Below are 115,343 nucleotides of genomic sequence, written 5' to 3'. Positions count from 1 at the left end.
ACACAGGCAATTCGTCACTGTGATCATGCTCGTCAGCATGGTCGTGTTCATCCTCGTGGGCATGTTCGTCGCCATGGTCATGGTCGTGGCCGCTTTCAGCAAATAGCCCCGTGCCTTCTTGGTAGTAGTAGTTGTCTACTTGGTTGTAGAAGATATTGAACACAAACCCAACATCGCCCTGTGTTTTTCTAAACGTTAAGTCAACGTTATTGGCCGTTTCTAGATCAATTGGCGTCTGCGCAAGAATAAATTCATCGTCGTTGGTTAAATTGAATAGTGCGCCAACCTCGTAAGTTCGCGTTCCGATATGAGGGCCAAAAGAAAGTAATTCAGAAGCAGAAGGCGCGCGCTGTGAGCGAGATAAGGAAATACCAACATTGTACTCGTCGTTAATGGTATAAACTGCCCCCGCAGAAAGAGAGACAGGCGTAAACTCTTGTGCCACATCAAACTGACGAATGAATTCGCTAGAACCATGATCATGTTCGTCGCCGTGCTCATGTTCATGTTCATGTTCATCATCATGCTCGTGCGCATCAATATCGGGTAGAAGCACACTCGCAGCATCTAGCATTACGCGCTCAATGCGCCCACCCAGCTGGACTAACCAATTGTCAAAGTGACGTTCTTCCATTAGCGCCAGAGCAAACATTTCCATTTCTGAAGGCGGTGTGAACGCTTCTTCACCCTCGGCAAACACTTCGCTACCTTTATAGTGCACGCTTAGACCACCACGCCAGTTCGCTATCGGCCTATGAAGCAATTCAACACGTACTTCTTCAGTCTCGTTACTAAACTGAGTACCTGCAAAATTCCCTTCAATTTCCACGTGATCGTAATCGGTATAGCCCGCTCTAAAATGAACGCTTTGAAGCAAGCTATCTTGAAAGTTGTACTCACCTAATAGTTGATAACGGGTTTGTTCTAAGTCGGCATAAACCGACTCTACGCCACCGTGACTATGGCCGGGAATTCCATACTCACGATTAAACTGCTCAACGGCAACGCCAACATAACCTTGGTCAAACAGATAGCTTGTCCCTAAAGTGAATCCATGCGATTCCTCCGCACTGTTTTCAACAACATTCTGACCATCTGGGTCGTCGATATCTGGTGCAGATGGCGTTTCATAATCATCAGAATCGCGATAGAAACCATCTGCGTAAAATGCCACCTTTTCCATACCGGTTGTGACATTGAATGTCGCTAAACTCTGGTCGTTGACTGACTGCGTTTCGAGCAAAAATTCACCACTAGTGTCAGTCGATGTAGGTACGCGTTTATCGACAACATTAACCACACCGCCTATGGCGCCACTACCGAAAAACAACGTTGCGGGACCTCTCAGCACTTCAATTTGTTGCGCTGTCGATGCTTCTCCTGCAACTGCGTGGTCTGGACCTACGCGAGATACATCACTTACATCTAAGCCATTTTGCGTAATTAGTACACGAGGGCCACTTAATCCGCGGATAATAGGCGTACTAGCCACATTGCCATGAAAATTAGTTTGCACGCCTGGTAGTTTTTCTAACGTATCGCCCAGCGTCGCAGCTTGCTGACGTCTCAAGTTTTCACCTGATAGCACACTTACGGGAGTAGCAGATTCCATCACTGACAAGTGCATCGGCGTGGCATAAATATCAATAACTTCAATAGCACTTTTGGCTAAGACATAAACACCATCCTCTGGCTGATGATTCACAACATTGGCATCTTTGTGAAGATGCGCAAAGCCAGGAGAAAAGATGTGTAGATCGTAGTTACCTTCATCGATATCCGAGAAGACGAACTGGCCTTTCTCGTTGGTACTAGCTATGCGTTTTAGCGACTCAATTTCAACCACCGCCCCTGAAATAGGCTGACCTGACGCGCTTGTCACGGTACCTGAAAGTGTTTGCGCCAATATGGACGTCGGCATCAATAGCGAAAGCCCTAACGCCACCCGAGTGAGTTTCATTGTTATAACTCCTGATTTTCAATCTCAAAATGTGATAATGTAACAAATGAAATATTATGATATGTTATATTATAACAATAGCACAAGGGGTAAAAACTGATTGTTATTCCAAATACCGTAAACAAAGGGCTATTCAAGCTGGCATCTAGCCTCTCGTTTATGGCAGCCTTTGCCGCCAATGCCAATCCTCATGTACATGGTGAGGGTACGCTACAGGTGTTGCAGGCTAGTAACGATTGGCAATTTGTTTTACAGCTTCCCGCAACGGATGTGTTGGGGTTTGAACATAAACCGGCGTCGGCAGCTGAACTAAGCCAATTTGAAAAGGCCGAAAACACGCTCTCAAACTTCAAAGATATTTTCAGCATTGATGCAAATTGTTCTGTTGTTGACACCACAATGGAAGCGCCATGGCAAGAAGCCCTAGAACAAGAATCTGTGGAGCACAAAGCCGAACATCATAGAGCAGATGAATATAACGAACACGAGGAACACGGACATCACGACGAACAAGAAGAACATAAGAAGGAAGTTAAGCACGCGACACATTCAGATTTTCGAGTGGCTTATCTACTCACGTGCGAGTCGCCTATTTCCAAGGTCGAAATAAGCGGTTTTGAATTGTGGCCCAGTGTATCCATGCTAAGAGCAACCTGGATAACACAAACCAATCAACAGGCTTTTATCATCAAGGCCACCGAACCGTCATTTGAGATTAAGTAACCCCTTGCTTACAGGACTATTTATGACTTCAATTACACAAAGAAATGCAATGGCAAAGACACAAGCAGTTTCAGACAAGTTCGCAATGATGTTGTCTTCCCTATGCGTATTGCACTGCCTACTAACACCTTTGCTTCTCATTGCTATTCCTTCGCTGGCAGGCGTAGCAATGCTAACCGATGAAACCTTTCATCATCTACTACTGTATTTTGTTATCCCCGTCGGCTTTGTGGCCTTGCTTATAGGCTTTACGCATCATCGCACGTTATGGGTAGTCTGCTTTGGCCTAACTGGATTAATGATACTGAGCTCTCCCTTGGTACTTGAAATGCTTGGACTGGGCCATGAGATTCTCGGTGAAAACGGCGAAACTGTGGTTACTGTAATAGGGTCATTGTTTGTTGTCGCTGCACATATTGCCAACCTTCGTCTAAGCAAGAGAGCCACCCCACAAGAGACCTCATTCACCTCAGTCTAGCCTCATGCCTATATTTTTAATCTTTCCTTTGTAGTAAGGACATTATCTTGTCGAATCACGCTTTTTCATCTTCTTTGCCAGATATCACTCGCGAGTCTTCAATTAATACTAGACCTCGTATTAACGAGGTGGGCATGAAAGGTATTGCACTTCCATTGACCATTCACGATAGCAAAGGCATCGTTATTGCCAGTACAGCAAAGGCAAATGTAACGGTAAGTCTTGACGACCCTCATGCTAAGGGTATTCACATGTCGCGGTTGTATAATCTATTGCAAGAACACCTAAGCAATAAAGTACTTGGTGATATACGACTGAATGAGTTGATGGACGCACTAGTACTGTCTCAGGCTGGGTTAAGTACCTCTGCAACGCTCTCTTTACGCTTTGACCTTACTGTATCAAGACCAGCCCTTGTCAGTAAAACCGCGGGCTATCAGCATTATGACGCAGCACTTACATTAAAAAGCGATAAGGGAAAATATAAAACACAACTGCGTATTAACATTCCCTATTCAAGTACGTGCCCTTGCTCGGCATCGCTATCGAGGCAAGCGTTAGCAGAAGCATTTCAGGCGCAGTTTGAAAATAAACCGCTTGATACAAATGTGATAAGCGAATGGCTTGAGTCTAAACAAGCGAGCATTGCCACGGCGCATGCACAGCGCTCTTTTGCACATATTACGCTAAACTTGATAGATAGCGCGGTACCCGACTTTGTTGACATTATTGACCTAGCTGAAAATACGTTAGCAACACCGCTACAAACCGCAGTGAAAAGAGAAGATGAGCAGGAATTCGCCAAAAGAAATGCGCAAAACCTGATGTTTGTAGAAGATGCGGTAAGACGGTTACACGATGCGTTTAGTACATATTACCAAGCCACCCACTTTCATGTAAAAGTAGAGCATCAAGAAAGCTTGCATGCTCACGATGCTGTTGCAGAAATAAGCGGCTCGATTAATTCACGCTAGTGCGCGTGATACAGCAGTGGCACAGCAGTGACAACAAATCAATTCTGTTAAGGAAACTACGTTGACATTAACATCTTCACATTCAAATTTAATGCGCGCTCTAGTAGCGGCTGGCGTTGCAGCGACAATGGCAGCATGTACGAGCACAACATCGACTTCACTACAGGGCCCTAAAGAAAGTCCTGCTCTTTCCACCGCAGTGGTGTATCAAACAGAAAGCAAAGAGTACCCTTTATTAAGCCGTTTTGTTTATGCACAAGCTATTGACGCACTCCCAACTCAATTTAATTCCACAGACATAGTGGTAATGGATGTGGATGAAACGGTACTCGACAACAGTCAGTATCAGCGTGAACGAGAGTCACAAGGTTTAGGTTATTCGCCGTCAAGTTGGGAAGCGTGGGTAAAGCGTAAAGAAGCCACGCTCGTGCCAGGTGTGGCAGAGTTTTTGAGAGAAGTCATCGCACGCAATGGCAAAGTCGCACTCATCACTAACAGAGACAAACGCCTAGATCGATACACATGGGAAAATCTATTGGCGCAGTCGCTACCTTTAACGCCTCAAAACACCTGTGTGATTGGAAGAGTTCAGCGAGATAAAGACGCTGTTGGGCAGCCAGGTATTGTGAATGACAAAGACTTACGTAGACAGCAGCTTACCAATGGTGAGGCGGTTTGCAGCATCGACGATGCTAACAGTGAGTGGCAGAAACAACATGCTATCATCATGCAAATAGGTGACAACATTGAAGACTTTGCTGGTGTTACCCAAGAGTCTGCGGACGTTAATGCACTTTCAACGAAGACGGGGACGTCACTATTTATCCTACCTAACCCGATGTATGGTTCTTGGTAGGCGTTTGAAAGGCGTTTTGGCCAATACGGTTAACGCGCAGGCTTGGTAAAGGTGCTTTCTTTATGGAATGCACCTTCTTGTGCACTACCGACATATTCCGCAATTTGAACTACATCCATTATGTAGGCCGATGTACCTTGAACATCTTCATACATACCAGCGTACAATATCCCGGAAAAAGAATAGGCTTTTTGAATATCAATATTTCCTATACCTATTGAATCGTGGCGAAGTCCCGCTTCACCATCTGCATCAGGCCTTAGCGATACATACACAATTTGGTTAGGGGGCGGTGGAGGATAATGAATACATGCTCCAAAATAGGGAACCACAAAAAAGGCTGTTATTCTGCGCTGTGCGTTTGCTTCTACAGGAACAATAAAGCCGTTGAGTGTCACAGGTTTCTGATCGAGTGCGGCAACGGTATTGGTTGAAATAAGCGCGCGTTGGTAGCCATCATCAAACGTACGCTGAATAGAATTGAAAATTTGTTCGTGAAGTGGAATAGATGTATTGCCGTTTTGTCCCTGCGCTCCTTGACCTAACAAGCCTCTTTCAGCTTCAGGTAACAATGCATCCCAATTCACATCGGGATACGCTTTCCTATTAAAGGTGTCAGCAGCCTTGCTGTAAAGTACATTGTCATTACTAGTAAAAAGCGCAGACAGCCCCGGAAGCTTACCCCATAGATTTCCTGATAACTTGCCCGTTAGCCCTAACCCCACTGCTATTCCCAGCGCCAGAAAAAAGACGATGGATATAACCCATAATGCGCTACGAGAAGTGTTCATGCTCACTGGAATTAAGCTAGCTTAGCTAACAACAACCTTCATTTTTCGGGTATAAGTAACAGGAATATTGTTTTTAAGTGCATATATTTCCAATAACATTTCATACTCACCCGATTCCAGTGCCACAAAGCTGATATTGTGCTTTCCCATTGCCTTGTTAATTCGAAATTGGTCATCGGATACCAAAATAAGACCACTGCTTGTGGTTACCTCAACACTGATCTTTTCATAGTTAGATGGCACCACATAACGCAAAGGAACTGCCACTTCCTCATTTTTATTCACTTCGCGTTTTCGATCTATTCGAAGGTCTATCATTGCATCGCGTTGTGGCATTAAATGTTGCTGCATCAAAGGGTGTTGAAAACCAAACCCCATCTCATTCATACCGGCATGCAACTCACATGCAGTAGTACTGCCTGCGAACATTATCGAAAAAGTGACTAGTACTTTCCTCACTATTGATAAGAACGTGCTTGTATCACTCTTCATATAAAGTCACCGTGTCTAATTGTAACGAGTAGGCAGAAGTACCTAGCGCACTCTCGTGATTTGCTATATTGATAGTTCCCTCAAACCAATAGGCATCGTAGAGGTTTTCTAAGGCAACGCCCTCATTGTACTCAACAAATAGAATTTGATTGGGAGGGGGCGGGGGCATGTGTAAACAAGCACCGAAATAGGGAACCACGAAAAAAGTGGTAACTTGTTGCTCGTCATTTTGCTCTAAAGGTACGATAAACCCAGGAATACGAATGGCTTTACCATCGAACTCCTTAATGACACGAGTAGATGTTAACGCCGATTGATATTGCTGCGCTCGCTCATCCTCAAGCATTTTTGAGGCAAACTGTTCTACTGAGTCCTCGTCCGACCCATCCGCTATATCATCAAGAAATTCTGGGCGGTTCAACAATGCGCTTAAGTCGTCCTCAGGCATAAGTGCAACCCACTCAACCTCTTGATAGACCTTAGTACCATTGTCACTCATTGCAAAGGCATCACCGGATTGCGTAATTCCAAAAAGTATTGCTAAAAAGCTCACAATTAAAAAGCTTGATAATAGACGACGTTTAACCATTTCAATACATCCTCCAATCAAAACAATGTTATAACATATCAAAAACTAGTTAAGAAGCGAATAAGTAGATTATGCATAGATTAGGAAACGAGGATAAAGTGAAGAATATAAACTAGCCGCTAGGTGGGATAATGGCGCGATTTTGATTTAATTGCGCGCCATGCGTTTAAGCGTTATCCCTTGCGGTTAAACGGACGGTATTGAAGAAGCACATTTGTTATTTTTGAGCTAGCTCACGTTCGCTTTTAAGGCCCAAAACCTTCTTAAAGAAGATGGTTGCAGGGCAAAACCCAGTGAAACTTTGTTGAAACAAGTTGGCGCCAATAAATACCGTAAACCACATGAAATTTGGGTGTACAAAATAAGTAAGCGCAACCGACAATAGCACCATAAAGCCCGCAAATGCGGTTAATGCTTTTTCTTGAGACATGATATTTCCTCTCTTCTTAAACGGTCAGTTTATATAAATTAATTTTGTTGTGGCGTTTTGGGCACATTAGAAAAAGTAGCGATAGGCAACGTAAGCATTACTCGCATCTTCGAACTGCCCCCAAAATGTAAATGGCTGGTTACCTTTGAATAAGTTAATTCCGCCTCGTATTTGCCATTTATCCGTTGGTGAATAAGTAATAGTTGTCTTCAAATAGCCGTCGTCATCACTGGGCGAATAGAACAAAAAGCCATTTAATGTAAGGGTTTGGCGTAATGCCATCCAAGTAAGGCGTGTGGTAACCCAGTGGCGATACTTCTCTTGAACACTTTCTGGCGTGTCAAATAATCTGTCTAGCCCTTCACTATCATGGGTGTATTCGGTGTACCACTGCACAGCACCCATAACGTTAGGCACAAGCTCTTGACTGTAGCCCAACAAAAATCGGCTTTGATCATTGGCAATAAAAGGGTTTGTGCCGTCTACATCTTCAATACTGTTATAAAATACGTACTCCGCATTCGCTATTCCCTTACCCAATGGCGTCACAGCACTTGTACCAAAAGCATTCATCTTGCTGTAGCGAGGCTGTCCATTTTCGTCAAAAGCCGTGGGTTGTTTAGTAAACCCTCTGTACCCGTACGCAGCAAACTCCACCCCTGCAATATTTCTGTAAATACGCAAAGCCAACTCGCTATTGTTGGGGCGATTTTGATCACTGACGGTAAATGCTGGCGCAACATTTAGCTTTGCTTGTGGGTTATAAAAAGAGAATACCTCGCCGGTAATACCAATATCCGGCTCGAATTCCGGCATGTATACCAAATCAATGTTTGCAATATTAAAATAGCCAGACAGTTTCACGGCAGTGCTTGGCGCTTTGAGATATTCATCATCCCTACCAGCAAAGAACGATTGGTAATCTTTCGGGAAAAGATCATTAAGAAATACGTAGTCTCCTGTTCCCCAAGTAAGGACTTGTCGACCTATTTTAAGGTCAAATGCTTGTGCCCAAGTCGGGCCATCGACATCGGCTCCTGAGAACACGCTGCTTAAACTTCCCTGCCAAGCCAGCTCTCTTACTTGGCTCTCCCACTGACTTTTTACACCGTCGTACCAGAAATCCACCTTCCCTGAAAATGAAGACGTCGACAATTTATAATCTGAGCGGAGTTGAATACGGGCATCGCGCAGGGTACTTCGCGTATCAAGAGCAGGATCACTGCTAAAACGGTTGCCAATAGCTATTTCTGCAAACCCACTTAGTGAAGGCGCGTCATTTGTATCGCTTTCACTTGACCATGATGCATCTCCCCAATCACTCGAGAAAGCATCAGAAAATTCATCATTGGCCTCACTAGATCTATGCTGATCGTCGTTTGTATCGTTTTTATCAAAGGTGTCAAAGTCAGCCCATTCATCATTCGATGATTGTTCTGATTGCTGCGGAACAGAAGATAGCTTGCTTGACTGTAATTCATTCGAATTAGCTTTTTGAGGTATAGCTTTCTGAGGTGTAGCTTCTTGGGTTACAAGCTCTTGATTCACAGACTCTTTATTCACAGTATCTTGCGCGGCAGCTCTTGAGACAAAAGCACTGAAGCTAACACTTACCAACAACAAGGAAGCTATTGGTAATGTACTACATCGAAAATGGCGAAAGACACTGTGTACCGTCATGGCTCTTCTTCAAGTCAGTTAGTTAGTTAATATAGGCCTGAGGCGGCACGCGTAAGCTTCGCTCACTGAAGATTGCCTCCGGTAAGTCAATGTCATACTGCACACCTCTAAACTCCATCAGGGTATAGCCGCCTGACACCAAATCAGACACTTTACTTCTAACTACCGTAGGAAAGCCCTGAATATTTTCCACCGTAACCGCTTCAACACGGCGATAGTTTTCTTCACCTTTAAAGAAGTTAATAGTGGTGGGCAAATAGGTAGACTTTTCGATTTCAACTACATAGTGCGAAAACTCAACCGTATCTGGTGCTTTAGGTGTGGCTTTTAACACATAGTGTGATGGCGTTTGTGAGAGCATTTCAAAGCTATCTTGCGCAATTGCCCTACCAGAAACGTCTTCGTAGAAGAAATGCGAGCCCACAAATGATGTGCGCTTGTCTCCAGCAGCAATGCGCTTCACTAAGTCTAGTGCTGGAAGGTATAACCAGCGATCATCATCTTGAGAAAGACTAGCGTGCTTTTCAACGCGAAACACCGTACCGTCCACTTCTGTAGGTCGACTAAAGAACACTAACATTTGTTGATCGCCGGTGTCTTTGCCTTCACCATCCAATACGTCTTTGCGCAAAATGGTGAATTGACGCATTTGCTTTCTGCCTTGATCATCAACAATCAGCATACGTGCCATCGACCTGCCATCATTTCCTGCGTAGTAAGCCACTTGCTCTGCTTTTTGAACCAACGCGTTAACATCAACAGACGTGTTGTCACCCTCTCCAGCTTGCGGTGCTGCCAATACACCAAAAGCGAAAACGCAACTAACACTAGCCAACGCAGCGTTACGCAAACCGTGCAAAAATAATTTTTTAATCTGGTACATATTAGGCCTCCTTGAAAACCCAACGTTTTAGTAAAAGCATTGCTGCAGGCAGCACCAATAACGTCACTAGCGCAGAAATAAACATGATACTGGCAAGAAAAACACCCACTGTAATGTAAGGTACAAGTGGCGCGAGTAACAGCGGAGTAAAACCAAGCGCTATCACTAACGCGTTGCGCGTAATGGCGCTGGCCGGCTCATCAAACATAGCTTGCAAGGTCGTATTAACATTTCCTGTCTCTTTGTAAATTTCCTTCGCTCTGGCCAAAAAGTGAATAGCGAAATCTACAGACAAACCCAATGTTAATGCTGAAAGTACCGCTATTGGCATGTCGTAGTCCTTGCCGATAATACCAATGGCACCGTAGATAAAGGTAATAGTGATTGTCAAAGGCAACATGGCCAAGATACCAAAGACTAGCGACCTAAAGAGCAACACCATCATCACGAAAACGATAATAAAAGCACTAAGCAAACTGTCGAGCATGCCAGCAACCATGTTCTCCTGCCAAACTACATTCAAATACGCTTTTCCTGCCCACTGATATTCCAAACCTTCAGGCAGTGGGTGATTTTCAAAATAGGTATCAACCAGGCCAATAACTTTGGTCATGTCTTGATTGTCACCACTGGTTAGCTGCAACCACACAAGGGTTTCTTTGTAATCAGGTGTCACAAAATGCCATAAATCTTGTGGACGGTGAGAAGATTGAAACTGCAACAAGGTTTGCGCTATGGCAGCTTGTGTATTCGGTAATACGTAATCTTTGTCTTGCCCTGAGCGCAACTCGCGATTGACGACTTTGACGACGTCACTCAGTGATTGTGACTTACCCACCAGCGATTGCTCGCTTAAATAATCTTGCAAGTCTGATAGCAGGGCTACGTTACTTGGCTGCTGAAATGTTTTGCTACTAGTTTTGAGCGCTTCTACCTTTGTGAGCAAAGCCTCTAGCGCATCTAAAGCATCCGTCTCTAGGTCACTAAATAGTGCGTCGTCTATTTGCATAGACAATGTATTAAAGCTGTTTTCTGTGTCTTCACTATCAGCTTCATTTCGAAGCAACTGCATGGTAGACGCTTTCCAAACATTCAGTGATTCTGGTAATGCAGCAGCGCTTAGTAGGTCCAGTGCACTGTCTTTATTGGTCACATCTTTAATCACAATATAGGCGTTATATGTACCAGCAAATTCTTGATTTAACGCGCGATCTGCAACGCGTATTTCATGGCCAGGTTTAAACCAGCGCACAGGGTTATCATTAATTTGAATTTGCGTAATTCCCCATACTGAAACACCAGATACTACCGCAAAAATAATTAGCAGTGCGCTTTTGTAATTAAGTGCAACATGACGAATACGGTTGATACTGCGCTGTAGCAGAGAAACCGAAATTTCGCCGTTGTGTTCTTCTTTGTGCAGAGCTTGTTGCAATTTGATTAGCGATGCATCCGACATTCTTGAGATATAAGCGGGAATGAAGGTCAGCGTGATCACAAAAGCAAGCAAAATACCAAAGCCAATATACGCACCAAATATTTGTACAGGCGGAATAGGCGTAAGCATTAGTGAAAAGAAGCCTGCTGAAGAGGTGAGTGATGTAAACATCATGGGCTTAAACAAGTGTTCGACTACCGTTGTGATTACTTCGTCTGCGTGCTGCCCTGGTTTATACCTGTCAGAAAATTCCGACAGAATATGTACCGAATCGACTACTGCGATAGGCATTAAAAAGATGGCTATCATTGATGACATGATATGCACGGTAAAGCCCATACCAATAAGTGCGCCCATGGTAATGATGACCGTTGCCATCGCTACCACCATAGGAGCAGTAATAAGGGTAATATTGCGGAAAAACACAAAGAGCAATATGAAAATCATCAAGCCCGCAGCAGGTGCGGCAATGCCCATTTGAACAAACATTTCTACACCGAATTGATCCTCAGCAACAGGAAGTCCAGTGATATGCCACTCAAGCTGTGTTTGACTACCAGGCTGTGCTTGACTACCAAGCTGGGAAATCTGGCTATCAATAAAACCTCTTATATCTTCAGCTATTCGGTAACTTTCATTCTTGTCTTTAATAGGTAGATAGATTGCAGCGGCATTGCCTGACGACGAGGCCAGTGTGTCGTAAAGCATGGGAAGACGTTTAATAGAGCTTGCAATATGCTGCGCATCTTCCTCTGATTTTGGTGGCGTAGCCATCAGCCATGAGAAAACAAGCTCACCTTGCTCACCCTGCGTAATGTTATCCACCGTTGAAAACGACATAACATCACGGGTAATAACACCATCAATACTTAGAATATGCTGAGTAACTTTGTCAATGGCACTTATGCTTTCTGGCGTATAAATGCCTTTGCTTTCGCCTTTTACCGAGCTGCTATTAGGGGATTCATTTGGCGCTATCACTCCCACAACAATGGCATCATACATTGAGAATGTTTTCTTCACGTCATTGTGAAATACACGGGCTGCATGTGATTCTTCGAGCATATTTTCAGGGTCGGTATCAATCGTGATCAATCGCATCTGAAATGCACAAAACAAAACCACAGCTAAGAGTATCGCATACACCCATTTCGCTTTATGTGTAGATAAAAACAACAGTTTTTCAATGATTGCCGCTGGCATCTGAAAGCTCCGCCAAGTTAAATAAGAAAATACTTATATAAAGATAATCTTATATTGATGTAAAAAGATCAAGGACATTTTGAGTTGAGCTACCTCTGTAGTGTTTGCAAAACGTTACACAGGCCAATGTAAAATCTACAAACTCGCCTTGAATCATTTCGACACAACTTTAAAGAAAATCAAAAATAATAAAATAAAAACAAATAGTTAAATAAATATAGACCTCTATTTAACCTTGTGGCATAGAACAAGCATAAACCAAATATATAGGTTGTTAATCGTAGTTTAGACTAGTGAATGTCAGTACAAATGATGAACTACCTACTTATTTGGATTCGTTGAATGTTTTATGTGTGTAACTTCAGCGAAACCATAGAAAGGATGTTGCCCCTGGCAACAACCTCTCCCTTCTAAGACCATTCAAGGTCTTAACATACCTCTGATTTTAGCCCGCGTTTAGCGGGCATTTTTTTGCGCTTTTTAATCAAAAACACGCGATAACAACGCTCTCGTGGTAGTATTGTCAATGTATCCACGCCTTATCAATAAGAGCTCTCATTGTGTTAACACCGTCCACTTCAATCGTTTTCAGAGTTTTGTTTTGTGCATTGCTCGCTACTTCGGTAGGCCAAAGTGTGATGTTGACAACACTACCTTCCCTGGGCCGTGAAGCAGCGTTGTCTGAGTTTCATATAGCGGCAATTATGTCTAGTTCCGCCTTTATCTTCGCCTTGGGAACCAGTGTGTGGAGTAAAATAGCTAAGCGTTCTGGCTTTAAGCGTATTCTCATGATTGGACTAGCAGGATATAGCATTGGTACGTTTGCTTTTGCTACAACCTGGATGGCAGGCTTTGAAGGTATTATCAGTGGCACCAATCTTTTTTTAGCTTTGCTTATCAGCCGAAGTTTACAATCAACAATTATGTCAGCTACACCGCCATCAGCAGTTGGATATGCAGTTGCAATTAGCTCACCACAAACAAGAGTAAGTGCAATCAGTAAAGTTACATCAGCAAGCAACGTTGGGCAAATACTCGGGCCTGCTTATGCAGGTTTACTGGTAGGATTTGGCCTACTAGCGCCGCTTTACAGTATTATCATTCTTACCTTGCTCGCGCTATTTCTGGTTTATATAAAACTGCCTGCTCTCCCTTCTACTGATCAACACCAGTCTGTGACTTCTCACAATGATGTCAATGAAGCCGCTACCAAAATTCCTTTTATATTTGTTGGTGCATGCGTTTGTGTCTTTTTTGCTATGGCAATGATGCAACAATCATTAGGCTTCTATTTCATCGACTTTTATCAATTAAGTCCAGTAGATGCAGCACAGCAAGTAGGTTTTGCAATGATGAGTAGTGCTGCGGCATCCCTTGCCATTCAATATACGGTGGTGCAAAAAGCACGAATGACCAAAGAAGGTATGATTGCATTGTCACTGCCCATATTGGCGATTGCCTATTGCATGCTATTTTTGCATGAAACCTTATATGTACTTTATGTAGCCATGGCATGTATGGGCTTAGGCATGGGAATGGCATACCCGTCACTGGCAGCAGCGGCTACGACTTACTGTACCCCTTCACAGCAATCCACAATAACAGGGCTGATCACTGCCACACCGGCCATGGGGTACATTTTTGGTCCACCGCTTGCCGCGCTACTTTATCAACAGAATATTGCATTGCCCTTTGGTATTGCATCGGCACTGCTATCAGTAACAACTTGTTTGGTATTCATCGCTTTAAAGCGCGCAGCTCCCAAACACTAGCGCCTATTGACCGTTACAGTACATTTTAATTTAAAGCACCTTCAAGCGATAAATATGTTCCATAGCTTGGTAAGTTCAAGATAATAATTTCTTGATTTTCAATCTGATAAATAATTTTGATTAGAAATTATTTTAAAGACGGAACCTTTCCAAGATTTTGACATCTTACTTAATACATAAAGTCGTAGAGTGTGCGTCTTTGTGGTGTTTAATGTGTTTTCCAAGTGATGTTGTGGTTTTTTAAGGGGCTTTATGCCCCTTTTTCTTTGTCTAAAATCTTCCTAGAGAGACCTTCGGTAATACAAATCTAAAAAGCCGAATAAAATCTCTCTCACTATCCCAGCTTTAGAAATGGAAATGATAATTATTACCAAATAAACTTAATACTCTTTCTACTAAGGAGTAATGATGGCAGCCCCCACCCCGCGTAAAGTAACAATATCAAAATCACAGCGAATTACCCCGAGTGTTCAACGCATATGGTTCACAGGCGATGAGTTATCTACATTCCCTAGCGTTTCACCTGGTGCATATATAAAACTGATGTTCGATTTGCAAGGCAATCCAGCTACATCGGCAAGTGATCTTCAACATGTGGCAATGCGCACATATACAGTGAACCACTTTGATTCAAACAAGCAAGAATTGTCTATCGACATGGTTATTCACGCAGACAATGGCATCACTGGTCCAGCCTCCGCTTGGGCAACAATTGCTAAACCGGGTGATAGCATCATGATCGCGGGGCCTGGTCAAAGTAAGCCATTAAGTAGTGAATATGATTGGGTACTCTTTGCAGGGGATATGACTGCACTTCCTAGTATTCGAAATTACTTATCAACTTTGCCAAGTAATGCGACAGGCTTTGCCGTAATCTCTGTCGCACATGAAACTGATATAGTGGTCTGCGAAAAGCCTGTTGGCGTAGAAATCATTTGGGCTACTGAAATGTCTTTACCAGCAGCACTTGATAGCTTGAATTGGCTATCAGGAAGGCCTGCTGTATGGGTGGCGTGTGAGTTTTCAGATATGCGTGCCATTCGGAAGTGGCTAAAGGATGAAAAGTTAGTGCCACACCATCAAATGTATATTAGTAGTTATTGGAAAAAAGGACGTAGTGAAGATCAGCACAAAATCGATAAAAAACAAGACAGCGACACGTATTTGAAATCTTTAACTGCCTGAATACATTCTAGAGCTTGTTGGTAAGTAGTGCGAATTAATGAGTGGTGCAACTTAGCACTACTACTGTGAGTCGTTTATACTCTTTTCCCACCACGGCAGAGAAAAATCAATGTTGTCTTCATCATAAGTTTTGGTGTATTTCATTTTAACTGAACTCCAAAAAGCGGCTTTGAAAACCGGATCGTATATGACGAACTCACCTTTTTCTCTGTATTGCTCAAACAGCTTTTGATATGCCCCTACAGGAGTGAGTGGGTTATCTTGCTGGAATACGACATCACCACCGTATGCTTCATACAAGGCTTTAGACACTTTCCAGCTTTTTGCCATACCTTCAGCCATTGCCAATCGGTAGCGCTCCAGTTCATCTTGCTGATAATTTGAATTAGCGTCTAAATCGACAGTCCATAATTTTATAACAGAATACGCCGAGCGAATTTCGCTTTCACTCGGCTCAATAGCGTTTTTCTCAGCAAAATCGGCAAGAACAGATTCTGTTATTTTGCTGCCAAGTGCTCGCTGCGCTAGTAAGTCGCGAACCTCTTTTTCTGACTTGTCGGTTAAGATGGCTTGAAAACGGTCGACATCAGCCTTAGACGGCTGTAATTCGCTATTGGAAATAGATTTGTTGAACAGGCGAGCTATTATCTCGCTGGCTGCTTCTGGTGTATTAATCCCAAGCGATATAACGATGGCAGCAAATAACACCATGGGAATTACGTCTGAACGAGTCACTTTATTTGGTTCCCTAAGTTCCGATATTCAGCACTAACGCCAGACACATTCGATATTATAATTGAAGTTTCCATTGTCTTGCGAAATGACACCTTTGATTAGTCTTATACTTTAGGCTATTTTAACTCAAAATTCCACTTTCTTGCGCATGGATTTTTTAGCACTTTGCTGCTTTTTAACCTCACCTCTGCGCACTTTTACAGAGCGACTTAGCGACGTGGCTTTCCTTGTTTTTTGCTCAATTGACGCCGCTTTTATCCAAGCGACCAATCGCGTCAATGCATCTTCTCGGTTTTGCTCTTGGGTCCTAAAGTTTTGCGCTTTCAATATGAAAACGCCCTCGTTAGTCACGCGACTATCCTTGAGAGCAAGTAGTTTATCTTTAAGCTTATCGGGAAGCGATGACGCTTTAATATCAAAACGCAAATGTATTGCGCTACTTACCTTATTAACGTTTTGCCCGCCACTCCCTTGTGCACGAATAGCGTGTAATTCAACGTCATTCTCGTCTAAAAAAACCGATGATGTAATGGCGAGTTCCATGTCTATTCTCTTCTGCTTTTAGCGGTAATTTGAAGCGTGTCTGACTTTGCAGTGCTGTTTACCAGCAAGTTCATCTACACAAAGCAAATGATAGCAAGAATGGGCGCCAACATGAAAACCCAAAAAGCGTATTAACCTTTGTTATGGAAATAATACATGGGTCTTTATTGCGCTTAGTTATAACTCTCAATAACCAAGAGTTTGTTGACGCACCTGAACTTAGTCGATAGGTTAAATTTCATCACTGAACTTGGAAGATGTCATGATTCTTTTTTTACTTGTGCTAGCGTCAATTATTATTGGATTGATATGGTTTACTCATCACATTGATACAAGTATCGAAAATCGTTTTTCTCCTCCGGGTAAACTCACTACGGTTGACGGTGGTATCATACATTGGAACGTGCAAGGTGACGGCCCTTCTATCGTTCTAATTCACGGATTACTCGGCAATGCAGGCAACTTTATCGAACTCGCTAGCACACTGGCAAAAACACATACGGTATACAGTGTCGACCGGCCAGGAAGTGGCTTTTCTAGTCGCACAGCTACAACATCGGCCAGTTTTGAACAACAAAGTGCTATGTTATTGGAGTGGATGGGAAAAGAAGGGATCAACAATGCATCGTTGGTTGGCCACTCGATGGGGGGAGGTATTTCTTTAAGAATGGCGCTAGATGCACCTTCGCGCATTAATGCGGTCGTATTACTTTGCCCGCTAACCACAGCATTGACAAGCGGTGCAGGCCCTTTATCTGTGCTATACATTCCAAACGAGAAGGTTCGTCGTACCGTATCTAAAACCATTGCTAGCCCACTGCGCGTTAAATTTGGCAAAAAGCAAATGTCGCAAAGTTTTTTATCCAGAAGACGTACCGAATGACTTTGCTGTTCAGGGAGGCGGCATTCTTGCACTACATTCAAGAAGCTTCTATGAAGGCAGTAGAGACACGGTATCAGCACAGGGCAGTCTATACCGACAGACCTCTCATTATAATGAGATTACATGTCCCGTAGGTGTATTGTATGGGGAGAAGGACGCAATATTAGACCCCGCCACCCACACATCGGCTGTAACATCATCAGTGCCCAATGCCGTTTCGAAAACTATCGCCGGCGCTGGACACATGATCCCAATTACACAGCCTCAAACGTGCGCAAATTTTATTATTGATGTGATCACACAAAGTGAAACGACAGGCACAAAAGATAAAGTAGTGTCCTAATACACTTAAATACACACTTAGCTTTTCTATGAACGTAAACGGGTTGTCTGTATTAACGAAGTTAATCTTGTAGACTGAATCAATGTCGTTGCCCAACGAGAGTGGCAGAATTTAAAAGGATTTTACGCCTAAAAGCACCTTAGCTACTGGGCAGTTTTTGGTAGTGCGCTTCCAGCGCACTGACATCAAGGTCATAGGAAAATTGTTGTAGCCACTTCATAGCTTCTTCAAGGGTATCAAAACACTCATAATGAACATTAAGCCCTTGGTATACCTTATCAAGTTGAGCTTTAGTGGTTGTTCTAACAGTAGACTCACCCAAAACAACTGCAACATGACTAAGCCCAGCACTGCTAGCAGCCTTTACTTTCTCTCGCAAAAGTCGTTCAGCATCGGGCACCAAAAGTGACTCGCCAACTACCACTACAATATCTGACCAAGGGCTGTTCAATAACCCTACTGACTTTGCGCGATATTCGCTGGCGAAATTATTAACGCATTCCTGATTCCAAGGACCATACGCGTGGGTAACAACAACATTGCCACAACACGAAACTCTAAACTCACCGTGTACGAACTTCATCAACGCACCTTTTTTTACTACAAAGGCTGAACTCTTCAGTCATCTTATTCACTTGTTGTGAAGCAAAATGACATACCTATCATTACAAAATGCTTTGTTGCACTTGTAATAGAGCCTGCAGACCTTTGCGTAACAGTTTTATAGTAAGGTCACCAAGCTCTAATAAGTATGGTCCAGTTTTGCGTAAAAGCGAGATTACGCAGCAAGTATTGTAATAAGTTCTGCGAAAGTCGGGCGTCCTTGTATATCCAAAGGCAACTTAAGCTCTCTGGCGATATCGCTTACACTTATTACGCCACGTACTTCGTGAGACGCTCTATCCATAACTAAGCAATGATGTTGGCCGTAGTCTTTCAGTGTTTCGATAACATCACCTACAGAGCTTCTTGCTAGCTCAGTAAAATCAAACGACAGTAAAGACGTTTTCGGGCGAACAAAGTCACTAACTGTGAGTTCCTCGCGGCTAATTTTGAGCTCGGTGAGTCGTTGGAGAAGTTGCTGTTCGCCTACGTCATGGCTTGTCACAATACCAACAAAACGGTTGTCGCTGTTCACCACCAGCATCATACGAACATGGGACTGGCGCATGATAGCTTCTACTTTTGTTGCTGGCGTGCGCTCATCTAACACATGAGGCAGATGTTGTTTAAAGTCGGTAAAAACGGCCATTGCGGGGGAATTCACCGTAATAGTATTTTCCACTATAGGCCATGCTAATGTATCGATTGTTTCGGTTTTATATAGATTTAAGGCGTGCATACCTTTTCTCCTAATCAAGCGTTGAAAATTGTTCAAAAGTGATTAAGCGAAAAAAGGAGGACCTCGAATGAAAATACCCTCAAAGACAGTAAAAAGACATGAACTTTTGTGGATACGCTCTTGATGAGTAGCGAAGTCACTACTATGAGTCCAACTGCTAAGCAGTGCGTAATCATCTACATCATCATCAGCAACTTCATGCGTGCCTTGCTCCCACTCTGACACTAAACTCGCCAGAATTTCAGCAGTATTCACTTGCGATGGAATTGTCTTCGCACTGCGCCCTTCCCCTACAGAGGAGACAGCAAGCAGCGATGAAAACAACGCTGGCAGCAACAGCGCCAGCATAACAAGCGATACACGCACAGTAGATAACCTTAAAAACGATATTGTGTAAATTCAGACATTACAAATAAGCATTTGTCATTGCCTCAATTACAATATAGGCCTTTATTTGGGATGAAACATTAGCGTTTAGCGCAATTAATCGACCGTTTAACGACACGCCTATCTACCTAAAGATCTCAAATACCCCTTCACCACTAATAAATAAGTACAAATTAAAAGCTATCGTATTTGAAAAACACATTGTTCTACAAATCAGAATGAAAGCTCTTATATATTGTAATATTTAACCGAGTTAACAGCATATACACTGTGTACCATAACTCTTGAGATATTGATAACTATGACACACACATGGCCACGAACCATTCTCGCCATACACTGGATAAGCGCATTTGCCTTAATAGGTATGTTTGCGTCTGGTTTGTGGATGGTAGATTTAACCTACTACAGCGATTGGTATAAAACCGCCCCACACTGGCACAAAAGCGTTGGCTTGCTCCTACTAGCAGTAACGTTTTTTCGCGTACTAACGCGTATTTTTTCAAAACGTCCACCTATGCATGGAAGCGCTATTGAGCGACGACTTAGTAAGCTTGGTCACTGCGCACTATACGCGCTCTTATTGCTACTTTTCACTTCAGGCTACCTAATTTCTACAGCAGACGGACGCGCAATAGACGTATTCAACTGGTTTTCCGTCCCCGCTTTGGGCGAGCTAATTGAAAACCAAGAAGACATTGCAGGTGATATTCATTTTTACCTTGCATGGACCCTGATTATTGTTGCTGTTGGTCACGCGATGGCGGCACTTAAGCACCACTTTATTAACAAAGACGACACACTGAAGCAGATGTTATCGCTTCGATGATATTACCAAAGGAGAAATTATGAAGAAGTTAACACTTGCACTGGCAGCGGCACTGTCTTTAAGCACCGCCAATGCGGCAGACTATGTAATTGATAGTAAAGGCGCGCATGCATCAATCAATTTCAAAATCCAACATTTGGGCTATTCGTGGCTAACTGGGCGTTTTAACGACTTTGAAGGCACATTTAGCTATGACGAGAGCAAACCTAGTAGTGCCAAAATCATGGTAACTATTGACACAGACAGCCTTGACTCAAATCATGCTGAGCGCGACAAGCACTTGAAAAGCGACGACTTCCTAAATGTAGATGACTTCCCTAAAGCCAAATTCGCAAGTACTAAAGTGGTTGATAAAGGCAATGGTATGCTTGATGTAATGGGTGATTTCACTTTTCATGGCGTAACAAAGTCTATCACCATCAATGCTAAGAAAATTGGTGAAGGAAATGATCCATGGGGTGGATATCGCGCTGGTTTTGCCGGTACAACAACCATTGCACTTAAAGACTACGGCATTGATTACGATCTAGGTCCTGCGTCTCAAACAGTAGAACTAGAGCTTCATGTTGAAGGTGTAAAGCAGTAATAACTGACGCTTACCTCTATTAGAAAACAACAAAGCCCCTTTTTTGAAGTAACCCCCAATAGTTGGACTATCCAATTACTTGGGGGTTTTCTATTCACAGTAGATTTAAATCAGTGCAATTTTAGTTTTGGGCTAATTGCATGGCTGAGCTTTTTCACTAACAACTTTAGTGCTCCTTTCACTTTTCCATGTACTGCAAACTGATGCATATTGTATAAGGATACGTAGACGAGCTTAGCCAGTCGCCCTTCTATAAACATACTGCCGTTAGACAGCGAGCCCATCAAACTTCCCACTGTGCTGTATTTGCTTAAGTGCACCAATGACCCATAGTCTTGATAGGTGAAATCCTTTGTGCTCTTTTTATTGAACAAGGCAGAAACATTGTGAGCAACAATATCGGCCATTTGATGTGCCGATTGCGCACGCGGAGGGACCCACTTGCCGTTCTCTTGCTGAAAGCCACAACAATCGCCTAGTACCCATATGTTTTTGTGCGTTGTACTTCTGAGCTGTTTATCCACTAATATTTGATTGGCCCTATTGGTTTCAAATATTTCCAGTTTGGTAATGAAGTCAGGCGCTTTAACCCCTGCGGCCCACACCATTAAATCTGCATCTATCCGGGTGCCATCTTTGGTAATAAGTCCATTGGCATCCGCTTGTGACACCATGGTTTGTTCTCTTATGTCCACTCCCAACTTGTACAAGGCTTTTCTTGCCGAATTAGCGATGCGTTCAGGTAAGGCTGGCAAAATACGCTCACCAGCTTCGACTATGGTAATTTTAAGTCTCGACGCTGACATGTCGGGCATACCGTATGCGCGTGATAAATTCGCAACATGATGAAGCTGAGCAGCTAATTCGGTTCCCGTCGCACCGGCACCGACAATAGCCACATTAATTTTCGCATCTTTGTCTTCTTGCTGATTGATACGTATAAGCTGATTCAGCAACGCGCGGTGAAAGCGCTCGGCCTGCGGCAAAGAATCGAGGAAGTAACAATTTTCAGCAACGCCTGGTGTGCCAAAATCGTTGCTTACGCTGCCAATGGCAAGTACAAGCTGATCATAAGGAATTTCGCGCTCAGGCAGAATTTGCGTACCTTGTTCATCAAGCAAAGGCATCAATGTAATGGTTTGCAATTCGGTATTAATCGAACACATCTCACCCAATTGAAAGCGGTAATGGTGTGACGCAGCGTGAATAGCGTAATCCACACCGTCTGAATGTTTATCAATAACACCTGCAGCCACCTCGTGTAAAAGAGGCTTCCAGATATGTGTTCGACTTCGGTCGACAAGCGTAATTTCTGCTTGTTTTTTTCTCCCTAGAGTGCGGCTTAAGCGACTGGCAAGTTCAAGTCCACCAGCGCCACCACCAACGATTACTATTTTTTGCATGGGTTATACCTATTTACAATCATTCCACGTATAACCCCTGCGCGTACAAACGGTTATACGTGGTGTGACTGCAACCCATGCTTCATCTGACACTATTTGTCAGAACAGTAGCGGGGCCCCAAAGCCCTCAGAGCGAAGGTTACGCCTGTCTTGCTACTTAAACAAGTTCAGCCAAACAATAGCACACATCATCACAGCTAAAGCCCACCAATAAGTATGAATGAGCTAATACTAAAGCACGAGTGACACACTTAACATGACATTGCGAGGGCGCCCAGGAAAGTATCGTGGCCCACTGAAGCTAGTGAAGTCTGCACGTTCGGCATAATTTACATCTAATAGGTTGTTAATTCGGGCGAACAGTGAGACTTTCGAACTCAACGCATAATGTATTCTTGCGTGAAGCAGATGGTGGCCTTCATACTCATTTAGGTTTTCTGCATCGGTAAAATAGCGAGACACATATTGCCATTCCAATTCGCTGGTTACCGCATCTGAAAAGACATAGCGCAAGCGTGTATTGGTTTGTACTTTAGGTGCGGTATCTATGACATTGCCTTGAATATCTACCTCACCTAGTAATTGAGAATGCTCATACGTATGGCGTGCATAGGTTCCAGCAAAGTCGAGAGATAGCTTATCACTGAGCCCATGGTTAACGGTTAGTTCAACACCTTGGTGTAAGGTCTCGCCATCATTTACGTTGAAAAAATCACTATTGCGGTAAATGACATTCTCTTTGAGCATGCGATATAGGGAAAGCACATAACGGCCTTGTTGAGTTTTTCCTTTAACACCTACTTCGTAATTTGTTGCAGTAACAGAATCTAGATCAGCAACCTGCTGCTCCCGTTGCAATCGGTAAAGCTCAGTAGCTTGTGGCGCACGGTAACCTCGCGAAACTCCACCATAGAATTGAACCTGATCACTGTATTGATAGCTAGCATTAAATTTCGGGCTAAAGTTGTGAAATGTATTTTCCGCGCTCTCGGGACGTGAGTAGCGGCATCCACCAAACCCACACGTCGTGCCGTCATCTCGCGTACGCCCCGCTATCATATTATTGGTGTAGTCATAGTGCATTTGCTCATAACGTGCGCCCAGCGAAAGCTTCCAATCATCCTGATGCCACGTTAGCGCAGTAAATGGAGCAACAAGCGTAGCATTTACGTCATAGTTGTAGTGCTCACCAACAGGTACTGTTTCTACCAAAAATGCTGACCCTTCGGTTTCACCGGTTTGATATTGCAACAATTCACCCTCGGTGTACTCAGCATCGATACCGACATCGATAGAAAAGGTCGGGCTCAATACATAGTTCAACTGAGACAAGACACCCACTCCCTGCTGAGCATTTTCTTCTAAGGGTTTGCCTGGCAAAAAGTGCATGCGAAAGTCCATACTCTGCTTTCGCAAATAAGGGGTAATAGATAATGCATAATTGCCGTCTGATTGTGTTTTGTATTTACTCCATAAACGCATGCTTGAGGCTTTTCTAAATGCCTCTGGATTGAGGTTACTTTGTGCTAGTGCTTTGTTTTTATAGCTCTCAAAACCTTCAATGTAGCCAGCTGTGTCTTGATTGAGGTGTGTATAAGTAAACCCTGTTGTGATACTTGATTTCGCCCACGCGAAACGATGGCGTAAATTAACTTTCTCTTGATCAACACCTTCGTTATCTCTGTATCCCGTATCTCTGGTAACACTGGCATTGATACCTATACCACTATTTCCCAGGTCTTTTCCTTTGCGAAACTTCAGTCGACTAAATCCGTACGAACCAACATCAATGGCAGCTAACCCATCATCATAGGTTGTATCTGGTGTCACAACGTTAATTACACCGTGAATGGCGTTTGCGCCATATAGAGCCGATACTGGACCTTTGAGTACTTCAATGCGTTGCGCCATTTCACCATGAGCTTCAAATAACTCGTTAATATTGCAAAAGCCAGCGGCGCGCAGAGGAATACCGTCTTCAGCGGCTAAAATACCGCCACAGCCACCAGCTCCTGTCAAAACAGGAGAACGCAGTGCGGGTAAATACTCTTGGCCATTACCACGCTGCACACCAGCGCCAGCCACATAATTAAGTGACTCTTGTATATGTTGAAAAGACACACGCGAAAGTGTTTCCTCAGAGATAGACGAGACCACATAACCATTTGTGTCATTCATTCTGTGGATACGAGACGAAGTTGTTTCAATACGCTCGATGCCGTCTTTCATTATCGACTTTGCATGAGTAGGAATGGTCAAAACAGACGTTAGTACAACAACTGCCACCAGTGAAGACAAGGGCGTTTGAATCATGAAATGCCTTTTATCAAATTAGTTATGAGCGAGGTTTTCTAAAAGCGTAACCGTGGAGTAGTGATTATAAAGAATTGTAACTTGAATAACCTATTATCCGCGTTAAACACTAACGAATTAAGGATAAAAACCGTTGCGCATACCAAAGCGACTTGATTACTGCTTTTGTTTTTGCCCAACTTTTATGTTTCTGATGTAATACAGGGCAGAACGACGTTAATTTCAATTGGAGCTTTTTTTGGACACACTTATACCTAGCCTTTCGCAACTGATCGAATTCGCTGTGGCGCCGGTTTTCTTACTTACCGGTATTGCTGGGTTTTTAAATGTAATGTCTTCACGATTGGGCCGCATTTCAGACCGAGTAAGGGTGGCGGAACAACAAATTCACACGCTTTCAGACCCGCACATCGTAGAGCGTTCAAAAAGCGAAATTAAAGTACTTTGGCGCAGAGTAAAGGTTATTAATTGGGCAATTGGGTTATGCGTCGCTTCGGGGCTTATGGTGTGTACAGTGATAATGGCACTATTTTCGGGTTCATTGTGGGTTGTCGACTTAAAAACCCCCATAGTGGTTCTGTTTATCTTGGCGATGGTATTTCTTATTAGCGCGTTAATTGTATTTTTAGTTGAAGTGAAACTTGCCACCAGCACCATCAATTTGGTGCGCACTATCCGTTAAAAATTGTCGATTAAAAAGAGACAGGGTAATAGCGCTGTCTCTTTTTCCTAGTGTTTTGCAACGATCTAGTGTTGAGCTAACTCATCCAACACAGAAAATAGTACATTTGCACCGATACGAGACACTTCTTTGTCGTAAACATTTTCAACATTTACGCCTTCCTGCCCCCCCGCCAAATCGCTAATGGCACGTACAATTACCCAATCAACATCATTGATTGTACACACTTGACCAATAGCTGCTGACTCCATCTCAGTTACTTCAGCGTTAAAAACTTCTCGTGTCCATTTTCTATATTCTCGGTTATCCATAAATACAGAACCTGTAATGCCATTTCCACCTACAAACAACTCTGCGTTGCGTTCATCTAGTACGCGTTGCACCGGCATATTTTTAATGGCCTGTTGCGCAGCAGACAACAAACGAGGAGTAGCACTGAAATACGGTGTATCTTGAGGTTTATCCATTCCATCTTTAACAATTAACACTTCATCAGGGTGAATAAAATGAAACGGTTTATAGTGAGGAATATGTGGGTCGTTTGCGCGTCTGGCTTCTTGCTCCTCTACGAACTTAGCGTAGTACTCGGGTAAAATATACTCACCTGGGTTTTCGCTATCTTCATTAGTATAAACACTCTCGTCATGATAGTACCAACGGGCGGGTACAATTACGTCGCCAGGTCGCCATTTAGGGTTTACCGCACCAGCAATACCCATATAAACAACTTGCTTTACAGGGAAATAATCAAGCGCCATTTGCATTGTCATGGCAGCATTGGCAATACTCATTCCCGTAGCGAATACCAATATAGGTTTGTCGTGATACGTCCCTAAACGATAGGTGACGCCCTTAATGGTAGTAGTAGTATGTATTGCAGCGTTGGGGTCTTCTGAAATACGATTTAGTATGCCTTCCATCTCTGGCGCGTAAGCAACAGTTATGGCGGTAAAAGGCGCTTGTTCAAAAACTGCGGGACCATAAGTAACTGGTGATGAACTTTGCGTCGCTGTGCACCCTCCAAGCCAAATAACGCTGAAAAGTACAACAAACAGGACACGGTATTTCTTCATTTTTTATTCTCGTTTTTGCAAGTTGGTTTTTACTAACCTATCACTTTGCAATCACAAAGAAAGTAACTATTTACGCAATTTACCTTATAAAAACAAAACACTTACAAAATAAAACAAACAAACACAAAAGCGCCCCATCAATCTATTAATGCAGCTTTATTGCATAAATGCCCAAAAACTATTCCCTCGCTTTAATAATCGTCCACTGACAGAAATATACGGCAGAATTCCCGACATTTTTTCCTATTTTTGTAAGAATGCTGGTATTAACATACATCTAAACTTTAAACCGACTTTGGCTATATCAATTTAACTAGGCACCTATGAACACAAAATTACTTCGCTCCCTTCAAGTCTTTGTTGCTGTAACTGACAGCGGCAGTATGAGTGTTGCAGCTAGAGAGCTGCATATGACAGTGTCAGCTATTAGCCAACAACTCAGAAAGTTAGAACACGATATCGGCCTAAGCCTTTTTAATCGCAATACGCGTAACTTGAGCTTAACCGAAGCTGGGCGCATCTATTACGAGACAAGTATCAAGATGCTGGAAACAGCAGAGCTTGCACAACAACAGATTGAAAGCTTGCAAGGCGACCCTACGGGTAAGATCAACATTATTGCGCCAGAAGGTTTTGGTGGTGGATTGCTAAGTGAGCCATTGCGTCAGCTATGTGAAAGATTTCCTAAAATCACCATATCGCTTACTCTTACCGACGAGCCCAAAGACATCATTACTTCAAGTGCTGACCTTGTACTGTGCTTTGCTCCGCTATCAGACACCAACTTTAGCAGTCTAAAATTGGCAACTTGGAAACGCATTCTTTGTGTCTCTTCTTCGCATCCGTTAGCTAAGGCAAAGCTGGAAACCCCCAACGATTTAAGTTCGCATGCGTATCTTGTTCATAAACACATCGATGATTACGTAATTGCACATGAGCAAGAAGGTGAATACACGTTAGACACGCAGCGTATTGACCTTAACTCTATGCAAACATTAATTCAGCTTACGCAAGACGGTGTGGGTTATGCAGTGTTGCCAGAACCCGAAGTTCGACATCTGCTTGCTTCAGGCGACATGAAACAACTATTCGCCGATTGGTCATTGCCAGACTATACCGTTTACGCCGTTACGCCGAAGCGAGAATTGGTTCCTGCAAAAATCAGTGCGGCAATCGACTGCTTGCAAGATCTCTTCGCAAAAATATAGCAAATAATGCATTGCTAGTTTGTTTCTCTCTGTTTGACTTCAAAGCGCTATCGAACGATTTTTAAAGTGAGAAAGACATATAAAAATGGCAGCGAAACGCTGCCATTTTTGCATTACTTGCACAATGATTAGAAGCGTGTATTGAACTGCACACTAAAGATATGTGCGGTGGCTGATTGAGTACCTGTAAACGTTGATGTGAATGTGCCTTGCGCATTCAGGGCGCGCGTCTTATTGATGTCAGCTTTACGACCATCAATAAACACGTAAGCTACATCTACTGACGTGTCTTTGCTAAATGCATATGTTGCACCACCAGAAATCCAATGACGATCCGTATCTGGAATACTCAATGAACGGTTTTCAACAGTTACTACACCATCGTCGTAGGCATAACCTGCACGCAAGGTAATTTCATCATTCAAGACATAAGTTACACCAATCGCAGCACGCCATGAATCATCGAAGTTTTCTTGTTTGATAAGAAAATCAGAGCCGTCAGCCAAGTTAGCCTCTAGCTTCTCGAAAGTACTCCAATCAGTAAAGGTAACACTCGCTTGTACTGACCATTGCTGATCAAGCTTTTGGTTTAGTGCCAATTCTGTGATCGCAGCAAAATTTAAATCTAAGCTGCCAGGCTGGTTAAGACCCGCTGTTAGTGAAGAGCTTACTTCACCGCTTAGCTCAAGCTGAGTTTCTGCACGATAAGACAACGCCACATTTGTGGTTTCAGTAGGTTGCCAGAAAATACCTGCATTCCAACCGTAGCCCCAGTCATCGCCCTCTAATTTGAAAATTGACGTAGTAGCAGGTACTGATGTCTGTAGCGCACTGCTTAAAATAGGTGAAAGGCTTTCTGAAACAGCTGAGTTAATTTCAGCATCTGCGTAAGTTGCGCTTATTCCGAAACCAAGCATCAACTGGGAGTTTACCTTGTAAGAAATCGCCGGATTAAAAGTCACAGACGTAACTTCTGCAGTATCAGCAAAGTGCAGTGCATCGAAGTCATCTGAATAGTCAGAGCGCAACCCATAGGTTGTGAATACACCCAAACCTACTGAAATTTTATTGTCGATAGGCGTAGTGTAGAAAAACGAAGGTACTATAGCAGTATCAGCAATGTTGTCTTCATGAGCATCAGCTACACCTACAACTTGACCACCCAATGCATAGTTCACTGAACCATTCACATCAACATTAGGGTCGATAAAGCTCACTGAGCCGCTCACTCGCGTATCTTCAAATACGCCAATTGCTGCTGGGTTGGTGGCCAATATAGAGGCATTTTCAGGGGTGGCAGCTTGGCCCGCCATTGCACGTCCTAAGCCATTCGCACTGTGTTCATTTACTTGGAAACCAGCAGCTAACGCAGAAGAAGAGGCTAAAGTAGCAAGCGCTAAGCAAACTGAGGCACGTAGAGATAACTGTTGCTTCATAAAATACTCATAAAAATAGGGGAAATTGCAGCGGCGCATTCTACGGATATGAGCAGTTTTGTTCAATGCAGGTTAACGTTATTTACGCACATTTATCGCATTTTTTACAATTATAGCGACAATTTCGATGCATTTGCATACAAAATTGATAACCCAAGGTTAATGTAAAGAGAGATAATTGTTAAATGCTCTTTTGACTTATGTATCTTCACCCAACGTTATTTAAGTTCTCTGCTAAAAAGTCATAAACAAACCTAATACGCTTGTTATGTCGCAGCTCTGAGTGCGCTACCAGCCAGGTACTGTAGTGATAAATTGAAAGAGTATTTGATAGGACATAATCCAGCTCAGGAATCTTCTCTCCCACTTCTCTTGGAAGAAGAGTAAAACCAATACCTTGCTTGGCAAGTTCTATGTGAGTTGGTTGAAAGTCACTAAGGCAAACATAGTTTATTTGATTTTCTGAAATTCCAGCATCAACCAATACTTGCGTTAAGTATTCTGTTTCTGTAAATCCAATGATGGGAAAAATGCATGCCGTACTATCTTGAGTTTTGAAATACTCGCATTGGTCTAATGTACCAAACAAACCGACATGCGCATTTGATACTGAACGAATAATGAGGTTTTCCTCTGTCGGTCTGAAATTTCTAATCGCTATATCTGCAGTTCTGTGAATAAGATCTGCGCTGTCATTTGAAACCTCTAATCGAACCAGTATTTCAGGAGCCAGTGCTTTTAGCTCAGCAATAATAGCTGGCATTCTGAATAGCGCATCTATTTGGCTAACTGCGATAGTTACTGTACCGGCAAGCGAGTCGGTTGCACTTTTTGCAACCAGTAATGTATTGTTTGCTACTTGCCTCATATCTTGCAAAGCATGAAAGATACATTCGCCTTGAGGTGTAAGGTACAAGCTGTTTTTACTGCGTTCAAATAACACCACACCAAGGCTTTCTTCTAATGAGGAAACCCGTCGCCCAATGGTAGGTTGGCTGGTACACAGCGCCTTCGCAGCCGCAGTTAACGAACCTAATTCAGCCGTTACCAGAAAGGCTTTTGCATCATCCCAATCAAAATCCATACTTTCCTCTGCGCTAAAAACCAGATTCCAGTATACATATTTGAATAGTGAGTGAACATATAAATTTAAGATCCTCATTTTCATACCTGTTAGAGTTCATTTTTATATTAATTATTACATTCTGAGCTTTTTAGGCATGTAGTTGCAGCAAGCTGTTTATCTTTGTTTGGACAAGACAATGAGTGATATCAACTTTTCAATACACTTTTGGAACAAATTGGCAGCAAGGTATGCCAAGAAGCCTGTGCCCAATGAGGCTATATATCAGCAAAAACTGAAATGGACGCAACAGTATTTATCCCAAACCGACCTTGTATTTGAGTTTGGCTGTGGAACAGGCAGCACTGCACTTCAACACGCCCCAAAAGTGAGTAAGATTGAAGCTACAGACATATCTCCTGCCATGATTGACATAGCGAAATCACGTGCTCAAAAAGCCAATATTCCAAACATTACGTTTGCGGTAGGACAAATTGAAATGCTTGATCTTAAGCCAAATACCTATAACGCGGTGCTTGGCCTAAATGTTATGCATTTGGTCGACGAACCAGCAACGACACTTCATCATATCTGTAGGGTATTGAAGGAAGATGGTGTTTTTATAAGTAGCACACCTCTTTTAAAAAATGAGTCTTTCCTTGTTCGCAGTATCATCAAATGTATGCAACTGCTAAGAAAAGCCCCTTTTATTAATTTAATGACACAGGATGACTATACCAACCTTGTTACTCAAGCAGGTTTTGAACTAGTTCATACATGGGCACCAACCAAAAGCAGCCTATTTTTAGTTGCGCGTAAACCCAGCAGCAAAGGTATTAACTCTTCTACGCCAAACCTAATTTGAGACTAGATTATGATTCGCACCTTTGTATATTGTTTTGCATTTACTGTATGTACAATTTGTCCAGCTTGGTCTTCACCATTTGACATTGTTGATTTCAGTTCAGAAATAAGCGCTCAAATATACCAACCTGATCCAGCAGAAGTGCACGAACAAAAGGCCTTTCCAACCCTTTATATTATGGATGGTCAGCACTTTATATACAGCGCCATAGGCTATCAGCAGTCTTTGAATTGGCGTAACCCAACTAGCCCAAAATTTATCGTAGTCGCCATTGACACAAGCAAAATTGGCGACGGTTCTGCAAAACGTCGTAATTTACTCAACGCAGACTCAAAAACATTAATTAACGTAATTGAAGAAGAAATCATTCCCTATGTTGAGTCTCATTACCCCGCCAGTGATATGCGCCTGTTCGCAGGATGGGAAAATACCGGAGGGTTTGCCATTGATCTATTAACCACTTCGCCAAATTTGTTCGAAAGTTTCTTGTTCGCAAGTTCGCCGAATATATCAGCAGAGCGTTTGAAAAATGTAGAGAACCTTATTGTACAGTCAGTAAAAAATAAAACTGCGCTCAACAAGCAACTCTATATTGCATTAGGTACACAGGAAAATTATGCCGTTGATGCATTCAATCAACTGAATCTCCTAGGTGAGAATCACCCCAGTCAACTAGACGTACAATACTTACTTTCATCAAAATTAAATCATTTTACTACGCCTATGAACCTTTTTACTCAAGGTTTAGCTTGGGTTTTTCGAGATTATCCTGCAGTGAATTTTTATAGCGTTGACGATATTTTTTCCTTCGGAGGAATCCCTGCTGTCCAAGCTTACTTTGCACAACGTGGTGAACGTTATTATGTAAGCAAATCAGTAGCAGAAAACACGGTATTCACTATGGCCAGACACGCAGCTCAGGCAGATAATTTAGGTCTTTTCTTAGAGATTGAACAAACACTGGGCAAGCTTAATCAAGAGACATTTCAACCATACTGGACGCATTTTTTTGTTCCTTTTTAATCAAAAATAAGCAATGGCAACGTGCCGAAGAAATTTTGTATTCCGTTATGGCGCGTTATCCCCAAGTGCCACAACTTATTGAATTGGATATTCAGTTAAAGCAACAAAAAGCCAAACTATCCATAACCAGTAGCAAGGAGTGAAGCCACTGGAGGCCACTAGAATCTGGAAAAAATATAAAAACTAGTGCATCCAATGCCATAACGAACTGTGTCTAACATATAGTCAGTAACCTTTGAGGAATGCACATGTCAGAACTTTGGATACCTATAATCGGGATTATCTGTATTGCATTAGTCATTATTGCAAGTCTATACCTGGGAACACGAGAAAAACTCCAGCTGCACAAAACATTGCAGCACCATTTAGAAAATGGGGGAGAGTTGACTCCAGCGCTGTTGCAACAAATGGGCGCAAATGTTAATCAAACTAAACGCGATAGACGAAAAGGCGCACTACTAACGTCTATCGGGCTTTCCTGCTTTGCTGGAGGGTATGTCAGCGGCTTTACAACTGTTGGTATGGTATTTGGCGTATTCCCTTTGTTTGTTGGCTTGGCTTTTTGTTGTCTTTCACTATTTATTGAAAATGAATGACCAATCCCTTATCACTCGTGTTCTAATCTATGATGATCAACACGCGTTCACTACATTGGTCAAAAAACACCAACTGCCAATCAGACAATTTCTGCGACGCTTAACCAATGGAAACCATGCATTGGCCGACGACCTTTCCCAGCAAGTATTTATTACTGCCTACAACAAACTTTCCACATTCAAGGCTGCATCCACCTTCAGTACTTGGTTACACAGTATTGCTTATCGGCGATTTTTGAACGAGATGCGCAAAGGGCAATACCAATCTGAAATAAAGACTGAAGATGACGCTGTATTTCAGTCAACCGAGAACCCCATTGAAAGCACCATTGAGAATCCCGTTGAAAACGAAATACTTGCAGAACAATTAGTAGCAAGACTTTCTGAAGCTGAACGTACTTGCATCACTTTAGCTTTCAGTGCAGGTATGAGCCACCAAGAGATTGTTACTATTACTGGACTTCCACTTGGTACAGTTAAATCACATATAAACCGAAGTAAATTAAAGCTGTCGAATTGGCTTGCAGACTCACTGCCTAGGAGTGCTCTATGACCACACAAACAGACAAAGAGTTAGAAGATTTATTGCTCTATCAATCATTAGATGAAGCAGACACTTTCGTGGTGAATGTAACCACTAAACTAGAATCAATGCGAAAACTGCGAAAGCGTTTTTTAATGATCTCGATAGCGGCAGCAACGCTGTCTACTGCCCTCCTAATAAGTGCGTTGAAGATACCGCTTTGGGAATTTGTCTCACAGATAACCGAGCAATATCCCTTAGGCTTAGCTTGTGTCACCATTATATGCTTGATTACAGGAATGCTAATGCATTCAGAAGGAAGATAAACAATTGCATCCATATAGTAAGTTCAATGTGTCTAATGAGTATTCTCAAATTCTTCCGGACTGAAAAATGAAAGTACTACTGACGTTGATTATTGTAACAATAGGCTTACTGCTAGGAACGATTGCACATGCAGAAAAACGTGATAATCGCGCATTTTCAAAGCTAAATAAAACGCTACCAAATACATTGGCAAAGCTTTATGAACAATATGAGCTTAAGGGTGACCTTTTACTAGCAGTGGTCGACAAAACAGGGATGCGTTACACCTATACACTAAATACCCTTGGCGAAGACTCGGAGAAAAACGGACTAGACATTACTACCCCTTTTTTAATTGCGTCCCATACCAAAGCATTTACCGGCACATTAGCTCAAGTACTTGCTAATGATGGACTACTTGAGCTAAACGCCCCCATCGCCAAATATCTTTCTAGCGATCTAAAGCACACCGACATAGATAGCAGCAATATCACTGTAAAACAGCTACTTAACCATACTGCAGGCTTTACGAGTGTTATGCACACATTTAAGTCTGCCTTCTTAGGTTTCAAAGATGAAGAAGAATTGGTTAATGCGCTTAGAACAAATACTTTGATAGCCCCACCCGGCGTATTCCGATACTCAAATACTGGGCCGATTCTTGCCGCTCGCGCAATGGAAAAAGCAACAGGTAAAAATTGGAAGTCGCTAATGAAAGATAAGCTATTTACGCCATTAGGTATGCAACATACCAGCTCAGAACTGGGCAATTACCCCACAGACGCTATATTGCCCAGCATCGAAGTAGGTCAAAATAAAGAGGTTATTCGCAAAGGCATTTTCAAAACAGATTCTACACTTCATGCTGCAGGAGGGCATATATCCACACTAGAAGACATGGCCAAATGGCTCGCATTTAATTTGAGTAAGGACAGTACTTTTTCACCCTCAGCTAGCTTTTTCGAACCACTGCACAACTCTACTGTTACACAAAAAAAGCGTTACTTTACCTATGACCGAACAGGTTACAGTCTGGCATGGGACATAGCCGAGTATCACGGAAAACCTATTCTCACTAGGTTTGGGGGATACGCTGGCATGAGCTTTCACGCATCGTTCATGCCCGAAGAAGAAGTCGCAGTTATAGTATTCTTTAATGACCAACGAGGCTATGTACTTCCTCATTTAGCCGCAAATCTTGCGTACAACCTCATACTGGAACCAGAACTCGCCCTTGTTAGATTTAACGAAGAACTACAAGCATTTGATCGTAGCTTTTCTCGTGAGCAAAATGATGCCCTCGATTCGAGTAAAATGGTTAACTATTCTGAAAAATGGAATGCACGCCTTGGCAACTATCTAAATACTGATGGTTGGTCTGATATCACTCTTTTCAATAAAGACAACAAGGTTTGGCTGCGTCACGGCGTATTAAGTGGTCCGCTATACACTGTAAAGGAAGATGATTCCGACTTTGTCGTAGATCTAGGTGCGCTTCGTCGCCCTATTCAAATTTCAGCAACCTCAAGTGGTCACTTCGAGCTACAAAACGGTAGCCTAATATTTTCTCAAGCAAGATAAAACCTATCTTATGTAATAAACAACTGCGGCTACTGCCCATATATTCAAGTTAACAAGCCCTAAGCTTAAGTAGGTACAATATGTTAAACCCAACACGACTCAGTCAGCTTTTTTACATTATATTCGCAATATTTCTTGTTGCGTCACACTCTCCAAAGTCTTTCGCTGTTGAAATCAACATTGACGACGAACTTTTCGAGTTGAATCGCATCAACGAGCACGTCCTCATCGCAAGCCAAGCATTTGGTAACACGCGTATTAACTTCGGTATTGTTATTGGTACCGATGAAGTTGTACTTATTTCATCAATGATGCGACGCAATGTACAAAGTATTGAAGAGCTAGTAAGGCATGTTAGTGGTAAACCGATATCCAAGGTAATAGTAATAGACTCAGATCCCTTCCATCACAACGGTAGCGGCTATTTCAAAGACAAAGGCGCAACTGTTATTGGCCATGAAAACTTACTTTCAGCCAAAGTTGCTATTGATATTGGCTTTTCTTCTGACATTGTTATTGACGTTGGTACGGAAAAAATTCGAATGACACACACTAAAGCGCACTCTCAAGATCATGCTTACGTCACGTTAGAGAATAGCAATGTGCTATTTACCGGAGATGCATTACGAAATGACTGGCTTATCTACTCCGGAAAAAATGGCTGGAAGACACATATCAATGAATTGCGAAGTATTCGTGAACAACATACTAACAACACTTTATATGTGCCGGGTAACAGGGGAAAACACATAAGCAGTAGTGCACAAGAAGTAGATAGGCTGATAAATATCTATGAGGAATTCAGACAGTCGGTAATTAAATTGGCTCGCGAAGGCTTGTCTTCAGAGGCAATTACCCGTGAAGATGAAATAACTCAATTGCTTACGTCCTTCGAGAGATATGAGGAATTCGAACCTTATATTATTCATCATGTAGAAGAGGTACTCGCGTTTTCTCATTGAGTAAACCTGCAATACGCTTGCCCAGATAGTGAGCTGTTGCAAGGTCAATCTCATGTAAACTTTCGCTGGTTGTTTGTGCAACAACACCTAGTTGGCTTCCTAATCGATTAATATTCTTTTTTGTATAGCCATGGGCTGCATCTACACTTACCCACAACATACCGTGCTGGCATGCTAAGGTGATCATATAGTAAAGCGTACTCGATTGGTCACCATTTAGCGCGCTGCCACAGGTAAAGCCGGCAGCCAACTTATTAGCCCACAGCTGTTCACACCATAATTCGCTGGTAGCATCAGCGAATGCTTTAAACTGACTAGCCACGCCTCCCATATATGTTGGTGAACCGAAAACAATAGCATCACACTCCCCTAGCTTAGACAACACGGCTAGGTCAACAAAACGACCATCGACAAGCTGCTCTTTACCAATTGGGAAAAGTCGTACCTGTGTATTTTCGATTTCATTAGCACCTTCTTCTATGGCCTTAGCCAACGCTTTGGTAGTACCGGTTGCACTGAAATAAACAATGCCTAACTTTTTCATACACTTCCCTTAAAACTATATACGGGTCACTTCACACTGGCTTCAAAGCAATACAATTCACTTGCGTTCAGATAAATATTTCACGAATACGCTCACTACGTGGCTAGCCCCTAGGTCAGGTCTTATCGCTAGTTGCAACGCAACTGTGCGCATTAATCCATTATTCAACTTAAGATGAACAATTTCCGAACTGTTTTGTTTCTCTATGAACCAAACCGGCAACCATGCAAACCCAATGTTGTGTAGTACTCCTTGCCAAGCTTGTTCAAAATTACTCACCGTTAGCCGACTAACTGAGCCCAGCCAACCAGAATTCTGGTTGTTTCTCAATCCCGCATCGCGAATGACAATCTGCCTGTGTTGCTCAAGCTCTTTTAGGGAATGTATTTCACCATTTGCCATAGGGTGTGCACTGTGCGCAACCGCACAAAGATCTACTGTGCTAATTAACTGCGTGCTGTATCCTTTGGGTATTGCACTGGCAATTCCTATATCAACTGTGCCATCGTCAAGTAGTTCGCCACTGCGAGACAACACTGTTTCATGTACCTGAATATTAAGGCTTGGGTATTCATTAGCGAGTTTCGCTACAGCATTCCATAACTGTGCTTTGGGAAATAATATGTCTACAGCAATATTGAACGTTGTGCGAATTTCACGTTGCTGAGTGATAGCATCATGCTCCAAGGCGTCTGCCTGGCTCACCAAAGTCCGCGCTGCTGATAACAAACTTTCTCCGTAGGGCGTCAGAACAGCTTTGCGCCCTACCACTTCGAACAATTGTTTACCAACTGTACTTTCTAGCTTTTTGATACTGTGACTGATGGTTGACTGAGTTTTATACAATGCATCACCGGCTTGAGCGAACCCTCCATGGTCAACAACTGCAATGTACATTCGCCATTGTTCTAATGAGATCCTGTGCATTGCTGCCTCCAAAAAGTTATCGAACCCGACGTCTTAAAACCGAGACGTTGATAGAGCGCTAATCCCATATCTGATGCTTGTAATGTTATGAGCGACACTCCTTGCGTTTGTGCCCAGTCGATGGTTTGCAGCATAAGCTGGGTTGCATACTGCTTTCCTCTATAATTAGGCGGCACTGTCAATTGGAAAACGCCAAGTGACTCGCCCTGTCGAAATAAAAGAATCGTAGCAACACGAACGTTATTGACTTGCAAAAAGCCTAATTTTGCACCTTCTTGTTTAGCCGCTCTGCACAACGATGCCAACTCAATAGCATAACCAAACCCTTCGCTACACATATTCATAAATGCGCGAATGCCTTCCATATCATCACGTTCTAACAATTCCAATCTCGCATGCGACTCAAGTATTTGAGGTGCTCTAGGAATGTGAAAATGCATCAACCTCAACGTCGCGTCAGCATTTAGCTCTGTACTCGACACGTTGACTTCAGTGCTTTTATTAGACATTGTCGCCACTTGGTACTTTTCATTGATATGAATATCTGACAACGCTCGAATCGTTGTGTCGTAGTCCAACGTATCGTGCCAAACACGGTGAGGCCAACCCGTTGAAAACCATAGTCCACCTTTCTTTTCTGCGCCATAACAACGCCATAGAGCAAGTAAATTACTGCTGTTTTGCATTGCAAATGAATTCATATAATCACCTGTTTACCAAAACGAGGCCCACAACCATTGTCATTAGACCGAGTAACTTTGTATGGTTAATGGGTGCTTGTGGTAAGTCAAACCACCCAAAGTGACTAATAACTACCGCCAACACCAACTGTCCGGTAAGAGCAAAAGACATCATTGTTCCTACACCTAGCTTGGGAATAAGTAAATAGAACAACCCAACCCCCGTTGCACTTAATACGCCACCTAACCACAGGTACCAAGGAACCGCTCGAATGTCATTGAGAGCTGGCCATTGCTTCGTTGTACTTATCAGTACCGTACCGCTAACAAGTACACTGACCAAAAAGGCGACCACCGTGGCCAAGAGCGCGTTTTTCAACAACACTCCCAACCAACTGTTCATTCCTGCTTGTAGCGCAATAAGTGCACCGGCAAATAACGCTAGTAGAGCAAACATGACCTCAGAGCTCCATACTAAAACTATCTATTGAAAGACGTACTTTGCGTTCAGCAGCACTTACATCACTGTCAGCTCTTTCACCCAGAGCACAAATAACCGTACTCTTAAGCCCATGCTTGGCAAGCCCAAGTACTTTATCAAACCCTTGTTTCTCAAAGCCTGCCATTGGACACGTATCAACGCGCCGAATAGCTGCCGATGTGAGTAAGTTACCCAATGCAATGTATGCTTGGTTTTCCGCCCATTGTTGAAGTTGCTCTGTGGTCAAAGGCAACATTACATCTTTTACATGCTGCTGATAACCCGCAAGCGCACCATTTTCAAGACTTCGTTCGCGTTCAAAATATGCAAAATGTTGTGCAATGAATTGCTCATTAATAGTGGTATTTACTGCGAACACTAATAAATGAGAACAGTGTTTTACTTTTGATTGCCCCATTGCATAGTCTAAAAGCTTGGTTTTAATTGAGTCAGAGTGAATAACGATCAACTTGTACGGTTGCAATCCATATGCTGATGGGCTCAGCCGCGTTGCTTCAACGAGTTCTGAAACTACTTCTTCGTCTAGTGTAGTATCTGCAAATTCGCGCACGGCATAACGCCAATTTAAAGCGTCTAACAAATTCATAGTTAATTCTCCTTTTGCTCACCAAAAGTTGCTTTGAACGGAAATGCAATAGGGCGCAGCGGTGCAGCATCAGCGCCTCGCAACTTAAGTGAACTACCAACAAATGCGAACTCGTAAACTTCAGAAGCAGCTAGACTCTCCAAATTCACAAGTTCCATAATAGGCACGCCAATTTGCGTCAATAAGTAAGTGTGAACGGGCACATAATTGCCTTCTACCTCTGAAGGAAAAGCTTCAAAGCTTAAGTTATCTGCACCGATGACCATGGCCTTGCTCTTCTCAGCTAGAAATCTCGCTGCGGCCATTCCTAACCCCGGAGAATTCATCATAAATTGAGCTGCATCTTCGTAGTTTTTCATACGCCCAGTACGAAGTAGTACAACATCACCTTCTTCAAGTGCTACATTCTGACTCAGCAGCGCAGCTTGAATATCTGAAACAGTGATTCGATAGTTGTCGGGAAGCATTTCAATGCCTTTTGACTTGGGAAGATCGATTAGTACGCCACGTGCAACTATCGGAGGAATAGTTTCCGCACCACTGCGCTGCCACCCCTTATCACCTAAGTGGTTATCCGCACTAAAGTGATTGTATATCTGGCCGTTAAGACCAAAGTGGCTAAACGTGTCAATGTGCGTGCCGGTATGGCTATACATGGAGAACGCACTGCCTGAATAACTCACATGCCGATTTATATCCTTACCCATTTCCAATACATTGTCTGTCACTGCACCGCGGGGCGTGTGTGTCATCCAGAACTGATAGTGGGGATCGCCAGCGGCTTGCCAACTTGGCATACCCACAAAATATTCAACGGACAAATCGTAAACATGGCTTGCATCAACCCGTGCCATTACGTCAGCTTTACGCTGTGGTGTCATCATATTTAATCGCCCAATCTCGTCGCTTTCTCCCCAAGGGCTCGTACCAACAAATTGCGGGGAGGTTGAATTTAAAGCGACGTAAAGTGCAGCACTGAGTAATATATTCATAGCTCATCCTCCACAAGGTTTGCGGATAAACTCGAAATGACGAGTGATTCGAGTTGCTCAAGGCTTAATGTCTGAGAAACAGACTTTCTACCATTAATAAGTAACGAGGGGATCGTTCGTATGCCAAAGGCTTCAGCGCGCAAATTGTCGTTGGTGACTGCTTTAATTACTTTGGAAGAATGAACACTGGCGATGATTGACGCGTAAGGAATATCATAAGTACATGCCAAGGTATTGGTAATAGCGTTCAGAACCTGTGGATCGGCAATATTTTGAGCTTCATATAAATGCGCTCGCTGCACAGCATCAAAAAAATGCCAATGTGCCATCTGTCCACAATGCTGTTCTATAGCTTTGGCATACAAAGCAGCCAAGTACCCTGTAGGATAATCAAACGAAGCTGCACGCATACCTTCAATATTAATTAACTCAGGTTGCTCTGCATATTGCTGACATTGCGCCCAATGTTGGAGTATCTCTTGTTTGGCTTGTCGCAATGAGCCAAAGCGCGTAATCATGTCACTTTCATTGTACTGAAGGACAAAAGCGCGATGTACTATTTTTACTGGATACTTTGCAGCAATTATACGCAACCTAGGTGATAGCAAATAACACCAGCCACATACCGCATCATGAAAAAACTCTATTGTAGTCACAGCTAACCCCTATGTTTATTGTTGACATCAATAAGGTTAGCCATACATCTCCTTTAAAAAAAATGATTAAAATCCATCATAAAACACGAAAAAATTCATACGAAATAGACGCGTAATGAAAAGCAGTATTTAACCCTCCCCCCTTATAGTAATCACTTTTTAGGAAAAGTGAGTCATACATATTCGTTTACCCAGTCTGCATAATTGTTTATGTATTGTTGTATAACCCTTCTTTACGATAACAAAATGCAATATATGAGTGGATGATTTGTATGTTCATTCACTTGTTTGTATTGAATAGGTTGTTGCCCCAATTTGGCTTAAAAGCCGAGATAGATAAGTGAGTTAACGGAGATTCTGATGTCCAGACGAGAATGCGCAGTTTGGATAGTACGGCTTGTGCAGCTCTTTGCGATGTACTATCTCATCATCCATTTTATTGATGATGCCACGTTTGCCACACCTTTAACTGCAGCAAGTCTAAACACAGTTGTTTTAATTGTAGTGATGGTAATGATTTCCCACGTACTTATCGTGGTTTCTAAACTAAGTCCACAAGGAAAAGTACACCTTCCATCCCCCGCATATCTAGCTACGAGTATTAGCGGGCATGCACTTGCTTTTGTAGTTGCATCAGGCTTGAGCTACTACCTTTATACCGGCAGTGGGTCGGCCCTTTTTACCTTTTGTTTTGTTGGGCTTCTCATGCATATAGGCAGCGAATATGCATCCATTGTATGTCAGCCACCCAATGAACCCAGATAGGAGCCATGTATGAGTATGACAGTTTTTATTCAAAAGTACGCAGGTCTATTATTGTTAGGGAGTTTAATAGTTCATCCGAAAATAGTGATGGCTGCTGAAGCGAGTGACACTAATATTGAGCATGTTATAAACACGGGAGAAACCATCATCGCGGGAACACTTTCCTTGCCCCAAGAGTCGCTCACTGACTCACTCGTAATTATGCTTTCTGGCAGTGGGCCACAAGACCGAGATGAAACACTTGACGGGTTTAAAGTCTTTCATCACATTGCAAAACACCTAGCCTCTCAAGGAATTGCAAGTTTTCGATTTGATGATCGTGGTATTGGTGGAAGTACGGGCAACTTTGGACAAAGTACACTGAGAGATCACACTGATGATGTTGCGCATATTCTCAACTATTTTTCCTCACACAAAGAGCATATGTATAAGCATTTCATTCTTCTCGGTCATAGTCAGGGTGGTATTGTGGCAGCCAATGTTGCCGTCGAAAGAGAGGAAATTGAAAAAGTGATACTCATGGCAGCTCCATCAGTACCGCTTATTGATATTGTCTTATATCAAGTTCGCCAAGAATATACTCAACTAAATATTAGTAAAGCACTCGTTGAGAAAGGCGTATCAGCTCACCACCGTCTTATGTGGGCTATTGAAAATAATAGCAATACCGAAGGCGCCCTAGAAAACTTCAATACAACGGTATTAAGCGTATTAACTGCTTCACCATTGCACCAGCATCAGTCAAAACCTGACTTGAAAAAGTTAGCCGATGCGCAAACAAGGGAGTTTGAAATTGTTTATGCACTGCCGTCGCTGACTTCGTTTCTTTATCATGATCCAGCTAAAAACATTAAAGATTTTAACGAGCCTGTACTTGGGCTATTTGGTGGTAAAGACCTACAAGTAACAATTGACCAAAATAAGGACACTATGGAAAAAGCACTTCTTACTGCTGGCGTAAACTACCACTTTTCCACGTTTGAGCACGCAAATCATTATTTTCAACACGCAGAAAGCGGCTTGAGGAAGGAGTACCCGACACTTGATAAACAATTTATAGATGGCTTTTTAAACACAATATCGAGTTGGATTGTGCATAATGAAGTCAGACAAACAAATAGGTAATTAAATGTTACTCAATTCAAAACAGGCTTTGCCCTTCGTTTTCGCTTGGTAAAGTGCAGCATCAGCTTCATCAATCAGTGTGTCTATTGATGTTTTACTCACGTTTTCTGCGTAAACAGCACCAATTGAGCAACTCATAATGGGGTGCTTTGCGCCCTCAGCATGACGCATATTTACTTCTCGCCATTTATCCAAAAGTGTTTGGCAATGTTCATTAACTTGCTGAGGAGTAATATCACTCAGAACAACAATAAACTCCTCTCCACCATATCGACCAATTATGTCAGTGTCTCTTTTGAATGTGGCTTTCATGATGCTGGCTTGTACTTTAATAGCTTCGTCACCTTGCTGATGGCCAAAGCTATCGTTGTACTTTTTAAAATCATCCAAATCTAACATCAGCACTGCCATAGCTACGTTATGTCGTTTACTTATGGCCAATAACTTCGCACAACGCTCACGGAGTGCTCGACGATTTAAAAGGTCTGTCAACGGGTCAAATTTACTTAATTTTAGTAGCCGCTCATTGGACTCTTTCAACATGCTCAAGGTTCTATCAAGGCGATATTTTGCATAGGCACAAACGAACAGAGAACCCGCCACAAAAGCGCTCGAAATAACGACTCTATCGCCATAAATAGGAGCCAACCACATCAGCCATATAAATCCAATGAGACTTAGTGCGTTAGCAATGAACGCCAATGTAAATGGAATACCTAAAGCAAAAACACAAAAGAAGGCATATAGAATTGTTCCCTCATAGGGAAAAACGAAGCCGAACTCTGTCCAACATACCCAAATAAGCCAATAGTTACTAAACGACAACACAAGCAATGAAAGAAAGAAAATATACGCTTTATATTGGGAAAAGTGGCGCCAAAATGAAAAAGCAGCAACCAGAGCAAAAATGGGAACTTGTATAAATAACTTGTCGAAAAGGTACAACTCATACATGTTGCTTGGCAGCAATGATAGGCTTGCGCCAATGAAGCACACTACGAGACTAGCGCCTATGAGTAGGGCGATACGCAATCGGACTAATTCTGTCGATTTGTTTAGCTTCACATTACTAACCACAATGAACGAGGAAGATTAAATAGTGTATTAAGTATAACGCCAACTTGGGTAACGTGTTGTGTACTTTAGTTTTAATCTTGTATTAAAACCTACAAAATCAGAAAACTAACTAAGCCTCGACTATCATCTACTAACAAAAAGGTGGCAGAAGATGAAATCAATTCGCTTTTGCAGCTATATCTGCAAATAAATTTACACTTTTCAATCGCGCATCAATATCGAAAATGGGCATTGAAACAATAATTTCATCTATGGTTGTAGAAGATGCGAATTGTTCTAACCGCTCAGCCACAGTGTTTTTTGAACCCACTAGCGCATAACGTAATACATTGGCGAGCATAAACTCATCCTCGGCTGTACATATTTGGCTTAAGTCTCTAACGGGTTTTGCAAAAGGTTTGTTTAACCCTCTTCGCATATTCATGAACTGCTGCTTTACCGACGTAAACCAATATTCAGCTTCATCATCTGTATCGGCCACCACAACCATGACTCCCGCCATCACCTTTGGCTCAGCACACTGCACAGATGGCGTAAACAAATTGCGATAAACACTAATTGCATCGAAGAGGTGCTCGGGGGCGAAATGCGATGCAAAAGAATAGGGCAATCCCATCTTCGCTGCGACTTGCGCGCTGTATAAACTGGAGCCCAGTAGCCAAAGCGGAATATGTGTATTTTGGCCCGGAATTGCCATAATGGGTGAAGTCTCAGACGGGGCGTCAAAATAGGACTGCAATTCTCGAATATCTTGAGGGTAATTATCTACATCACTTTGCAAGTTTCGTCTAAGCGCCCTCGCAGTTGCCATATCGGTGCCCGGCGCCCTTCCTAAACCCAACTCAATGCGCTCAGGAAACAGTGCTGCTAAGGTTCCAAACTGTTCCGCAATCACTAAAGGAGAGTGATTTGGTAACATAATACCACCCGCCCCAATTTTAATAGTGGAGGTAGCATGCCCAATGTGTGAAAGCACCACTGAAGTTGCAGAACTTGCCACACCGCGCATTCCGTGATGTTCTGCAAGCCATACTCGCTCATACCCATCCCGCTCTGCTTGCACAGCCAATTTACGAGAATTTTCAAGGGCGTCCTTCACGCCTGAGCCTTCTGAAATTGGCGCCAAGTCTAAAAGCGAATAAGGTATAGGCATATGAATTTGTTCCTTACGTTAAATATATCTTGATTCGCAGCAGGCTAAATACCTTGAAAGCATTAGTCAATGCACAGAAGCGTTGCGTCAGTACTGAGTTAATATTGATGTGGTGTCTAGGCTACAACGAGCCCGTTAGTTATAAGCCCCGCCGCCAGTTTCACACCAACGTAGATGAATATGTATAAAAAAATACAATAGTGTGAATAGCAACAACTCCCTAATATGAATCAAGAAAACAGGTGTAGAACTTAGAACCTATGTTTTGGACTATATCTATATTAAATGTCTGGCCTATCAATGAATACGCTCGCACAGCAGCAATCGATTCAGATAGTTATACGATGAACCCATTTAAGGTAACGTTATGACCAAGCCCTTTACTTATCTTATGCGTGTTCGCTACAGCGAGTGCGACCCTCAAAACGTTGTATTTAACGCTCGATATGCTGATTATACCGATATAGCAGCAACCGAATTTATGCGCGCTATATGGGGCGACTACAAGAACATTCTTGCTCAAGGTATAGATACACAAGTAGTAAATCTTAATATTTCATGGAAAGGCTCGGCGAGATTCGATGATGTACTAGCCCTTGAAGTATTCACTCAGCGCACAGGTAACACTTCATTCACTTTAAGTACTACTGTGCGTAATCACGCAACAGGCAATGAGTTAGCATCTGCTGAAGTGGTGTATGTAATGGTTAGCTGCCCAGATTACGTTAAGCAACCTATTCCAGATAACCTTAGAGAAACCTTAGAGGCAGGCGCGCCATCTGTTGTAGTCAACCACGCAGGGGTTTAGCAAACAAAGCTTGGCGGAATTATCTTTACAGGCGCACGAAAAGGATAACCCTTGCTTACCTATTACTAAACGCAGGTTATCCGTTAATTTGGGTTAATCTTCAATAATCCTGATACTACCACCTGACGTGTGGAGTGCTACTTTGGGCCCGCCACCATTAATAGCACCGCGTATAGACTGCTTTTTGACTTTCCCATCTACCGTAAAATCTGAATGAACACGGCCACCGCTAGTTGAAGCATCTATATCAATAGCAATATTGCTCGGAAAGCTGGCTCTAATAGAGCCGCCAGAAGTATGAAGTCTAGCATTTTTCGTTGGCTGCTTAGCGAAAACGACTTCAACACTACCACCTGAAGTATGGGCGTTAATTTCACCTTCTATTGCTGCGGTTTTGATACTGCCACCTGACGTATCTAATTCAACATCGCCAATAACGGAGCCCACTTCAATGGCCCCCCCCGAAGTACGTACTTCGATGTTGCCAGTAATATCACTGATTTCGATTTTTCCACCCGAAGTATCTAAATCAAGTTCATATTGCTTGGGAACCGTTATATCAAAGCGAACCCTAAGGCGATTATTCCAACCCCAACTTGAGTCTCGTTTCCCACTTATTTTTAGACCTTCACTGTGCTCATCAAACTCGACTTCAAAGTTTTCGTCTTCGCCATCAATAGATACGTTAACAAGGATCTGATCTTTGTTATGAGTATCAATATTTATGCTGCCCGCATCAGTTCGCACATGCAACGTATTGCCTGAGACAGTCTCAAAACTGCGCTCGATAGTTTTGGCTTGAACGGAAAGGCTAATACACAGCAGTGTCAACAGCGTAGTAGCAGCGCTGAAAAAACGGTGTTTAGACGGTGTCATAGGTGTCTCCAAGTAGTAGTTATAATAAAAGTCACTATTACTTAGTCGCTATAGAATTGAAGAAGGTTTAAATGTAAAAATTAAAAATATAGCTTAGCTGTGAATTCAAATAGTGAACACAATAGTGCTCTTGAGATAGTATTATTTCCTCATCAGCAATACACTTTTAGTTACTATTTTCTCATAGAGTCGTCCAACTCAGATTGCTATTATCTTAGGCTGAGCTACATCACAAAATAATAAAAAACCCATGTCAAGTGATTACAAATCTCTCATTAGTCAACCGAGCGGTGAAACTGCAACTAGTCAACTTCTAAGCAAAATGTCAATGGAGAAGCTATTTTACATATCTTCGACATTACAGAGCCCATGGGGAATAGCCTACCCTCCACTTGAAAGATGCATGATATTTCACAGAGTATTGAAAGGGGCCGCTGAAGTAGAAGTTCAAGGAAAGAGAGTACAACTGCAAGAGGGTGACTTTGCGCTTATACCGCTAGGAAAAGGACACCTATTAAGTGATGGTAGTAAAACAAAACCAACTCCCTTATTCCAACTCCCAATTCACATTGCCCCAGGAAGGTTTGAGACATTAAACCTGAAGGGGAATAAAGACGAATGCAAACTTATATGTGGTGCAGTCACTTTTACACACCCACTCACACAAAGGCTCATAAATATGTTGCCTAGTATACTCGTTGTGCGCTCAGATGAGCCTAATATTGGGCACGTTGTAAAAACGTTAGACGAGCTGATTTTAAATGAGGTACAGAGTAACGACATAGGTACCAACGGCGTTACAGCTAGGCTTGCTGATCTATTAGTAATTACTGCTATAAGAAACTATCTAAACAGTGATATAGAAATGACACAAAGTTACTTTGGAGCATTAAACGACCCGCGTATTTCAAAAGCCATCAAATTGGTTCATGAAACTCCTTCAAAACATTGGTCGTTATCGCAATTGGCACAAGAGGTTGGCATGTCTCGGACCAACTTTGCCAATCAGTTCAAAGAGTTAGTTGGCCAATCGCCTATTAGTTATCTGACAGAATGGCGTATGTCTCTAGCGTACTCAGCGTTGAAGCAAACTAAAGACACTATTTTGTCGATAGCTCTAGAGTTTGGATATCAATCAGAAGCTTCATTTTCTCGTGCGTTCAAGAGAGTCATGGACTGTAGCCCAAGTGAAATTCGGAAGGTCACGGAAACATCTTAAACATAATTGGCAGTATTAGATTTGAAATTATTACTGTTCAGGTGATATATGAAATGAGGTATTGCAGTTACGTGCATTCACAAATACTTAAAGCGGACTTTAACGCCGCCAGAACGCGGTAATTTTGGTGTTAGCTTTTTATGGCAGCGTAATGCCCAGCACAAAAAAGCGACTGATAGAATTAAACACAGTTACTAGCCTTGTTAAATAAATCTCAGCCACTAAAAAACTGTATAGCTACAACTACTGCGACCAGAGCTAGAAGGTAAAGAGTTATATCCGTTTTTCCATATGGAGGTCTTAAGCACGCCTTCCTTATTGTTCGGCCCTTGCAGTTCGATGGGCTCATAGAAACTTCGTTCCCTCAGATTTTTAGCTTTTTCAGCCACGCAAAAGCCATTTTTAGACAGCCGGAATGCGTTGTCATCGAACGAGTGCAAGAGACTATCGTTTTTCAACAGTTCAATGCATAAGCGAACGTCTTTGTCAGAGGTATTCGTATCTTGCTGAAGTAGTTCAATCCCCGCGTAAGAACCGCTCCCCAAACCGCGGTACACCTGCAGAAGTCGGAAAAGAATATGTATAAATATTGGATTTGATGGTAAGTTCTCCTGCCTCAGAAGTATATTGAACTTTATGTCTGCAACGGAAGGAGGGTTCATTTACGCCATTTGTAATCCTCTAATTAACAATTTAATAAAGCGCAAATTGCGCGTTTTTCTACCGAGCTACAGTTCTTTTTTATTCATATTGCCATGATTAACAAGTTGGTTAAAGTCGATGCAGACAATGGGTGCAAGAACATAAATCAAAATTGATTAATACGATATGATCACACTCCGATTTGGCTTATACCCCGAACGGGACTCACCAACCGACAATACCGTTACTTTAGATGGTTCTAAACCAAGCTCTACCATTACCGTTTTGACTGCTCTAGCACGTTTTAACCCCAGCTCGTAATTGTATAATTTACCGCCTTCGCTGCTTGCATTTCCTTGCTGTGCGACTGTCACATAAGGATGCGCTAACAAATGTGCGTCATAAAAGACGTTCGACCACACATTAAGCCGAAACCTAAAGCCACCCGCAGTGACTTTAAAGCAGCCCAGCTCAGTGGGAAGTCAGTTTCACTCGACGAAATTTTCTAATTGGGGTCTATCGCAAAAGCTCTTTTGAGCACCATCAAAATGAAGAACGACATCTGCATTTTTTTTGTACAGAAAGTCTGCTATTTTAATTACTGCACATATAAAAGTGCATAGACTGTGACAAGAGAAATAATCATTTTTAACGGTATTAATAATATAGGTGAAAACAATGAAACGAATTTCAAAAATAGCCATGTTTGGCTTCTCTATAGTATGTGCCACATCGGCAGTTGCAGGCGATCCGCCTAGTATTGGTGGTCAAGCTAGTATTTCGGCAGATATTAAAGGTGGCATAATCAATGGTGGCGCTGCTGAAGGTGGCGCAAAAGTCACGCTTAAACAGTCTGTAGCCTCGGTGTTACATGGAAGTGTAGGTGGTGCGCTACAACTTAATGTTGATTTAAAAGGGGGTATTGTTAATGCTGGTGCGGCTGAAGGAGGAGCTCAAGTTGATGCTTGTCAATCTGTCGGCTCTATCGGCAGTGACTGCTAAATTCCTATAATAATGGCAGGCAAAGTATGAAACTTTTAATTTTGTTACTCGCTGTCATATCGGTATCGGTTGGTTCTACGGCAATTAGTACAGCGAATGCCGGCCAGTTACCGGATTATGCGATGGCCAGTATGCTGGCTAGTAAATCAAGAGCATTGGTGAGCAGTCGTACTAATACGACGAATATTATGCACCATGCTGATAGAACCAGAAGAAATCGAGGAAGTGTTATCGATCCAACTTATACTGAAGCGAAATGTGGTGGTGTAGCGATTGGTAATGTACGCCCTATTCGAGATGACATGAGACATAAGCAAGTAACAGTCATCATAACAGGTAACGTTGTAAACACTGCCAACCAGTGTTAACAAAAAGGAAAAACAATGAAAAAGTTAGTTTCAACAGTTCTACTAGGCGCATTCTCACTCTCAGCGATAGCTGCCGCTGAATCATCAATCGTCACCACTGAGCATGTTGTCGCTGATGCCTTTGATAAGTTAGGGCATGCGGTGACCTACCACACGGATGTACAAAATGAACCGCACCTCGTATTGAAAAGCAAGGTGAAGGGAGTGGAAGCAATGGCAGTCTTTTTTGATGACTGTAATTACAAAAATCAATGCGAAGACGTGACTTTCTACTCTGACCTTGGGAAGGTCGACATCTCTGATGAGCGATTAAATGGGTGGAACCATATAGGCTCTAAAATGCGTTCAAAAGCATTCAGAAATGACGACGGTTCGGTTGGTTTATCAATGACCGTGAGTTTTATCGACCATAAAGATACATCAGGGACCGAGATGCTAACAGGTTTGTTTATTTTAGAATCTGAGCTTTTTGCTGCTAGCATCAATTTATAAGGAAAAGGGACAGTGCCGAAGTATATCGCGTTAAGTATTTTTATCGGCTTAATGGCTGGTTGTGTATCGAACGATAGGGAAAGTGAACAACTCGACTCCCCCTCTTTTATCATCCCGCAAGGTATGACCGGTGATGCGGGGGCATCAGCAAAAGAATCGACCATTGGTGATTTCCCTCCTCTTGGTACTGTCTTTTTATTTAATAACCCACAAGAAGCATTTACGGTAACGAGTACGTCTGAAGATACTATGGTAATGAAGGAACTCGAATCCGGTGCATTTATGACGGTATTGAAAGATTCATGGCTTCCGCCACTTCAATGGGGCGGTGAGGCGAATAATACCGATTCAGGCCGTCGCTTATTTACGCCTTCACCCGATAACCCTAAAGGCAAATTAACTGTAGGCCAGACGTACAGATATTTTATTGAAACACGAGCAGATAGACCTTCCACAATTGAAAAGAATCAATATGATTGTGAGGTGATGAAGTTCGGTGAGATTGTGGTTCCTGCGGGAAAGACTGATAGTTTTGAAATCCTGTGTAAAGAGGATGGGATCGAACGAGTACTCGTAAATTGGTCGCCAACACTCAATTTTTACGTTCGCCACGTATTAGTGACATCACAAGGGCCCGTTGTGCGCGAATTAACTCAATATGTAAAAGGACTCAAAGAATGACAACAAAGAGTCTTTTACTGAGTACAACGTTGTTTACCTTAGTTGGCTGCAGTACCTTTGATACACCGGTACCGCCAGCAGAATTAAGAGTGTCAGTGCCATCAGAACTCCCTACATCCACATTAACAACAATGACCCCCGCATTATCATGTCTTGATGACATGATGGTCGCCTATAAAAAAGCCCCAGTGTATTTAGCCTCTGCAGACATCTCTAATTTTACCAAAGAGCATTCATTGTCGTCAGGTATGAATGAAATGTTGATTTCCGCATTATCAAAGATGAGTGTTCGTAGCAGTGGCGTTCGGTACATCAGTTACGATCCCTCTGTTCAAAATATTCTAACGTTACAAGGGGCACACCCGCAAAAAGAGGAATTTAGAGCGCCAGACTACTTTTTACGAGGTGGAGTGACCCAGGTCAATAAAGATTTGTGGCAAGGCCAAAATGGTATAGGAGCAAGTGCAGAGGTTGACCCTGGTCAGTTGCTCGATGGTGGGTCGTTCTTTATATTACAAGGGCAAGATGATCTCACCAAAAGCCTTTCAAACAGCAGTAACTACGTGTCGTTGAGCATGGACATGAATGTAGGGCATTTAGCCAATCTTCAAATTATCCCAGGTGTAGGTTCATCAAATACATTAGGCATGCAGATGACCGAGTCTGAAGCTATCAGTGGCGATCTGTCGGTCCATGATATTGGCGTTAGTTACTCATTAAGTGAATCAGTGACAAAAGATATCAATACCATGCTAAGAATGCTTGTGGAGGTGGCATCCATTGAAGTCATCGGAAAGCTTCAAGCGATTCCCTATCATCGTTGTTTATTAAATGCGGCTGATAATTCGAAGACATATAAAGAACTCCTTCCGGTTTTTATCTCAAAGATTTCTCAATCACCTGAAGAGCTTATCAAAACCGTTCAAACAGCGTTAGCTGACCTAGAGTATTACGACGGCGCAGTTAATGGGCAATTAGATAGCAAAACATCAGAAGCATTAGCGCGTTACCAGTCGAGAATGGGGTTATTATCATCTGGCATCATTGGGTTTGATACCTTTCGTATGATCAATACCGTTACACCAACTCGGGATACACCATACAGTACATGGTGGTTAAACGAACGTGGTATTGTCGGTGAGCAAACCGGTGCGGTATTAGCGCAAGGTCCTGTAGCTACGTCCGAAAACAACAAAGAAGATAAGCAATCAACAACAGATAAATCAAACTAACATGAAATTATTGTCTACCCGTAAACCCTATCCCATTCGGTTATCTAAAATAGCTGCGGCTATTAGTTTGTGTTTATGTGGTGTAAATACATATGGGCAGACCAAAATTAATGTGGATATAGACGGTGCCGTAGTAAATGCCGGCGGTGCGCTTGCTGGATACAGTGTGGTTCATCAAAAGGTAGGTACCATTGAAGGCAGTTCAATTGAAAATGACAGTGTTTCTGTGTCGTTGAATGCTGCGGTGAATGTGAATGCCGCGGTGACCGGAGAGGCAAAGTCCACTCAGATCATAGGTGATATTGATGTAGGCAAAAGTGAAGGCACGAAAACCAGTGTATATATTCAGTCATTAGTAAATGTAGATGGCTCGCTAACTGGCCGTAGTGTGGGAGAACAAGTTGTAGGTCAGATTAAAGCGAATCAAACTGACAACACTCAGATCATGGTAGATGGCAGTGCATTAACTAATGTAGGTGGCTCTGCTATGGGAAATGTAGTGAGTAAGCAAGATGTGGCTAACATTAGTGTGGACAGTGCAACCAACGATTCACTACATGCGCGATTTGGCAGTATTACGAACGTTGGCCTTACGCTAGGCGGTAATGCTTCTTCCTCGCAGCAAGTACTTATTCAAAACGCAAGCAGCATAAGTAATGTAAAAGAATCCCTTAATGTCGAAACAATAGCCAATGCATCGGCCAGTATCGGTGGTAGTAGTAAAGCCACACAGACCATTGAAGTGATGGATGTAAATAGCGCCAATAACGATAGTGTGTCACTGTCTGTGAAAAACGCTATTGTTAATGTTGCTGCGGCGATTGGCGGTTCTGCCAAGTCAAATCAAGCCATCTCAACAATTACCTCTAACAACTTTAACGACAGCTCGCTATCGGTGTCAGCAAATAGTATTAAGTCAGTGGGTGCAGCGCTTCTTGGCTCAGCAGATGTACAACAAAATATAGGTGATGTGACGGCCAAAGATGTTAAGGGATTGAAGGAGAATTTACGCCTAGGGAATGTTACCGGTGCAGGCGTTGGCTTTTTAGGAAAAGGAACGGCCATTCAACTAGTAGGAAATGTTTCTGGGGCAAGCAACAGTAACAGTCGTATTAACTTGAAAACCGGGTCCTTAACAAATGTGGCTGCAGGTTCTCAAACGCGTACAGTCATGTCCATAGCCAACATCAGCGGAACTGATACAAACGTCAATATCAATGTATCCACCGGATCCGTAGATATAAAGTCTATTGGATTCGGTGCTAATGCTAACGTTCAGATAGGTACCGTCAATAATGCGTCCAATGTGACTGACACAGTTATAACAGGGAACATCGTCTCTGAGTCGGTGGCAGCTGGTACAAAAAATAATATCTTTTTGGGGTATATTTCATCAGGATCGAGATCCGGCTCTAATATTTATGTTCGGACCGGCAATATCACTAACCGTGTGAATGCGTCCGGGGGCGCAAAATCTGAAATCTACGTGGGTTCCATGCTTCACAGCAATGCCAGCGGTGATATTAATGTCACAACAGGGAATTTATCCAGCAGTGTTAGTGCCGCTTTAGGTGGAACCAATGGCGTATTTATTGGCAACATTAGCCAGTCAGGTCGCCACAAAACAACAGTACACACCGGTTCTCATTCTGCAAAGGCCGTTGCCTGTGTTAAAGGGGTCGGCTGTATGTCTGAGATCGTAGGTAAGAAAAACTGCGTTATGATTGGCAACGTTGGTATGTCAGCGAATTGTGGAAATGATTCATTAATAAATGAGGCCATAAAAGAATTGGAACATCTTGGCTATGTAATAGAAAAAGGCGTTGTTAAAACGGCCAAAGAGGTTGCAGAAGAAGCTGAAAAAGCGGCCAAAGCGGTGGAGAAAGAAGCTGAAAAAATAGGTAAGGCTATTGCTCATGCCTTTAGTGGTTGGTGAATGCCACTATGATAAAAACACACTCTTCGCTTGATTTAGTAAGTCGATTTTATCTGGGGCAACAACAGTATGTAATTGCCGATGATGCTTCGTACAATTTAGTTCAGGTGAATTCACCTATTCCCCTTGGTATTCAATTACACCCCTCTATCGATCAATACTTTAATATTTTTTGTGGTATCTCTGAATATTATTCGTATATAGGTACTCATGAGTTAGTGAGCGAATTTGCCGATGAAACTAATCAAATACGTTATGAGGATGCTTTATGGAGCAACTTACACACACTTAAAGCGGTAGAGGCAGCGTTAAAACAAGCTATTGAAGTGTCAGAGTCGTTGTTAGATTTTATGACAGCGGAGCATTTACGAAGCATATATCATGAAGAGAAGAACCACTATAAGCTAATTGAATCAGATCTAGCCGAGCTTGGGGTATATTCAAGGAGTAAACCTTGTATATCAACTCCATTGGTGAATTTTATTCGCAATATTGACTTAGTAGACCTCAGTGATTCGTTATTAGCCGTAGGCCTTGTGTTAGAATTTAATAGCCTGCAGGTTGATAAGTCTGCACTTGGAGATGAGCTTGAAGAGTATGGCGACTTAAACTCTGCGTTCTATAAGGTTCACAGTTTTGAGCAAACAGAGATAGATCACTTTTCAAATAATATCCGTTTTATAACGACCTTGTCACCGAAGAGAATGGAATACATTTTACATCGTGTTTGTCAGGTTATTCCTTTGATGTATGAAGGTATGAGAAACTATTACCAGAAGTCGTGACAAAAAGTATTGGCTGTCTCGATTTATCGATAGCAGAACACAAACAGATAAAGGGAGTAGGCTAACGGGAATGCATATTAAGGAGTATATCGAAACGGAATTCGGAGTGAATTATCACCTTAGTCATATCTATAAAATATTGTATCCGTCCGGTGATCCTCACATTCAAATAATGAAATAGCTACGGCATGGTGCCCTTTTTAAAAGGAGTACATCGTGCGACACCCTCAACGAAGCCAGCAAGAATGGCGACAATTATTCAAGCAGCAAAAACAGAGTGGCCTGTCGTCCGTCGAATTCTGCCGACAACAACACATCAATATACAAATAAAGAAGCCTTATCATTTGATGACAAGGCTTTTTTATCAGTTAATTCTAACTTTATTCAGCCGTTTCCATCTTTATTTAGACGTTTCCAACTCTATTCAGAATCTACACCAGAATTAAAGATCAGGTCTCATCATTCCACCGTTACCGACTTTGCCAAATTACGAGGCTGGTCAACGTCCGTTCCTTTTATAAGTGCAACGTAATAAGACAGCAGCTGCAAAGGCAGCGTATAGATTATCGGTGCAATTGGTGCTTCACAATGTGGAACATCGATAACACGCATAGTGTCATCGCCAGCAAAGGCGGCATCTTTATCAGCAAAGACATACATAATACCGCCGCGAGCGCGCACTTCTTCAACATTGGACTTAAGCTTTTCAAGCAGCTCGTTGTTAGGCGCAACCACAATTACAGGCATTTCATCGTCAATCAAGGCAAGTGGCCCGTGTTTTAACTCACCAGACGCGTAGGCTTCAGCGTGAATGTAAGAGATCTCTTTAAGCTTAAGCGCGCCTTCCATTGCAATAGGATATTGGTCACCGCGGCCTAAGAACAAACTGTGATGTTTGTCGGCAAATTCTTCCGCTAAATCTTCAATGCCGCTAGTAATCGCCAATGTTTCTTCCAGTTTAGCGGGTAGGCTGTGAAGTGCTGAAACGATCGATTTGCTGTCGGCTTCGGTCATACCATTTTCTTTACCTAGGGCTAGTGTAAGCATTAAGAAAGCCGTTAGCTGAGTGGTGAACGCTTTGGTCGAAGCAACACCAATTTCTGCTCCCGCTTTGGTCATAAAGGCTAGGTCAGACTCCCTGACTAGTGACGATCCTGGAACGTTGCAAATTGTCAGGCTCGACATATAGCCCAGTTCTTTTGCCAAACGCAATGCAGCCAGCGTATCTGCTGTCTCCCCAGATTGAGAAATTGTAATTAGCAAACTGTTCGGATGCACCACTGACTTGCGGTATCGGAATTCTGAAGCTATCTCGACGTTGCACGACACATTCGCATACTGTTCAAGCCAATAACGCGCAGTCATGCCTGCGTGATAGCTCGTGCCGCATGCAATAATTTGAACGTGCTTTACTTTACTAAAAATGGCATCGGCTCCCTCGCCAAATACATCTTTAGTTAAACCATTGTCATCAATACGGTGTTGTAGTGCGTTGCGAACTACCGTTGGCTGTTCGTGAATTTCTTTAAGCATGTAGTGACGATAACCCGCTTTATCGCCCGCATCGTGCTCTACATTCGACTCAATCACTTCACGCTCAACTGGCGCACCGTCTTTATCAAATATCTTCACATCTCGACGTGTAATTTCCGCAACATCCCCTTCTTCTAGGAATATGAAACGACGCGTTACTGGCAACAGTGCCATCTGATCAGAAGCAATGAAGTTTTCACCCAACCCCAAACCGATAACAAGTGGACTGCCTGAGCGCGCTACAACAACGCGACTTGGGTCATTTTTGTCCATAATTACCGTGCCGTAGGCACCGTGGAATGTTTTCACCGCACTTTGCACTGCACTTAGAAGTGTTTTGCCGCTAACAAGCTCTTCGTGAACTGTGTGCGCTATAGTTTCAGTATCTGTATCGCTGGTAAATGTGTAACCCTTTTCAATTAGATTAGCTTTCAGGCTTACATAGTTTTCAATAATGCCGTTGTGTACAACGGCCACGCGTTCACTGGAAAAATGCGGATGTGCATTGGCTTCAGTCACACCACCGTGTGTAGCCCAACGTGTATGTGCAATCCCTGTGCTACCTAGTGCGTCGTGTTGTGCTACAGCGTCTGCCAGTTCTTGTACTTTACCCGTACGGCGAATACGTGTGAGTTCACCACTAGCTTGCAAAAGTGCAACACCCGCAGAATCATAGCCGCGATATTCAAGGCGTTTTAGCCCTTCTAACAAAATTTCTACTACGTTGCGCTCAGCAACAGCTCCTACTATTCCACACATTATTCTTCTCCATTGGGCAAAGCGATAATTACTTTAACACCCTGATTTTCTATATTTTGTCTATCTTCATCACGCATGTTTTTATCTGTGATCAAGACCGAAATGTCGCTCCAACCCAATTCTAAGTTAGGCATTTTGTGAACTAACTTATTTGAACTCGCCATTACTACAACCTTACTCGCGGCGGCTGCCATTGCGCGCGTTACGCCAGTTAATTCATTGAAGGTTGTTGTGCCGCGATTTACATCGATACCCGCGGCACCAATAAAAGCAATATCAAAACTGTATGCACTTACTAATTGTTCAGCCATTGCACCTTGGAAGGACTGAGATTGCGCATCCCATGTACCTCCAGTCATTAACACTGTTGGCTCTTTTTCACTTTGTGTTAAATAGTTAGCCGTAGCCAACGCATTGGTCATAACAACTAAACCATCAATATCAGACAAGAAAGGAAGGATGGTAGACGTCGTTGCGCCGCAATCAATAACCAATTTATCGCCTGGCCTAATGAGAGTTGATGCCGTCTTTCCTATACCATTTAACCCAACATCATCCGTTGAGGCGTTAATTTGAGGGTGAGTTAATAAGGCAGTAAGTGAACCAGAAGCAGGCACAGCACCGCCAAATTGGCGTATCAATAGGCCTTCAGCAGCCAGCGCCGCCAAGTCTTTACGGATAGTTACTTCAGACGTGCCAAATTGCGCTGACAGCGCTTCTACTTGTGTATGACCGTGTGCATTAACCCAAGCCACAATTTTATTGCGGCGTAGCTCAACAGTTCGACTGCTTTTCAAAGGTATATCAACTCGCTACTGAAAATTTAGTGAAATAAAAAGTCTATTCGGAAGCTTCTTGTGCAACATAACTTTCAAAACGAAAGAAGCCTGTTACATTTTGCAAAAAGCGTAAGTTATAATGAAACTATAAGCAAGTTATTTAGCACATCAGCAATACTGAATATGTTTAGATGTACTCGACTTTATTGCCAGCTCAATGAGCTTGATAACCGGTACCACTGTGCTTGCGTCTGCTGGAGGCTGACCTTTATTTTCAATGGCGCTCGCTAAGCGCTCAAAGAAGGTGACATACTCGCCCTTCTTTGTTTCTATTTCATTCTCACTTTCACCATCGGACAATATACCGTGCTCGTTCTTATCAGTGACAGCCCAATTGACGTCGTCAATTGACATACCCACGCGTAACTGGTCTTCCTGTGGATCTAAATGAAACTTTCTAAAGCTAGCTTTTGTACCTTGTAGGTCAAACCGCAACGTTGATGCACCTTGGAAAGCAGAGCTGCCAAGTTTGACAATTTTATCGTCATAGTAGAGTGTCAAATCGAAAGTATCGTCTGATTGCCCGCTTTCGCGAAGTGTTAAAATATCTGCCGCAACGGCTTTCGGCCAACCAAAGAGTTGTAATGCTTGATCGATGAGGTGTGGGCCGAGGTCCCAAAAAATGCCACTACCTAGCCCAGCATTTTCCCGCCAGCGATTGCGGGGAATTGGGCGAAATCGGTCAAATCGGCTTTCAAAACGCTTTATTTCACCTAATTGGCCACTTTGTATTAAGTGCTTTAACGTTAAGAAATCTCCATCAAACCGTCTGTTGTGAAAAACACATAAGTGCCTTTCTTGCTGTCTAGCAAAACTTACTAAATTCGCTGCTTGCTCACTGTCTAGAGTAAAAGGTTTTTCTACTAATACATGACATCGATACTTCAATGCCAGCTTCGTTTGAAAAGCATGAAGATGGTTGGGAGTGGTGATAACCACTAAATCTACTTGGCCATTTTCTAACGCATCTTCAAGTGATGGATACACTTTTGCATTAGGCAGTAATCTTTTGACTTCATCAGGTTTAGATGACACCACAACATCAACAGAATACTGAGGCAATTGACTCAAGAAAGGCAAATGAAACGTTTGGGCAGAGAAGCCAAAACCTACCAATAGTGTCTTAATCATAGTTATTCCAAAAAGCTGTTGGGTTTTAGGGTTTAAACGTCCAATAAAAAAGCGAAGTACAGTGGTCGTGTCCGTACTTCGCTTAATATTGGTCTGATATAGTCAATTCTGAACTTATTAAAAAACTATATCTATGTTGTTTTCTTAGTAGGGCGTGGCCAATTTGCAATATTGCGCTGCTTACCACGGGCGATAGCCAACGCTTTATCTTCGACTTTTGACGTGATCACCGACCCTGCACCCACCGTTGCGCCTTCACCGATAGACACAGGTGCTACTAATGAAGAGTTAGACCCTACAAAAGCGTTTTCACCGATAAGTGTTTTCGACTTATTCACACCATCGTAGTTGCACGTGATAGTGCCTGCACCAATATTGGCATTAGCTCCGACTTCGGCGTCTCCCAAATAGGTCAAATGATTGGCTTTAGCTCCCTCTCCAAGTACGGTCTTCTTCATTTCGACAAAGTTACCCACTTTAGCGTTTTTGCTCATGACAGAGCCTGGTCGCAGTCGCGCATAAGGTCCAACCGTGCAGTTCTCACCTACTTTCGCATCCTCAATAATAGAGTTAGCTTCTACTACTGTATTATCAGCAATAGTACAATTACGTAGGATGCAATTCGCGCCAATAGTCACATTGTTACCCAGCGCTACTTGGCCTTCAACAATCACATTTACATCAATAATGATATCGTTACCGATGTTTAAGTTACCGCGTAGGTCAAAGCGGTTAGGGTCAAGTAAAGTAACACCTTGCATCATCAGTTCATCTGCTTGACGACGTTGTAGGGCGCGTTCTAAATTGGCCAGTTGCAGGCGATTGTTTACACCTTCAACCTCAACAGCAGACTGTGGTTGCGCTGACTGGATGCGCTTGCCCTCTGCTGCGGCCATGGCGATAACATCGGTAAGATAATACTCACCTTGTGCATTATCGTTGCTTAGGTTTTTAAGCCAACGTTTCAAGTCAGAACCAGACATCATCATCATGCCAGTATTAATTTCTTTTATTAGGCGCTGCTCATTAGTAGCATCTTTATGTTCAACTATGGCGGAAATGTTGTCATTTTCACGAACAATACGCCCCATGCCAGTTGGGTCTTCTAGTTCGACAGTTAACAAAGCTAAATCACACTGCGTTTTTGCTGCTTGTAATGCGCCAAGTGTTTCTTCTCTAATAAGTGGCGCATCACCCACTAGAATCAAAACATCTTCGTCATCTTTGATATGTTCAGCTGCTTGTTGCACTGCGTGCCCGGTACCTAATTGCTCGGCTTGTAAACACCAATTCAAGTTATCTTCTTGAATTGTCGATTTAAGCTGCTCACCACCATGACCGTAAACAAGATGAATACTGTCTGCCCCCAGTGACTTCACAGTATTAATAATACGTTGCACCATAGGTACGCCACCTACTTTGTGAAGTACTTTGGGTAAAGAGGACTTCATGCGAGTTCCTTTACCCGCCGCTAAAACCACTACAGAGAAAGCCATATCATTCCTTTAAATTGTGGTGATTAAAAAGTTGTGGCTTTAGTGTAACCAAGGAAGGTGAATCTGTCAGCGGCTGATTCTGCATACATACGCTAGTAGTTCATTAATACAACAGGTATACTCTGTGATAGACGTAGATTCCAGTCAGGCAAAGGAGCATGCGCAGTCTGTGAATACTTTTAGAACCCTACATAGAAGCATCTTGGTGTTGTTTGCAGTGGTGGTGGTTGCCATTGTAACTCTTGTCCACTTCAGCATTTCTAAGATCGTGGCAGAGCAAAGTCGCGCACAACAACAATCGTTGTCACCCGCAATTTCTCTTATTGTTGAGCAATTACTTAAACCTCTTCACATATCAGAAGCACTAGGTCACTCAACCGAATTGGTTGATCTACTCGATGGTGTAACCGTAGATGAAAACGCCATTTTCACTACACTTACGCGGTTAGAAAAGGAATTTGGCCTTTCGTTTTTTATTGCCAGTGAAACACAAAGAAAGCAGTACAACTCTGACGGCACAGTAATTGAACTTATTGAAGGGGAAGTCAGTTGGTATTTTAAGTACCGAGACTACCCTGTTGAAGCTGTCGCAGACATTGGTAAATGGGAAGACACACATTTTTATATCGACATAAAAATACACAATGACCAAGGTGAATTTCTAGGCTTTTTTGGTGTAGGAAAAAGCTTGCGTAGTTTTATCGATATTTTTGATATCTATAAGCAAAAGTATGGATACGACTTTCTCTTTGTCGATGGTGAAGGTGACATTATGTTGTCTTCTGATCCTAGCCTGATTGCTTCATATTCAGACTTCACCAATTTGTCAGAGCTACCGTGGTACGCTAGTCTTCCGCTGACTATACAAAACGAACAAGCGCTCAACAATAAGTTAGTCACAATCGATCAGAATGATTACTTAATCGCAGAAGTGAAGCTTAATCAATTTGGGTGGACCGTTTTTTTACTGAGCCCTTTAGAAGATCGACAGGCCGAAATTTCCCAAGCCTTTATATTCAGTATTGTTACTTTGTTGGTCGTAGTATTTTCACTTTTCCTGCTGATTTACAACCTCCTATATTATTTTAGAAAAGATATGCAGCCTGACATAATCGTTAGGCACACAAATAATTTGCCTGAAAAAGACAACTTACAGCTTATCTACAAAGATCTGTTATCCCAGTACAAATCGTTGAGCATTATGCTAATTAGCGTGGACGAGCACTCTACTATTATCGATAACCATGGTAAAAGTGCCGGAGATGAAATTTTAGATAAAATTGTCGCATTCTTGGCTGAGCAGTTAAAAGATATCGACACGTTAGGAAGGTGGGGCAGAAGTGAATTCATCGTCATTTTGCCTAATACAGGGCCAAATGTGGCATTTGATATTGCACAAAATATTCGTCACGGTATAGCAACCTTAGCGCCACTAACCGAATTCCCTGATTTGCAGCCAACGGTCTCTATTGGTATTTCATTTACGGCGTCTTCGCGCTCGATGAATGAAGTAACCGCTCATGCCGAAGACGCGCTGTATCAAGCCAAGCGAGACGGTAGTAACTTAGTCAGAATTCAGCTTATCGAGTAATGCTGCATGTTAGTCTTGTAAGCATACAGCATCGTTTAGCTTGATAGCGTTGTACTTATTAATTAAGCGGTACGCATGGCGTGCCGCTTTCTTTTTATCACGCCAGTGGTAAGCGCTACGCCTAGTAGCACTAACACACCGCCTAATATAGTTTGCGATGTAAGGTGTTCTTGTAAGAACAAAATTCCCCAAACAATACCGAATAACGGTACGAGATAAGCCACCGTTATTGCTTTCGACGGACCAATATCGGCAATCAACTTAAAATACAATATATATGCAATGCCAGTACCACCAATAGATAACGCGATAGCGTTTAACCAAGCATTCATACTTGGCATGACCTCGGGTAGGGTTGCTAAGGCAAATGGCGCCAATATTACGCTTGCCATCGCCTGACTACCTGTTGCGACAACAAGAGGCTTTACTCCCTGTAACCACTTTTTCATCATGCTGGCGGCAATACCGTATCCAAGAGTGGCAAATAATGCGGTAAGGATAGGAATAAAACTAATATCTCCTGTACCCACTTTTTGTTGGCTGATAACTGCCACGCCAAAAAAGCCAATAACCAACCCTACCATTGCCGACTTGGTGAGCTTATCTCCTAACCATATCCACGCTACAATAGCGCCGAACATAGGCGCGGTTGCGTTTAAGATGGCGTTAACACCGGCCTCTAGATGTAAGCTGCTGTAATTAAACAAGACAAATGGAACCGCTGTATTAGCAAGCCCCACCAGTGCAATAGCAAGCCAGTGACGTTTTATCTCTTTAATTGAGCCCGTCAACATCAGTAAAGGCAGTAGTACCGCGGTAGCTAATAAAGTACGAATGGCCACTAGCACATAAATACCAAATTCAGGTGCTGCGACACGCATGAAAATAAACGAGCCGCCCCAAATACCAGCTAACACTAGCAACGAGATAATATCTTTGATCACCATAACGCCTGTTGCGCTCCTTCCAACTCAAGTAAGAACTGCTTTCTATCAAGCCCACCAGCATAACCTGTAAGCATTTTATTTGCGCCAATAATGCGATGGCAAGGTACTACGATTGCGATGGGATTGCGTCCGTTGGCCATTCCAACGGCCCTTGCGCCTTTTGGGTTGTTAACAGCATGCGCAATATCAAGATAGCTGGCTGTTTTCCCATATGGGATTTGTTGCAGAGCTTGCCACACTTTATGCTGAAACTCTGTTCCTTTTGCATGTAACGGCAGTGAGAAAGATGACAGCTTTTTATCAAAATAAGCTTTTAACTGCGCACACGCTTCCTTGGTTATGTCATTCGGTTGGTCTTGCAACACCGGTTGATCAGTAAATGCAATGGACGTTACACCTTCAGCGCTCGCCGTTACCACAACATGCCCAATATCGCTTCTTATAGTTTGTCTACATTCCATCATCTTCAATCACTTTCACTACACTGCCACAGTTGGAGTGTTAGGTAACTTCGCCACGGGGCAGCTTGTTCAGGGTCTATTGGGTAACGCTCAGCCATTTTTCGCACTATAAGGTCACCTTCAAGATAAATATCAGGGTCTCTCTCACCGCGCATTTGCAAATAACTAAGTGTCCAAGGCCCAACACCTTTAATACTTAGTATGGCATTGTGGCTAGGTTTATCATTGTCTAGAAACAGTGAAGCGAATTGCCGAAGCGCTTCCTTTCTTGCGGTTGGCATTCGTAAGAAATCAAGTTCACTGCTGGCAACCAGTTCAGGGGGCGGAAAACAATATTCTTCATCAGTTTTACCGCCTAAGCCAGTGAGCTCTTTTTTTGCTTCTTCGTCTATTTTTCCCAGGTGTTTTACAAGTAGCGTCACCTGACCAATAGCCGCTTTTACGCTCACTTGTTGCCCGATAATAGCTCGACAACCGCTTTCAAACACATCCCACGCACTTGGCAGTCTCAACCCTTCGGTTAAATCACTTTCAGCTAATCCCGCTTCTAATAGGCTTTGTTTTATCAAGATAGGGTCGGCGTTTAGGTCTAGCAATGCTTTAATGTTTTCAATAATTTTGTAGGTCAATGACAAGTCAGATATAGACAACTCAACGTTAAAGCCATGTCGCTTTTCGTTATGTGTTGCACAAAAATAGCCTAGCTCACCCTCAAAGCGAAACCATCTAGCATAAGTGTCGTAAGTAACCCTCTCCATTGAATCAATAGCACGTGCTGCAAGAAACTGGCGTACATAAAGCCAGTTATAAGGTGGCCGATAAGACAAAAAAACAGTTATATGCCTTTGTTTGGTGTGTGGCGTTTTACGCAGTTGAGACGGTGTTACACCGCAAGTTTGCTCTATTGCTCTTTGTAATTGCCTTAAAGATTGAAACCCACTAGAAAATGCCACGTCAGTCATTGAAAGGCTACTTTGCTGAATTAATTGCTTGGCAAACAAAGCGCGCTGCAAATTTTGAAACTTTTTGGGCGCTATACCTAATGCTCGTACAATCAACTTATTTAGATATCTTTCACTGATCCCCAGCCTTTCAGCGATCACACTTATTGATTGCAATGGGATTTGAGTTAGAAGTGACATAGCGCGGTCTATGGTGGTGTTGACTCCCCTCCAAGCTGATGACTGTGGCGCGCTGTCTGGTCGACAACGAAAGCACGGACGATATCCTTCAGACATCGCATGGGTAGCGTGGCTGTAGTAGGTCACGTTTTCTTCAAAAGGTAACTTTGCGGGGCATATCGGACGACAAAATATACCTGTGGTTTTCACCGAAACAAAAAATTTACCATCAAAACGCGGGTCACGGCTCATACGCGCTTTGGCATACTGAACCTGTAGCGAATCGTTACTTTCTGTTTGAAAGCGCAATGACATAGGCTTCTTTTATTCCGGTGTTCGTTTACTGACTTTATAACTACAGTTTATCGCGCCTTCCATTGTGATGTGCGACAAAATCAGTACTGACAATTTAATCAGAACTAATTTGCCCGAAAGATATTCTATGTGTAATGGCCTACTATGCGCTTGAAATGATAAAAAGGGTCTCACAAAAAACAACAGCTAGTAGACTCACATTTGATCATTAGGCGCGCTATAAGCATAATGTGAGCATAATAACAACGACTGCCCTTACTTTTCCTATTCAAGAAGTACGGTTTAACGAGCTATCTGTATGCTAAATTCTTTGTGTAAGCCGCTGTCGCGCTTGCCTTTTGCTTGTCTAACTTTAACCCTATTGCTTTGGGCGCAATATGTTAAAGCCGACTGGCTAGACGACTACGCCAAACATGTTCAAAGAGAAGCCGTAAAATACAATGTTCCTGGCTATGCTTTTGTTTTTTATGAACAGGGCAAAATACCTCGTGTTTATCTTCACGGTAAAACGCGAAAAAATAAAGGCGAGAAAATAACTGAAAATACGGTATTTCGTCTTGCCTCTGTATCTAAAACATTCACAGCGCTGCTTTCTGCAAAGTTGGTCGAGCAAAACCAATTGTCTTGGGACACCCCAATAAGCACTTTACTGCCCGATATACCCTTTAAAGGTAAGGGGATGCAGCAATTACAACTTCAACATATTGTGGGCCAGTCTAGTGGTTTTATGCCGAATGCTTATGACAATCTCATTGAGGCAGACTACTCCCTCGAACGGGTGTTGAAATCACTTGGGGAACTAGAGCCACTATGCCAACCTGGCGAGTGCTATACGTACCAAAATGCACTCTTCGGTGCGCTGGAATATTACTTTAGCAACCACAATACGTCTTACTCAGCCCAACTGCATAATCAGTTGTTTGCCCCCCTTGGTATGAAGACCGCAAGTGTAGGCAAAGGAGGATTACTTGCGTCGAAGTCGTGGGCACAACCACACATAGCCATTGCACGTAATAAATGGCGAGAAGGCGCTGTAGAGAGCAATTATTACCGATTTTCACCCGCAGCCGGTGTTAACGCTAGCATCACTGATATGACTATTTACTTACAAGCATTAATGGGTGAGTTTCCTACTATCATCTCACCGGAGATGATTGACTATGTCACCACTGAGCGAGTAAGAACAAAGCGAGAAACCTATAGAAGAAGTTGGCGTGCCATGATTGACGACGCGCACTACGGATTAGGCTGGCGAATTTACGATATCAATGGCGTAAAACTCAATTATCACGGAGGGTGGGTAAAAGGTTATCGCGCAGATGTGGCTTTCTTACCAGAACAAAAAGTGGGTTATGTCATGCTGATGAATGCAGAATCAAATATGATAAACTCGACCACTGCAGAGCTATGGAAACGTTATTTTGAGCAAGCTGACACAAAACAATAACAGTATCAGCTTAACTTTTATCTACTAAAGCCAGATATTGACCTTTGCAGTGTATTATTACCACAGAGGTCAACCGACGCTTGCTCTACCTACGACTGTTTTAAGTATGTGTAACCGCTTAAACAGTTTTCATAAAAGTCTGTCCAACGCACACCTTCACGTGGGTTTAACTTCCCATCCCACACTTGTTTGTCAATCAAACGTTTTACATCTGATGCCATAGCGCGAGGGTTGTATTGCATAATATTCAAAACATCCTCAACAGAAGACCCTTTAACCACTTCTTCAATGTAGAAGTCTTCTGGATCGTCGTCGTAACTGTAGATATGCACTTCATTTAAACGGCCGAACAAGTTATGCATATCACCCATCACGTCTTGATATGCTCCTGTAAGGAATAAACCCACATAGTAGGGTTGATCCTTTTTCAAAGGGTGCATAGGTATGATATCTGTGATTTCTCGGCCAATTGTAAATTGATCGATTTTACCGTCGCTGTCACAGGTGATGTCTACTAACGAACAATTTACTGTTGGCTCTTCGTTCATGCGCGTTAATGGCACAACGGGTAGCAATTGGTCAATGGCCCAGGTATCAGCAGCAGATTGGAAGATAGAAAAATTACACAGATACTGTGAAGACAAGCTATAGTCTAACTCTTGCAACTCTTCAGGTACATATTCTTCGTTGCGATACCATTTTTGCAAACGGGCCATAATTTGCCAGTAAAGCGTTTCAATTTTACCCAGTTCTTCTAACGACAATACACGAAGTTTAAACGCATCAAGCGCTTGCTCTTTGTATTGAGATGCATCGTTATAAATCTCGTGCATGTTTGTTTGTTCGCCGAAGGTATCGGCCAACTCACGCATGTTGCGCAAGAAAATATGCTCACCTTCTTTTGCCGACGTGTCCATTTGAGAGGCATTAGACTTAATTTCGCCTACAATTTCTGTAATAACGCAGCTGTGATGCGCAGTAATTGCACGGCCACTTTCACTGACTAAATTAGGGTGTGGTACACCTTCTAAGTCGCACATTTCTTTCATGCCGTAAACAACATCTGCGACGTACTCTTGCATGCTGTAGTTGCGCGATGATTCATTTGTCGAGTTACTGCCGTCGTAGTCAATTCCTAGACCACCGCCAACATCGACATAATCAAGTTCAAACCCCATTTTATGGAGGTCTGCATAAATACGCGCACCTTCAGTAACAGCTTCTTTAACAGCGCGAATATCTGTTAACTGGCTACCAATATGGAAATGCAATAATTTCAAACAATGCGCCATGCCTTGTTCTTCAAGGTATCGAGCTGCATTGATAATTTCAGTAATGGTAAGTCCGAATTTTGCTCTTTCGCCACCCGAGCTTTCCCACTTACCGCGCCCTTTCACCGTCATTTTTGAGCGAACACCAATAATTGGTTCGATATCCAATTCTTTTGATATTTTTACTAAAAGTAGTAATTCGGTGAATTTTTCAACCACAACTACAACACGGCGACCCAACTTTCTACCAAGTAGCGCGAGGCGCATTACTTCGTCGTCTTTGTAACCATTTAATATGGTCAATGATTCTTCGTTGGTGTTCATGGCCAATACAGTAAGCAGTTCCGCTTTTGAACCTGCTTCTAAACCGTAATTGAAAGGCTTGCCTGCATCGACAATTTCTTCAACTACTTCACGCATTTGGTTTACTTTTACCGGATAAACGCCTTGATATTGGCCTTTGTAGTCAGCTTCTTCTATTGAAGTACGGAAAGCCTTGTTTAAGCCAGCAACTTGCGATCGAAGAATATCGTGAAAGCGCACAACAACAGGAAATTGAACACCTTCTTTTTTAATATCGTCAATGACCGAGTTAAAGTCGATCTGGATACTTGGATCCTCAGGCACTGGGGTTATGTGTACGTTGCCATTTTCACCAACCTTAAAATAGCCACCACCCCATTGAGACACGCCATATACGCGCTCTGCTTCTTCGATGCTCCAATCTGACAATTTATTCACCTATGTGTAAGTGGGCTAAGCCAACGCTTAGCAAGTAAGTGCAAAAATAAGCAGCGTATTATAGACAACACAACATTTGTTGCGATATAAAAATTCTATTGTGGCGAATAAATTTGTTTATCGAACTCTTCATTTTCTACCCAACTTTTAATGTCGTTCGCTGCCACTTTACCTGCTCGCTCGGCAACGCTTTTCAAAAAAGCGTCCACTGTGTTTGTACGCTCTAAAACAAACTTTTGTTCGGAAAGAAACTTTTCAGCAATGTTACCGTAATCGGTACACTCGTCTTCCAACCATAACTCACCCAATTGGTTACGTCTGTCGAGTTTCATTGGTGCTTTTATTTGGTTGTAAATATCCGAGTTAGGTATTTGCCAAGTTCGCATATCAACAAACAAATGAAATGCTCGCCCTTTTCGACTTTTTAATGTTTCAGAAAGTTGCGCTAAATATTGAATATTCGTGGACATGTTCCACTTTCCACGAAGGATAACCAGGTAACAATTATCAACCTGCCTTATTTCATACGGGACCGTAGATATCAAACCACACATCTCTCAATAATGGCCAATCTAGCGCAATAACTATACCCATCATTTACGACGCTATGATGACGAAAGCTACACATATTACAGATCGTTTTAGGTAGCTATTTAATAACTAGTTAGTTGCCCTTCACAAACATTGACCCTTGGTCAATTGAATGAACATAGTAGTAGCGATAGTTATCAACTACAACTAATTCCAGTCTGTATAGAAGTATACTCACTCTGAGAGCGTAGACTCATATGCGGATTGGTATAACGTTGAGTAATTTGAGGTGTAAAAACGGTGTCATTAAAAAGGCCAGTCAGCATAACTGACCAGCCTTTTTCTATGGTGAAAGAATTCACCCATTATAGATAAATATGCAAAAGATTATTCGTCGCCAAATTCTCTAATAATACTGTTGATAGTGTCTTTGGCATCACCCAATACCATGCGAGTGTTGTCTTTGAAGAATAACGGATTGTCTACACCAGCAAAACCCGCATTTGCAGAGCGCTTTAACACAAAAACAGTTTTGGCTCTGTGCGCCTCAATAACAGGCATACCGTAAATTGGACTGCCTTTCATTTCTTTCGCCGCAGGGTTTACTACGTCATTCGCGCCAATAACGATAACCACGTCGTAATTTTCCATTCGAGGATTCACGTCATCCATTTCATAGAGTTGATCGTAAGGAACATCCGCTTCTGCAAGTAGCACATTCATATGGCCTGGCATACGTCCAGCAACCGCATGGATAGCGTAATCAACAGTACAACCATTGTCTTCCAAGAGTGACTGCAATTCGCGAACCGCGTGTTGCGCCTGCGCTACCGCCATACCATAACCAGGTACAACAAGTACGGCTTGTGCAGCTTCTAATACATAAAATGCATCTTGTGCTGATAGTACCTTAATTTCGCCTTCAATCTTCTCACCCGCTTCAACTGGTTTTGCAAAACCAGACAACAGCACATTCATCAAGGAACGGTTCATGGCTTTACACATAATATTGGTAAGGATAAGCCCTGAAGCCCCTACTAGAAGACCGGTAACAATCAAAATAGTGTTTCCAGTAGCAAGCCCTGCTGCTGATGCAGCCACACCTGAATAACTGTTAAGCAATGCGATAACAACGGGCATGTCAGCACCGCCAATAGAAATAGTCGCCCACAAGCCAAAGCTGAGTGATAAGGCAATAGCGCAATAGATCCATAGGGCATTACTAGGGTCAGTAGTGAATAAGTAGCCCACAACTACCATGCCGATAAGGTGTAAAATACTTAGTTCGCGCAGTCCGGTAAAAATGACGGCTTTAGAGCTCATCTTGCCCGACAATTTACCCCATGCCACAACCGAGCCTGAGAAAGTTATCCCCCCAACCAAGATAGTGAAAAATAAGGTAATGAAAGTAAATGCACTTTCAGTATTTAGGGCAAGTGCACTCATGCCAGCAAGTGTCGCCCAACCAAGTAGTAAAGATGCTGCACCACCAAAGCCATTAAACAAAGAGACCATTTCTGGCATTGCGGTCATTTCTACTTTTTTGGCTTTCCAAGCACCGTAAGCGCCACCGACAACGAAGCCCAGTAGAATGTAGTGATAACTTAGAATTTGCTGATCAAGCAGTGTTACAACTACGGCAACTAACATACCGACTGCGGAAACAAAGTTTCCTTTCTTTGCAGTATCTGGATGACTGAGTAGCTTTAAACCTATAATAAATAGTGCCGCAGCAACTACATACGCAAGATTAATTAGGGTTGCGATATCATTCACTTGCGTACTCCTTATTTATTTTTCTTTTTGAACATGCCAAGCATGCGGTCCGTTACTAAGTAACCACCAACCACGTTAATACTTGCCAGTGCCACAGCTACTGTGCCCAAGATAGTCGTCAATAGGTTGTTATCACTGCCTGACGCTACCAAGGCGCCAACCAATGTAATACCAGAGATCGCGTTAGACCCAGACATCAGCGGAGTATGTAACGTAGAGGGCACTTTTCGAATTAATTCAAAGCCAAGAAAGGCAGCCAGCAGTACAATGAAAAGTAGATAAATGATTTCCATAATTAGGCTCCTTTGTACGCATTTAGTAACATGTCATTGATGATCTCACCGTCATGAGCAATCACACAACCGCTTAAAATGTCGTCGTCTAAGTTCAATTTGAAAGATTTGGTTTCATCGTCGAAGAATTCATCAACAAGGTTGTATATGTTGTTGGCATACATATCGGTGGCCGCTTTGGCAACACTTTGGCTCCAGTAGCCATTGCCGATAACCGTGACGTTATTGATATCAACGGTCTCACCCGCCACAGAGCCTTCCACATTGCCTCCTGAGGTTGCCGCCATATCTACAACTACGCTACCCGGTTTCATCAACCCCAAGGTCTCTTTTGAAATCAGTACGGGAGGCTTACGCCCAAATAGCTGTGCTGTCGTGATGACAATATCAGAATCTGCAATGGCATCTCGCTGCGCATCTTGCTGCTTAGCCTTTTGCTCATCAGTAAGTTCTTTGGCATAGCCATCTTTGGTTTGCCCAGTCTCGCCAATATCAATTTTAAGGAATTTTCCACCTAGCGATTCGACTTGTTCTGCCACCACAGGACGGGTGTCGTATGCTAAAACATTCGCGCCTAAACGCTTGGCGGTAGCAATTGCCTGAAGACCCGCGACACCAGCGCCAATAATAAACACCTTAGCTGGCTTGATGGTACCTGAAGGTGTCATCATCATTGGCAGTATAGAGGGCAACTGATTCGCGGCTTGCATCACCATCACGTAGCCTGCAAGACTTGCTTGTGAACTCAGTGCATCCATTTTCTGTGCGCGAGAAGAGCGCGGGATCATTTCGACAGAAATAGCGGTTAACCCTCTTTCTGCAATCGATTCAACTAGCGGCTGCTGAAAGAAAGGGTCGAGGTGGCCAACCACAATGGCCCCTTTTTTCATCAACGCTAACTGCGCGTCTGACGGCTTGTTCACTGCTACTAACATGTCTACAGTTGATAAGATACCATCAACATCATCAATAATAGTAACACCAGCATCTTCATATTCTTTATCTGAATATCCAGAGAGCACACCTGCGCCTTTTTCAAGTAACAGAATTGCTCCTTTCTTCACCAGTCTCTGTGCACTACTTGGCGTAGCAGCACATCGCTTTTCCACATTATTTAGCGGATCTGGCGTTTTAGACTCATTTAATATTATGATTTTCACACGCATCTCCTCACGTTTAGGTCATTCGAGAATGACATTCTTTAGACAGGCTCAAGCTATTTTATTCACTTATGTCTAGCATTCCCTAGCGAAATTAAAATCAAACTTACCAACACCCACCTTTATGGAGACCTCAGTTAAGCACCCTACTTAGTCGATAATTCAGACTAAATCACCGCAAAACTACGTCATTCGGGCATATATAACCAGTATCATTTACTTACCTCTCATAACTAATATTTATATAAAATTGGCATACAGGGAATAAATGAAACATATCAACCACCATACATTAAGTGAATACAGCCAAAAACGAACAAAAAACACACAAAAGTAAAGGTGATTTGCTGATTCAAAATGCAGAGAGATTGCTCTTTTTAAATTTTTGTTAAATTAATTTGGGGGATTTTACAAACCGTGTCGTCTTGAAGAGTTAACAGCGAAATGCTGTGAGAAAAGCCACGTGGGGTGCACACCATTTGGCACATTAAAACTAACTTTTAGGACACACACCATCATGTATAGGAAAACCAAGCTTGCATGCTCAGTGGCAGCAGTTTTAGCGTCAGCTATTTCTGCAAATAGTGCATTTGCCCAAGACGCGCAACCCAGCAATGACGTAGAAGTGATTGAGGTAAGTGGTATTCGTTCATCGGTTGCAAAATCAATGGATGTTAAACGCAGTTCTGCTGGCGTAGTTGACGCCATTAGCGCAGAAGATATTGGCGACTTTCCCGATACCAACTTAGCTGAATCACTACAGCGTATTACAGGCGTATCTATTGACCGCTCAGGCGGTGAGGGTCAACTTATTACCGTTCGTGGTTTTGGACCGCAGTTTAATACGGTGCTTGTTAACGGCCGTCAAATGGCATCTGAAAACGATTCGCGCGCGTTTAGCTTCGACACTATTGCCTCTGAGCTTGTCAGTAGCCTTGACGTACATAAGACGTCTACGGCTACAATGCAATCAGGTGGTGTGGGTTCAACTATCAACATCAATACAGCACGTCCTTTCGCGCTAAACGGCTTCAAAATGGCTGGCTCTGTGAAAGGTGTTTACGACGAAAACAGCGAAGACACTACGCCACAGTTTTCAGGACTAATTAGCAACACCTTTAACGATGACACTTTTGGTGTGTTACTGGCAGTTTCACACCAAGAACGTAAAACACGTCTTAATCAGGCGCAAATGGATGGTTGGCTTGAAAACGTTGGTGTACCAAACCCCGTGACTGAATCGGGCGAAGCGTGGACAGGTAATGTATTTTCACCACGCAACTACGACCATAAAGTGACCTTTGAAGAGCGCACGCGTACCAACGCTAATTTGGTCTTCCAGTATGCCCCTAATGACAAGCTCGTGGTTACTGCAGATGCACTTTATTCAGATTTCGATGTTGAGTCAGAAGCCACCTCTTATGGGCACTGGTTTACTGCGCCTAATATCCAAGGTGTTGGAGATGATGGTAGTTTATTTGATGCAAACGGCAATCGCCGCAGCCCAACCGTTGATGCTAACGGCACTATCGTCGACTTGTATCAAGAAGTGGGCTTGGCAACGGATATGCACGCCAAAACGTTTGACCGCTTGACCGACACTTATGCGGTAGGTCTTAACTTCGATTATCAATATTCTGATAACTTGAACTTGTCATTCGACTTAAGTCACTCAGAAGCAGAACGTGAAGCCAATAACGGTGGCGGCGACCAACTATCACTCATTGGGTATGCGAACCGTGTACGCTTTCAAGTTGATGACAACATCTTACCAGTGGCTAGTATGTTTGCCTCGCCCAACGCGAATATCTATAGCGGGCAACAAGAACTGAATGGCGCTATTGTTACTGGTCCAGACGGTTTCCCTATATACAACCCTGCACTAACGCCTGACGGAGTAAGCAATCACCTTGACGAAGCCAACAGCCGCGCCCACGTAATGCTACGTCGTGGATGGGCGGTGGAAGACGAAGTAAGCCAGCTTCGCTTTGACGGTGAATATGTCACAGATGGCAGTGGTTTGACTGAAATTCGCTTTGGCGCACAGTACAGCACGGAAACTAAGTCGTTAACGCGCTGGGACAACGAAGGTGTTGGTATTCACTGTTCTTACTGTGGTTACCCTGATTTACCTGAAATTCCAGCAGGCAGCCAATACGTTTTTGATGCCGGTAGCGACTTCCTGTCTGACGTAAGTGGCAGCGGTCGTATGCCAACCTCTTGGTTAGCCCACAATGGCGAAGCCAACTTTGCGTTTCTAGAGTCTTACTACCAAAGCGTTAATGGCGAAGCCATTAGTTTTGATGCGGTGCGTCGTAACAATAGCTTTGAAGTGGAAGAAGATATTATCTCTACTTACTTAGAGTTCGACTTTGAAGGCGAAGTTGCAGACATGCTTTTAAGCGCAACCGCAGGCGTGCGCTACGAAATGACAGACGTGACCGTTAACGGCACACAAGCCCCTATTACCGGCCTTACCATTTTGGATCAAACCGAAATGCTAGCCGGGTTTGGTGACGCACAAAGCATAGCCACTGAATCAGACTATGATGTGCTGTTGCCTAACTTCAGTGTACGTCTAGAAATAACTGACGATTTAATTGCGCGCTTTGCGGCGAGTTCAACCATTACTCGACCAACGCTTAATAGCATGTCGCCAGTAACGGTTATCACCACAACACGTCAAGGCGGTGATTTAACGTCGACCAGTGGTAACCCAGCACTTGAGCCGTTTAAATCAGATAACCTCGACTTATCACTTGAATACTATTACGACGAAGCAAGCTACGCCTCAATTGGTTACTTCAGAAAGCTGGTTTCTAACTTCATCGTGAACAGTCAAGAAGACAAAACCTTTGAATTGGCTGATGGTAGCTTGCTGACTGACCCGTCAACGGGCAGTAATGCAGGCGCGCCAGATGCCGGGGACGCCGTAGCGGTATTTACAAATACGTTACCAAACAATGGTGAAGACGCCACGGTGGACGGCTTCGAGCTTGCCCTTCAACACACATTCGATAACGGCTTTGGTGTACTTGCCAACGGCACCATTGTTGACAGTGATGCCGAGCTTGATCCATTCGATATTAACCAAGTATTTGCGCTAACTGGGTTGAGTGATTCTTACAACTTAGTGGCTTTTTATGAAACTGACGACTATCAAATTCGCCTTGCCTACAACTGGCGTGACGAATTTGTTCAGTCGTTAACACAAGGGCAGGGTGACGGTCCAACTATTGTTGAGTCTTATCAACAACTTGACATTAGCGGTAGCTACAGCGTGACAGACAATGTAGAAGTTTTCTTTGAAGGTATTAACCTAACAGAAGAGTTCGTACATAAACGTGGTCGCTTCGCTAATCACTTGTTGTTGGTTGAAGACAGCGGCAGACGTTGGGCTTTCGGTGTGCGCGGAAACTTTTAATTTCGCGTATTTAGGGCCAGCGATTGTTGGCCCTACATTCGTGGCTACCACTTGGTAGCCACAGTTTTTATTCAGGAACTCGATATGACAACAGCAACTCCCATAACGCACATTGTAGTAGTCGGTGGCGGCAGCGCAGGGTGGCTTACGGCTGGTCGTATTGCAGCGCAACATCAATGCGCTACCCGCAAAGACATTAAAGTAACCTTAGTAGAAAGCCCCAATGTGCCTATTATTGGCGTGGGTGAAGGCACGTGGCCTACCATGCGCTCTACGCTTATTGCGCTGGGAATAAGTGAAACCACATTTATCAAAGAATGCGATGCCACCTTTAAGCAAGGGGCCAAATTTGCAAAGTGGACGACCGGTGGAGAAGACGACTTCTACTATCACCCACTGATGCTGCCGCAAGGGTTTTCACAAGGGAATTTGGGTCCTTACTGGCAAACGGTAGCGCCAGATTTAAATGAGTCATTCTCACAAGCCGTATGCGTTCAAGAAGCCATATGCGAAGCAGGTTTAGCACCTAAAAGCATTCGTCACGCAGAGTTCGCAGGCACGGCAAACTATGCCTACCATTTGGACGCAGGTAAGTTCACTACATTTTTAACCAAACATTGCACTGAAAACCTTGGTGTTAACCATGTTCTAGCCGATGTAAGCCAAGTACAAAGTGCAGATAATGGCGACATTGAGGCGCTTCACACGCAGCAAGGCGTGCTGATTGAGGGTGATTTGTTTGTAGACTGCACGGGCTTTAGGTCGCTCTTGTTGGGCGAACACTACAAGGTGCCCTTTATCCCCTGCGACGATGTGTTATTTATCGACCGAGCGCTAGCGGTACATGTACCTTACGATAACGCGCAAAGTCCTATTGCGTCACACACTATTTCCACCGCACAAGACGCCGGTTGGGTGTGGGATATTGGGTTACAGTCCCGTCGTGGTGTAGGCCACGTATATTCAAGCCGACACCAGAGCAAAGACGACGCCTATACACGACTAGACACCTACGTACGCCAAACCAGTGCGTTAGATGGTATTGATGATTTGAACGTAAAGGACATTACCATTCAAAGTGGTCACAGACAGCGCTTTTGGCAAAACAACTGTGTTGCCGTCGGCTTGGCAGCGGGCTTTTTAGAGCCCCTTGAAGCCTCAGCGCTGGTATTAGTGGAACTGTCTGCGTCTATGATTGCCGAGCAACTGCCCGCAAACCGCGCGGTTATGGATATTGTGGCTAAACGCTTTAACGATACTTTTTCGTATCGCTGGGCACGCATTATCGACTTTTTGAAGCTGCACTATATGTTAAGCAAGCGCTATGATAGCGCGTTCTGGCGAGACAACCGTGATAGCCAAACTATCCCTGACTCACTTAAAGAGCTGTTGGAACTGTGGCAATACCACCCGCCAAGCGATAAAGACTTCACCAGTAACAACGAAGTATTCCCAGCAGCAAGCTATCAATATGTGCTCTACGGCATGGGCTTTACCTCTGAGCTTGGTGCACATCAGCAGTGGGTGAATGCCGATTTTGCCCGCCAACAGCTAACGCAAAATAGAAAAGCACGCGCCATGGCCGTAGAAAAGCTGCCACAACATCGCGAGCTAATTAATAAAATTCACCAGTTCGGCTTACAAGCCGTTTAATCGACTAACCAGAAAAAGGACCCGCGTATGACAAACATGGTTGCTATTAATAATAAAGCGCATGCAGGCCTTAAAGTCACTAACGACGCTTTGAACCTTAGCGCTAATCAGCACCTAGTACCTGTTGTAGTATCAGAGCTAAACAAACTTGTTGTGCACTACCCTGTTGTGATCACCAAACTAGATGACTCGGGTCAATTTGGCTTATCGGCGTTACTTGGGTTTGAAGAAAATGAGAATTTGTTTTGGCAACAAGGCCATTGGGATGGGGTTTATATTCCTGCACAGTTTGAGCGCCTGCCTTTTTATGTGGGCACAGAGCCGTCAAATACAAACGCTCAGGCTAACCGTGTGCTGTGCATCGATATGGATAATGCATCGGTCAATGAACAAAACGGAAGCCCACTTTTCGATAACATGGGTGAACCAACGTCTTACCTTGTGGAAAAACAGCAAATATTGGCGCAGCTGCTTGATGGCGAAACGCAAAATCAGCGCTTTATCGCCGCGCTAGTGCAACACAACCTTATTACGCCATTTACCTTAGAAATTACGTTTGAGAACGAAAGCAAAACGTCAATTACCGGGCTGTACACCATAGACGAAGACAAGCTTGCGGCACTAAGCCCACAAGCCATTGCCGATTTACATGCGCAAAATTTATTGCAAAGTATCTATACGCTGGTAGCGTCAAACGCACAAATTTACGCGCTTATTGATAAAAAGAATAAAGCCAACAAAAACGCAGACGCATGGTTTCAAACTACAAACTAATTAACGTGGGCGAACACGCCACGCCGGTCATTGTGATTGATGACTTTTTGCCTGATGCGCAAAGCATGGTCGACGTTATCGCGCAAAGTCATCGCTTTGAGAAAAAAACAGATGACTTTTACCCTGGTGTAAGAAGTCATGCACCCGATGCGTATGTCGCTCACCTGCATCACATTTTGCCCGCACTTTTCGCTGAATTAAACGGGGCTTTGGTCGATATCTCTCAGCCTCAGCTGGCAATGGCGCAGCTTTCTATTGCCAACCAACATCCAAGCCAGCTATCTCCCATTCAGTGTATTCCTCATATTGATACTCAACGTGATAATGAATGGGCATTAGTTCACTATTTGTTCTGCGCTCCTTTAGGGGGCACAGCCTTCTATCGACACAAAGAAACGGGGCTAGAACGGGTTAATGCTAGCCAATATCATCACTATTTTTCTACGCTAAAGCGCCAAGCCACCTCGGTGGGCTTGCCCGCTAAAGCGTACATCAATGGTGATACCGCGATGTTTAAACAGATCGCCTGTGTAGAGGCGCAGTTTAACCGCGCGCTACTCTACCCCGCGAACTTGCTGCATAGCGGCTGTTTACCTGATGACATAGACCAAACTGCTTCACACGGACGTCATCTCGATATCAAACATGCGAGGCTAACTGCCAATGCCAGCATTCTTTTTAACTAGCACGCTTGTTGCCGTGTAGTTAGAAAGCTTATTGAGAAGCGCCCTTAGCTGACAACTTAATAGAAGCAATCTCGTTGTCACCCTTCACTTCTATTGGCTGCGTTAGCCCATCAATAGCAAAGGAGACTTTTTCATAGCTTCTACCACCATGCTCTCTGGCTACTTCCACATGCAAAACGAGCGGTTTATCAATGACTGTATTGCCGTAATCATCCAGCCCATCCCATGCGATATGAAGCGGCGTGTTTTTCTTAGTTGCGCCGGAAAAGCCATCGATTAAGCTTTCGCTATTGCGGCCAGCTTCTTTTCTACCAACTCTGCGCCACCAAGTGCGCAATTCGCTTAGCCAGCGTTCACTGGTACCTCGAAGCGCTAGGCTTTTAACTAGCCTATTTTTGTCGTCGCTTATCCACACACTGACGTATGGCCCGCGATAATCCGCAATATCAAACATAGGTAGCGCGACATCTATTAGTATTCCATTACTCGCCGTACCTGTTTCATCATTTACGGCCGTGCGAGAGGCAAAGGTATCACTTGTAAACACCCGTCCATTTGCATCGACTAGCTTTAGGGCAAGCGAGGGCTGCGAATTCACTAAATCTAGCGACTGCTGCGCCGGTTTGGTCGCCCCAAAATGTGACAGCAAAGCAGCATCAAATGCTGTACTCGCAAGAGCAATTACCTCAAAACGCGCATTTGGCCAACCATCGCTATGGCTTATCAAACCTTTTTCCTGCGAAGTAACATACCTATCAGAATAAGCTGGCTGCTGCCACGGCTTCAAATGTGCCAATGTCGCATTGGAAAAACCAATAGCATCTCCGTCAATCTTACTTTGCCATATCACATCGCTTGAAGAGACATGGGTTTGCAATGTATCCACGCTGATGTGAAAGTTAGCAAACCCTGCTGACGCAAGAAAGTCCGCAATACGTTCTATAACAAGTGCTGACGCAAAGGCAGATAGATCCCACTGGATAGGTGCTGAAAATTCAATAGTATTCTCTTTTTTAAAATGCACATCGGCTATTCTGGCTACACGAGCAAGACGTCTAACCTCTCGACGCGATAGAGGTTGAGTCGTCTTATTGTTTTTTATACTTGGAATTGGGTTTGTACCTTGGCCTGTACTTTTACCATGGCTGTAATCACGCCAATAATCATAGAGCGCACCATTGCGGCAGCTCACATTACCTTCGGTTTTATGAAACCATTTTTCGCACCGTTCAATGGCGTTATAAAGCCAGTTTGGCAATGGCGTATTTTCGCCCTGATTTAGTGCATAAAGCACACCATGAATATTATTTCTGTCGAGCGAAAAATAAGTATCTTTCACTAGTGCTTCAATATTGGTTCGCTGAACTTCATTTAGCGCACTATTGCTATTAAGTGTGATAACAGGGGATGATTGGCCATTTGACGCGGGAAATGTATATGACTCAGCAAAAGCCGAAACACTAGAGGCTAACGCCGCTAGTGCTGTTATTAACAATAAACTACGCAAGGCCATTATTCGCTAGCTTGTGCCGTAGTGGTAGTGTTTTGCTCACGATCTCGCGGCTTAGGTGCAGGGTCTGCAAGCGTTAGAAAGCCATCGCCGTTAGTGTCGTAACGATTAAAGGCTGCAAAGCCCGATACCATATACTCGGCAAAGGTCATCTTCTTGTTTTCGTCAGTATCTAACACCCCAAAACGTACGTAGGTTTGCTTAATTTGTCCGTCGTACGTTTTTTTAATTTGAGCATCAAGTCTATCTTCAAACTCTAGTACATACTCTTGCTCGGTAAGCATCCCGTCGCTGTTTTCGTCTGTACGCTGAAACTGTGCTTCGCGAACAGCGTTAAACTCGTTTTTGGTCACAACATCATCGCCATTTTGATCATAAAGCGTCACAAAGCCTTCGATATTGTGACTTGTTGGCATACGTAACATAGGGCGCTGCTTTAGTGTAGGCGCGCTATCGGCATCGCTTTGCGAGGTGCGACGTGGGGCGGGTTCAGGATCACCTTTCGCCACAACGCCATCTTTGTCGGCATCCATACGGGCAAAGCTGCTTTCGCCCACGGCTTCGACTTCGTCTAAAGTAATGCGATCATCGTCATTTTTGTCTACCGCGTGAAATCTGATATGCGTTTGCTTCACCGAGGCTTTTCTGTCTTCAGCCAAGCGCATTTCCATTTTGCCTTCCCACTCGTACACGTACTCGCTCTCATCAAGCACGCCATCACCGTTTTTGTCAGACGCGGCAAATCGCGCGCGGCGTGCATCAACAAATTCCTCTAAAGGCAAAGACTGATCTTTGTTTAAGTCGTAGGTAAGAATGATACCACTTGCGCTATGCGGAGCTGCGGCTACAGTGCCTCCTAAAGCCACGGCGCCTGCTGCGATAAGTAGTGCGGTTTTCACTGCTGCGGTTACTTGTTTCATTGTTGTTCTCTCCGGTCTGCGTTGTGATTAAAAGGCTTCGAAAGAAAGCGTGGTGGTATAGCTATAAGTAGGTACATCTGCGTCTTTTGGCGCATCGGTACGCAAGCGTACCTGCATCAAATAAACGCCCTGTTTTGCCGGGGTGAATGACGCTTCTCCGGCGTTGTTCGTGGTGACTTTTTCCACATCCGACTCTTCGGCAAACTGGTCTTTGCCTTCATAAAAAGCCACTTCGTGGTTTGCAACCGGTTCGCCGTTGTAAAGCACGTTAAAGTCGAAACTCTCGCCGCTAAAAAGGCTGTTTGGGTGCATAACGGGGACTATCTCAAGCCCTTCATTGCGCGGTTTAAGGGCAGTCTCAGTCGGGCCTTTTTTGGTGACATAGGTACTGGCGAAGGTAACGGACTGAAAGTGTTCAGTAAGCTCTGCACCTTCTGGCAATGGTTCATCATTGCCGCGCATTGAGCCTCGTTCACCATCTTTCATATAAACACGAAAGACTGCGCCCATTCGCTTACCGGTAGAAAACTGATACGTACCCTCTTCTTCTAGGGTGTGCTCAAGCACATTGCGTGTAGACAAGTTAACCACCTCATCCACATTCTGTTTTTTACCACTTGGCGTTATCACTTCAAATGACGCGTTAGAAACGGCCGCTTCTGGCACGAAGAACTGTTCTGCGAACGAAGCGTCTAACGTTACTTTGCCACCGCGAACAGGTTCAAATTGAAGTGGCTTTAGGTAAGCAACGTGAGCCAATGCACTGCCACTAAGACAGCTAGCAAGCAACAAGTTAAGGCTGATAAGCGAGTGTTTTTTCATGGTGTTTTTTTGTTCTGGTAGTGAAAAAGTGAAAATATACTATTGCAAATGATAATTGTTATCAATAGTATTTAGATCAAATTTTGACACTGGGATGTGTCGGATCTCGTTTTGACAGGCACGAGAAAACAACACGAAACACTTCATTCACACACTAATTTATTTGGGAAAGACATGACTTTTAGACTCTCTTTAGTTTCTATCGCATTGGGCTGTGCACTATCACTACCTACTCATGGTCAGCAAACTGAACTTGCAGTGACCAAAGTAGAAAGCGAAGAAACACTGACAACTACAGTAGAAGCTGTACTGGATACCGACGCCCTGTCAAAGCGTTCAATTACAAACATTGAAGACACCGCGCGCTACATTCCGGGTGTTCAGGTAAACGACACTGGTAACCGCTTCGGTAATGATGGCTTTAACATTCGTGGTCTTGAAGGCGATGCCGTTGCAGTAACCATTGACGGTATTGGTCAGGGTGAAACTCTTAACCCTGGTTCATTTGCAGCTTACGGTATGTTTGGCTCGAGTCGCGGTGAGGTAGAAATTGAGCACGTAAAGGCCATCACTATTACTAAGGGACCTAGCGCGGTGGCACAAGGCTCAGGCTCATTGGCAGGCTCAGTCACGTATGTGACCAACGATGCCGCCGATTTTTTAACAAGCACTGGCGACGACACAGCCTTTAAACTTAAAACCGGGTTTGATGCGCGATCTGACGAGTGGCTTGTTCACGGTACTGTAGCCAATAGAATGAATAACCTAGAATCGTTAGTGCAATACACAATGCGCGATAGCAGCGAGACACAAGCGCATAGTAATGGAGATGCCATTGAGGGAGCGGGTCGCGGACAGGCAGATCCAATGGACTCACAATTGGACGCTGTGTTGATTAAACTGGCTTACAATTATTCAGACCACCAGCAATTCGGTGTGGTGTATGAAAACACCCAGCGCGATACCGACGGTATCCCACTGTCTCGAGAAAGCAGCAGCTATTTTGACTTTACTTCACAAGACGAAAATAACCGCGAACGACTTGGTGCATTCTATAGTGCAGATAACGTGCAATCTGCCCTAGCAGACAGCATCGATATACGACTAAATTACCAAGAATTGTATACAGCGGGTGTAACCAACTTTTTGTTTGCAGCTGGCCCCACCGCGCCTATTTTACGCTCTGAAGATCGTAATTTCACTCAAGAACAAGTAAGCCTGAATGTCGATATCGCTAAGTCAATTAATGGCGATATTAATCATGAAATTATTTATGGTCTGAGCTATCAGCAAGTTGATGCCAGTGCACAAATGTACGACCGTCGTTATGCAGGCGCTACAGTAAGTGCAGGTATACTCGACGGCTACCCTATTCGCGACCAAAGCTTTGTACCAGAGTCTGAAAAAACGGTAGTTACCGCTTACTTTGCTGACACTATTACGCTTAGCGATGTACTCACCGTAAATGCAGGTCTTAGATACGATACAACAGAATACACGCCAACTATTGACGATACATTCTCTGACCCAACAGGACTAAGTATTCAAGATGCTGACTTTAGTGCTGTAGTAGGAGAACTGGGTGCAACCTACACCTTTGCGCCGGGTCATTCATTAAATGCGCGAATTGCGCAAGGCTATCAAGCCCCTACACTTCAAGACCTTTACTTTGGCACTAACTCAGGCGACGAAGCAGTAGATATTGTGACAGGTAACACATTTATTGACCTCGACCGTATTGCAAATGGTGAGCTAGAGGCGCAAGAGTCGATGAATTATGAGCTTACCTACATAGGTAATTTTGAAAAAGGCAACGTAAGTGTGTCTGTATTTAGAACCGACTACACCAACATGATTCAAGATGAAACTTTCTCAAACCCTTATGATGCTGTGCTCACTCAGCAAGTGTGTAGTCGCCTTGGTTGTAACATTGAAGTAAGCAGCGAAGATACCTTTACACAACCTCAAAATACAGGAGAAATTACCGTTGACGGTATTGAAGTATCTGCCTCTTATGACTTCACAGCCAACTGGCGCGGGCAATTTGCTTACACCGCATTAGACGGTGAATACGACACGGCGTCGAGCTTTAATGATGCCGGTGATGATTTAGAAACTATTGCACCAGACACCGCCACCATGACGCTGTCGTATGTGTCTGACAACCGTGACTGGGGAGCCGAACTGGTTGCCATTACCAGTAAAGGCGTAGAAGAAAGCAGCCAGACTAGCTTCACCTCTCTAAACAATGGCGACGGCCCTGCTTATTACCCAAGTGGTTACACCGTATTTGATTTAATGGCGTTTTACGATATTACTGATAACTTACGCTTTACCACCGCGATTTATAACTTAACTGACAAAGAGTACTATCGCTGGGAAGTAATGAATAACGTGCGCACGGGTACAGGCGGCTTTTTCTCTGGCGTTAGCGACAACGGCTATCAGCGTTTCTCAGAACCAGGTAGAAGCATAAGCGCCTACGTTACGTATCAGTTTTAATTGCTACACGGCGCATTAAAAAAAGCGAAGCTCACCTTATTCAGGTGGCTTCGCCATTTCAAGCAATACGATGCTTTACTTGAAAAAGCGATGCATGCTCAGCGCAACGGCGATATAAAAACCTATTCAATGCTTACTGCCAAATCGGAAGCGTTTTGGAAAGAAATTGAGCGTTTAGAAAACCCTAAATAGGCATCAGTAAATAAGATTAATACCTAACGCATAGCGAGCGCCTGCATCTTGCACTAACAACAGATGATTACTAAAGCGACCGCGCTTATGCACAGTTTCATTAGTGATATTAATGCCTTCAAAAAATAACGATAAATGTGGGCTTAACTGGTAAGACGCACTCACATCCCACTGTTCATAAGGACTAACAAAGGTAGGTTCCGTGCTTTGTGTTTGGTTTAATGATTGCAAGAAACCGTCGCGGTGGTTCCACGCCAATCGCCACTGCAATGCGTCTCTCTCGTAAAACAGCACCATATTTTTTGCCCCTGACAAACCAGTGAGGGCAAAGGTAGATTGCACGTTAGCTGTATCTAGCTCGGCGTTACTATCTACAAAACTCGCGTTAGCTTGAATACCCCAACCTGACTCACCAAACAAATGTTGCACGGCTATTTCAACGCCTTCAACGGTGGCCGAGCGTCCATTGCTAGGCGATATTACTGAAAACTGCGCTAATTCATCTTGATCATCTGGCGCGTTGGTATCGCTTCCGGTACTTGGGTCGGTGACACCATTAAACGAAAGCGTATTGCTTTGGCTAACAATAAAGTTATCTACGGTTTTTCGAAAATAACTCGCTGATAAATAGCTGTTGTCTTGATAATAATGCTCAATAGCCAAATCAATGTTTTGGGCTTCGAAAGGTTTCAATTGCGCGTTACCAATACGAGCACGTAAATCGCCGCCTTGGCGGGTAGTGGTATAAGTAACGCCTGGCGACATCTGCTCTAGTGTTGGTCGAGTAATACTGTGACTATAGGCAACGCGAAATACCCACTGATCAAGCCAATTCGCTTTAACACTGAAACTAGGAAGGAAATTACTGTAGCTTGATGCTTCTTCAATGCCGACAGAGGCACCAAATTCTTGCCCCAGCTCGGTTTGATCAAGTATCACTAATGCGGAAAGTTGCTCATCGACGCCAGTCACATTTACATCAGTATATTCAGCGCGAATGCCAGCATGTATATCAACAAACCACGGCGCGAAATCTTTCTCTATAGCGGCTTGTGCAAAGGCAGCATACACGGTTTCTTTCACTGCAAATGAGCTACCCCGCGTTTCTGGCGCCAAACTCACATTACCTGCTTGTTCCAAAAAGCGAAACAACGTATCGCCGTCGTGGCGCAACCACTGATTTGGTATATGCTCGTGTCCGCTAATAGTACTTAAAAAGTCGTCACCCGCGTCGAATACCGATTGAAAATTATCCGGAATATCAGGAGAGTCGAAATACCCACAAAAAGTGCAGTGTCTGGCATCCGCTTCATTATCACGTCGCTCGTTAGCTTTTTCTCGCTGCGTTACCGCCGCGCCCATATCAAGCTTACTAAACCACTGCTGCTCACCTAGCACACTGATATTGACCTTTGCTTGGCCAATGTCATCATCGATGCTCCACCCTCGTCTCAACATAACATGTGCGCGACCATTAGATGCATCAAGATAAGGTCCCACGCCTACGGGCTCTCCGAGCGCGTTAGCTTGCCCTGGATTAGCAGCTTCAAAACCAAAAATTGCGGGTAACACCGTATTTCGCCTATGATCAAACGAAGAGCGATTTAAATATCCAATGAGTGAAAGTGCATTACCTTCGCCATTGTTGTCATTTACTGATGCAGATGAGTATGAAACATCCGCGTCCATAATAATATTGGGCGCTACAATCCAGTTGGCATCTAAACCATAACTATGAAGTGATGAAGAGCGGTTAAAGGTTCTAGCATGAAAGTCAGTGGCATGACCGCTATTTTGAGAAAACGCTACGGCCGTACCATTTGTGTCTAATGCCACATCCTCTAAATTGCTTGACGTAAACCAATGGCCCATAGAGGTTGCCGATGTTTCTACATCGAACGTTGACCCTAAATAATCCGCTGACAGTTCAAACGTATTGTTTGGGCGATATTGAACAACCAATGTCCCACCTGTGCGTGTACGCTCGTCAAACCTCACTCGTTGATCATAATTTCTTGGCACGTAAAGCGTGTTTGCACTTGCTGATAGTTCAACTTCTGGAATATTAGTATTTACCAACCACCCGTCAATTTGCGCCTCATCAAGACGTGCTTCTCGCTGGTATTGGTTGAATGATGCTAATACACCAAGCGTATTGTTCAAGTAGGTATTACTGAACAACGCCGTTGTCGAAGGGGCATAGGCCTTGGAATTGGTGTCGTACTGCATTTTGACACTACCGGCAGCGCGCACCCCCTTAAAAGTCAACGGCTTGGCAGTTTGTATATCAATGGTAGAGCCTATACCACCCGACTGCATTGCCGCCTGATTTTGTTTGTATACGGTAACGCTACTTACAATTTCAGAGGCTAGGGTGTCAAAGCTAAACTCGCGGCCCAGCTTATCACTGGCCATAGGTCTACCATTAAGCAAAACACGATTAAACTCTGGACCAAAACCGCGTACCGTGACCAACTGACCTTCACCCTCCGCGCGGTCGATAGAAACGCCCGATACTCGCTGTAGCGCTTCTGCAAGGTTTTGGTCGGGGAACTTGCCCATATCAACGGCACCAATCGTATCAATAATGACGCTGGTATTTCGCTTAATACCAACCGATTGCGCCACCTTCGCACGAAGCCCTCTGACTTCGATAAACTCAATGCGATAATTGCCCTGCTCATCAGGTACGGTTACTAAGCTCTCATCTTGCGCTGTGAGTGAACTAAATAGTCGCGAAATGACATGCTCAGCGCGCGACTTATTACGCGTAGATTCAATTTTTATACGACTCTTATCAACAATATTCGCTTGCAAGTGCGTATTTGCCAAAAGCATTGCTATTGCTTCTTGCGGCGTATAGTTACCACTCACTTCATTTGCAAAAGTATGCCGTACTTCGTTGTATGGAAAGACAACTGTCAGCCCGGCTTGATTAGCAAATGCAATGAGTGCCTCGTCGGCACTTTGGGCGGGAATCGAAAATGCGACCACCGTGTGAACTGCTGGCTTTTCTGTGGCATCGGTGCTTTTGTCAGTACTTTGGCGTAAATACTGGGTATCAGACTGCTCGTGGGGTAAAACAGATTGCGCACATACGGGCAAGCACAGCCCACCCGCTACCATGCTTGCCGCTAGTGACACAGTGCACGGTGTAAATGGTAGCAAAGCTAGTGTTGAGCGGTGACGTATTCCCAAAGGCATTATCTTATTATTTTCATTAGCTTTTTTATTGCAACTATCGAATAGTAGCTAGAGCCTGTTTATCTTTGTTCATAATTTATGCACGAGTCATTTTTCAGTCAGACAATTGCAAATGTACGTGGTTTGGTGGCCCCAAATAAGTACATTTATGTGCAGTATGCTTAAAAAATGGCCATACCCCTGTGGGGGGTGGGGCCAAAATTGACTGCTTTGTTGTTTTAAACTAGCGGCGCATTATATACAACCTATTAACAAATTTAATTTCTCATTGATGTTTTTCATTGCTTATTGAAAAAACATTGGGGGAAAATGACCGCGCACTCGTCTGTATAAATAACAACGATAAAAAATAACAATATGCCCATAGAAACAGCCATACATAATGCCTATATGTCGGCCCGTGGTTCGATGGCTAAAATGCTATCGCGACTTGTGCCGCCTAAAGAAGTGGATGATATTCTCCAGGATACTTACGTGCGTTTATGTCAGGCGAAATCAACAGAGCATATTAAAGAGCCCAAATCATTTTTGTTTAAAACAGCGAAAAATCTGGCGTACGACCATTTAAAGCGCGCCGATACGCGTATGGTCGACGACAGTGTTGAAGTGGCACAAGCGCTTGAAAGCGCGATAAGTGGTATTGACGATGAAACGTTCAACAACAATGCTACCCAACAAGAATTTAAGCTATTTTGTGATGCAGTGCGCGCGCTCCCTAAACAATGTAGGCGCGCATTTGTATTAAAGAAAGTGTATGGCTACTCTCTTAAAGAGATTGCCCAAGAGTTAGAGATAAGCGAAAAGACCGTGGAAAAACATATTGCCGAAGGTATAAAACGATGCACCTTGTTTATGCGCCGGCAAGGTAGCGAAAGCAGCCCGCAATCACGGCCAAGCGCTTATATAAGCAGTGGGCATTCATACAGTGAGCGGGTAAAGAGAGACGCACATGACTAATTCACCAAATCAGTCGCCAGACAACGTAGTACCTTTAAAAAGCGACGATCACGTGCTGGATGAAGCAAGCATGTGGTTAGTTAAACTAGAAAGTGGACTCGACGCTGAACAAACAAATACACTTAAAGAGTGGTTAGCTATACCTTTGCACCGCGACACCTTTTTAGAAATGGTGGCACTGTGGGACAAAATGTCGGTACTTAGTGAGTTGGCGGATATCGTACCTCACGCGCCTGAGTCTAGCGATAAGACTACGATGCACTTGGCTAATTTGCGCTGGAAGCGTCCGGTAGCAATAGCCGCGTCTTTACTGTTAGTAGGTGTGTTGAGTTTCCAAGGTTTTCATTTTTTCTCATCACAACCGCAAAGTAACGAGGTTGCTCAAGTGGCGCGTTATTCATTACAAGCATCTACTAAGCCCGGTGAGCACAAAAGCATTAGTTTAGAAGATGGCAGTACACTGTGGCTCAACACCAATTCGCAGGTCAATATTGCGTTTACTGAGACGTCTCGCACCATTGAACTACTGCGAGGTGAACTTCATATAGAAGTGGCCAAAGATAAAAAGCGCCCGCTTAATGTGCTGGCGGCAGGTAAAGCAATTCAAGCCATTGGGACCGCGTTTAACGTGCAATATCATCGCGGCGACCTAGAACTTGTTGTCACTGAGGGTGTCGTAGAGGTAGCCAGCTATACGTTTACTCAAACCGACGCCAATAGACTTTTGGCCCCTGTGATCAAATCCACAAACAACGCTATGACCTTGGTTGAAGGTCAAAAGTCAGTGCTTTCTTTACCAAATAGCACCGTGGAGCCCATCTCACTACAAGATATTGCCAATGACTTAAGTTGGCGAGAAGGCAAAATAATATTTCGCGGTGAAACGCTCATAAACGTTATTGAAGAGGTAAGCCGCTACACTGACAAGACCGTAGTACTAGGTGATACCAAATTAGCCAATCTACAAGTTGCAGGCCTATTCAACACGAACGATGTTGATGCGTTAATTGCTACGCTGGCAGACAATTTACAAATTTCGACAGACTATACTGACGATACCATCGTGCTTCGCTCACGCATGCAGTAACACGCAAAAGCGAAGCATCTCTCGCCCTTTAAGTACTAAGCCCTTACAATAACGTTTCACTGAAACAGAATTGATATTAAGGGCAGTATTTTTATGCTTCTTCGCACTATCAGACAAAATACTCAACACAATAAAACCTTGTTGATGACGTTTGTTGCACTACTTTATGGCATAACTTCAGCACCAGCCTATGCCATTGAAGCAGGGCAATACTACTATTTCATCTCTGACAAATGCGAAGCAAAAGGCCCTCAAACACCGGAAGAACGAGGCGCTGCAACACCTGATGTGATGCTTTTTGAAGTGCTTCCCGCTGGTATTAGCGACTACTATGTAAACATGAACACAAAAGCCTTAATTAACTATACTGATGAAGGCCAAGAGTACCTTTCGAGTTTAGAATCTGAGCAGGCGTACACCGCAGGTAAAACAGTAAACAAGGAAGACAGTCACGCCAAAGACAGCAGTATTATTCATCACGATTTTATGTTGCAACGGGAAGCTATTGATTTAAAAAGCCTCATTGAAACACTGAATGGTTTTTCACAGTTACAAACCGACAAAGGTTACTACTTTAAGAAGCTCGTCAGCCTGCAGGACCCAAATACGCGGTTCAAAGCAATAACACGAGTTCGGCTAACCGACAATGGAATCGACAACAGAATGCAGCTAACCGACTATTCAAGCAGCTATTACCCGCTGGACGACAAAGGCAAAGCTTCAGACACGCCATTTATTAGTGTTGATCATAACAAGGCGCTACGGAGCACAATTCACGACTTCAACAGCCCTTATAATATATACACCAAACACAGTGTGTGCGGTGAGAAGTGGGTACCTTAACCTAATGCTTTAACCGTTTCGATACAGGGTTTTAATAAGGTGAAAGCCGAAACGGGTTTTAACAGGCCCGTGTATTTTTAACACTTCTTTTTTGAAGACCACATCGTCGAAGGCTTTAACCATTTGTCCGCGGCGAAATTCACCTAAATCACCACCGCGCTTACCAGACGGGCAAGTAGAATGACGCTTGGCTAATGTAGCAAAATCTTTACCCTTTTTAAGCTGTTCTAAAATAGATAACGCTTCTTTTTCTGTTTTCACCAAAATATGAAGGGCTGCTGCGGTTGCCATGATTGTGCCTATGAATTAAACAAGAATACATGATTATACCGCAGTCGCCGCAAAGGGTTAAGGAAGAAGGGGCAATATGCGCTCAGCCACAAGCTGCTGTGTAATATCGTCCCTTTCGTGAGCCGTCACCACCACAACCAAATCAAAGTCTTTAATGACTAAAATATACATACCGCCGCCACCTTGGGCTGAGAACATGAAGTGTTTTTTACCATCAAGTTCAACGTCGGCTCCCCACCAAAAATAGCCATATCCCTGATGAGAAACGCGTTCACCACCACCAAAAATATCATCATCACCGGTTATCACCTGCCTTTGAGTGGCTTGTGCTAAGTAACCTTTATGAATGAGCTGCTCACCTCGCCACTGTCCACCATTACTTGCTAGCAGCCCCATTTTCATCATATCTCTTGAAGTGACACTAACTTTCCAACCCGATTCAGGAAGACCGCTCGGTGCTGTGCGCCATGCATAATTGGTAATACCCAGCTTGCCAAAAAGCTCTTTATCGATAAACTCACGGGCAGTGCCGGGCACAACGGCGTCTATAACTTGCATGATAAATCGCGGCCCAGTGCCGTACTTGAACGTCTGCGATTCGGTTGTGATGGGCGCCGTATCTTCTAAAACCGCCTGAATTTCACCTTGCCCATTTATGCGCTCAAGGTCGGCATTTATGGCTTCCCAACCTTCGTCACTAATTTTTACTCCCGTGGTCATGGTAAGTGCATGGTGCAGAGTGATTTTATCTGCGCCTTCGACAAGCTTGCTGCGATCAATATTGTCTAAAAAGCTAATAACAGGCTTATGAAGATCATCCATAGTGAGATACCCCAGCTGTATTGCTCGGCCCAATACTAACGAGGTATAGCTTTTAGTGGCAGATGACTGCGGATGCGATAAGTCGACGCGACCACGCTTAAAATAGGACTCAAATAGCAGCTTGCCATCTTGTGCAATTAGCATACTGTCATAATTTCCATGCTGTCCCGTTGCCATCTCTTTGGCCAGCGCAATTATCGACTCCTCGCTTATGCCCGCACTTTTAATCGAGCCAACCGGAATACCGTCATTCAAGACTGTTGGCGACGTATCAATATAAGGCGTTGTTAGCTCAGAAATATCCATAAAGCGCTTTTCTATTTCTGGCATTCGCCAATGCACTATTTGCGCCTCTTCTTTTGATGCTGTTGGCAGTGTTTGAGACTGTGCTTGTAATGTGGTCTCGGCCAAAGCACTTTGTAAACTACCGATAGAAAATGTAATAGCAATTGTCGCTACCGCCTTTGCCATCTGCTTCATTACTGTTTGATTTACATTAGTCTGATTGTTATTAGTTCGCTTCATCTTAGTTCCTTGCTTTGTTATCGCCATCGAATAATGATGTTTGGAAACCTAGCAACTCACCTAAATTAAGCATGAAAAACGTGCTGATTTTTTGCTGATTTTTGCGTAATCAAGACAACACTTATTCTTATCAAAAGCCTATAGTGGTAGTGTATTACTACTAGCATTTGCACCAAAAACGAGGGTGCTTTGTTTTCTGACTGTTTAGAGACCTTATGACCGAACAATATTGGATTGGCGGCTTTTTTGTTGACGTTTCACGCAACCAAATAGTACATAACAAACAAGCGCAAACTCTTCCCCCTAAAGCATTGGCGGTATTGACCTATTTGGCTTCCCGACAAGGCGAAGTTATTAGCCAAGATGAATTACTAGATAATGTGTGGGCAGGTACAATAGTCTCCCCCAATTCGTTACAACGCTGTATTGCACAGTTGAGAAAGGCATTTGGCGATGATGGCAAAGCACAAAGTTTTATTAAAACCCACGCCAAAAAAGGTTACAGCTTAGAGTGTGACATCCGTTGGGAACGCGTCTCAACACATCCTCCCTCAGCACAACCTAGAGTTCTTACTAGCGACGCCAATAGGGATATCACAGAAAAATCAGAAACATTGCAGCACGACACTCTTACGTCTGAGCCATCTGAGCAGCTATCTGAGCCGCCAACTAAGTCGACTAAATCATCATCAAAACAGCGCTATGCATTGCTTATTTTCGCGGTTGCGCTTCTTGTCATCGGCACTATTGCTGCTTTTACGGCTTCATCGCCCGTAACCGATGTTATGAGAATAAAAGATATTCGTTTACTGACTTCAACAGACAACAGAGAGCTGGCCAGTGCGTACTCTCCTGACGGCCAATATATTGTGTTTCAGCGGTTTCCTGACGTAATGTGCAAAAGTCAGTTATGGGCAAAGCACATTGGTACACAGCAGGAATTCCAGCTTACCGAAGAGCTTGGCTCATACGGCAGTTTGGCATTTTCACAAAACGGTTCAGCACTTGCGTTTGTGAAAGAGAGCCGTTGCACTACCCCTGTTGAACAGAAAACCTGCTTTCAATTACAACAAATAGATTTTGAGCAAGCGTTGCTATCGCCACAAACGCCGCAAACCTTGATGGAATGCAAACATACAGAAATAAAAAGCCCTATTTGGACTAGCAACAATGACATTGCCCTTCTGCAAAAAGAACAAGGACGATGGAAGCTTATTAGCTACGCCATTAACGACAGCAAAAGTACGCCACTTTATGCACTGGATAATGGCAGTGTGGTGTCTTTTGATTACTCACACCACAACCAGATAATGGCACTCACCACTTTGCATGAATCTGGTGTGCTTCATATTGAAAAGCTTGATGCGGCAGGTAAATTACTTTCTAGCGTACCCATTAACTATGAGGACGCTATTCCCAAGTACGACGTGATATACCCCAATTTTTCCCCTGTAGATAACCACCTTATTTTCAGTACGGGTAAGCAGCTTTTCACGGTAACATTCGATGGCAGCATTCACCCTGTTAGCATGCCCTTAACCGACGCAATTGGTACCCCTTTATTTCATCCGCAGGGTAAAAAAATGTTAGCCATTAAGGGATATTACGACAGTGATATTGCCACCATACCGCTGGCACAATTCAACTCGTTGTTTACCGACTTGAATACGCAATTGAATACTGAATCGAATGTTGAATTAATTGATACAAACAGCACAAATAGCGAAACTAATCGGGACATTCACTTTTACACCACCATTCGTTCGCCACTTGAAGAGAACCGCGCAAAGTTTCAACCTACGGGGCATTTAGTTGCGTACTCATCAGAAGGAGATGGTACGTCTCAGGTATGGACAGCGTCAGTTGCAAATACTGTAGTGCAGCTAAGCAGCAACACAAAACAGCTTAGCCACTTCGCTACGAATACACAGGTGATGGACGTGTTATGGGCGCAAGACGGCAATAGCGTATTGGTAAACGCATCATCACAGCTTACGCGTATACATTTAGATGGCAGAGAAAACCCCATTGCTTTTAATTACCCTATAAACAGCTTATTTCATTGGGACGGCCAGCAAACCGCTATAGCCAATATTTCTCACCAAGGTGTAAGCAAGCTGGTTGAAATTAACCTAGAAAGTGGTGATTTCTCAATACTGTCGACTAAATCTATTAACTGGGCAGATAAAACCGACAATGGCACCCTAGTATATACCGACACAGTAGGGCGTATTTGGCAGTCTGGAAATATTGAGCATGAGGTGATCCCCGCTCTCATTAATCAAGGTAGTGATAGGCATTTTGTTATTCACCACAACGTGATTTACGGTATCAACGATAGTTATCAGCTGTGGAAATATGACATGAACAGTACCGCTTTTACTATTCTTGGACAACTACCCGATACGGTGGACTATATTACTGATATTAACGATGAGATTATTTTAATCACACTGCGAGTAGCAGCCCGTAAAAACGTAGTTGAACTGACCATTGAATAGCTAGTACGTAGATAACCTTAAATACAACGGGCTATTTCAAGTGGCTCTGTTTCAAGAAGCACTATTTCAAGGCGCACCAATTCAAAGTGCGCTTTAATTCATTTGAAAACGCATTTCAGATAAAAATCATCATTAAATCAGCACCACTTCAAACTTTCTCGTAACAGTTCAGTACATTATGTGACATTGCATTAGCGATGTTTAACCACACGTTTTCAAGGAACTTTTATGCTGTTACGTTTACTTCTACTGTTAATTGTTTTGCTGATTGAAGCGCAAAGCGCAGAGGCCACCCCAAATCCTGTCGAAATACCAAGAACACAGGTTATACCGCTTGAAAATAGTGTTACAGGGGGGCTTTACGAACTATATGTAAAGCTGCCAGAGGGATACATTTTTGAAAGCAGCGATTCTGAAAATTCTGCTTCTAAAGACAATACCTCTCATGCGCATCAACCAGCCTTAAAGCACTACCCAGTTATTTACACCACAGATGCCGATTGGCATATGGATTTACTATCGGGCACCACCGAATTTTTGCTACCAGAGGTTATTATTGTAGGTATTTCCTGGCAGCGTAATATGCCAAGTAATGTTGACTACGGTGATAGTCGAGCCTATGCCAGCCGCTTTAGAGATTACTCCTTTACTTCACACAGTAAACCTGATGTTCAAGAGAAATATCAATTTGGAAAAGCGGAGGCGTTCCTACGCTTTATTCAACAAGATGTAATGCCAAAAGTTGAAAAGCAGTACCGTGTAGCACCAAACGCAAATGCTTATTTGGGTTATTCAATGGGCGCAGGCTTTGGCGCATATGTTTTACTTGAAGCGCCGAACACGTTTACGCATTACCTATTGGGCAGCCCATCACTCAGTGAAAATAGCTTAGTTGCGCTAAAAGAGCTAACAGCCAAACCAGTAAAGCAACAAGTAGAAAATGCCAATGTTTTTGTGTCTATCGGCGAGTTAGAAACATCTAGAATGGAAGTAACCCAAGCGTTTGTTGCTTTGCTAAAACAAAGCCAGAACAACATGACAATAAATGGCTTAAACGTAATTAGCGACAGCGACCATACCAGTGCTGTACCCGAAACCTTTACATCAAGCATTCGCTGGTTAAAGCAGATGACCGATAAATAAACCAAGGCTCGATTTTGTATTGGATATCTACTTGTTATAAGGTTATCAGAAGCACTGGCAGACACGGACTACGACTATGAGCTTGATTGAAGCTCTTCCAAGTGATTATGGACATATAATTACCTACGCCTTAGTTTTTACAACTATATCGTTCTTAATACACGCACTTTTAAAGTCTCGCGAACTAAAGTTAGAGCTCAACAAAATCAAATCTCACCTTCAAGACTCAGAGCAGAAAAACGTAGCGCTATTAGATAAGTACCAACCTATAAGTTCTATTGAGGACCGTGTGAAGGAACTGAACGCCGAGTCAGATGCAATTACATCAAACATACAGACGCTTCGGGCATCTTATGCGGCTAAACGAAAGCTATTTGACGAACTTGAAAGAGAGTTGGCTGTATTCGATGAAAAAATTGAGCTATCCACATTGGGGTACTATGAACCTCACTTCGATTTTGGAACTTCAGACAGATTCAAAGCTGAGATTACTGCTGTGCGAGAGCAGCAGAAAGATATGCTGAAAGCCAAACAAGCGGCCGTTTGTCATACTGAGTGGAAAGTTAACAACAGTGCCAGAGAAGGCCAGACGATGACAAACAGAGCACTCAAACTAACACTAAGAGCTTTCAACAACGAATGTGACGCAGCAGTATCAAACGTGAGATGGAATAATATCCGCAGAATGGAAGAGCGCTTAACTAAAGCCAGAGAAGCCATCGACAAACTCAACAAGTCTAACAATATTCAGATAACAGAACCCTATTTCCAACTCAAGTTGCAAGAACTAAGACTCACTTATGAATATGCTGAGAAGCTCAGACAAGAGAAGGAAGACCGAGCAGAAGCTAAGCGCCAACTCAGAGAAGAACAACAGTTAATAAAGGAACAAGAGGCAGCGGCAAGAGAACAGCATAAATACGAAGAGCTTGTTGCTAAGGCCAATGAAAGAGCCAATAAAGCTACTGGTGACGAGCTGAAGCGCTTAAAGTCTGAACTTGAAGAACTTGAGGCACAACTGAACGAGGCCAGAGCAAAATCAGAACGGGCTCTATCGATGGCACAACAAACCAAATCTGGTTACGTCTATATCATAAGTAACATCGGTTCATTTGGTGATGGGGTATTTAAAATCGGTATGACTAGAAGACTGGAGCCCCTAGACCGTGTGCGTGAGCTTGGGGATGCCAGTGTGCCATTCACATTTGACGTCCATGCTCTTATTTATTCTGAGGATGCGCCTGCACTTGAAGCTGAACTGCATCGTCATTTCAATGAACATCGACTCAATCTAGTAAACAACCGTAAAGAGTTTTTCAGAGTAGATTTAGATGAACTGAGGGCCAAACTTGAAGAGTTAAAGCCTGATGTAGATTTTCTGACTGATGCTGAAGCTCAGGACTATCATCAAAGCCTTCTGATATCGAAAGAAGCACAAACCTATCATGAATCGAAAGTAGAGCGCTTACCAGACGAGATATAAGGTTCAAATGAAAAAGGCGCTGAGTGTTAACCCAACGCCTTTCTTTTGGCTTCTTTTCTGTCCTACATCACTGCTACATTTGTGTCTACTTTAATGTATACACTACATATAAGCCATTGATTTACAAGGACTAGGCGAGAGCAGCTTTGATTACATCATGCCGCCCATGCCACCCATGCCGCCCATATCAGGCATTGCAGGTGCATCTTCTTTAGGTAGTTCAGCTACCATTGCTTCAGTTGTGATCATTAGTGAAGCAATTGATGCCGCGAACTGAAGTGCAGAACGTGTCACTTTAGTTGGGTCAAGAATACCCATCTCTAGCATGTCGCCGTAAGTGTCGTTACCAGCGTTGTAACCGTAGTTACCTTCGCCGTTTTTCACTTCGTTAACTACAACTGATGCTTCTGCACCTGAGTTGATAGAGATTTGACGTAGAGGCGCTTCCATTGCACGTAGTGCAAGCTTAATACCTACTGTTTGGTCTTCGTTGTCGCCAGTTAGGTCAGCAAGTTTCGCTGCTGCACGAACTAGTGCTACACCACCACCTGGTACTACACCTTCTTCAACCGCTGCGCGAGTTGCGTGTAGTGCATCTTCTACGCGGTCTTTCTTCTCTTTCATTTCAACTTCAGTAGCTGCACCAACTTTGATTACTGCAACACCGCCTGAAAGCTTAGCTAGACGCTCTTGAAGCTTTTCTTTGTCGTAGTCAGACGTAGATTCTTCAATTTGACCTTTGATTTGTGCACAACGGCCTTCAATCGCTTCTTGGTCACCGTTACCGTCAACAACTGTTGTGTTGTCTTTGTTGATAACTACGCGCTTAGCTGTACCTAGGTCTTCTAGTTGAACTTTTTCAAGGTCAAGACCAATCTCTTCAGAGATTACCGTACCACCAGTTAGAATAGCGATGTCTTGTAGCATTGCTTTACGACGATCGCCGAAACCAGGTGCTTTAACCGCTGCAACTTTAACAATACCGCGCATGTTGTTAACTACTAGTGTAGCAAGCGCTTCGCCTTCAACATCTTCAGCGATGATCATTAGCGGTTTACCAGCTTTCGCTACGCCTTCAAGGGTAGGAAGTAGTTCGCGGATGTTAGAAATTTTCTTATCAACCAATAGGATGAACGGGTTGTCTAGTTCAACTGTACCGTTTTCTTGGTTGTTGATGAAGTAAGGTGATAGGTAACCACGGTCGAACTGCATACCTTCAACAACGTCTAGTTCGTTTTGAAGTGCTTGACCTTCTTCTACAGTGATAACACCTTCTTTACCTACTTTTTCCATTGCTTGAGCAATGATGTCGCCCACTTCTGCATCTGAGTTTGCAGAAATAGTACCTACTTGTGCAATTGACTTGCTGTCAGCACAATCAGTAGAAAGCGCTTTAAGTTCTTCAACCGCTGCTACTACCGCTTTGTCGATACCGCGCTTAAGATCCATTGGGTTCATACCCGCTGCAACGCTCTTAAGACCTTCAGTTACGATAGCTTGCGCTAGTACAGTTGCAGTAGTAGTACCGTCACCTGCCTCGTCGTTCGCTTTAGATGCAACTTCTTTTACCATTTGTGCGCCCATGTTCTCGAACTTGTCTTCAAGTTCGATCTCTTTCGCTACAGACACACCATCTTTAGTGATAGTAGGTGCACCGAAAGACTTGTCTAGAACAACGTTACGGCCTTTTGGACCTAGTGTTACTTTAACTGCGTTAGCTAGTGTATTTACGCCTTTCAGCATTTTGCTGCGTGCGTCATCACCAAAACGTACTTCTTTAGCTGCCATGATTAAATTCCTCTCTAATTCTGTTTAACGTTAGTTGTTATTACTCAACAATCGCTAGAATGTCGCTTTCGCTTAGGATTAGTACTTCTTCACCATCCAGCTTTTCTGTTTTAACGCCGTAACCGTCGTTGAAAATAACGGTGTCGCCAACTTTAACGTCAAGCGCTTTCACTTCGCCGTTCTCAAGAATGCGACCATTGCCTACTGCAATAACTTCACCGCGTGTAGATTTTTCTGCTGCTGAACCAGTCAGAACGATACCGCCTGCAGATTTGCTTTCTTGCTCTGCGCGCTTAAGAATTACGCGGTCGTGTAAAGGACGAATTGCCATTTTCAAGTCTCCTGAAAATTTCACTATTCAAGTTTATGTGTTTACCAACATCCAGATTGTCTGAATGTTGTGTGCCTGGGTTGCCCATTGCTGGGCAGTTAAAATCGTTTCTGCACGGATAGATGGGGTAGTACCCAGACAACTTCAAGGGTTTTTGAGCAAAAAAATGTAAAAAAAACTGATTTTTTTACTAATTCGCTATTTTTCTGTGATTGAAAAGACAAAAGAGGCGCCACACTTGTTCCACCTCTGGTAAGGAAAAATTGCTGAAAAAGCGTTATTTTAGTCGCTTATTAGGGTCTTGCGTGGTGTTGTCGGTGTACTCACCTTCAAACACATTATCTTGATTAGCGTGGCCGTTTTGACCGCCATGAAATGGGTTGTGACCACCGTGAAATGGATTTTGGCCAGCAGGCCCCTGATTAAAAGGATTTTGCCCGAAACCACCTGACATATCAGGGCTCACACCCGGTACCACCACGCGCATTTTCATATGCTTACTCACTTGCGCGGCAATCAAATGACGAGAGCCCGGCAGCGCAAACATAAAGCCGAAAATGTCGGTAATAAACCCTGGCGTAACCAATAAAACACCAGCAATTACCAACATTAAGCCTTCCACCAGCTCTTTACCTGGCACTTCATTGCGTTGCATTTTAGCTTGCGCAGTTTGCAATGTGCTTATTCCCTCGCGCTTTACAAAGTAAGCACCAATAAAAGCCGTTAGAATAACTAATCCAATAGTATTCCAACCGCCAATAACACTACCCACATTCACTAACAGGGCAATTTCTAAAATGGGGAGAACTGCAAACAGTATAAATAAAACCCGCAAAACACTTCCTCTTTTATTCATTCACTACCTGTTATAGGGGCTTTGAGCTTAATAGCAAGAAATGAAGGAGGGAAATCGGTTAATTAGCCACTAAGAGCGACCGATTACAACCGTGATATACTACGTATGTGAAAGAATAATCATCCAAAGGCGGTCTTGTAACCTAGATTGGCCTAGAGCGTGTTGACCTTTGCGGTACGTTTTTGCAGCAAAGGTCAACACGCTCTAATTTCTTATTTCAGAAGGTAAAAAGGTTTACTCATGACGATTAAGCTTGTGCTGTGCACTACCCCTAATGAAGAAGTGGCAAAAACTATTGCCAAAGCTCTAGTAGAAAGTCATTTGGCGGCTTGTGTTAATATTATTAAAGGTGTGCAGTCGGTTTATGAATGGCAAGGAAAGGTAGAAACCGACAACGAGTGCCAACTCTTGATAAAAACCAATACTCAAAAGGTGTTACAGGCCTACGATAAAGTGATCTCACTTCATCCCTATGAGGTACCAGAATGGCTGGAGCTCAACACAGAAGCTAGTCATGCCTATGGCCACTGGTTACAAACTACGTTACAAGAATAATGAAATATGAGACCTAACTTCACTATGCTCGTTCAACCTAAGCTAATTAAATCAAAGCGCGTTCTATCAAAGCGCGCTACATCCAAAGACTCACTGTCCAATGCTATGTCTGCTAAGCACATTGCTCGTATTTCAATTCGCCAATGGTTCACGCTTTTATCGCTACTATTTTTGTCTCAGCTATTTAGCCCTTCACTGCATGCACAGCTTAACGATGCATTCAACGACCCCTTTGCTAATGAGCCGCAGTTTTTAGAAGTCGATCAGGCTTTTGCCTTTGACTTCAATCAACAAGGTGACCAACTACACCTTTCTTTCACTATTGCCGACGGCTATTACCTGTATAAAAAGCAATTTCAATACGTTGCTAAAGAAGCAGAAATTGGCACGCCGTCTTACCCCGATGGTGTGATGATTGAAGATGAGTTTTTTGGTGAATCAGAAGTTTTTTATAATGGGGTAACTATTACGGTTCCAATAGAAAGTGCCAATGCTGATGGCATCGTAAAGGTGCGCTATCAAGGGTGTGCTGATGCAGGGCTTTGCTACCCGCCCACTGTGAAAGTGGTGTATTTGTCAGAAGTCGGTGTTGCCAGCAGCGGTAATGCTGACGATAGCGATACTCCAGTTAGCGAGCAATTTTCACTGGCAGAGCAGCTAATTAATAAAGACAATCTGCCATTAACGCTGGCATTGTTTTTTGCTTTAGGTATTGGTTTGGCATTTACCCCCTGTGTTTTTCCGATGTACCCCATTGTATCTGGCATTGTAATTGGGCAAGGCAAACCGAAAACAACCTCTCACGCATTTTGGTTAACCTTTGTTTATGTACAAGGCATGGCCATTACCTATTCTTTATTAGGCTTAGTGGTTGCCGTGGCGGGTGCACAATTCCAAGCGGCGCTGCAACACCCAGTGGTTTTGGGTGTGTTCATCGTGTTATTCGTAACACTAGCTGTTGCACTATTTGGCGGCTTTGAAATTCAACTTCCCGCCAAATACCAAGAAAAACTTACCCACATGAGTAACAACCAAACGCCAGGTAGTTTTGTGGGTGTGTTTATTATGGGTGTATTGTCTGGCCTTATAGCATCGCCATGCACCACCGCACCACTAACCGGCATTTTGCTGTTTATTGCACAAACCGGAGACATGACCCTAGGGTTTATTTCCCTGTATCTGCTTAGTATTGGTATGGGTGTGCCGCTAATTTTATTTGGTATGACTGGCGGAAAACTACTTCCCAAAGCGGGCAATTGGATGAATGTTGTAAAAGTGACATTCGGCTTTATGATGTTAGCCGTTGCCATTGTCTTCATTGAGCGGTTGTGGAATAGCCCGTACTCTGATTTCTTATGGGCAGCATTGGGTTTTGGCCTGTTTGGTTACTACTGGGCTACAAATCGCTCAACGCCAAATTCGCTAGCTAAACTTTTACGCGCTGTACTTGTAGCAGTCGGCATCATGGGCAGTGCAGGCCTTGCTTATCAAGCGGGCGTAAACACCGGTTTGTGGGGCGAAAAAGCACAACACCCTGAATTTGTGATTGCACGCGATCTAAGCGATTTACAGAACAAAGTTGCCGCAGCCAACGCTGAAGGTAAAACGGTAATGGTCGACTTATATGCCGACTGGTGTGTAGCCTGTAAAGAGTTTGAAAAATACACATTCCCACAAGCCAATGTCGTTGACGCACTAAGCAACACTGTATGGATGCAAATGGACTTAACTGACAACACCCCTGAACGTCAGGAAATGTTTGATTCATTCAACATTTACGGTTTACCCACTATTTTGTTCTTTGATACCAAAGGCAACGAACTCACCCAAGCCCGTGTAACAGGTTTTATGGATGCTGATACTTTCTCAGCCCATATTAACAAAACGGTAAATGGAAAGGCCGCGCAATAGACTAATCCAGCGAATTCGACGTGCTATGGTGCGTCGAATTCGCTTTTTGCGCGTTTTCATTGTCTTTTTCGCTTCACTTATATTAAATACTACCTTAGTACCACCCGTACACGCAGCGCCAAAGACATTAGGTTGTTTTGATGAAAAGCGTTTCTGTTTTACGCTGGTAAAATCGGCATCAGTGCCAAACTACTATAAAGTCACAGCCAAACGCCACTTAGCACTTCCCCTCGCCCTGACGCTGTATTCAGATGTATTATTTACTCAGTCGCCTCAATCACATTCGGCAGTAAAGGCTCCCGCAGGCAAACAAAGTCCATTCTCGCTATCCACTGGGTTAGCGCAGTCCTTAGTTAAGCTCAACAAAACGTCTCATGCTAATGCGTTTCTAGATAGTAATAAGCCGATACTGCTTGGATACACTAAAAACCCAGACGCCTTTTGGCGTTCCATGCGCGTGAAGTGGACCGTGGGCAGTATTAACGCAAAACACGACAACAACACACGTTATAGCTCACCATTACAACCTGTAGGTGCTTACCCCATCGTACAGGGCTTCAATGGCAGTTTTAGCCATACCGGCGCTTCAAGATACGCCTTAGATTTTGCTGCACCTATAGGCACACCTGTTTTAGCCGCGCGAGGGGGCGTAGTAGTAGATATTAAAAGTGACAGTAACCAAGGTGGTGATACTCCCGAATACGCCAAATATGCAAATTACGTTGTGATATTACACAACGACGGCACCACGGGCGAGTATTATCATTTGAAATACCAAGGGGTGGTAGTAGCACGTGGACAGCCTGTACAAAAAGGGCAATTAATTGGCTACACAGGCAGCACAGGGTTTTCGTCCCTTCCCCATTTGCATTTTGGGATCTATCTGGCTCGCTACCACGGCGGCTATCAAAGTGTACCTTTTAAGCTTGAAGAAGACTAACCAGCCACAAACTTTGCACCGAAAACACCTGATTAGACCAGTATTTTGCTGCGAAATCTTTTGCTATCTCTATAATCAAAGAATATTGCAATAAACGAGCTAAAAAATTGGCTTTTTTTCGTGCAACTGTCACAAAACTTTGTTGAAATGAAAAGTACCATGACATTTTCCCGAAGATAGCAGCAAACTAAATGAATATTTTGTTATTGAATGGCCCTAACTTAAACATGTTAGGCCAACGTGAACCCGACAAGTATGGCACGCAAACCTTGCAAGACATTGTAGACGACTTGCAAGCACAAGCAGCGTCAAGTGATGTCACGCTGTCTCATTTTCAGTCTAATGCTGAATTTGAGCTAATCGATCGCGTGCATGAAGCCATGGGGAACGTAGACGCTATTATCATTAATCCTGCTGCCTTTACACACACAAGCGTTGCCCTTCGCGACGCTTTGCTAAGTGTCAATATCCCGTTTATTGAGGTGCATTTGTCGAACGTTCACGCACGTGAGCCGTTTCGTCATCACTCGTATTTTTCTGATGTTGCAGCTGGCGTCATTGTTGGCCTTGGCGCCATGGGCTATTCGCTCGCGTTAACTGCAGCAATCAATTTACCGAAAACGCAAAAATAAAGCAGAGACAGAACATGGATATTAGAAAGATTAAAAAACTCATCGAACTAGTGGAAGAATCAGGCATTGCCGAGCTTGAGATCACTGAAGGCGAAGAGTCTGTTCGTATTCACCGTGGTCCCACTGGCGTTCAAGCACCAGTTAATTACAGCTTCGCTGCACCAGCTGCGCCTCAAATGGCTCCGGCTCCAGCTGCTGCACCTGCGCCAGCTGCTGAAGCGCCAGCAGCCGCCGCACCTGCACAACCAGATGGCCACGTTGTTAAGTCTCCAATGGTTGGTACGTTCTATCGTGCATCATCACCTACAGCAAAGCCATTTGCTGAAGTAGGCCAGCAAGTAAAAGTTGGCGATACACTTTGTATCATTGAAGCAATGAAGATGATGAACCAAATTGAAGCAGATAAAGCAGGTGTCGTGAAAGCCATCTTGGTAGACAACCAAGATCCGGTAGAATTCGACCAGCCAATGTTTATCATTGAATAAGCGAGTACTGCATTATGCTAGATAAAGTACTAATTGCTAACCGTGGTGAAATTGCCCTACGTATCTTGAGAGCCTGTAAAGAATTGGGCATCAAGACTGTAGCTGTGCATTCCACTGCGGATAAAAACTTGAAGCACGTGTTGCTTGCCGACGAGTCGATTTGTATCGGTAAGGCGTCAGCAACCGAAAGCTACCTTAATATTCCACGTATTATTGCTGCCGCAGAAGTAACTAACTCAATTGCTATCCACCCAGGATACGGCTTTTTAGCGGAAAACGCTGACTTTGCCGAAGCTGTAGAAAAAAGTGGCTTCATCTTCATTGGTCCAAAAGCTGAAACCATCAACCTAATGGGTGACAAGGTATCGGCTATCAATGCGATGAAAAAAGCGGGCGTACCTTGCGTACCAGGCTCAGACGGCCCACTTACTGATGATATAGAGCGCAACAAAGCTATTGCCAAGCGCATTGGTTACCCAATCATCGTAAAAGCTGCCGGTGGCGGTGGTGGTCGTGGTATGCGAGTTGTACGCAGCGAAGCTGAGCTAATCAAGTCGATAGAGACCACACAAGCAGAAGCGGGCGCAGCCTTCGGCAACTCGACAGTTTACATGGAAAAATTCCTTGAAAACCCTCGTCACGTTGAAATTCAGGTATTGGCTGACGGTCAAGGTAATGCAATCCACCTAGGTGAACGTGACTGTTCAATGCAACGTCGCCACCAAAAAGTAGTAGAAGAAGCACCTGCACCTGGTATTTCAGAGCAGATGCGCACCAAAATTGGTGATCGCTGTCGCAGAGCTTGTGTTGAAATTGGCTATCGCGGTGCTGGTACGTTCGAGTTCTTGTATGAAAATGGCGAATTCTATTTCATTGAAATGAATACCCGTATTCAGGTTGAACACCCTGTTTCAGAAATGATTACAGGAGTAGACTTAATCAAAGAGCAACTTCGTATTGCTGCTGGACAACCTTTGTCTATTGATCAGTCTCAAATTCAAATTCGCGGTCACGCTATTGAATGTCGTATCAATGCAGAAGATCCAAAAACCTTCATTCCTAGCCCAGGTCCTATTGATATGTTCCATGCGCCGGGTGGTTTAGGTATTCGTTGGGAATCTCATATTTACGCCGGCTACCATGTACCTCCTTACTATGACTCTATGATTGGTAAGTTAATCACCTATGGTGAAAGCCGTGATGAAGCCATTGCTCGCATGCGCCATGCGCTTGAAGAGATTGTTGTTGAAGGTATTAAAACCAATATTCCGCTTCAACGCTCTATTATGGCTGACGAGAACTTCTTTGCCGGTGGAACCAATATCCACTACCTAGAGAAAAAATTAGGCTTGGCTTAATCCCCCCTTTGGGCTGCAACGCGACTTTTTTGCAGCCCAATTTTTCATTTTGCTATTCGCTATTCGCTATTCGCTATTCGCTATTCGCTATTCGCTATTCAGCAAATTCTAATTTTCCGATTACAGCAATCAATTTTTAACGATTTTCTTAAAAATAGAGAGCGTTATAATGATTGCAAGTTTTAAGACATCTCCCTGTATGAAACTTTGTAGTTTTATTGTGTTTACCTTCATTGGAGTCCACCTCCACTTCACGCCGGCACCCTTTGCCGGCGTTTTTTTTATTTTAATGAAGCGCAAATGCAACCCACACGCACTATAATGTCGTCACGAGCCTAACCACGTCAACAATAGGGAAGTACGTGCGCCTAAACACCATTTTGGTATTTTGCTTTTTATATTCGTTAAGCATGCAAACTTATGCTCAGTTGAACAAGATAAAAGCCCCTTACTTTTCTCACAAACTCGATATGCAAGTGCGCTATGACAATCGTTCAAACCGACCCAGTCGAGAGCAGTATCGCTTGCGTTATTATCCGTCACTAAAAGTGTCAGAAACATGGTCCGTTAATAGTTTTGTCGTTACCGGTGATGACTTTTCATCAAGCCACAACACCTTTGGTAGCGATACTACAGACTATTTTTACCCACGCCGCCTGTATTTGCGTCACGAATACGATTATGGAAAAACCGAACTCGGTGTTATTCCTACCTATAAAGGAAGAGTGTCTTCCACTGGATTGTCAAAAGATGGTTGGATTACAGGCATACGTCACGTTCGTACTTTAAAAAACAACAGTGCGTTTGAAATAGTAGTAGGGCAACTTAGCAATGCGCAGGCCAGTGAGGCTTTTGCTATCGGTAACGAAGACGAATATGTTGAAGTTGAGTATTCTGCCAGAATGGGAGAACAGCACAGCTATGAACTCAGCGTAGAAAAAATATTACAAGGTAGCTTTGTACGTGGAGAATATCGATATCGGCTAAACGAGTCCGACACTGTGTTCTTCGAACTTGTTCAACGTACGGACGAATCCGCAGCTAAGGTAGTCTTTGGTTCAAGTGGTGAGTTTGCAGCTACCTTTAGTGGCAATTCATACCCTATTGAGTATTTTGCCTACTATAGCTACATCAATTCACTATTCGGACCAAGAGCAGAACTCATCGAAGACTTCTTAGGGACTGGTCACGGTGGTTCGCTAGAATTCAGCGGATTCGCTTCAAGACAGCACAATTTAGAATGGTTCGTAAGACTCGATGTTGTAGACAGTGTCAGTCGTTTGTTAGCTGGTGTGAAGATATCATTTAGCACGAGAAATTGAATTTTTTTTGAGATCACATGCTGATTTTAGTGATACGTTTTTGCAGCCAAACGACCTAACCTTGTAAAGCGTAATCTAATACGATTTCATTATTTCGTCATAACGGCCCGACGCTTTTAAACTACGCATTGCCTGGTTCACTTTTTCTACCCACTGTGTTGGCACCGATGCTTTTGAAAACATTATATGTGAACTGGCTTCTTTATCTGACATTAAATAGAACAAAGGAACAATTTGATCATGTGCACCATATTTATCTATTTCTGTTTGCAGGTCTCGCTCTGAGCCTAAAAAAGCATCGACGCGATCAATTAGCATCAATTCAACCAACCGAGCAGGAGTATCCACTACGACAAGTTTGCGCTGAAACTCTGCAGAACTTAGCAATGTATCGTACTCATAAGAGTAAGATACTCCACGTTGCACGCCCAAACGCACAGACATTCCTTCTAATTGTTGTAGCCGTTCATTTGGGTCAAACAGAGAACTATGCTCTTTTCGAGTAAATAAGAGGTTATGTCCTAACCTAAACGCTTCGCTAGAAAAATAGGCGAACTCCCTCCGCTGATCAGAATCTGAAGCAGACAGCGCAACATCTACGTCTCCACTTTCAAGAAGATGGACAATCCGTTTCCATGGATACACTTCAAAACGGATCGATAGTCCGGCTTCAGCAAAAATGGCCTTAGCCAACGCAATGTCTAAACCATCTAGGTTACCCTGATTGTCGACATTAACGAAAACAGGACGAGGTGTCACTCCGACAATCAATGTTCTATTTTTTTTGATACCGCTTGCAGTACCAGCTGCATCTGTACTTAAACTAGCTGATACGGAAGGTGATATAACAAGAAAAACAAATAGCATCGCCCCGATACATCGGAGCCAACTTTGTTTCCAAGCATTTGAAAGGGACGCTTTACTATTTGAATCAGTCATCACCGGAATGGATCGCTTTGTTTTTTTCACTATACTCGAACGCACTACGCGGTCACAACTAGACAAATGTCGAAACAAGTGCCGGCCATGTACAAAACATGTGCATAGAAGAAACGTCTGACTACGATTAGTTCGGGCAACACGCTTTAGAGCCGATAAAAAAAGGCCCATCGAAAGATGGGCCAAACAGCAAGAACGCGTACACACTTTAACAGTGCGTCAATTTTTACTATTTATTTCAACATAATGTTCAATCTTTAATATTAACTATTTTTAATTTTCCATAACCAATATTTAAATTAATGGTGTTTTGTCCACTCAAACACTCTTTTCATCTTTCCCATGTATACTCGTAATCTTTTAGTCCATTTTCGGAAGTTATACAAAGCCAATTGTCTTTTGTTTTGCGATGAAACATCACCCGCTATCTCTTGCAACCCTCTTTGACTTATCAACTTCCAAGCAGGAGGGTTTGTCATATTATCCCATCCCTTCCCATAATCTTGGCCATAAGCCTTATCTTTTTTGTATCCAATATCTAGACATTCAAGCTTGGGATTAAAGTAAAGCGCCATTTCACCCACATTAGAACAGCCCTTCAATAAAAAGTTTGATTTTGATAAAAGTAAAATGTCGACCAAAACATCCTCACCTTTTTGATAAGGCGATATTTCCTTTCTCTGAAAAGGTGCGATTTCATTATCCGATCTAAAGGCATTAGAACTTACAACTCTATTACCATACCGCTCTTCAAAAACGGAAAGGTATTGTGATTGATCAGTCGCTATAATTAATTTCAGAGAAGGTTCTTTTTTAATATATTCATCCACATATGGGAAATATTCTGCTGGACTTACAGCTGGAGCATAATGTAAGTCTGTCCCTCTGATATGAACTCCTAGTACAAAAGAATCCGCCAAATTAATTTCAAAAAACGTGTCAACCTTCCTCTGTATGGAAAGTTTCGGGCGGATATACTTGGCTACGGTTTCACGCCCTTTCTTTCTTTGACTATTGTACCACCTATCTAAATCACCAACGCCTTGAATGCGCCATTTCCCAAATGGATAAGTGTAGACACTGTTGGTATGCTCTTCAGATATTCTTAACGCCTCAGCTGTAGAGAGAGTATGAATGCAACTTTCAATATTCACTTTTTTTCTAAGGCGCGTTAGGTCGGTATACGAGAATGGCCTTACGGGTTCAAAATATTGCTCCCATAATGTCACTCCTTTTGAGCGGTCAAAAAATGCACTCCTATTATTTTCCGTATATGCTACGATTGGATAGAAATTATTTTTATCACAGTACCTTAATTGATTTAAGGTTTGTAAAAGCATCGCACCAAAGCCAGCCCCTTCCAAGTCAAACTGTATGAGATGTAACTTTTCATAATTGCTAATTATTTCATCGAACAAATAAAAAACTACCTATAGTGTTAATGTTTATTACAGACTTAATTGCCAACTTCTATATTGTCATTATTAATGTTTTAATATGGTCCTCACTATTCGAAGCTTTTTATACAACCAATAACCCACAAAGGACGAGACGAATCCCCTAACAACTCGCTCTTTAAGCTTAAAGGCAAATAATAAAAGACCATTCATACTGTCAATATTCAAAGTAAAATATGTACTTTGAATATGCCTATACTCTTTTTTATAGAATTCACTTTGAAGCGCAAAGTCTGTAACCGTGTTAGTACTGGCTTTACTAAACCATAATGCTAATTCGCCTGTTGCCGCCGCACTCTTGATTATGTGATTGCATTCTGACAACAACAACATATCAATCAATACATCCTCCCCTTTTTTATAGTTATTATCTAGAGCATTTCTAAACGGGGCTATGTGATTGCTTGACCTTATTGCATTCAAATAAATCACCTTATTGCCGAACAATGAAATAAAATGCTTGATATATTGATGCTGGTCGGTAGCTACAAAAATTCGATACTTTTCTAATTTTTCATTTAAAATCAACTGATTAATTCTTGCTACGTATTCATCAATGTGTGTCGGGGAGGCATACGCGAAATCGGTTCCCCTTATGTGAATACCAATTGTATATGGCTCTAAAAAATGTGCCTCTTTAAAATCAGAAACGAGCTTTTGAATATGAAACCTGGGTTTAACGTATTCGCCAACAAATAGACGGCCCAATTTTCTCTTTTCATCCATCCAACGTTTTTTGTCATCAGGTTCGTCCCAAGCCCAGAATGTCGCTAATCTTAGAGGATCGTGGTGATGTAAATACATCGTTTCTTGAGATGACAAATATGCAACATGACTTTTTTTCAAAAGGCCAGCTTTTATCCAGAGTTTGATGCTTACTGAGTCAATGTGATGCAGTGACTCAAAGTAATAATCCCATACAGCACTTCCTTTCGAAGCATCATAAAAGTGTGGACAATTATCTATATTAAAATCTATAACGGGAATTAAATCGTCGTTAATAGCTTTTCGAATTCCATTCAGTGCATAAAGTAGTAGAGCACCAAACCCCGCATGAATGTCGTGATTTTGTATTATCAAAAAGCCTCTATAGTATTTTTCTCTCCAGAAAAGAATCTCATTTTTTAACATCGTGTTACTTACCGAGTAAATTAGATTTTATTCGAATGAGAAAGTAAAAATACCGGAGGACAGTCAATCTAATAAAATGAGCCCACTCAAAATTCCCCAAATTAAGAAGCATTTTTAGATAATTGGAAACGCCATGAATGTTTGTATGCTGAAGCTCTGGGTTGTTTAGTAAAGCTGTTCTGGCTAAACCACTACCATTGTGTATTAAATATGAGCACTTGCTCAACAGCAAATAATCAACTACTGCTTCCATTCCATTTTCAGCAGCTCTTTGGCTACAAGTTGCCAAATAACCAGGGATGATATTACCAGTAGGTCCCGTTCCTATAACCTCTGCAGAAATTTGAAATATACTGCTAGTTTGTAGGATTAAATGACCAAACTCTTCTTTGAGTTTTTGTAGTGCTGACAGTGAATCTGTTGCGACAAATAGTTTTGCGTTTGGATACCTGCTTAGTTGGATTGATATTTTATCTACAAAGCGTTCGAAATTATACGAACCACGCCGATGAATATTATGCTCATTGATATCTGTTACATCTGTAGCCCTCATATGTACACCAATTACAAATCGATCTTTCATATTCTGTGTATAAAAATCATCAACTTTTTTCGCGATGTAAGAGCGCGGGCGTATATACTCTCGAATTATTTGACTTGCTTTCTGACGTAAATTCTTGGATGGATCTGTCCATTTGTATGGAATTTTGAGTGTTTTATTTTTAAATGCGAAGTGATCACCAAAATGGCTGGATACAAACATATCACCTAAGTAATATCCCGGTGTATCACTCTTAGGCGGCATTCTTCTAATATCGCCAAGGCTCTCTTTCGAAATAGTGTGTAAAGGATTGTCTACTACAATTGGATCGAAATAGTATTCCCAGACATTATCTGCCCCCATGTAACCAGATGCGGTCCAATAACAGCACCCATCTCCCCAAAAGGCTACTGGTATTCGGCGCTTTGAAATAGCTAGAGGTATATGACTAATTACTTGTTGAATAAGTGAGAAAAGCCCAACATCTCTTTCACAAATAATATGCCACTTAACAGATTCTCTTTCCAAATTTCTAAACCTCAAAAAGCTAATAACAACGATAAAAAGCTAACAACCCTAAATAATCGCTACAAAATGATGCATAACCAATTAATTATTATGATATTTTAAATTAAACTTTTAATAACACTAAAAAGTTTAAAAGCTGTGTATTTTGCCAAACATTTAATTCATACTCTATCACGTTACTTTCTTCAAACAGTATGAAATGAAGTTATTTAATATGTGCTAACAAGAGGGATATATGAAAATCGCAGTAGTAGCTGGAGCAGGCGGATTTATAGGGAATCACCTTGTAAGGTATCTAAAAAAAATGGCTACAAAGTTATTGGCGTAGATCTAAAGGAACCCGAATTTTCTCCGACACAAGCGGATGATTTTGTCGTAGCTGATTTAAGAGACTCTTCAGTTGCAATCAATTTAATTACATCAGAAGTAGACGAAGTATACCAACTCGCTGCAGATATGGGCGGAGCGGGGTACTTGTTCACAGGCGAAAGTGATGCAGATATTATGCACAATTCAGCGCTTATAAATTTGAATATCCTTAAAGCATGCGCAAATGCGCAAGTAAAAAAGGTATTTTATTCGTCATCTGCATGTGTGTATCCTGAATACAATCAAATGGATCCTTCCAATCCTAAATGTAATGAAGATTCCGTTTACCCTGCTCAACCTGACAGCGAATATGGCTGGGAAAAGCTTTTCAGCGAACGATTGTACTTTTCCTTTAGAAGAAACTACGGATTAGATATAAAAGTCGCTAGGTTTCACAATATCTTCGGACCAGAAGGCACATTTGAAGGAGGTAAAGAAAAAGCACCGGCCGCATTAGCTAGAAAAGTAGTAATGGCGGTAAACCAAGACAGCTTAGATATATGGGGAGATGGAAATCAAACTCGCTCGTTTCTATATATCGATGACTGTATTGAAGCAGTGTATCAACTTATGCAATCCGATTTTTCTGGTCCTGTGAATATTGGTTCAGATGAACTGATATCTATCAACAATCTAGCTAAAATGTATATTGCAATCTCTGGAAAATCCTTGAACATAAATCATATTGATGGACCAATTGGCGTTCAAGGAAGGAACTCTGATAATAAACTTATATCAGAGAAATTAGGCTGGACTCCAAGAATAACACTTAAAGAAGGCTTATCATCTACATACCATTGGATAGAAAAGCAAATAGAAGCGAAGTAAATAAGATTGAAAGTTTCCATTCTAACCGTATGTTTAAATAGTGAAAAAACGATTTTAGATACAATTAAAAGTGTTCAATATCAAACATACGATAATACAGAACATATTGTTTTTGATGGAGGCTCCACAGATGAAACAACATCCATCGCAAAATCTTTTGAAGACAAAATTCGATTGGTTGAAGGTAGAGACACAGGTATATTTGATGCTTTCAACCAAGCTCTAGAGTACGCAACAGGTGACATCATTGGCATCCTAAACTCTGATGATTACTACGTTAACAATCACGTTTTGGAGCTTGTTGTAAACACGTTCAAGACAGTGGATACAGACTCTGTTTATGGAGATCTAGACTATGTTCACTACAAAAACAAAAACAAAATAACAAGAAGATGGATCGCTGGCGAATTTGATATTGGTAAATTTGAATTCGGATGGGTTCCACCACACCCAACATTCTTCGTAAAAAGAGATATGTATAAACGCTATGGGGCATTTAATCAGTCTTTTAAGACTTCTGGTGACTACGAGCTTATGCTACGCATGCTATACAAAAACCGTATAAGCACAAGATATATACCGAATCTATTAGTAAAAATGCGTACAAATGGTCGTAGTGATGGTAGCATTTTTAACCGAATGAATTCTCTTAAAGAAGACTATCTTTCATGGAAGCTAAATAATCTTAAGCCACATTTTTACACTATCCCTCTCAAGCCTTTAAGAAAATTACCACAATTTTTTTAAAGCGCGATTGACATAAGTTAATGTGCATTCTGATGTAATCTAGTCAAATATATTAAACAAAGTCATTTTGATAAGAACTTTGTTTCAATTCCATCAATCGATAATAGGCACCAACCAAAAAGCCAACTAATGGGTATGAGTAATTTTTTGCTAGAAGTAAAGCAACTGTCAAGGAAAAAAGTAACAGAAAAAATAATCTAAATTCTGAAGTTTCTTTAATCACATTATCTTGGTAACACTTTATAGCTTGCACCCAAAGCACCACAAACAATACAAAGTACAGTGTTAAGCCTAATAATCCCAGGTTCTGCCACACAGAAAGAATATTATGTGCGTATGCACCCACCCCGCCGTAATTAACGTAATCGCCATAATTACCAAAAAATGGACTTTCCATAATAGAAATAAGAGAGTTATTAAAGAATTCAATACGTGAAATAACACTGTAGTCAGACGTTAACCTGAATAAATTTAACATTCTATAAGATGGGAAAAACTCTATGATAAAAAATAAGATCGCTACTAATGATATCATTAAATATTCAACACGAAATTTAATCGACAATGATTTATTGAATAATATGAAAAACAAAAAAACACTTAAGGTAAAGAGAACAAACTCTGTTCTTGCCCCACAAAAGTAAAGAGAAAATGCACTAACCATTACTCCTAAAAAAGCTTAATTCCAT

Annotated in this window: 109 protein-coding genes (1 of these 109 running past the window's edge); 54 read left to right on the top strand and 55 right to left on the bottom strand. The window is 42.9% G+C overall.

All coding sequences use genetic code 11. The features are described 5' to 3' along the window. Positions 1-1,960: the 5' portion of a TonB-dependent receptor gene (locus EYR97_RS15055; protein WP_131094483.1), read on the bottom strand. It extends 440 nt beyond the left edge of the window; the window shows 1,960 of its 2,400 coding nt (coding positions 1-1,960); it begins with the start codon at positions 1,958-1,960; its stop codon lies off the left edge, out of view. A 159-nt stretch (positions 1,961-2,119) separates the two neighbouring features. Here EYR97_RS15055 and EYR97_RS15050 point away from each other — a divergent pair, with 159 nt between their 5' ends. The 4 genes from EYR97_RS15050 (at position 2,120) to EYR97_RS15035 (ending at position 4,991) form a co-directional block, all read left to right on the top strand. After that, positions 2,120-2,683: a DUF2796 domain-containing protein gene (locus EYR97_RS15050; RefSeq protein WP_131094482.1), complete on the top strand. Its 564-nt coding sequence runs from the start codon at positions 2,120-2,122 to the stop codon at positions 2,681-2,683. A 22-nt stretch (positions 2,684-2,705) separates the two neighbouring features. Beyond that, positions 2,706-3,161, top strand: coding sequence for a MerC domain-containing protein (locus EYR97_RS15045; protein ID WP_131094481.1), 456 nt, complete (start codon positions 2,706-2,708; stop codon positions 3,159-3,161). Between the two features lie 47 nt (positions 3,162-3,208). After that, positions 3,209-4,135, top strand: coding sequence for a GTP cyclohydrolase FolE2 (gene folE2, locus EYR97_RS15040; protein WP_242635043.1), 927 nt, complete (start codon positions 3,209-3,211; stop codon positions 4,133-4,135). 61 nt (positions 4,136-4,196) lie between these two features. Further along, entirely contained in the window at positions 4,197-4,991 is a 795-nt protein-coding gene (locus EYR97_RS15035; RefSeq protein ID WP_242635042.1) for an HAD family acid phosphatase, read from the top strand. 29 nt (positions 4,992-5,020) lie between these two features. On the opposite strand, the gene EYR97_RS15030 is transcribed toward EYR97_RS15035, so the two are convergent. From EYR97_RS15030 to EYR97_RS15000, 7 genes are all read right to left on the bottom strand, one after another. Further along, the gene (locus EYR97_RS15030; RefSeq protein ID WP_131094479.1) at positions 5,021-5,782 is read right to left on the bottom strand and encodes a DUF3299 domain-containing protein; all 762 of its coding nucleotides are present in this window, start codon (positions 5,780-5,782) and stop codon (positions 5,021-5,023) included. 21 nt (positions 5,783-5,803) lie between these two features. After that, complete coding sequence (locus EYR97_RS15025; protein WP_242635041.1) at positions 5,804-6,274, bottom strand: hypothetical protein; 471 nt, start codon at positions 6,272-6,274, stop codon at positions 5,804-5,806. After that, positions 6,264-6,773: a DUF3299 domain-containing protein gene (locus tag EYR97_RS15020; RefSeq protein ID WP_131094505.1), complete on the bottom strand. Its 510-nt coding sequence runs from the start codon at positions 6,771-6,773 to the stop codon at positions 6,264-6,266. The genes EYR97_RS15025 and EYR97_RS15020 overlap by 11 nt, the downstream gene beginning before the upstream one ends. A gap of 307 nt (positions 6,774-7,080) precedes the next feature. Continuing rightward, a complete protein-coding gene (locus EYR97_RS15015) occupies positions 7,081-7,293 on the bottom strand; it encodes a DUF2892 domain-containing protein (protein ID WP_131094478.1) in 213 nt (70 codons plus the stop codon). A 66-nt stretch (positions 7,294-7,359) separates the two neighbouring features. Continuing rightward, a complete protein-coding gene (locus tag EYR97_RS15010) occupies positions 7,360-8,973 on the bottom strand; it encodes a hypothetical protein (RefSeq protein ID WP_131094477.1) in 1,614 nt (537 codons plus the stop codon). 22 nt (positions 8,974-8,995) lie between these two features. Beyond that, positions 8,996-9,856: an outer membrane lipoprotein-sorting protein gene (locus EYR97_RS15005; protein WP_131094476.1), complete on the bottom strand. Its 861-nt coding sequence runs from the start codon at positions 9,854-9,856 to the stop codon at positions 8,996-8,998. Position 9,857: 1 nt separating this feature from the next. After that, positions 9,858-12,497 (bottom strand): RND family transporter, encoded by a 2,640-nt coding sequence (locus EYR97_RS15000; protein WP_131094475.1) that lies wholly within the window; start codon positions 12,495-12,497, stop codon positions 9,858-9,860. Positions 12,498-13,057: 560 nt separating this feature from the next. On the opposite strand from EYR97_RS15000, the gene EYR97_RS14995 reads away from it, so the two are divergent. Continuing rightward, the gene (locus EYR97_RS14995) at positions 13,058-14,269 is read left to right on the top strand and encodes an MFS transporter (RefSeq protein WP_258313259.1); all 1,212 of its coding nucleotides are present in this window, start codon (positions 13,058-13,060) and stop codon (positions 14,267-14,269) included. Positions 14,270-14,677: 408 nt separating this feature from the next. Continuing rightward, positions 14,678-15,454, top strand: coding sequence for a siderophore-interacting protein (locus EYR97_RS14990; protein WP_131094473.1), 777 nt, complete (start codon positions 14,678-14,680; stop codon positions 15,452-15,454). 60 nt (positions 15,455-15,514) lie between these two features. On the opposite strand, the gene EYR97_RS14985 is transcribed toward EYR97_RS14990, so the two are convergent. Both EYR97_RS14985 and arfB read right to left on the bottom strand, forming a co-directional pair. Further along, positions 15,515-16,189, bottom strand: coding sequence for a hypothetical protein (locus EYR97_RS14985; RefSeq protein ID WP_131094472.1), 675 nt, complete (start codon positions 16,187-16,189; stop codon positions 15,515-15,517). Between the two features lie 126 nt (positions 16,190-16,315). Further along, positions 16,316-16,732: an alternative ribosome rescue aminoacyl-tRNA hydrolase ArfB gene (arfB, locus tag EYR97_RS14980; protein WP_131094471.1), complete on the bottom strand. Its 417-nt coding sequence runs from the start codon at positions 16,730-16,732 to the stop codon at positions 16,316-16,318. 262 nt (positions 16,733-16,994) lie between these two features. On the opposite strand from arfB, the gene EYR97_RS22490 reads away from it, so the two are divergent. Further along, positions 16,995-17,615, top strand: coding sequence for an alpha/beta fold hydrolase (locus EYR97_RS22490; RefSeq protein WP_242635039.1), 621 nt, complete (start codon positions 16,995-16,997; stop codon positions 17,613-17,615). After that, positions 17,563-17,958 (top strand): alpha/beta fold hydrolase, encoded by a 396-nt coding sequence (locus tag EYR97_RS22485; protein WP_242635038.1) that lies wholly within the window; start codon positions 17,563-17,565, stop codon positions 17,956-17,958. Before EYR97_RS22490 ends, EYR97_RS22485 begins: the two co-directional genes overlap by 53 nt. A gap of 139 nt (positions 17,959-18,097) precedes the next feature. On the opposite strand, the gene EYR97_RS14970 is transcribed toward EYR97_RS22485, so the two are convergent. The 3 genes from EYR97_RS14970 to EYR97_RS14960 form a co-directional block, all read right to left on the bottom strand. After that, positions 18,098-18,541 carry a hypothetical protein gene (locus EYR97_RS14970; protein WP_131094470.1) on the bottom strand — a complete coding sequence of 148 codons (444 nt, stop codon included), beginning with the start codon at positions 18,539-18,541 and terminating at the stop codon, positions 18,098-18,100. A 195-nt stretch (positions 18,542-18,736) separates the two neighbouring features. Then, positions 18,737-19,300: a CBS domain-containing protein gene (locus tag EYR97_RS14965; RefSeq protein WP_131094469.1), complete on the bottom strand. Its 564-nt coding sequence runs from the start codon at positions 19,298-19,300 to the stop codon at positions 18,737-18,739. Between the two features lie 42 nt (positions 19,301-19,342). Further along, positions 19,343-19,666: a hypothetical protein gene (locus EYR97_RS14960; RefSeq protein WP_131094468.1), complete on the bottom strand. Its 324-nt coding sequence runs from the start codon at positions 19,664-19,666 to the stop codon at positions 19,343-19,345. A 322-nt stretch (positions 19,667-19,988) separates the two neighbouring features. Here EYR97_RS14960 and EYR97_RS14955 point away from each other — a divergent pair, with 322 nt between their 5' ends. Then, a complete protein-coding gene (locus EYR97_RS14955; protein WP_131094467.1) occupies positions 19,989-20,516 on the top strand; it encodes a cytochrome b in 528 nt (175 codons plus the stop codon). 19 nt (positions 20,517-20,535) lie between these two features. Beyond that, positions 20,536-21,102 (top strand): YceI family protein, encoded by a 567-nt coding sequence (locus EYR97_RS14950; RefSeq protein WP_131094466.1) that lies wholly within the window; start codon positions 20,536-20,538, stop codon positions 21,100-21,102. A gap of 110 nt (positions 21,103-21,212) precedes the next feature. Here the strand turns inward: EYR97_RS14950 and EYR97_RS14945 are convergent, their stop codons facing one another. Both EYR97_RS14945 and EYR97_RS14940 read right to left on the bottom strand, forming a co-directional pair. Continuing rightward, entirely contained in the window at positions 21,213-22,505 is a 1,293-nt protein-coding gene (locus EYR97_RS14945) for an NAD(P)/FAD-dependent oxidoreductase (RefSeq protein ID WP_131094465.1), read from the bottom strand. A 231-nt stretch (positions 22,506-22,736) separates the two neighbouring features. Beyond that, on the bottom strand, positions 22,737-24,818 hold the full coding sequence (locus tag EYR97_RS14940) for a TonB-dependent receptor (RefSeq protein WP_131094464.1): 2,082 nt from the start codon (positions 24,816-24,818) through the stop codon (positions 22,737-22,739). A gap of 238 nt (positions 24,819-25,056) precedes the next feature. Between EYR97_RS14940 and EYR97_RS14935 the strand changes: the two genes are divergently transcribed. After that, complete coding sequence (locus EYR97_RS14935; protein WP_131094463.1) at positions 25,057-25,500, top strand: DUF2721 domain-containing protein; 444 nt, start codon at positions 25,057-25,059, stop codon at positions 25,498-25,500. A 65-nt stretch (positions 25,501-25,565) separates the two neighbouring features. Here the strand turns inward: EYR97_RS14935 and EYR97_RS14930 are convergent, their stop codons facing one another. Further along, positions 25,566-26,573: a 5'-methylthioadenosine/S-adenosylhomocysteine nucleosidase gene (locus EYR97_RS14930; RefSeq protein WP_131094462.1), complete on the bottom strand. Its 1,008-nt coding sequence runs from the start codon at positions 26,571-26,573 to the stop codon at positions 25,566-25,568. 323 nt (positions 26,574-26,896) lie between these two features. On the opposite strand from EYR97_RS14930, the gene EYR97_RS14925 reads away from it, so the two are divergent. Then, positions 26,897-27,781: a LysR family transcriptional regulator gene (locus tag EYR97_RS14925; protein ID WP_131094461.1), complete on the top strand. Its 885-nt coding sequence runs from the start codon at positions 26,897-26,899 to the stop codon at positions 27,779-27,781. A 128-nt stretch (positions 27,782-27,909) separates the two neighbouring features. Here the strand turns inward: EYR97_RS14925 and EYR97_RS14920 are convergent, their stop codons facing one another. After that, on the bottom strand, positions 27,910-29,217 hold the full coding sequence (locus EYR97_RS14920; RefSeq protein ID WP_131094460.1) for an OmpP1/FadL family transporter: 1,308 nt from the start codon (positions 29,215-29,217) through the stop codon (positions 27,910-27,912). Positions 29,218-29,425: 208 nt separating this feature from the next. After that, positions 29,426-30,301, bottom strand: a complete 876-nt coding sequence (locus EYR97_RS14915) for a LysR family transcriptional regulator (protein ID WP_165478062.1) — start codon at positions 30,299-30,301, stop codon at positions 29,426-29,428. A gap of 178 nt (positions 30,302-30,479) precedes the next feature. On the opposite strand from EYR97_RS14915, the gene EYR97_RS14910 reads away from it, so the two are divergent. From EYR97_RS14910 to EYR97_RS14885, 7 genes are all read left to right on the top strand, one after another. Then, positions 30,480-31,145 (top strand): class I SAM-dependent methyltransferase, encoded by a 666-nt coding sequence (locus EYR97_RS14910; protein ID WP_131094458.1) that lies wholly within the window; start codon positions 30,480-30,482, stop codon positions 31,143-31,145. Between the two features lie 9 nt (positions 31,146-31,154). Then, complete coding sequence (locus EYR97_RS14905; RefSeq protein WP_131094457.1) at positions 31,155-32,168, top strand: alpha/beta hydrolase-fold protein; 1,014 nt, start codon at positions 31,155-31,157, stop codon at positions 32,166-32,168. Between the two features lie 248 nt (positions 32,169-32,416). After that, positions 32,417-32,764: a DUF6249 domain-containing protein gene (locus EYR97_RS21925; RefSeq protein WP_165478061.1), complete on the top strand. Its 348-nt coding sequence runs from the start codon at positions 32,417-32,419 to the stop codon at positions 32,762-32,764. Then, a complete protein-coding gene (locus EYR97_RS14900; RefSeq protein WP_165478060.1) occupies positions 32,757-33,317 on the top strand; it encodes an RNA polymerase sigma factor in 561 nt (186 codons plus the stop codon). Before EYR97_RS21925 ends, EYR97_RS14900 begins: the two co-directional genes overlap by 8 nt. Then, the gene (locus EYR97_RS14895) at positions 33,314-33,613 is read left to right on the top strand and encodes a hypothetical protein (protein ID WP_131094455.1); all 300 of its coding nucleotides are present in this window, start codon (positions 33,314-33,316) and stop codon (positions 33,611-33,613) included. Before EYR97_RS14900 ends, EYR97_RS14895 begins: the two co-directional genes overlap by 4 nt. A 67-nt stretch (positions 33,614-33,680) precedes the next feature. Then, entirely contained in the window at positions 33,681-35,174 is a 1,494-nt protein-coding gene (locus tag EYR97_RS14890; RefSeq protein WP_131094454.1) for a serine hydrolase, read from the top strand. Between the two features lie 80 nt (positions 35,175-35,254). Further along, positions 35,255-36,136, top strand: a complete 882-nt coding sequence (locus tag EYR97_RS14885; RefSeq protein ID WP_131094453.1) for an MBL fold metallo-hydrolase — start codon at positions 35,255-35,257, stop codon at positions 36,134-36,136. Here EYR97_RS14885 and EYR97_RS14880 read toward each other — a convergent pair. From EYR97_RS14880 to EYR97_RS14850, 7 genes are read right to left on the bottom strand one after another with little or no spacing between them, the layout of a single operon-like run. Continuing rightward, positions 36,096-36,680 (bottom strand): flavodoxin family protein, encoded by a 585-nt coding sequence (locus tag EYR97_RS14880; RefSeq protein ID WP_131094452.1) that lies wholly within the window; start codon positions 36,678-36,680, stop codon positions 36,096-36,098. The genes EYR97_RS14885 and EYR97_RS14880 overlap by 41 nt on opposite strands. Before the next feature lie 57 nt (positions 36,681-36,737). Continuing rightward, on the bottom strand, positions 36,738-37,607 hold the full coding sequence (locus EYR97_RS14875; protein WP_131094451.1) for a LysR family transcriptional regulator: 870 nt from the start codon (positions 37,605-37,607) through the stop codon (positions 36,738-36,740). Beyond that, positions 37,589-38,308 carry a GNAT family N-acetyltransferase gene (locus EYR97_RS14870; protein WP_131094450.1) on the bottom strand — a complete coding sequence of 240 codons (720 nt, stop codon included), beginning with the start codon at positions 38,306-38,308 and terminating at the stop codon, positions 37,589-37,591. The genes EYR97_RS14875 and EYR97_RS14870 overlap by 19 nt, the downstream gene beginning before the upstream one ends. Positions 38,309-38,312: 4 nt before the next feature. Next, positions 38,313-38,744 (bottom strand): DMT family transporter, encoded by a 432-nt coding sequence (locus tag EYR97_RS14865; protein ID WP_131094449.1) that lies wholly within the window; start codon positions 38,742-38,744, stop codon positions 38,313-38,315. Positions 38,745-38,748: 4 nt separating this feature from the next. Continuing rightward, a complete protein-coding gene (locus EYR97_RS14860) occupies positions 38,749-39,375 on the bottom strand; it encodes a nitroreductase family protein (RefSeq protein ID WP_131094448.1) in 627 nt (208 codons plus the stop codon). 2 nt (positions 39,376-39,377) lie between these two features. Continuing rightward, a complete protein-coding gene (locus tag EYR97_RS14855; protein WP_131094447.1) occupies positions 39,378-40,367 on the bottom strand; it encodes a cyclase family protein in 990 nt (329 codons plus the stop codon). Beyond that, positions 40,364-41,023 carry a DsbA family protein gene (locus tag EYR97_RS14850; protein WP_131094446.1) on the bottom strand — a complete coding sequence of 220 codons (660 nt, stop codon included), beginning with the start codon at positions 41,021-41,023 and terminating at the stop codon, positions 40,364-40,366. The genes EYR97_RS14855 and EYR97_RS14850 overlap by 4 nt, the downstream gene beginning before the upstream one ends. 360 nt (positions 41,024-41,383) lie before the next feature. Between EYR97_RS14850 and EYR97_RS14845 the strand changes: the two genes are divergently transcribed. After that, entirely contained in the window at positions 41,384-41,788 is a 405-nt protein-coding gene (locus tag EYR97_RS14845) for a hypothetical protein (protein WP_131094445.1), read from the top strand. Positions 41,789-41,797: 9 nt separating this feature from the next. After that, a complete protein-coding gene (locus tag EYR97_RS14840; RefSeq protein WP_131094444.1) occupies positions 41,798-42,913 on the top strand; it encodes a S9 family peptidase in 1,116 nt (371 codons plus the stop codon). On the opposite strand, the gene EYR97_RS14835 is transcribed toward EYR97_RS14840, so the two are convergent. Both EYR97_RS14835 and EYR97_RS14830 read right to left on the bottom strand, forming a co-directional pair. After that, positions 42,914-43,978: a GGDEF domain-containing protein gene (locus tag EYR97_RS14835; protein WP_131094443.1), complete on the bottom strand. Its 1,065-nt coding sequence runs from the start codon at positions 43,976-43,978 to the stop codon at positions 42,914-42,916. Between the two features lie 169 nt (positions 43,979-44,147). Then, positions 44,148-45,143: an LLM class flavin-dependent oxidoreductase gene (locus EYR97_RS14830; protein WP_131094442.1), complete on the bottom strand. Its 996-nt coding sequence runs from the start codon at positions 45,141-45,143 to the stop codon at positions 44,148-44,150. Between the two features lie 367 nt (positions 45,144-45,510). Here EYR97_RS14830 and EYR97_RS14825 point away from each other — a divergent pair, with 367 nt between their 5' ends. After that, entirely contained in the window at positions 45,511-45,951 is a 441-nt protein-coding gene (locus EYR97_RS14825; RefSeq protein WP_131094441.1) for a thioesterase family protein, read from the top strand. Positions 45,952-46,044: 93 nt separating this feature from the next. Here EYR97_RS14825 and EYR97_RS14820 read toward each other — a convergent pair whose 3' ends face one another. Then, entirely contained in the window at positions 46,045-46,827 is a 783-nt protein-coding gene (locus tag EYR97_RS14820; RefSeq protein WP_131094440.1) for a DUF4097 family beta strand repeat-containing protein, read from the bottom strand. A gap of 250 nt (positions 46,828-47,077) precedes the next feature. On the opposite strand from EYR97_RS14820, the gene EYR97_RS14815 reads away from it, so the two are divergent. After that, a complete protein-coding gene (locus EYR97_RS14815) occupies positions 47,078-48,046 on the top strand; it encodes an AraC family transcriptional regulator (protein ID WP_131094439.1) in 969 nt (322 codons plus the stop codon). An 818-nt stretch (positions 48,047-48,864) separates the two neighbouring features. Here the strand turns inward: EYR97_RS14815 and EYR97_RS14810 are convergent. Further along, positions 48,865-49,110 carry an OmpA family protein gene (locus tag EYR97_RS14810; RefSeq protein ID WP_165478058.1) on the bottom strand — a complete coding sequence of 82 codons (246 nt, stop codon included), beginning with the start codon at positions 49,108-49,110 and terminating at the stop codon, positions 48,865-48,867. Positions 49,111-49,366: 256 nt separating this feature from the next. Between EYR97_RS14810 and EYR97_RS14805 the strand changes: the two genes are divergently transcribed. The 8 genes from EYR97_RS14805 to tnpA all read left to right on the top strand — a co-directional run bounded on the left by EYR97_RS14805 (position 49,367) and on the right by tnpA (position 55,631). Further along, the gene (locus EYR97_RS14805; protein ID WP_131094437.1) at positions 49,367-49,690 is read left to right on the top strand and encodes a hypothetical protein; all 324 of its coding nucleotides are present in this window, start codon (positions 49,367-49,369) and stop codon (positions 49,688-49,690) included. Between the two features lie 26 nt (positions 49,691-49,716). Further along, complete coding sequence (locus tag EYR97_RS14800; protein ID WP_131094436.1) at positions 49,717-50,058, top strand: hypothetical protein; 342 nt, start codon at positions 49,717-49,719, stop codon at positions 50,056-50,058. Between the two features lie 15 nt (positions 50,059-50,073). Then, the gene (locus tag EYR97_RS14795) at positions 50,074-50,550 is read left to right on the top strand and encodes a hypothetical protein (protein WP_131094435.1); all 477 of its coding nucleotides are present in this window, start codon (positions 50,074-50,076) and stop codon (positions 50,548-50,550) included. Positions 50,551-50,562: 12 nt separating this feature from the next. Beyond that, on the top strand, positions 50,563-51,231 hold the full coding sequence (locus tag EYR97_RS14790) for a hypothetical protein (RefSeq protein ID WP_131094434.1): 669 nt from the start codon (positions 50,563-50,565) through the stop codon (positions 51,229-51,231). Next, positions 51,228-52,463 (top strand): peptidoglycan-binding domain-containing protein, encoded by a 1,236-nt coding sequence (locus EYR97_RS14785; protein WP_131094433.1) that lies wholly within the window; start codon positions 51,228-51,230, stop codon positions 52,461-52,463. Before EYR97_RS14790 ends, EYR97_RS14785 begins: the two co-directional genes overlap by 4 nt. Position 52,464: 1 nt before the next feature. Further along, a complete protein-coding gene (locus EYR97_RS14780; RefSeq protein WP_131094432.1) occupies positions 52,465-54,399 on the top strand; it encodes a hypothetical protein in 1,935 nt (644 codons plus the stop codon). Positions 54,400-54,407: 8 nt separating this feature from the next. Further along, complete coding sequence (locus tag EYR97_RS14775) at positions 54,408-55,184, top strand: hypothetical protein (protein ID WP_131094431.1); 777 nt, start codon at positions 54,408-54,410, stop codon at positions 55,182-55,184. A gap of 216 nt (positions 55,185-55,400) precedes the next feature. Continuing rightward, positions 55,401-55,631, top strand: coding sequence for an IS66 family insertion sequence element accessory protein TnpA (tnpA, locus tag EYR97_RS22740; protein ID WP_404840972.1), 231 nt, complete (start codon positions 55,401-55,403; stop codon positions 55,629-55,631). A gap of 13 nt (positions 55,632-55,644) precedes the next feature. Here tnpA and glmS read toward each other — a convergent pair whose 3' ends face one another. The 4 genes from glmS to glmU all read right to left on the bottom strand — a co-directional run bounded on the left by glmS (position 55,645) and on the right by glmU (position 60,943). Beyond that, positions 55,645-57,477 carry a glutamine--fructose-6-phosphate transaminase (isomerizing) gene (gene glmS / locus EYR97_RS14765; RefSeq protein WP_131094429.1) on the bottom strand — a complete coding sequence of 611 codons (1,833 nt, stop codon included), beginning with the start codon at positions 57,475-57,477 and terminating at the stop codon, positions 55,645-55,647. Then, positions 57,477-58,274, bottom strand: a complete 798-nt coding sequence (locus EYR97_RS14760) for a DeoR/GlpR family DNA-binding transcription regulator (protein ID WP_131094428.1) — start codon at positions 58,272-58,274, stop codon at positions 57,477-57,479. The genes glmS and EYR97_RS14760 overlap by 1 nt, the downstream gene beginning before the upstream one ends. Positions 58,275-58,424: 150 nt before the next feature. Next, complete coding sequence (locus tag EYR97_RS14755; RefSeq protein WP_131094427.1) at positions 58,425-59,447, bottom strand: Gfo/Idh/MocA family oxidoreductase; 1,023 nt, start codon at positions 59,445-59,447, stop codon at positions 58,425-58,427. 131 nt (positions 59,448-59,578) lie between these two features. After that, on the bottom strand, positions 59,579-60,943 hold the full coding sequence (gene glmU, locus EYR97_RS14750; RefSeq protein WP_131094426.1) for a bifunctional UDP-N-acetylglucosamine diphosphorylase/glucosamine-1-phosphate N-acetyltransferase GlmU: 1,365 nt from the start codon (positions 60,941-60,943) through the stop codon (positions 59,579-59,581). 169 nt (positions 60,944-61,112) lie between these two features. On the opposite strand from glmU, the gene EYR97_RS14745 reads away from it, so the two are divergent. Next, a complete protein-coding gene (locus EYR97_RS14745) occupies positions 61,113-62,534 on the top strand; it encodes a sensor domain-containing diguanylate cyclase (RefSeq protein ID WP_131094504.1) in 1,422 nt (473 codons plus the stop codon). A 62-nt stretch (positions 62,535-62,596) separates the two neighbouring features. On the opposite strand, the gene EYR97_RS14740 is transcribed toward EYR97_RS14745, so the two are convergent. The 3 genes from EYR97_RS14740 to EYR97_RS14730 are packed head-to-tail and all read right to left on the bottom strand — an operon-like array spanning position 62,597 to position 65,378. Beyond that, a complete protein-coding gene (locus tag EYR97_RS14740) occupies positions 62,597-63,481 on the bottom strand; it encodes a DMT family transporter (RefSeq protein WP_131094425.1) in 885 nt (294 codons plus the stop codon). Further along, positions 63,475-63,945 (bottom strand): methylated-DNA--[protein]-cysteine S-methyltransferase, encoded by a 471-nt coding sequence (locus EYR97_RS14735; protein WP_131094424.1) that lies wholly within the window; start codon positions 63,943-63,945, stop codon positions 63,475-63,477. The genes EYR97_RS14740 and EYR97_RS14735 overlap by 7 nt, the downstream gene beginning before the upstream one ends. A gap of 2 nt (positions 63,946-63,947) precedes the next feature. Beyond that, positions 63,948-65,378 carry a DNA-3-methyladenine glycosylase 2 family protein gene (locus tag EYR97_RS14730; protein WP_131094423.1) on the bottom strand — a complete coding sequence of 477 codons (1,431 nt, stop codon included), beginning with the start codon at positions 65,376-65,378 and terminating at the stop codon, positions 63,948-63,950. A gap of 298 nt (positions 65,379-65,676) precedes the next feature. Here EYR97_RS14730 and EYR97_RS14725 point away from each other — a divergent pair, with 298 nt between their 5' ends. Then, positions 65,677-66,825: a serine hydrolase gene (locus EYR97_RS14725; RefSeq protein ID WP_131094422.1), complete on the top strand. Its 1,149-nt coding sequence runs from the start codon at positions 65,677-65,679 to the stop codon at positions 66,823-66,825. A gap of 89 nt (positions 66,826-66,914) precedes the next feature. Here EYR97_RS14725 and speA read toward each other — a convergent pair whose 3' ends face one another. The 5 genes from speA to EYR97_RS14700 all read right to left on the bottom strand — a co-directional run bounded on the left by speA (position 66,915) and on the right by EYR97_RS14700 (position 72,597). Continuing rightward, on the bottom strand, positions 66,915-68,828 hold the full coding sequence (gene speA, locus EYR97_RS14720) for a biosynthetic arginine decarboxylase (protein ID WP_131094421.1): 1,914 nt from the start codon (positions 68,826-68,828) through the stop codon (positions 66,915-66,917). 104 nt (positions 68,829-68,932) lie between these two features. Further along, on the bottom strand, positions 68,933-69,307 hold the full coding sequence (locus EYR97_RS14715; protein WP_242635037.1) for an arginine decarboxylase: 375 nt from the start codon (positions 69,305-69,307) through the stop codon (positions 68,933-68,935). Positions 69,308-69,755: 448 nt separating this feature from the next. Further along, the gene (locus EYR97_RS14710; RefSeq protein ID WP_131094420.1) at positions 69,756-71,144 is read right to left on the bottom strand and encodes an NAD(P)(+) transhydrogenase (Re/Si-specific) subunit beta; all 1,389 of its coding nucleotides are present in this window, start codon (positions 71,142-71,144) and stop codon (positions 69,756-69,758) included. A gap of 11 nt (positions 71,145-71,155) precedes the next feature. Next, positions 71,156-71,437: an NAD(P) transhydrogenase subunit alpha gene (locus tag EYR97_RS14705; RefSeq protein WP_131094419.1), complete on the bottom strand. Its 282-nt coding sequence runs from the start codon at positions 71,435-71,437 to the stop codon at positions 71,156-71,158. A 2-nt stretch (positions 71,438-71,439) separates the two neighbouring features. Continuing rightward, positions 71,440-72,597: an NAD(P) transhydrogenase subunit alpha gene (locus tag EYR97_RS14700; RefSeq protein ID WP_131094418.1), complete on the bottom strand. Its 1,158-nt coding sequence runs from the start codon at positions 72,595-72,597 to the stop codon at positions 71,440-71,442. Positions 72,598-73,114: 517 nt separating this feature from the next. On the opposite strand from EYR97_RS14700, the gene EYR97_RS14695 reads away from it, so the two are divergent. The 4 genes from EYR97_RS14695 (at position 73,115) to EYR97_RS14680 (ending at position 79,134) form a co-directional block, all read left to right on the top strand. Further along, a complete protein-coding gene (locus tag EYR97_RS14695; protein WP_131094417.1) occupies positions 73,115-76,021 on the top strand; it encodes a TonB-dependent receptor in 2,907 nt (968 codons plus the stop codon). Positions 76,022-76,105: 84 nt separating this feature from the next. Continuing rightward, positions 76,106-77,674: a tryptophan halogenase family protein gene (locus tag EYR97_RS14690; protein WP_131094416.1), complete on the top strand. Its 1,569-nt coding sequence runs from the start codon at positions 76,106-76,108 to the stop codon at positions 77,672-77,674. Positions 77,675-77,701: 27 nt separating this feature from the next. Then, positions 77,702-78,448 (top strand): SapC family protein, encoded by a 747-nt coding sequence (locus tag EYR97_RS14685; protein ID WP_131094415.1) that lies wholly within the window; start codon positions 77,702-77,704, stop codon positions 78,446-78,448. After that, positions 78,427-79,134 (top strand): DUF6445 family protein, encoded by a 708-nt coding sequence (locus tag EYR97_RS14680; protein ID WP_131094414.1) that lies wholly within the window; start codon positions 78,427-78,429, stop codon positions 79,132-79,134. The genes EYR97_RS14685 and EYR97_RS14680 overlap by 22 nt, the downstream gene beginning before the upstream one ends. 28 nt (positions 79,135-79,162) lie before the next feature. Here the strand turns inward: EYR97_RS14680 and EYR97_RS14675 are convergent, their stop codons facing one another. The 3 genes from EYR97_RS14675 to EYR97_RS14665 are packed head-to-tail and all read right to left on the bottom strand — an operon-like array spanning position 79,163 to position 82,386. Then, positions 79,163-80,647 carry a DUF2271 domain-containing protein gene (locus tag EYR97_RS14675; protein WP_131094413.1) on the bottom strand — a complete coding sequence of 495 codons (1,485 nt, stop codon included), beginning with the start codon at positions 80,645-80,647 and terminating at the stop codon, positions 79,163-79,165. Then, positions 80,647-81,564, bottom strand: a complete 918-nt coding sequence (locus tag EYR97_RS14670; protein WP_131094412.1) for a calcium-binding protein — start codon at positions 81,562-81,564, stop codon at positions 80,647-80,649. The genes EYR97_RS14675 and EYR97_RS14670 overlap by 1 nt, the downstream gene beginning before the upstream one ends. Positions 81,565-81,591: 27 nt before the next feature. After that, entirely contained in the window at positions 81,592-82,386 is a 795-nt protein-coding gene (locus EYR97_RS14665) for a DUF4198 domain-containing protein (RefSeq protein ID WP_131094411.1), read from the bottom strand. Between the two features lie 174 nt (positions 82,387-82,560). On the opposite strand from EYR97_RS14665, the gene EYR97_RS14660 reads away from it, so the two are divergent. Both EYR97_RS14660 and EYR97_RS14655 read left to right on the top strand, forming a co-directional pair. Continuing rightward, positions 82,561-84,888 carry a TonB-dependent hemoglobin/transferrin/lactoferrin family receptor gene (locus tag EYR97_RS14660; RefSeq protein WP_131094410.1) on the top strand — a complete coding sequence of 776 codons (2,328 nt, stop codon included), beginning with the start codon at positions 82,561-82,563 and terminating at the stop codon, positions 84,886-84,888. Further along, the gene (locus EYR97_RS14655; RefSeq protein WP_131094409.1) at positions 84,889-85,080 is read left to right on the top strand and encodes a DUF6435 family protein; all 192 of its coding nucleotides are present in this window, start codon (positions 84,889-84,891) and stop codon (positions 85,078-85,080) included. A gap of 3 nt (positions 85,081-85,083) precedes the next feature. Here the strand turns inward: EYR97_RS14655 and EYR97_RS14650 are convergent, their stop codons facing one another. Further along, positions 85,084-88,278, bottom strand: a complete 3,195-nt coding sequence (locus tag EYR97_RS14650) for a TonB-dependent receptor (RefSeq protein ID WP_404840971.1) — start codon at positions 88,276-88,278, stop codon at positions 85,084-85,086. Between the two features lie 363 nt (positions 88,279-88,641). On the opposite strand from EYR97_RS14650, the gene EYR97_RS14645 reads away from it, so the two are divergent. From EYR97_RS14645 to EYR97_RS14635, 3 genes are all read left to right on the top strand, one after another. Further along, on the top strand, positions 88,642-89,241 hold the full coding sequence (locus EYR97_RS14645; RefSeq protein WP_131094408.1) for a sigma-70 family RNA polymerase sigma factor: 600 nt from the start codon (positions 88,642-88,644) through the stop codon (positions 89,239-89,241). Continuing rightward, complete coding sequence (locus EYR97_RS14640) at positions 89,234-90,328, top strand: FecR domain-containing protein (protein WP_131094407.1); 1,095 nt, start codon at positions 89,234-89,236, stop codon at positions 90,326-90,328. Before EYR97_RS14645 ends, EYR97_RS14640 begins: the two co-directional genes overlap by 8 nt. Positions 90,329-90,421: 93 nt before the next feature. Then, positions 90,422-91,171 carry a hypothetical protein gene (locus EYR97_RS14635; protein WP_131094406.1) on the top strand — a complete coding sequence of 250 codons (750 nt, stop codon included), beginning with the start codon at positions 90,422-90,424 and terminating at the stop codon, positions 91,169-91,171. 9 nt (positions 91,172-91,180) lie between these two features. Here the strand turns inward: EYR97_RS14635 and ppiC are convergent, their stop codons facing one another. Then, on the bottom strand, positions 91,181-91,462 hold the full coding sequence (ppiC, locus tag EYR97_RS14630) for a peptidylprolyl isomerase PpiC (protein WP_131094405.1): 282 nt from the start codon (positions 91,460-91,462) through the stop codon (positions 91,181-91,183). A gap of 57 nt (positions 91,463-91,519) precedes the next feature. After that, positions 91,520-92,809: a serine hydrolase gene (locus EYR97_RS14625; protein WP_242635036.1), complete on the bottom strand. Its 1,290-nt coding sequence runs from the start codon at positions 92,807-92,809 to the stop codon at positions 91,520-91,522. A 215-nt stretch (positions 92,810-93,024) separates the two neighbouring features. Between EYR97_RS14625 and EYR97_RS14620 the strand changes: the two genes are divergently transcribed. The 3 genes from EYR97_RS14620 (at position 93,025) to EYR97_RS14610 (ending at position 97,936) form a co-directional block, all read left to right on the top strand. Continuing rightward, positions 93,025-95,310 (top strand): winged helix-turn-helix domain-containing protein, encoded by a 2,286-nt coding sequence (locus tag EYR97_RS14620; protein ID WP_131094404.1) that lies wholly within the window; start codon positions 93,025-93,027, stop codon positions 95,308-95,310. A 228-nt stretch (positions 95,311-95,538) separates the two neighbouring features. Beyond that, positions 95,539-96,453, top strand: a complete 915-nt coding sequence (locus tag EYR97_RS14615) for an alpha/beta hydrolase (protein ID WP_131094403.1) — start codon at positions 95,539-95,541, stop codon at positions 96,451-96,453. A 76-nt stretch (positions 96,454-96,529) separates the two neighbouring features. After that, on the top strand, positions 96,530-97,936 hold the full coding sequence (locus EYR97_RS14610; RefSeq protein WP_131094402.1) for a DUF4041 domain-containing protein: 1,407 nt from the start codon (positions 96,530-96,532) through the stop codon (positions 97,934-97,936). 150 nt (positions 97,937-98,086) lie between these two features. On the opposite strand, the gene groL is transcribed toward EYR97_RS14610, so the two are convergent. From groL to EYR97_RS14595, 3 genes are all read right to left on the bottom strand, one after another. Continuing rightward, positions 98,087-99,724, bottom strand: coding sequence for a chaperonin GroEL (gene groL / locus EYR97_RS14605; protein WP_131094401.1), 1,638 nt, complete (start codon positions 99,722-99,724; stop codon positions 98,087-98,089). 40 nt (positions 99,725-99,764) lie between these two features. Continuing rightward, on the bottom strand, positions 99,765-100,055 hold the full coding sequence (locus EYR97_RS14600; protein ID WP_012520088.1) for a co-chaperone GroES: 291 nt from the start codon (positions 100,053-100,055) through the stop codon (positions 99,765-99,767). A gap of 277 nt (positions 100,056-100,332) precedes the next feature. Next, complete coding sequence (locus tag EYR97_RS14595; RefSeq protein WP_131094500.1) at positions 100,333-100,890, bottom strand: FxsA family protein; 558 nt, start codon at positions 100,888-100,890, stop codon at positions 100,333-100,335. A 261-nt stretch (positions 100,891-101,151) separates the two neighbouring features. On the opposite strand from EYR97_RS14595, the gene cutA reads away from it, so the two are divergent. From cutA to EYR97_RS14560, 7 genes are all read left to right on the top strand, one after another. Beyond that, positions 101,152-101,466, top strand: coding sequence for a divalent-cation tolerance protein CutA (gene cutA / locus EYR97_RS14590; RefSeq protein ID WP_131094400.1), 315 nt, complete (start codon positions 101,152-101,154; stop codon positions 101,464-101,466). A gap of 105 nt (positions 101,467-101,571) precedes the next feature. Further along, positions 101,572-103,377, top strand: a complete 1,806-nt coding sequence (locus EYR97_RS14585) for a protein-disulfide reductase DsbD (RefSeq protein ID WP_131094499.1) — start codon at positions 101,572-101,574, stop codon at positions 103,375-103,377. Between the two features lie 25 nt (positions 103,378-103,402). Further along, on the top strand, positions 103,403-104,317 hold the full coding sequence (locus tag EYR97_RS14580; protein ID WP_131094399.1) for a M23 family metallopeptidase: 915 nt from the start codon (positions 103,403-103,405) through the stop codon (positions 104,315-104,317). Positions 104,318-104,508: 191 nt separating this feature from the next. Next, positions 104,509-104,949, top strand: a complete 441-nt coding sequence (gene aroQ, locus EYR97_RS14575) for a type II 3-dehydroquinate dehydratase (RefSeq protein WP_131094398.1) — start codon at positions 104,509-104,511, stop codon at positions 104,947-104,949. A 14-nt stretch (positions 104,950-104,963) separates the two neighbouring features. Then, positions 104,964-105,434 (top strand): acetyl-CoA carboxylase biotin carboxyl carrier protein, encoded by a 471-nt coding sequence (accB, locus tag EYR97_RS14570; RefSeq protein WP_131094397.1) that lies wholly within the window; start codon positions 104,964-104,966, stop codon positions 105,432-105,434. A gap of 14 nt (positions 105,435-105,448) precedes the next feature. Next, positions 105,449-106,792 (top strand): acetyl-CoA carboxylase biotin carboxylase subunit, encoded by a 1,344-nt coding sequence (gene accC, locus EYR97_RS14565; RefSeq protein ID WP_131094396.1) that lies wholly within the window; start codon positions 105,449-105,451, stop codon positions 106,790-106,792. 410 nt (positions 106,793-107,202) lie between these two features. Further along, the gene (locus tag EYR97_RS14560; protein ID WP_131094498.1) at positions 107,203-108,114 is read left to right on the top strand and encodes a hypothetical protein; all 912 of its coding nucleotides are present in this window, start codon (positions 107,203-107,205) and stop codon (positions 108,112-108,114) included. Between the two features lie 75 nt (positions 108,115-108,189). Here the strand turns inward: EYR97_RS14560 and EYR97_RS14555 are convergent, their stop codons facing one another. The 4 genes from EYR97_RS14555 to EYR97_RS14540 all read right to left on the bottom strand — a co-directional run bounded on the left by EYR97_RS14555 (position 108,190) and on the right by EYR97_RS14540 (position 112,710). Beyond that, positions 108,190-108,981 (bottom strand): ABC transporter substrate-binding protein, encoded by a 792-nt coding sequence (locus EYR97_RS14555; protein WP_165478056.1) that lies wholly within the window; start codon positions 108,979-108,981, stop codon positions 108,190-108,192. A 371-nt stretch (positions 108,982-109,352) separates the two neighbouring features. Then, on the bottom strand, positions 109,353-110,471 hold the full coding sequence (locus EYR97_RS14550) for a hypothetical protein (protein ID WP_131094394.1): 1,119 nt from the start codon (positions 110,469-110,471) through the stop codon (positions 109,353-109,355). A gap of 66 nt (positions 110,472-110,537) precedes the next feature. Further along, on the bottom strand, positions 110,538-111,641 hold the full coding sequence (locus EYR97_RS14545) for a hypothetical protein (RefSeq protein ID WP_131094393.1): 1,104 nt from the start codon (positions 111,639-111,641) through the stop codon (positions 110,538-110,540). 4 nt (positions 111,642-111,645) lie between these two features. Continuing rightward, complete coding sequence (locus EYR97_RS14540; protein WP_131094392.1) at positions 111,646-112,710, bottom strand: nodulation protein NodZ; 1,065 nt, start codon at positions 112,708-112,710, stop codon at positions 111,646-111,648. A gap of 216 nt (positions 112,711-112,926) precedes the next feature. Between EYR97_RS14540 and EYR97_RS14535 the strand changes: the two genes are divergently transcribed. Beyond that, the gene (locus tag EYR97_RS14535) at positions 112,927-113,907 is read left to right on the top strand and encodes an NAD-dependent epimerase/dehydratase family protein (protein ID WP_207308061.1); all 981 of its coding nucleotides are present in this window, start codon (positions 112,927-112,929) and stop codon (positions 113,905-113,907) included. Between the two features lie 6 nt (positions 113,908-113,913). Next, entirely contained in the window at positions 113,914-114,654 is a 741-nt protein-coding gene (locus EYR97_RS14530) for a glycosyltransferase family 2 protein (RefSeq protein WP_131094391.1), read from the top strand. Positions 114,655-114,706: 52 nt separating this feature from the next. Here EYR97_RS14530 and EYR97_RS14525 read toward each other — a convergent pair whose 3' ends face one another. Then, a complete protein-coding gene (locus EYR97_RS14525; RefSeq protein WP_131094390.1) occupies positions 114,707-115,318 on the bottom strand; it encodes an O-antigen ligase in 612 nt (203 codons plus the stop codon). Positions 115,319-115,343: the final 25 nt, after the last annotated feature.

The organism is Alteromonas sp. KUL42, assembly GCF_006538325.1.
In the GTDB taxonomy this organism is placed as follows: domain Bacteria; phylum Pseudomonadota; class Gammaproteobacteria; order Enterobacterales; family Alteromonadaceae; genus Alteromonas.
Note: the sequence above shows the minus strand (reverse complement) of the source record. Positions and strands in the feature narration are given on the sequence as shown.

Excerpts from the sequence above, each read along its gene's own strand:
- EYR97_RS14660 (WP_131094410.1), top strand. The coding sequence starts at position 82,561 with ATGACTTTTAGACTCTCTTTAGTTTCTATCGCATTGGGCTGTGCACTA.
- EYR97_RS14610 (WP_131094402.1), top strand. The coding sequence starts at position 96,530 with ATGAGCTTGATTGAAGCTCTTCCAAGTGATTATGGACATATAATTACC.
- EYR97_RS14900 (WP_165478060.1), top strand. The coding sequence starts at position 32,757 with ATGAATGACCAATCCCTTATCACTCGTGTTCTAATCTATGATGATCAA.
- EYR97_RS14865 (WP_131094449.1), bottom strand. The coding sequence starts at position 38,744 with ATGTTTGCTCTACTAGCGTTATTTGCCGGTGCACTTATTGCGCTACAA.
- EYR97_RS14715 (WP_242635037.1), bottom strand. The coding sequence starts at position 69,307 with ATGTCCACGAATATTCAATATTTAGCGCAACTTTCTGAAACATTAAAA.
- EYR97_RS14525 (WP_131094390.1), bottom strand. The coding sequence starts at position 115,318 with ATGGTTAGTGCATTTTCTCTTTACTTTTGTGGGGCAAGAACAGAGTTT.
- EYR97_RS14905 (WP_131094457.1), top strand. The coding sequence starts at position 31,155 with ATGATTCGCACCTTTGTATATTGTTTTGCATTTACTGTATGTACAATT.
- EYR97_RS14585 (WP_131094499.1), top strand. The coding sequence starts at position 101,572 with ATGTCTGCTAAGCACATTGCTCGTATTTCAATTCGCCAATGGTTCACG.
- EYR97_RS14830 (WP_131094442.1), bottom strand. The coding sequence starts at position 45,143 with ATGCCTATACCTTATTCGCTTTTAGACTTGGCGCCAATTTCAGAAGGC.
- cutA (WP_131094400.1), top strand. The coding sequence starts at position 101,152 with ATGACGATTAAGCTTGTGCTGTGCACTACCCCTAATGAAGAAGTGGCA.
- EYR97_RS14600 (WP_012520088.1), bottom strand. The coding sequence starts at position 100,055 with ATGGCAATTCGTCCTTTACACGACCGCGTAATTCTTAAGCGCGCAGAG.
- EYR97_RS15050 (WP_131094482.1), top strand. The coding sequence starts at position 2,120 with ATGGCAGCCTTTGCCGCCAATGCCAATCCTCATGTACATGGTGAGGGT.
- ppiC (WP_131094405.1), bottom strand. The coding sequence starts at position 91,462 with ATGGCAACCGCAGCAGCCCTTCATATTTTGGTGAAAACAGAAAAAGAA.
- EYR97_RS14855 (WP_131094447.1), bottom strand. The coding sequence starts at position 40,367 with ATGAATATATTACTCAGTGCTGCACTTTACGTCGCTTTAAATTCAACC.
- EYR97_RS15045 (WP_131094481.1), top strand. The coding sequence starts at position 2,706 with ATGACTTCAATTACACAAAGAAATGCAATGGCAAAGACACAAGCAGTT.
- EYR97_RS15015 (WP_131094478.1), bottom strand. The coding sequence starts at position 7,293 with ATGTCTCAAGAAAAAGCATTAACCGCATTTGCGGGCTTTATGGTGCTA.
- EYR97_RS14920 (WP_131094460.1), bottom strand. The coding sequence starts at position 29,217 with ATGAAGCAACAGTTATCTCTACGTGCCTCAGTTTGCTTAGCGCTTGCT.
- glmU (WP_131094426.1), bottom strand. The coding sequence starts at position 60,943 with ATGGCTTTCTCTGTAGTGGTTTTAGCGGCGGGTAAAGGAACTCGCATG.
- EYR97_RS14890 (WP_131094454.1), top strand. The coding sequence starts at position 33,681 with ATGAAAGTACTACTGACGTTGATTATTGTAACAATAGGCTTACTGCTA.
- EYR97_RS14680 (WP_131094414.1), top strand. The coding sequence starts at position 78,427 with ATGGTTTCAAACTACAAACTAATTAACGTGGGCGAACACGCCACGCCG.
- EYR97_RS14580 (WP_131094399.1), top strand. The coding sequence starts at position 103,403 with ATGGTGCGTCGAATTCGCTTTTTGCGCGTTTTCATTGTCTTTTTCGCT.
- EYR97_RS14640 (WP_131094407.1), top strand. The coding sequence starts at position 89,234 with ATGACTAATTCACCAAATCAGTCGCCAGACAACGTAGTACCTTTAAAA.
- EYR97_RS14970 (WP_131094470.1), bottom strand. The coding sequence starts at position 18,541 with ATGAAGTTCGTACACGGTGAGTTTAGAGTTTCGTGTTGTGGCAATGTT.
- EYR97_RS14780 (WP_131094432.1), top strand. The coding sequence starts at position 52,465 with ATGAAATTATTGTCTACCCGTAAACCCTATCCCATTCGGTTATCTAAA.
- EYR97_RS14870 (WP_131094450.1), bottom strand. The coding sequence starts at position 38,308 with ATGAATTCATTTGCAATGCAAAACAGCAGTAATTTACTTGCTCTATGG.
- EYR97_RS14965 (WP_131094469.1), bottom strand. The coding sequence starts at position 19,300 with ATGCACGCCTTAAATCTATATAAAACCGAAACAATCGATACATTAGCA.
- accC (WP_131094396.1), top strand. The coding sequence starts at position 105,449 with ATGCTAGATAAAGTACTAATTGCTAACCGTGGTGAAATTGCCCTACGT.
- EYR97_RS14860 (WP_131094448.1), bottom strand. The coding sequence starts at position 39,375 with ATGAATTTGTTAGACGCTTTAAATTGGCGTTATGCCGTGCGCGAATTT.
- EYR97_RS14545 (WP_131094393.1), bottom strand. The coding sequence starts at position 111,641 with ATGTTAAAAAATGAGATTCTTTTCTGGAGAGAAAAATACTATAGAGGC.
- EYR97_RS15030 (WP_131094479.1), bottom strand. The coding sequence starts at position 5,782 with ATGAACACTTCTCGTAGCGCATTATGGGTTATATCCATCGTCTTTTTT.
- EYR97_RS14555 (WP_165478056.1), bottom strand. The coding sequence starts at position 108,981 with ATGCTATTTGTTTTTCTTGTTATATCACCTTCCGTATCAGCTAGTTTA.
- EYR97_RS14690 (WP_131094416.1), top strand. The coding sequence starts at position 76,106 with ATGACAACAGCAACTCCCATAACGCACATTGTAGTAGTCGGTGGCGGC.
- EYR97_RS15000 (WP_131094475.1), bottom strand. The coding sequence starts at position 12,497 with ATGCCAGCGGCAATCATTGAAAAACTGTTGTTTTTATCTACACATAAA.
- EYR97_RS14560 (WP_131094498.1), top strand. The coding sequence starts at position 107,203 with ATGCAAACTTATGCTCAGTTGAACAAGATAAAAGCCCCTTACTTTTCT.
- glmS (WP_131094429.1), bottom strand. The coding sequence starts at position 57,477 with ATGTGTGGAATAGTAGGAGCTGTTGCTGAGCGCAACGTAGTAGAAATT.
- EYR97_RS15005 (WP_131094476.1), bottom strand. The coding sequence starts at position 9,856 with ATGTACCAGATTAAAAAATTATTTTTGCACGGTTTGCGTAACGCTGCG.
- EYR97_RS14735 (WP_131094424.1), bottom strand. The coding sequence starts at position 63,945 with ATGATGGAATGTAGACAAACTATAAGAAGCGATATTGGGCATGTTGTG.
- EYR97_RS14615 (WP_131094403.1), top strand. The coding sequence starts at position 95,539 with ATGCTGTTACGTTTACTTCTACTGTTAATTGTTTTGCTGATTGAAGCG.
- EYR97_RS15025 (WP_242635041.1), bottom strand. The coding sequence starts at position 6,274 with ATGAAGAGTGATACAAGCACGTTCTTATCAATAGTGAGGAAAGTACTA.
- EYR97_RS14800 (WP_131094436.1), top strand. The coding sequence starts at position 49,717 with ATGAAACTTTTAATTTTGTTACTCGCTGTCATATCGGTATCGGTTGGT.
- EYR97_RS14740 (WP_131094425.1), bottom strand. The coding sequence starts at position 63,481 with ATGGTGATCAAAGATATTATCTCGTTGCTAGTGTTAGCTGGTATTTGG.
- EYR97_RS14755 (WP_131094427.1), bottom strand. The coding sequence starts at position 59,447 with ATGATTAAGACACTATTGGTAGGTTTTGGCTTCTCTGCCCAAACGTTT.
- aroQ (WP_131094398.1), top strand. The coding sequence starts at position 104,509 with ATGAATATTTTGTTATTGAATGGCCCTAACTTAAACATGTTAGGCCAA.
- EYR97_RS14895 (WP_131094455.1), top strand. The coding sequence starts at position 33,314 with ATGACCACACAAACAGACAAAGAGTTAGAAGATTTATTGCTCTATCAA.
- EYR97_RS14910 (WP_131094458.1), top strand. The coding sequence starts at position 30,480 with ATGAGTGATATCAACTTTTCAATACACTTTTGGAACAAATTGGCAGCA.
- EYR97_RS15020 (WP_131094505.1), bottom strand. The coding sequence starts at position 6,773 with ATGAGTGACAATGGTACTAAGGTCTATCAAGAGGTTGAGTGGGTTGCA.
- EYR97_RS14670 (WP_131094412.1), bottom strand. The coding sequence starts at position 81,564 with ATGAAACAAGTAACCGCAGCAGTGAAAACCGCACTACTTATCGCAGCA.
- EYR97_RS14955 (WP_131094467.1), top strand. The coding sequence starts at position 19,989 with ATGACACACACATGGCCACGAACCATTCTCGCCATACACTGGATAAGC.
- EYR97_RS14620 (WP_131094404.1), top strand. The coding sequence starts at position 93,025 with ATGACCGAACAATATTGGATTGGCGGCTTTTTTGTTGACGTTTCACGC.
- EYR97_RS14990 (WP_131094473.1), top strand. The coding sequence starts at position 14,678 with ATGGCAGCCCCCACCCCGCGTAAAGTAACAATATCAAAATCACAGCGA.
- EYR97_RS14685 (WP_131094415.1), top strand. The coding sequence starts at position 77,702 with ATGACAAACATGGTTGCTATTAATAATAAAGCGCATGCAGGCCTTAAA.
- accB (WP_131094397.1), top strand. The coding sequence starts at position 104,964 with ATGGATATTAGAAAGATTAAAAAACTCATCGAACTAGTGGAAGAATCA.
- EYR97_RS14695 (WP_131094417.1), top strand. The coding sequence starts at position 73,115 with ATGTATAGGAAAACCAAGCTTGCATGCTCAGTGGCAGCAGTTTTAGCG.
- EYR97_RS14675 (WP_131094413.1), bottom strand. The coding sequence starts at position 80,647 with ATGGCCTTGCGTAGTTTATTGTTAATAACAGCACTAGCGGCGTTAGCC.
- EYR97_RS14820 (WP_131094440.1), bottom strand. The coding sequence starts at position 46,827 with ATGACACCGTCTAAACACCGTTTTTTCAGCGCTGCTACTACGCTGTTG.
- EYR97_RS14635 (WP_131094406.1), top strand. The coding sequence starts at position 90,422 with ATGCTTCTTCGCACTATCAGACAAAATACTCAACACAATAAAACCTTG.
- EYR97_RS14950 (WP_131094466.1), top strand. The coding sequence starts at position 20,536 with ATGAAGAAGTTAACACTTGCACTGGCAGCGGCACTGTCTTTAAGCACC.
- EYR97_RS14880 (WP_131094452.1), bottom strand. The coding sequence starts at position 36,680 with ATGAAAAAGTTAGGCATTGTTTATTTCAGTGCAACCGGTACTACCAAA.
- EYR97_RS14930 (WP_131094462.1), bottom strand. The coding sequence starts at position 26,573 with ATGAAGAAATACCGTGTCCTGTTTGTTGTACTTTTCAGCGTTATTTGG.
- EYR97_RS14915 (WP_165478062.1), bottom strand. The coding sequence starts at position 30,301 with ATGGATTTTGATTGGGATGATGCAAAAGCCTTTCTGGTAACGGCTGAA.
- EYR97_RS14775 (WP_131094431.1), top strand. The coding sequence starts at position 54,408 with ATGATAAAAACACACTCTTCGCTTGATTTAGTAAGTCGATTTTATCTG.
- EYR97_RS14925 (WP_131094461.1), top strand. The coding sequence starts at position 26,897 with ATGAACACAAAATTACTTCGCTCCCTTCAAGTCTTTGTTGCTGTAACT.
- EYR97_RS14940 (WP_131094464.1), bottom strand. The coding sequence starts at position 24,818 with ATGATTCAAACGCCCTTGTCTTCACTGGTGGCAGTTGTTGTACTAACG.
- EYR97_RS14845 (WP_131094445.1), top strand. The coding sequence starts at position 41,384 with ATGTCCAGACGAGAATGCGCAGTTTGGATAGTACGGCTTGTGCAGCTC.
- EYR97_RS14945 (WP_131094465.1), bottom strand. The coding sequence starts at position 22,505 with ATGCAAAAAATAGTAATCGTTGGTGGTGGCGCTGGTGGACTTGAACTT.
- EYR97_RS14875 (WP_131094451.1), bottom strand. The coding sequence starts at position 37,607 with ATGCACAGGATCTCATTAGAACAATGGCGAATGTACATTGCAGTTGTT.
- EYR97_RS14840 (WP_131094444.1), top strand. The coding sequence starts at position 41,798 with ATGAGTATGACAGTTTTTATTCAAAAGTACGCAGGTCTATTATTGTTA.
- EYR97_RS14725 (WP_131094422.1), top strand. The coding sequence starts at position 65,677 with ATGCTAAATTCTTTGTGTAAGCCGCTGTCGCGCTTGCCTTTTGCTTGT.
- EYR97_RS14730 (WP_131094423.1), bottom strand. The coding sequence starts at position 65,378 with ATGTCATTGCGCTTTCAAACAGAAAGTAACGATTCGCTACAGGTTCAG.
- EYR97_RS21925 (WP_165478061.1), top strand. The coding sequence starts at position 32,417 with ATGTCAGAACTTTGGATACCTATAATCGGGATTATCTGTATTGCATTA.
- EYR97_RS14665 (WP_131094411.1), bottom strand. The coding sequence starts at position 82,386 with ATGAAAAAACACTCGCTTATCAGCCTTAACTTGTTGCTTGCTAGCTGT.
- EYR97_RS14795 (WP_131094435.1), top strand. The coding sequence starts at position 50,074 with ATGAAAAAGTTAGTTTCAACAGTTCTACTAGGCGCATTCTCACTCTCA.
- EYR97_RS15010 (WP_131094477.1), bottom strand. The coding sequence starts at position 8,973 with ATGACGGTACACAGTGTCTTTCGCCATTTTCGATGTAGTACATTACCA.
- EYR97_RS22490 (WP_242635039.1), top strand. The coding sequence starts at position 16,995 with ATGATTCTTTTTTTACTTGTGCTAGCGTCAATTATTATTGGATTGATA.
- EYR97_RS14825 (WP_131094441.1), top strand. The coding sequence starts at position 45,511 with ATGACCAAGCCCTTTACTTATCTTATGCGTGTTCGCTACAGCGAGTGC.
- EYR97_RS14645 (WP_131094408.1), top strand. The coding sequence starts at position 88,642 with ATGCCCATAGAAACAGCCATACATAATGCCTATATGTCGGCCCGTGGT.
- EYR97_RS14625 (WP_242635036.1), bottom strand. The coding sequence starts at position 92,809 with ATGAAGCGAACTAATAACAATCAGACTAATGTAAATCAAACAGTAATG.
- EYR97_RS14805 (WP_131094437.1), top strand. The coding sequence starts at position 49,367 with ATGAAACGAATTTCAAAAATAGCCATGTTTGGCTTCTCTATAGTATGT.
- EYR97_RS14785 (WP_131094433.1), top strand. The coding sequence starts at position 51,228 with ATGACAACAAAGAGTCTTTTACTGAGTACAACGTTGTTTACCTTAGTT.
- EYR97_RS14815 (WP_131094439.1), top strand. The coding sequence starts at position 47,078 with ATGTCAAGTGATTACAAATCTCTCATTAGTCAACCGAGCGGTGAAACT.
- EYR97_RS14885 (WP_131094453.1), top strand. The coding sequence starts at position 35,255 with ATGTTAAACCCAACACGACTCAGTCAGCTTTTTTACATTATATTCGCA.
- EYR97_RS14705 (WP_131094419.1), bottom strand. The coding sequence starts at position 71,437 with ATGGAAATCATTTATCTACTTTTCATTGTACTGCTGGCTGCCTTTCTT.
- groL (WP_131094401.1), bottom strand. The coding sequence starts at position 99,724 with ATGGCAGCTAAAGAAGTACGTTTTGGTGATGACGCACGCAGCAAAATG.
- arfB (WP_131094471.1), bottom strand. The coding sequence starts at position 16,732 with ATGGAACTCGCCATTACATCATCGGTTTTTTTAGACGAGAATGACGTT.